Raw genomic sequence first — 112,735 nt, 5'->3', positions numbered from 1 at the left:
GCGTGCTGGGCATGGTGCCCCACGCCACCGTCGAATCCGGCCAGCCCATCGCCGACTGGCCGGCACTGGCGGCTCAGGTTCGGCAGAACCCGCAGGTGGCGGCAGTCGCGCCGTTCACCCAGATGCAGGGTTTGCTGACCCACGCCGGCCAGGTGCAGAAAATCCTGCTCAATGGCATCGACCCTGCGCAGGAACACAACGTCTCGATCATCGACGCCTTCGTCAAGCAGGGCAGGGTCGATGACCTCAAGGCCGGCGAGTTCGGCCTGATGATCGGCGACAAGGCCGCGACCAAGCTGGGTGTGGGTGTGGGCGACAAGGTCACCTTCGTCGCACCTGAAGTCACGGTCACCCCGGCCGGCATGTTCCCGCGCATGAAGCGCTTCACCGTGACCGGCATCTTTCACGTGGGCGCCGGCGAGCTCGACGGCTACCTAGGCCTGGCCAACCTCGAAGACCTGGGCAAGCTGCACCGCTGGAAAGCGGGCGAAGTTCAGGGGCTGCGCTTGAAGTTCGAAGATCTGTTCCAGGCTCCGCGAGTGTCCTGGCAGATCGCCAAGCAGTTGGGGGACCAGACCTACTATGCGCGCGACTGGACCCGTACCCACGGCAATCTCTACCAGGCCATCGGCATGGAGAAAGCCATGATCGGCCTGCTGTTGCTGCTGATCGTGGCCGTGGCCGCGTTCAACATCATTTCCACGCTGGTGATGGTGGTCAACGACAAGAAGGGCGATATCGCCATCCTGCGCACCCTGGGCTCGACGCCCGGGCAGATCATGCGCATCTTCATGGTGCAGGGCACGGTGATCGGCGTGGTCGGCACCTTGATCGGCGCCGTGGTCGGCATTCTGGCGGCCTTGAACGTCAGCGCTGCTATTGCCCTGCTGGAAAAAGCCATCGGCCACAAGTTTCTCAATGCCGATGTCTACTTCATCGACTACCTGCCTTCGCAGCTCATGGCCAACGATGTGTTCATGGTCTGCGGCGCGGCATTGGTCCTGAGTTTCCTCGCCACCCTGTATCCGGCCTGGCGTGCTGCGCGTACCCAGCCGGCGGAGGCGTTACGTTATGAGTGAGTCGGGCATGAGTGAACAAGCAGTACTGAGTTGTCGCAACCTGGGTAAATCCTACGAGGAAGGCCCTGAATCCGTGGTCGTGCTGGACAACCTGCAACTGGAGCTGCACGCCGGTGAGCGCGTGGCTATCGTCGGCAGCTCCGGTTCGGGCAAGAGCACCTTGCTCAACATGCTTGGCGGGCTCGATACGCCCAGCCGCGGCAGCGTGTGGTTGGCGGGTGAAGAGCTTTCGGCGCTGAACGAGCGGGCGCGCGGGCTGCTGCGCAATCGTGCCCTGGGCTTCGTCTATCAGTTTCACCACCTGTTGCCCGAATTCACTGCGCTGGAAAACGTCTGCATGCCGCTGCTGATCGGCAAGACCGCCATCCCCGAGGCGAAACAGCGCGCCACTGCATTGCTGGAGCGCGTGGGCCTGGGCCATCGACTGCAACACAAGCCGGCCGAACTGTCGGGCGGTGAGCGTCAGCGCGTGGCCATTGCCCGGGCCTTGGTAAACACGCCGGGGCTGGTGATGCTCGACGAGCCCACAGGCAACCTCGACAACCACACCGCGCAAGGCATTCAGGACTTGATGCTCGAGCTCAGCGTTTCGCTGCGCACCGCGTTTCTGGTGGTCACCCATGATCTGAGCCTGGCACGACAGATGGACCGCGTACTGCGTCTGGAAGACGGGCGTCTGGTGCCGATCTAGCTTTTTCTTTTCTAACGGGTTACCTCTGCATGTTCAGACCCTTGTCAATTTTCATCGGCTTGCGCTACACCCGCGCCAAGCGGCGCAAGAACTTCATTTCGTTCATCTCCATGACCTCGATGATCGGCCTTGCTCTGGGCGTGCTGGCGATGATCGTGGTGCTGTCGGTGATGAACGGCTTCCAGCGCGAAATGAGCTCGCGCATCCTGGGCATGGTGCCCCACGCCATGATCCAGGGCGTGAAGCCGCTGGACGATTGGCGTCCCGTCGCTGCCGCCGCCATGAAAAACCCCGAGGTGCTGGCGGCCGTGCCGTTCACCGAGCTCGACGGCATGCTCTCGTACAAGGGCATGATGCAGCCGATCCAGATCAGCGGTGTCGATCCGGCCCGCGAGGGCGAGGTGTCGATCGTTGCCGACCACATCGTCCAGGGACGCCTGGACGATCTCAAACCAGGTGAATTCGGCGTCGTCGTCGGTGAAATCACCGCCAGGCGCTTCCGCTTGAACGTGGGCGACAAGATCACCCTTATCGTTCCGGAAGTCAGCACTGCGCCGGGTGGCATCACCCCGCGCATGCAGCGTCTCAACGTGGTCGGCGTGTTCAAGGTCGGCGCCGAACTCGATGGCTCCATGGGTCTGATCAACGCGGCAGATGCGGCGGAAATGCAGCGTTGGCAGCCGGGGCAGGTGCAAAGCGTACGGCTCAAGCTGAAGGATTTGTACACGGCGCCCGAGGTCAGTGCCGCCATCGTCAAGGACCTCGGCACAGCCTACAAGGCCGACGACTGGACCCATACCCAGGGCAGCCTGTTCAGTGCCATGAAAATGGAAAAGACCATGATTGGTCTGCTGCTGCTGATGATCGTTGCGGTAGCGGCGTTCAACATCATTGCCACCCTGATCATGGTGGTGAACGACAAAGGCGCGGATATCGCCATCCTGCGTACCATCGGCGCTACGCCGAGGCAGATCATGGGGATCTTCATGGTCCAGGGTACCGTCATCGGCGTGGCCGGCACCGTGATCGGGGGTGTGCTGGGCGTAATCGCCGCAATCAACGTCAGCGCCATCGTCGGCTGGGTGGAGCGCATCAGCGGCCAGCACATCTTCACTTCGGACGTGTATTTCATCAGCAATCTGCCCTCCGAGCTGCAGGGTGGGGATGTCATGCTGATCTGCGGGGCAGGGCTGGTGCTGAGCTTCCTTGCGACTATCTACCCTGCCTATCGGGCTTCACAGATCGAACCGGCGCACGCCCTGCGCTACGAGTGATCCATGACGACTGCGGTGCGGCCTTGCAGCCGCGCCGTCGTCGCCATGCAGCAACGCGGCAAATTCGCTAAACTGCCGTCGTTCATTCAGTCAGGTTTATTTCATGCATCCCGCAGCCGAACATTCTCCCCTGGGCAAGTCCAGCGAGTACGTTTCCACCTACACCCCCTCGTTGCTGTTTCCCATTCCCCGCGCAGCAAAGTGGGCCGAGTTGGGCTTGAGCGCGGAAACCCTGCCCTATACCGGCGTGGACGTGTGGAATTGCTTCGAGCTTTCCTGGTTGCTGCCTTCGGGAAAGCCGGTCGTAGCCATTGGTGAATTCACCATTCCTGCGGATTCACCGAACATCATCGAATCCAAGTCGTTCAAGCTGTACCTGAACTCGCTCAACCAGACGGCGTTTGCGTCGATCAATGACCTGCAGGCCGTGCTGGTGGCGGACCTTTCCGGGGCTGCCGGTAAGCCGGTGGGCGTCAAGGTGCGCCGCTTGGAAGATGTGCAGGCGGAGGGCGTGGTTCAACTGCCTGGGGTGTGCATCGACGAGTTGGACATCACGGTCAGCAGCTACGATCACCCACAGCCGGAGCTGCTGCGTTGCGACCCGAGTTCCCTCGTGGAAGAAACCATCCATAGCCATCTGTTGCGGTCCAATTGCCCAGTCACCAGCCAGCCGGACTGGGGCAGTGTGTGTATTGCCTACAGCGGTCCGGCGCTGGACCACGCCAGCGTGCTGGCCTACCTGGTCAGCTTCCGTCAGCATTCGGATTTCCACGAGCAATGTGTCGAGCGGATTTTTACCGATCTGCAGCGACTTCTGCAGCCAGAAAGACTGACTGTGTTCGCCCGCTACGTACGCCGCGGCGGCCTGGACATCAACCCCTACCGCAGCACTGACACGCTGCCCGCGGCCAATGGCCGGCTGGTTCGCCAGTAAGGGTGCATCCAGCAGCCGCTTGGGCAGGCGGCTGCAGTTGTACCGTCTTCAGATACCGATGTTGCCGAGCGTCTGCACGATATTGCGCAGTGCGCCGGCCACGCCAGGGTGGTCCACCTCAAAGCGCTCGACGGCCAGGTTCACGCTGTCGGCGACGGACGGGTCCGCCGTGGCATTTTCCAGCTCCATGCGCGCCTTGATCTGCTCCATCAGGACGCGCATGTCTTCACGCTCCTCGAGCGACAGCGTCTGGTTCTTTTCCAGTTGCTCGCGCAGTTCATCGAGTTGTTCCTGCAATTCGCGGGCTGGCATGACGTTCTCCTTGAGTGATAGGCACTTACATGGACCGCGCCCCGTGCGCAAAGGTCCGTGTCGGCTCGCATCATTGGAATTCCATGCCGTTCCAGACGGCTGCGCGAATGAACTTGAGGGCGGGCCTGAAGTCTGGCATGGGTACGTTCAGATTGATCGGCAGCGCTGCGTTCGCCAGCGCACTGCCTAATCCGGCCTGGACACTTTATACTGGGCCACATTTTGTTGGCGGTCGCATGCGACCCAATCGTATCTCAAGGAGTAACACGTATGCGTCTGACCGGTTCAGCTGTCATCGATCGAGTGGCTGGAGCCTGTCTGCTCCTGGGGCTTGCCGTGGCGCCCGTGGTAGCACAGGCCGCCGAAGAGGATCCATGGGAGCCGGTCAACCGTGCGATCTTCCGGGTCAACGATACCTTGGATACCTATGCGCTCAAGCCTATTGCCCAAGGCTACCAGTGGATCACCCCGCAGTTCCTGGAAGACGGCATTCATAACGTGTTCAGCAACATCGGCGACGTCGGCAACCTGGCCAACAACGTCATGCAGCTCAAGCCTGCCGCTGCCGGTACCGACACTGCGCGGCTGATCTTCAACACCACCTTCGGCCTGTTCGGCTTCTTCGATGTGGGCACCAAGATGGGCCTGCAGCGCAGCGACGAGGATTTCGGCCAGACCCTGGGCTACTGGGGTGTAAGCAGTGGGCCTTACGTGGTCCTGCCGCTGATGGGCCCAAGCACCGTGCGCGATGCATTCGCCAAGTATCCCGATACCTATACCTCACCGTATCGCTACATCGACCACGTGCCGACCCGCAATACCACGCTGGGCGTGAATCTGGTGGATACGCGCGCAAGCTTGCTGTCGGCTGAAAAGCTGATCAACGGCGACAAGTACATCTTCTTGCGTAACGCTTACTTGCAGAACCGTGAATTCCGGGTCAAAGATGGCCAAGTGGAAGACGATTTTTAATTGTAACCAGGCATGAAAAAGGCGACCCGAGGGTCGCCTTTTTTCATGCGCGGCGTTCAGTCCATGCTCAATGTGTGCAGGCCTATGATCTGCATACCATCTTGCTTCGAGCTTTCTACGCGTATCACTTCCGCCTGGATGTCCAGATCGCTGAGCGTGGGATGGTTGGAAGGCAAATGGACGCCAACCTGATCTCCTACACTCAATTGAGTCTGGGCTTCCAGCTGCATACCGGTGCTCGAAAGATCCTTGCATACGGCGGGAACGACAACGTCGCCGACCCTGAGGTCGACCTTTGCATCCACAGTCATGCGGATGAAATCACGTTTCTCACTGTAGTCACGATCACTGTGGCTCATGGTTTGTCCTTCGATCTGGTTGCTATTGTTAACGTTCTTATAACCCAAGGTAATAGGCCAATCGGCCCGCCCTGGCCCGTGTCGCAACACCCTTGAAACGCTTGCCGGATGGGAGTACCGTCTGCGCCTTACAAGGCACCTCTGCATCCGAATGCTCAGGGCACCCAGCGCTTGTATTCGCCTCTGCGAGAGGCTAGAAGTAAAGGTAGGCGACCCATTGCTTGCATCGCCAGTTTTTACATTGCTGACCTACTTACGACAACCAATTTCTGGCGCCGTTTGCCCACATGCAGAAAACCAGTGCAACGCTGCTGATCATCGATGACGACGATGTGGTGCGCGCAAGCCTTGCGGCCTACCTCGAAGACAGCAGCTTCAGCGTGCTGCAGGCGAACAATGGCCTGCAGGGCCTCCAGGTCTTCGAGCAACAACAGCCCGATCTCGTCATCTGCGACCTGCGCATGCCGCAGGTGGGCGGCCTTGAATTGATTCGCCAGGTGACCGAGCGTTCTCCCGATATTCCAGTGATCGTGCTGTCCGGTGCCGGTGTGATGAATGACGCAGTCGAAGCATTGCGCTTGGGTGCCGCCGATTACCTGATAAAGCCTCTTGAAGATCTGGCCGTGCTTGAGCACTCGGTTCGCCGGGCCCTGGATCGCTCGCGGCTGCTGCTGGAGAATCGTCGCTACCGCGAGAAGCTGGAAACGGCCAATCGTGAACTGGAAGCCAGCCTGCATCTGCTGCAGGAAGACCAGACTGCCGGCCGGCAAGTGCAGATGAACATGCTGCCGCAGAGTCCCTGGAGCACCGACGGATTCAGTTTCGAACACCAGATCATCCCGTCGCTGTACCTGTCGGGCGACTTCGTCGACTATTTCCGGGTCGACGAGCACCGCGTGGCGTTCTATCTGGCCGACGTATCCGGTCATGGCGCTTCATCGGCATTCGTCACGGTGCTGTTGAAATTCATGACCACCCGCCTCATGTTCGAATCAAGGCGGGGTGGTGCGATGCCCGAATTCAAACCGTCCGACGTGCTGGGCCATATCAACCGGGGTTTGATCAACACGCGTTTGGGCAAGCATGTCACCATGGTCGGCGGGGTGATCGACGAGCACACCGGGCTGTTGACCTACAGCATCGGCGGGCATTTGCCGCTTCCGGTGCTGTACACCCCCGAGCAAACGCAGTACCTGCAGGGACGCGGCCTGCCGGTGGGTCTGTTCAACGAAGCCACGTATACCGATCACGTCATGGCGTTGCCGGAGCAGTTCAGCCTTACCCTGCTTTCCGATGGGATACTGGACTTGCTGCCAGGCGAAACGCTTAAGGAAAAAGAAGCTGCATTGCCTGAGATCGTCAGTGCAGCGGGCGGCAGCCTGGATGGCTTGCGGCAAAAGTTTGGACTGGCCACACTCGGGGAGATGCCGGATGATATCGCCCTGATGGTGCTGAGCAGGAACCTTGCATGAGTACTGGTAGAATCCAGTTTGCTGAACAAAGCGGAACGTTCGTGTTGAAATTCGTGGGTGAGGTGCGCCTGACGCTCTGCTCGGCGCTGGATGCGACGATCGAGCGGATCTTCACCGCCCTCGATTTTTCAGCCATCGTGATCGATTTGACCGAAACCCGCAGCATCGACAGCACCACCTTGGGCCTGCTGGCCAAGTTGTCGATCATGTCTCGTCAAAAAGTCGGATTGCTGCCAACGGTGGTGACGACTCACGAGGACATCACGCGCCTGCTGCAGTCCATGGGTTTCGATCAGGTGTTCAACATCGTCGGTCGCCCGATTCCTTGCCCCGACTGCCTGACCGACCTGCCTTCGCAGGATCTGTCCGAGGATGTGGTTAGGGCCAAGGTGCTGGAAGCGCACAAGATTCTCATGGGCCTGAACGAGTCCAACCGCGAAGCCTTCCACGATCTGGTGAACGCGCTGGAACGCAGCTGAGTACCTTCGGGTGACTCGCTCGGCTAAGAAAAAAGGCGACCTTGCGGTCGCCTTTTTCGTATGCGGCAAACTGGAATCAGGAAACTTTGGCAGTCAGCAGGGTTTCGAGTTTTTCCTGATCGCGAGCGAATTGACGAATGCCTTCAGCCAGTTTTTCCGTGGCCATCGCGTCTTCGTTCGACGCCCAGCGGAACTGCGCCTCGGTCAAAATCTGCTTGGGTTCACCGGCATTGCCTGGCTTGAGCTTCTGCTCCAGCGTGCCTCCATCTTCGGCCAGCTTGTGCAGCAGTTCCGGGCTGATGGTCAGGCGATCACAACCGGCCAACTGCTCGATCTGGTTGATGTTGCGGAAGCTGGCGCCCATGACCACGGTCTTGTAGTCGTTGGCTTTGTAGTAGTTGTAGATGCGCGTTACCGACTGCACGCCTGGATCGTCGGAACCGGTGTATTCCTGGCCGGTGGATTTCTTGTACCAGTCGTAGATGCGACCCACGAACGGCGAGATCAGGAACACACCAGCATCGGCGCACGCCTGTGCCTGGGCGAAGGAGAACAGCAAGGTCAGGTTGCACTGAATGCCTGCCTTTTCCAGCTTCTCGGCGGCGCGGATACCTTCCCAGGTGGAGGCCAGCTTGATCAGCACACGCTCGCGACCGACACCGGCCTTTTCGTACAGGTCGATGATCTGGCTGGCCTTGGCCAGCAGGGCCTGCTCGTCGAAAGAGAGGCGCGCGTCGACTTCGGTGGAGATGCGGCCGGGGATGGCCTTGAGGATCCCGGTACCCACGGCGACCGCGAAAGTGTCCGACGCCAGACCGACATCACCGTTGCTGTCGCTGATGGTCTTGCGCAGCATGTCCTTGTAGGCTTCCAGCGAGGCAGCCTTGAGCAGCAGCGACGGGTTGGTGGTGGCGTCGACCGGCTTGAGCTTGGAGATGGCGTCGAAGTCGCCGGTATCGGCGACCACGGTGGTCATTTGCTTGAGTTGTTCCAGCTTGGAAGTCATGAGCGTGCTCTGTCCTGTGCGAATGAATGACGTTACCCGAGCGCTGCGTCCGGCTCAAGGGCCAAGGGCGTGCAGCAGGGGGAGGGCGGCGGAAAGACCTACGTTCGAGTGTCGCGCCGCGCGACGGTTCAATGGATCGAGTATGCGCTCCTATCGGGTCAATGATGCATCGTTGGGCGATCAGCGCCCTTCGAGCAATGCCCCGGCCTGATCGAGCAGCGCCAGCGGGTCATCGGCCTTGTGGATATCCACCGACAGCAGTTGACGGAACTTGCGCGCGCCGGGAAAGCCCGTACCCAAGCCGAGCATGTGCCGCGTAACGTGGTGCATGGCGCCGCCTGAGGCGATATGCGCGGCGATGTACGGCCGCATCTGCCGCAGCGCGTCGAAACGGCTGATCACCGGCGTGTCGCTGCCGAACAACTGTTGGTCGACCTGCGCCAGCAGGTATGGGTTGTGATAGGCCTCGCGTCCCAGCATCACACCATCGAAGGTCTGCAGATGCTCGGCGCAGGCTTCCAGCGTCTTGATGCCGCCGTTGAGTATCACTTCAAGGTCCGGGAAATCCGCCTTCAAGCGCGCGGCAATGTCATAGCGCAGTAGAGGAATGTCACGGTTCTCCTTGGGCGACAAGCCCTCAAGAATGGCGATGCGTGCGTGCACGGTAAAACTGCGGCAGCCCGCCTCGCGTACCTGTCCGACGAAATCGCACAGCGCCTCATAGCTGTCGCGGCCATTGATACCGATGCGGTGCTTGACCGTGACCGGAATCGACACCGCATCGCGCATTGCCTTGACGCAATCGGCCACGAGCGCAGGGTGCGCCATAAGGCAGGCGCCGATCATGTTGTTCTGCACACGATCGCTGGGACAACCCACATTGAGATTGACCTCGTCGTAACCGTGCGCCTGCGCCATGCGCGCGCAAGCGGCCAGATCCGCCGGCGTGCTTCCACCCAACTGCAGCGCGATGGGGTGCTCGGCATCGTCGTAGCGCAGAAAGCGCTCGTGATCGCCATTGAGCAAAGCGCCGGTGGTGACCATTTCGGTGTAGAGCAAGGTGTGCCGCGAGAGCAGGCGCAGGAAGTAGCGACAGTGGCGGTCGGTCCAATCCATCATGGGCGCCACGCTAAAGCGGCGGAAGGGCTCCAGGCTAGGCGTGGCGGGCGTTTCAGCTACATTCTGTACCATTTTACTCTGCGCGTTTTGAACCAGTTTTCGGGCGTTTTCGGACGTTTTCGTGGGGTGAGTGGTAAGTTTTACCACTGTGAGAATGACCTTAACCACTTTCGCCGGGGCCGTTATTCGAGGACGAAAAAGGGCTGGCGAGGTGTTTGCTATGCAGGTCGGCTCCGTACGAAACGTGACGGGAGACAAGTCTACCAAGACACTCGGTCGTTGGTGCGAAAACAGGTCGCTTATCAAGCGCTGCAGGATGACCTTGAGTATCTGCGTTCTGAACGCCTGGCCATCGAACGTCTGTCTGGCATAGACACTGACTTGACCTTGAGCCTGGAAGAAATGAACGCCCGGTTCAAATAGGCATGTGTGCCGTACACCTGTGTTCTTCGTTTCCAGTGCGTGACAGATACAAAGCCCAATCTACCAGGCGAACCTGATACTAACCAAAGAGGCTGGTCGACGTGTCAATGATCAGCCCTTACCAGCGATAGTTGACCGAACCGATCAGCGCTCGCTCGTCGCCGTAGCGGCACGAGACGTTGCAGAACAGGTACTTCTCGTTGGCGACGTTTTGCGCCTTCATGGCCACGGTCCAGTTCTTGTCGACTTCATAGGTGACTTTCGCGTCGAACAGGGTGTAGGCGGAGACCTTCTCGTTGGCGTCCGAGGTGGACGTACGGCTGGTGCCCATGTACCGGGCGCCGCCGCCGACCATGACCTGAGGCAGGCCCAAGGCAGTCAAGCGGTAGTCGGCCCACAGGTTGGCCATGTGATACGGCACGCCGTCGATGCGCGTACCTACGCGGGTGGACACCGCATCGTCGGTGATCTTTGCATCGGTGTAGGTGTACGACGCAGTGGCGCTCAGGTTCGCGGTGATCTCCGCTTTGGCCTCAAGCTCCACACCGCGTGAGCGGGTTTCACCGAACTGCACGCTGTTGCCGGTGAGGTCGGTGCTCAGGGAGTTTTTCTGCTTGAGGTCGTAGACCGCAGCGCTCAGCAGCGCTGTGGTACCGGGCGGGGTGTAACGTACGCCGATCTCGTACTGCTCGCCCTCGGTCGGATCGAACGAGGTGTTGGCGTTGGCGTTGAAGACGTTGGCCGGCAGGAACGACTGGCTCCAGCTGACATAAGGCGCCAGCCCGTTGTCCGCCTGGTAGACCAGGCCGATACGACCGGTGGCTTTCTTGTCATCGCGCGGCGTGCGAGCGCCAGTGGCGAAGCTGTAGGTTCGGCTTTCGGCCCAATCCTGACGACCGCCCAGCAGCAGAATCCACTTGTCGTCGAACTTGATCTGGTCTTGCAGGTAGACGCCGGTCTGAGCGCTGTGCAGGTCCGAGCCGGTGTTGGCGGTTGTGACGTTGGTCGCAGCGCCGTACACCGGATTGGCCGGGCTGAACATGGAGTTGGCGCCAGCGAAGCGATGAGAGTCGTAGGTCTTGTGGTAGTAGTCCACGCCCGCCAGCAGGGTGTGCTGCCAGCGGCCGCTGTCGAGGGTCCATTGCATGTTGTTGTCGCTGGTCCAGCCTTCTGAGCGCTCGCGGCGGATGCTAGCTCGGCGCGCCAGCTGGCCTCGGTCGCGCAGGGCGGCGCTGCCGGTATCAGCGATCTGCATGTAGTCCCAGCTCAGGTCCGCCTCGAAGTGGCGTAGCGAATGGCGGATTTTCAAGTCGGGTGTGAAATCGTGTTCGAACAGGTAGCCCAGACTGGTCGAGTAGTTGTTGTAGTGATCGAAGCCGCGCTCGCCGGTGAACAGGTCGCGGTCGACCTTGGGGTAGCGAGTGCTGGACGAGGTGGTCAGGTCGAAATCCAGCGGTGGTGCAAAGCCGGTACGGGTTTCCTGGTAGTTGGCCAGGACCGTCAGCGAGGTGCTCTCGTTCGGGCGCCAGGTGAAGGCGGGTGCGATGTAGCGGCGGTCGTCGTCGGTATCGGTGGTCTGGGTGCCACTGTCGCGCCAAAGGCCGGTCAGGCGATAGGAGAACTGTCCGGCGTCGTCGATCGGGCCGCCCAGGTCGAAGCTGTACTGTTTGCGCGCATGGCTGCCGTATTCGACATTGACTTCATGCAGGGGCGTGTCGGTCGGGCGCTTGGTGATGGTGTTGAGCAGACCGCCTGGCGACAGTTGGCCGTACAACACAGAAGAAGCACCCTTGACCACTTCCACGCGCTCCAGGCCGTAGGGCTCGATGCCTCCGTCATACACGCTGCCTTGCAGTTTCATCCCGTCGCGCAGGATGCCGCCGGTGCCTGAGCCGACGTTGAAGCCACGGATCACGAAGTCGTCGGCTACACGGCTGAACCCGCCTGGCTGCGCGATCACGCCTGGCGTGTAGCTCAAGGCCTCGGCCAAGGTGTCGGTCTTGCGGTTGTCCATCTCGTCGCGGGTGATGACCGAAATCGACTGAGGAATATCCTTGATCGCCGAGTCGGTCTTGCTTGCGCTGGTGCTGCGAGTCGCCACAGGTCCACGGATCTGGCCATTCGGGTTTTCCAGGGCCTGGGCATCGATGGTGGTTTCCTGCAGCTCCAGGGTGGCGTTGGATATGGCAGCGCTGGCGCTGTCGGCGGCGTAGGCCGTGCTCAGTGGCGGGCCACTGAGTAGCATCGCCAGTGTCAGCGGGTGATAGGCAAAGATTTTTTTTGCCGGCATGGGGACTCCTGTTCGTTAAACGTTGTTTGCCTGAGGGACGAAATCAGGCCGCGCCTCCGTCTCGACGATCAGCACAAGCAGAACTGTAACAAATAGGAATGGTTATTATTCATATTTTGTTGCGAATATCTGTTGGAAAGCTACACCCCTTAGATGCTCGACCCGAGGGCAGGGCGCCTCGCATTGCCCTCTTTCACTGTCACTACAAGCGCTAGTGGCGATCATGACTGTCAAGTCCGCCACGCAAGAGGGGCCTGACGATCACTGTCTAAGCTTATGTTTATTCAGTATTAATTGGATTGAAAACGGTCGATTACACTCAGCGACCGCAAGCCAGACGCAGGCGCTTTCCGATGTTCGCTTTATCTATTTCAACACGTCTGGAGGTCAACCGATGACCTTCGACTACGCGTTCGCGTTGTCCACGCTTCCCGCTTTTGCGCGCGCCGTGGGGGTCACTTTGCAAGTCGGCTTGATCGCCATCCTGAGCTCACTTGCCGTCGCGGTGCTCAACGCGGCCATCGCCACGTTTCGGGTCCCGGTGCTGCATCGGCTCGTGCCGCTATACGTCGAGCTTGCGCGGAATACACCGCTGCTGATTCAGCTGTTCTTCATCTACTTCGCCTTACCCGCTCTGGGCGTGCGGATTTCCGGTTTCGCGGCGGCGGTCATTGCCATGACGTTCATGGGAGGTGCGTACCTGACCGAAATACTGCGCGCGGGCATCGAAGCGGTGCCCAAGTCGCAGATCGAGTCTGGCCTGTCCATCGGTCTGTCGCGCTGGCAGCTGTTGCGCCAGGTAGTGCTGCCCCAGGCAGGCATTCTCAGCTTGCCTGCGCTGTTCGCCAACTTCGTGTTCCTGCTCAAGGAGACCACGGTGGTGTCGGCCGTTGCCGTGCCGGAAATTCTCTACACCACCAAGAGTTACATCGCTCTGTATTACAAGACCTACGAGATGCTGGCAGTGATGACCGGGTTGTGCGTGCTGTTGTTCTTGCCGCTGTCGTTGCTGCTGGGCCTGCTGGAAAGGAGGCTCCAACATGGCCAGTTCGGGTCTTGAGCTGCTCTGGGTATCGGTACCTCAACTGCTGACCGGGGCCGGTCGCACCTTGGGTATTTCCGCGCTTGCGATCCTGTTCAGCAGTGTCGGCGGCCTGTTCTATGGCGTGCTGCGCAGCCTGGGCAAGCGCTGGCTGGACGTGCCGCTGAGGGGCTACCTGGAGCTGTTTCGCGCCATTCCGGTACTGGTCTGGTTGTACCTGTTCTTCTTTGGCCTGCCAATCTTCTTCGGCGTCAGCCTGCCTGCGTTCTGGTGCGCGGTGCTGGTGTTGTCGCTGTGGGGCGCCAGCGAGATTGGCGAAGTCGTGCGTGGCGCGCTGCGCTCCATACCCCGCGGGCAGCGCGAGGCAGGACTGGCCATCGGCCTGGGCCTGGGCCAGTTGTACGGTCGGGTATTGCTGCCCCAGGCGCTCAAGCGCCTCACGCCGCCGGTCATCAACGTCTGCACCCGTTTGCTCAAAACCAGTTCGCTGGCGGTGCTGATCGGCGTTGTCGACATCACCAAGGTGGGCCAGCAGATCATCGAGCGCACCTACGAGTCGGTGCTGATCTACGGCTTCCTGTTTGTCTTCTTTTTTATCGTCTGCTATCCGCTGTCGGCCGCTTCCCGCGTGCTTGAACGGCGCTGGAATCACGCATGAGCGCATTGATCGAACTCGCAAGCTTCAGCAAGAAATTCGCCGATACACCGGTGCTGACTGACATCGATCTGCGGGTGACCGAAGGCGAGGTGGTGGTGATCCTGGGCCCCAGCGGCTGCGGCAAGAGCACCTTGCTGCGCTGCCTGAACGGCCTGGAACTGGGCCACAGCGGTACCTTCACTTTCGATGGGCAGTTGCTGCCTGCCAATGCCGACTGGCGCCGCGTGCGTCAGCAGATCGGCATGGTGTTTCAGAGCTATCACCTGTTTCCTCACATGACCGTGCTGCAGAACGTGCTGCTGGGGCCGCTGCAAGTGCAGAAGCGCGATGCCCGGGAAGCGCGGCAGCAGGCCGAGGCGCTGCTGGCTCGGGTTGGCCTGGCCGAACGCGCCAACGCCTACCCCCGCGAGCTGTCGGGCGGCCAGCAGCAACGGATCGCCATTGTGCGGGCACTGTGCATGAACCCCAAGGTCATGCTGTTCGACGAAGTCACCGCTGCGCTGGATCCGGAAATGGTCAAGGAAGTCCTCGAGGTGATCCTCGATCTGGCGCAGGGCGGCATGACCATGCTCATCGTTACCCACGAAATGGCCTTCGCCCGCGCGGTGGCCGACCGCATTCTGTTCATGGACCGCGGCCGTATCGCGGAACAGAACGATCCCGAAACCTTCTTCAGCGCCCCGCAGACCGCACGCGCGCAGCAGTTCCTGGAAAGGTTTTCCTACGTAGAAAACATGCCGAAAAGGAAAGCATCGTGAACTTCAAAACTGCCCTGGTTCTACCCGTACTCGCTCTTGGATTGCTGGCCGGTTGCGATAAACCGGCCGAACCCAAGGCCGCCACCCCAGCCGCGACGGCGAAACCTGCCACCAGCTACCTGGAAACCATCAAGGCCCGCGACAAGCTGATCGTCGGGGTGTTCAGCGACAAACCGCCCTTTGGTTTCGTCAATGAGCAGGGCGAATACGTCGGGTTCGACACCGACCTGGGCAAGCGCTTCGCCAAGGACCTGCTGGGTGACGAGAAGAAAATCGAGTTCGTCAGCGTCGAGCCGGCCAGCCGCATCCCGTTTCTGCAGAGCGACAAGGTCGACCTGATCCTGGCCAACATGACCGTGACACCCGAGCGTAGCCAGGCGGTGGACTTCACCAACCCGAACCTGCGTGTCGCCGTGCAGGCGTTGGTGGCGGACGGCAGCAGCGTACAGAAGCTCGATGACCTGGCCGACAAGACCACCATCGTCACCACCGGCACCACGGCCGATCTGTGGTTGACCAAGAATCACCCTGACTGGAAGCTGCTCAAGTTCGAAAAGAACTCCGAATCACTGCAAGCCCTGGCCAGCGGCCGCGGCGACGCCTATGCCCAGGACAACCTCGTGCTGTTCAACTGGGCCAAACAGAACCCCGGTTACCGCGTACTCGCCCAGAAGCTGGGCGATGAGGCGCCTATCGCACCGGCCGTGAAGAAAGGCAACACCGAGCTGCGCGATTGGGTGAACGACGAATTGGCCAAGCTGGGTGAAGAGAAAGCCCTGCTCAAGCTTTATGACCAGTACGTGCGCAAGGACTTGCCAGCGGACACCGACCCTAATCTGGTCATCGTGGAGGGAGGTCGCTGGAAGCCGTGAAGGCGGCCGATCTTGCGGATCAGTTCTGCCCAAGCTTGAGATGGAAATTCTTCATGAAATTCCACGAATAAGAGGGCGGCGGAGAATAGCAGCCAGGTTGATTGGCGGGCGTGGCGTCACAGCGCACCGTGTAGCCCTTGCTGCCGATCTCGCGACCGCCTTCGCCGGTGCCTTGGTCGCTGTAGGAGGCACAGCCGCTCAGTACGCTCAGGATCAATAGTGCAGACAGTGTTTTCATTCCAGACTCCTTCCGTAGAGCGCGCAGCTTAGCCTCGATCCGTTTTCAAAAGCTATCCACCTGCGAACATGCCTCCACCGCCGCGCGCCTGATGTGATCAGGCGCGCGGTAGCTTTCAGGTATCGTTGCGCGCTGCCATCAGCTGCCGCATTTCCTCGCCGCGCAGCGGCGGGCTGAGCAGGTAGCCCTGGACGAACGGGCAGCCCAATGCCTGCAGCCGGTCCAACTGGTCCTGGGTTTCCACGCCTTCGGCGACGATGTCGACATCCAGGGCGCTGCCCAGCGACAGGATGCTGGTGACGATGGCGATGGTGCGTCTGTGGGTCATCATGCGCGTGACGAACGAGCGGTCGATCTTGATCGAGTCGATCGGGTAGCGGTCAATGTAGCCCAGCGAGCTGTAGCCGGTACCGAAGTCATCCAACGCGATGTGTACGCCCAGCTCGCGCAGGTCGGCGAGGGCGATCGCCACGGTTTCCGGTTCGTTGAGGAAGACCGATTCAGTGATTTCGATCTGCAGGTTGTGGGCGCTGAAGGAGGTGTCCTTCAGTATTTCCGCGACCTTTGCCACGAACCCGACATGGTTGAGCTCGGCACCCGAGACGTTGACGTTGAGCTTCAGTGTGCAGGCCGCATTGGCGTTCCAGCGCTTGAGCTCGGCACAGGCGGTCTGCATGACCCAGCGGCCCATTTCATGAATGATGCCGATGTCTTCCGCCACTGCGATGAACACGTCGGGCGGCACGTTGCCGAGCACGGGGTGCTGCCAGCGGACCAGCGCTTCCACGCCTTCGATGCGGCGCGAGCGGGCGGCAAAAATTGGCTGGTAGACCAGGTAGAACTCTTCTCGCGCCAAGGCGTGCTTGAGCGCGTTGCGCATCAGCAGCAAATCGACCGCCGCCTGGCGCATGGACAGGTCGAACAGGGTCCATTTGCCTTGGCCTTGTTTCTTTGCCGCGTACATGGCGACGTCGGCATCGCGGACAAGGTCTTCGGCGCTGGTGTGCGCGGCATCGAGTTTGACGATGCCGACGCTGCAGGAGGTGAAGATCGCCTGGCCCTCGACGTCGACGGCGACGCCGAGCGCCTGGATGACCCGTTGCGCGGTATCGATGGCAGCGTGCTTGGAGCCATTGCCGGTGTGGAGGATGGCGAACTCGTCACCGCCGATGCGCGCCAGCACGGCGTTGCCGTTCAGGCAGGACTCCAGCCGCTGCGCCACGATCTGCAGGAGGATGTCACCGGCACGGTGGCCCATGCCGTCGTTGATGTATTTGAAGCGATCCAGGTCCATGTACAGCACTGCCGCTTCGCGCTCGGCATGGTCAAGGTTGAACACTTCCTGAATCTTGGCCATGAAGTAGGCGCGGTTCTTCAGCCGGGTCAGGTCGTCGTGGAAGGCGGCGTAGGTCAGCTCTTCCTGGATTCGTTCACGCTCCACCAGGCGCGAGCGCAGCGCTACCTGTTCCTCGCGGTCGATCTGCGCCTGCTTGAGGCTTTCTTCGGCTTCCTTGCGCTCGGTGATGTCACGCTGCACGGACACCCAATGGGTGAACCAGCCTTTTTCGTTGGCCACCGGCACGATGCTCAGCTGCACCCAGAAGCGGGTACCGTCACGGCGCGTGTTGATCAGTTCGACTTCGATCGGCTGCCACGTGGACAGGGCGCTGCGGATCTGATCCAGGGTGCCGCGATCGGTTTCCTCGCACTGCAGGATACGCGGCGTCTTGCCGACGATTTCTTTCAGGCTGAACCCGGTGGTGGCCAGGAAGGCCGGGTTGCAGTAGACGATCCGCGGGCCGGGCTGGTCGATCGGCTCGGCCTCGGTGATCAGGATCGCATCTTTGGCATGAACGACCACCGATTCGAGCAGGCGCAGACGCTCGATCACTCCGGCAGGACCGGTACTGGCGGCCACCGGCAGGGACGGCGCCGAGTGGTAGAGAGCAACGGAGTGAGTCTTGAGTGCGTAGATCTGGGCGGCGCTGAGCAACTTGAACGGTGGCGTCAGCGCCAGCAGAACGATGCCGACGAGCGCGTCGCTGTGGTCTTTGACGGCGATGCACACGCGGTAGGTGTCCGCCAGCGAACCGAGAAAATCCGGGATCGAATGGATGAAAGGCGAGCCGTCGCCGATGTCGACCACGTCGCCGTAGGACATCAGCATGCGCAGCCAGGACTCGGTGGCGGCATCGACCGGCACTTCGCGCGTCGTGCCGCAGGCGGCAGTCACGTGCCAGGCGCCGGGTGCGCCTTCGATGAGCAGGGCGCCGCAACAGTGTGTGATGGCCGCTGCCGCCTGAACCAGACCTTGAAGAGCGGTGTGCTTTGAATCTTTTTCAGGGACAGCTGCGAGCATGTGAAGGACCCAGACAAGGACGAGAAACGGCGACCTCCTGTCACTCGATGTCATTTTGACATCATTGTGATAGTGATACCACGCCTTCCCGTCGGACTGCTCCAGAGTCGTTAAAGTGCATCCATGCGTTCAAATATCGGCGCAAGAGAGCAGGGTGGCGATCAGCGGTCGTCTACCCGGTTCAAGCGGTAACGCAGGCGCGACTCGAACGCGCTCAGAAGTACTTCAGCCAGCCGATGTCGCGCCGACGCTGTTTGAGCTGCGCGAACCAACGAGTGGGAAAGTACAGGGCAATGGCCAGCACCGCAGTCCACAGCCAGATTCCGCCCAAGCTGTCGAAACCGTAGTACTTGCCATGGTTCAAACCCCAGATCTGCACGGCGAGCAGGTACATCGCCTTGAGCACCAGCAGGTGCAGTACGTAGAAAAACATTGGTGCGCCACCGTAGCGCGACAGCACCTTGAGCACTTGTCGGCCTTCGAGGCGCTGGAACAATGCAAGCAGCAGCAAGCCTGCGCCCATGGTCGGCATCAGGTACAGCAGCGACGGCGGGTATTTGGTCAGTGACATGAAGCTCATGAAGGTACGCACGTTGTCGTCCAGCACGCTCCAGGGTTTTTCGCCGTAGCCATTGAGATAGCGAATGGCGATGAAGCCCAGGATCAGGCCAATCCCCCAATTGAGTAGCAGGCGCTGGCGTCGTGCCGGGTCGGCGCCGCGGGCGAACCAAGGGCCGGTGCAATAGCCCAGGGCGATCAGGCCGATCCACGGAAGGATGGGGTAGGTGGTGCGGGCGCGAGTGTATTCGGTGATTTCCAGAAAAGCGCGCTGGTGCAGGATCGACCAGATCTCGAAGAATGGTGAGTCGGCGGTCAGGACGATGCCGTCCAGCAGATTGTGCCCGGCGACGATGACCGCGCCCACGATCGCCAGGGCGGTGCGCGGCATGTGAATGAGTGCCGCCAGTGCGATCATGCTCAGGCCGATGGCCCAGATCACTTGCAGCCACAGGGTGGTCGGAACCAGTGTCGCGTTCCATGCAAAGTTGACCAGGGTGAGTTCGAGGAAAACCAGGAACAGGCCGCGTTTCAACAGGAAAATCGACACTTCCCGAGGGCTGTGAGACTGCCCGTACAGCCAGGCAGAGAGGCCGGTGAGGAAGACGAACACAGGCGCGCAGACCATGCTGCTGATACGGGTGAAGAACAACTCGGGCGGGGTATTCAGCGGATCCATGGGGTCGCTGACTTGCACGTGGAGGAAGAAGGTTTCCCGGACATGGTCGACGAGCATGAAAAGCATGACCAGTCCACGCAATGCGTCGATCGCGAGCATGCGGGTGCGTGACACCGCCTGGGTCGAGGCAGTGGAAAGCGAGCCGGGGAAGGGTGGTGAAGCGGCGGCATCGGCCATGGGCATGCATCCAAAAATAAATCGGGATGCTAATGTTACGATATAACGTGAGGATTGGAAATCGTTATGGCATGACGCGTCTAACCGCCCCAGCTGCAAGTAAGGCGCAGCGGTGCGTTAGATAGACCGTATAAAGCTTCGCGGGCAGAGCCCGCTCCCACAGGGGATCAGCTCATGTGCGGGAGCGGGCTCTGCCCGCGAAAGTGGTGGCGCAGGGTATCAGGCAGATACCAATCAGGCGCTTTCTTCCTGTTGCAGGCGCTTGATCAGCGCCTGTGCGGCGGCTTCGGAAGACGCAGGGTTCTGGCCAGTGATCAGGTGACCGTCTTCGACCACATAGCTGCCCCAGTCCGGCCCTTTGGAGTACGCGCCGCCATTGGCCTTGAGCATGTCTTCGACCAGGAACGGCACCACATCCGTCAGCCCGACCGCCTCTTCCTCGGAGTTGGTGAAGCCGGTGACCTTCTTGCCCTTGACGATGGAATCGCCGTCCGGCGACTTGACGTTCTTGAACACCCCAGGTGCATGGCACACAGCTGCAACGGGTTTGTTGGCGGCGTAGAAGGCTTCGATGATGGTCTTCGAGTCGGTGTCTTCGGCCAGGTCCCACAGTGGCCCGTGGCCGCCTGGGTAGAACACGGCATCGAAGTCGTACGGGTCAGCCTCGCCAAGGGGAAAGGTATCCGCCAGGACTTTTTGAGCCTGCGTATCCTGAGCGAAGCGGCGGGTGGCGTCGGTCTGCGCATCCGGCTCGTCGCTCTTGGGGTCCAGCGGTGGCTGGCCACCCTTGGGCGAGACCAGGGTCACTTCGGCGCCTGCATCGACGAAGGCATAGTAGGGTGCGGCGAATTCTTCCAGCCAGAAGCCGGTTTTCTTGCCGGTATCGCCCAGTTGATCGTGGGACGTCAGAACCATCAAGATCTTCATGCAAACTTCTCCAGCAGGTATAGGGACGCAACGCATGGCATTGCCCGGTTCTGTTTTCTGAAAGCACTTGGCCGCAGACGTTCAAGACAATCCGCGTCTGGTACGCTTTGGGTCGGATGGAACGCTGGCGCATCACCCCAGTCATTTCCTTCAGGACCGACCCTTTGCGGCCTTCCAGAACGGGCTCGCGCCCACCATCGAGAGGATTTGGCCAATGGCAACTGCAACCGTGCGATACCTGTTCAACGGCGCCCCGCGCAGCTGGACCCCACCGGACGAGGTCGAGCAGAGTCTTCACAGCATCGTGATGCATCTGTTGCAATTGCATTTCGGCGACGGCGAAAACAGCCTGGTGATGCCCACTGCAGAGGACACCGACGAGCAGGTTCTCGAGCAGGCGGCGCGGATGGGGCTGACCGACATCGAAGTGGTCGAAGGCGCCGAGCGCTAGGCTCTCACGGCCCGGTACAGAGCGCGGATCAGATCGGATTGGGTGATGATGCCGACCAGATGGCGTTCGCTGTCGATGATGGGGATATGTCGATGGCCATTTTCCGAGAACACCGGCACCAACTCGGTCAGCAGCCGGTCCGCGCTGGCAACGCGTACTGACCGCGTCATGATCTGCCCGACGATGTTCGTCGTCGGCTGGTTCCGGCGGGGCCGCAGGAGGGCACGCAGGTGCCAGGCCACGCCGTCATGGGCATCCAGATCCAGTTGTTGCATGAAATCGGCCACTGTGACAATGCCCACCAGATGACGCTGTCGGTCGATGACCGGCAGTGCCTTGATCTTGTGTTTGCGCATCAGCGCCCAGGCATCGCGCAGCGGCATTTCCTGGCGTGCGGTGATCGGTTCGCGACTCATGACTTCGGCGCAGCGCAGCTCACCCATGTTGCGCTGGTACGCCGACGCCTCGGCGTGCTCGAGCAGTGCCTGCAGATCGTTGCGATCGACGTCCAGCACCTGATTGTAGTGCACCAGCGCGGCGTCCAGGTCGGCATGGCTGAAACGGCTGGGGCTGGACGGCGTGCTGGTGGCGGGTACATGGGGCCATGGCCGACGCGTCAGGTTGTTGTAGATCAGCCCGGCGGCGACCAGCAGCAACGAATCGATCAGCACCGGATTCACCGCGTAGGTGAACTGCTCGCAGCCCATCACCACCATAAGCAGCGCCGCCGCGCCGCCGGGTGGATGCAGGCAGCGGGCCGCGAGCATCAGTGCGATCGCCAGGCCAACTGCAAGGGCCGCAGCGAACGTGGGATCGGGGATCCACTTGACGCAAGCAATGCCCACCAGCGCGCTCAGGGTGTTGCCGCCCGCCACCGACCAAGGCTGGGCCAGGGGGCTTGCGGGAAGGGCAAACACCAGCACCGCGCTGGCGCCGATGGGCGCCACGATGGCCAGGCCCAACGCGCCATGTTCGGCAGCCCAGTGTCCTTGCAGGCCCAGCGCCGCTACGGTGCAGACCACCAGCACGCCTAGTGCCGCGCCAATGCAGGCGCGCCATTTTTCTCGAGCGTTGATCGGCTGGCGGCTGGGCCAGAGTGCGCGCAGTCGAAGCACTGTCAATGCGGGGCGCGGCGGATGGTCTTCATCAAGTCCTGCGGGCTGATCTGACCGACCACATGGACTCCGCTACCCGGCAACGGCAGGTCGAGGATATGCCCCTTCATCTTGCCGATCACGTGCATCTCGCACGGCTTGCAGTCGAACTTGAGCGTCAACACTTCATCGCCGTGAATCAACTGCATGGGCGCGACCTTGGTTTTCACACCTGTCACCCCCTTGGCCTGTTTGGGGCACAGGTTGAAGGAGAAGCGCAGGCAGTGCTTGGTGATCATCACCGGCACTTCGCCCAGCTCTTCATGGGCCTCGTACGCGGCATCGATCAGCTCGACCCCGTGCCGAAGGTAGAAGTCGCGGGCCTTCTGGTTGTACACGTTGGCCAGGAACGACAGGTGCGATTCCGGATAAACCGGCGGCGGTGTCGTTTCGGCCTTGCGGCTGCCACGAGGATGGGCCTGGACACGCGCGGCCGTCAGCGCCTCGATGGCCTCGCGGCGCAACGCCTTGAGCTGCGAGTTGGGAATGAAGAACGCCTGCGGCGCATCCAGTTCGATGGCCGTCGCATGGTACTGGGTGGTGCCCAGTTGACCCAGCAGGTCATGCAACTGCTCCAGGGCCTGCTCAGGTTTGTTGGCCGGGCCGAACGGGCCTTCCAGCGTGACGTCCACGCGCACGCCTTCCTCGCTGGTGGCAGTCAGTTGCAGGCGCTGCTCGGTCAGCTGTGCGAGCCAGGCCAGGCCTACGCGCCGCTCGGCGGACGTCTTCTGCAGTGCCTGCTGCCAGTTGTGGTCCAGGTTACGGTTGAGCGGGTGGTTGAGCCGTAGCTGAAACAGACCTGCAGGCATCTCGTTAGGCTCGACCCGATAGCGGTAGCGCTTTTGGCCGTCTTCCTCGAATTCGCCCTTGAGCTCGGCGATGTTGGCGCGAAAACCCACGACTTCGCGCTTGACCAGCACGTTCAGACCATCGCCGTTGGACAGTGGCTGCTCGCTGACCACCAGCATGTCGCGCTTGCCGACTTTCTCCACCAGCCCCACCGGCAGGCCGGTGAAGGTCGGCGAGTCGAACGCGCCGATGTCGATCTTGCGTTCGCTGACGAAATAATCGGTGCTGCCGCGGTGAAAAGTCTTGTCCGGGTCTGGTACGAAAAAGTGTGCAGTGCGGCCGCTGGAGGCGCGTGCCAGGTCCGGGCGGTCTTCCAATACGTCGTCGAGGCGCTGGCGGTAGTAGGCAGTGATGTTCTTCACATAGCCCATGTCCTTGTAGCGGCCCTCGATCTTGAACGAACGCACGCCGGCTTCGACCAGCGCACGAATGTTGGCGCTCTGGTTGTTGTCTTTCATCGACAGCAGGTGTTTTTCATAAGCCACCACGCGACCCTGGTCATCCTTGAGGGTGTAGGGCAGGCGGCAGGCCTGGGAGCAGTCGCCACGGTTGGCGCTGCGTCCGGTGTGGGCATGGGAGATGTTGCATTGACCAGAGAAGGCCACGCACAGGGCACCGTGGATGAAGAACTCGATAGCCGCGTCGGTTTCCGCGGCAATCGCGCGGATCTCGCTCAGGTCCAGTTCGCGCGCCAGCACCAGTTGGGAGAACCCGGCCTGGTCGAGAAACTTGGCCCGAGCCAGGGTGCGGATGTCGGTCTGGGTGCTGGCGTGCAGTTCGATCGGTGGAATGTCCAGTTCCATGACGCCCAGGTCCTGCACGATCAAGGCGTCCACCCCGGCGTCGTACAGCTGGTGGATCAGCTTGCGCGCCGGCTCCAGTTCGTTGTCGTGCAGGATGGTGTTGAGCGTGGTGAACACTCGCGCGTGATAGCGGCGAGCGAAGGTCACCAACTCGGCGATGTCGCTCAGCTCGTTGCTGGCGTTGTGACGCGCGCCGAAGCTGGGGCCGCCTATGTAGATGGCATCGGCGCCGTGCAGGATGGCTTCGCGGGCGATGGCGACGTCGCGTGCAGGGCTGAGCAGTTCGAGGTGGTGCTTGGGCAGGGACATGTTTTTCTGGTCTGAGTCATCACGGTCAAGGCCGCCATTGTAGCGGCGAATGAGCGGGACGGCACGGTCCGCGCGTCGCGGCGCCGTTCGCGGGCGCTGGCTGGGGTCGACTGGCATGCAGGCGGATCGAACCTGTCGGCCGTGGCCAGCGTCTACCTAACCTTACCTGCATGACGCCGATGGGGGACCCAGCCGATGAGCAAGCACGTTACCGCCCATGAACTGGGTATCGACATCAACGAGCAACACGGCCTGTTCAAATGGTTGTTGGCCAGCTTTCTGATGGGCAAGCGGATCCAGGCGGACATTGCCGTGGAGGCCTATCGGGTGCTGGTCGACAAACATAACCGCGACACGCCCCGCAAGCTGAGCAATTGCACGCACCGCGAATTGGTGGCCATGCTGGGCGAGGCGCATTACGTGCGCTATGACGAAAGTACCGCAACGCGCTTGAGCGCCTTGGCGAAAAAACTGCAAGCCGAGTATGACGGTACGATCGGTGGGATGCGCGCAGCAAGCACGGATCGCCGTGACTTCGAACGCAAGCTGGAAGCGTTCGAGGGTGTCGGGCCCAAAACCGTCGAGATTTTCATGCGCGAGGCGGGCGGGGTGCTGTTTTGAACAGTCACTCCATACGGGTGGGCTGCGCGGGCTGGAGCCTGTCACGCGAACATGCCGAGCGCTTCGCGGCTGACGGTACCCATCTGCAGCGCTACGCGTCGAAGTTGAGCTGTGTCGAGATCAACAGCTCGTTCTACCGTCCGCACCGGCCGCAGACTTATGCGCGATGGGCGGCTTCGGTGCCCGATGATTTCAGTTTCTCGGTCAAGGTACCCAAACAGATCACTCATGTTCAGCGGCTTGAAGAGTGCGCTGTGGCCTTGGACGAATTCCAGGCGCAGTGCGGACAGCTTGGCGACAAGCTCGGTTGCCTGCTGGTGCAGTTGCCGCCTTCGCTGGTGTTCGACGCTCAGGTTGCCGAGGACTTTTTCAGTTGCCTGCGCGAGCGATTTGTCGGGCCGGTGGTGGTCGAGCCTCGTCACCCTTCCTGGGTCGAGGCCGAGCCGCTGCTGCAGGCACAGCGCATTGCGCAGGCGGCTGTCGATCCTTCCCGTATAGCCACCGATCCCACCCCCGGTGGCTGGCGTGGCTTCCGATATTGGCGGCTGCATGGCTCGCCGCGCATCTACCACGACGCGTACGACGCCGAGTATCTCTCACGCTTGCGCGTGACTCTGGCTGAGGCCGCCGCAGACGCCGAGGTCTGGTGTGTGTTCGACAACACCGCCTCGGGCGCCGCGCTCGCCAATGCATTGGATATGCGGTATCCGCCCCGGCGGTGCTGCGGTGTGTCTGGGTAAACGCGTTGAAGCCGGACGCGGCTCGCGCCGCTGCTACANGCGGTGTGTCTGGGTGAACGCGTCGAGGCCGGACGCGGCTCGCGCCGCTGCTACAGGGAGCGGTTTTGCAGGCTGCGTTCGATGCGGGCGAGGCCTTCGGTCAGCAGCGAGCGCGGGCAGCCGAAATTGAGCCGTACGAACTGTTCCAGGCCTGCACCGAAATCCGTGCCGGCGCTCAACCCCACGCGCGCCTGCTGAAGGAAAAAGCGCTGCGGGTTTTCCAGGCCCAGGGCCGAGCAGTCCAGCCAGGCCAGGTAGGTACTTTGCGGCGCATGGACGACGATGCCCGGCAGGCGCGCGCGAATCGTTTCCAGCAGATAGTCGCGGTTACCCTGCAGGTAGATTTTCAACTGCTGCAGCCACTCGCCTGGCTGCGCATACGCGGCGTGGGTAGCCTCCATGCCCAGCGGGTTGACGCTGTCAACCATGCCCACCCGCGCAGCATCGAAGCGCGCGCGCAGTTCAGCATTCTGAATCACTGCGAAGGCCGTCTTCAACCCGGCCACGTTGTAGGTCTTGCTGGCTGACATGAGGGTGATGGTGCGCTGGGCGACCTCAGGCGACAGTGAGGCAATCGGGACATGACGGCGGCCGTCGAACTGCAGGTCGGCATGGATCTCGTCGCTGATGATCAGCACATCCTGCGCTACACAGGTGTCGGCGATAGCCTGGAGTTCGTCGCGCGAATAAGTCTTGCCCAGCGGATTGTGTGGATTGCTGAGAATGAACGCTGCGCTGTCGCCCAGCGCCTGGTGCAGGCGGTGTGGGTCGCACGACCATTCACCTTGCGCATCGGCGGTCAGCGGGACTTCGATGCTGTGCATCTTCCAGTGCCCGGCCGCCTCGCGCAGCGGCGGGTAGTTTGGCGTATGCACCACCACGCCGGCGCCTTCGGCCACCAGACCATGCAGGGCCATGTTGACCCCTGGCACCACGCCGGGCAGGACCACGATGTCCTGCGTCTGCACCTGCCAGTCATAGTGGTCTTGCAGATAATCGACCAGCACCTGACGCAGCGCTTCGGACGGCATGCTGTAACCCAGGACAGGGTGCGCCAGCCGCGCCTGCAGCCGTTCGATGACTGCCGGTGGCGCAGCGAAATCCATGTCGGCCACCCACATGGGCAGTACGTCTTCCGGGTAGCGGCTCCATTTGGTGCTGCTGGTGCCAGTGCGGTCGAACAGCGTGTCCAGGTCTGTGCTCATCATGTGCTCGGGGCTGCAATACGTGAAAATTGAAGGGCTTGTGGCGGCATAGTACTCAGCGCAAAGGTGGCAGGCTACCGATGGCGGAGGATATGGCACATTCGTACGTAAAAAGATATTCAGGGTTTTTTTCAAACTTTTTCACTTGCGCCTGGGTCATTGCAGTAAGCGGGTGCTCGTACCCGCTCTGCCATTGACCCCAAGGACTACCATCATGATCCGCGATGACCGTATCGCTCCAGACGGCTACACCACCCCGGTCTACCATGACCACGCCACGACCGCGCCGTTGCTCAAGCGAATTTCGTGGAGTGCCATTCTGGCCGGTGTGGTACTGGCCATGGTTGTTTCGCTGTTGTTGAATCTGCTGGGCACGGCCATCGGTACGGCCACCATCGATCCGATGCAGGAAGCCAATCCGCTGTCCGGGATCGGTACCGGTGCCGGCATCTGGGTGGTTGTCAGCGCCGTCATTTCGCTGTTCGTAGGTGGTTGGGCTGCAGGTCGTCTGGCACAGCGCGAAGGCGCGTTCCACGGTCTGCTGGTATGGGCAAGTGTTTCGCTGATCACCGTCTACCTGGTGTCCAGTGCAGTCACCGGCGTGGTCCGTGGCGGCCTGAACCTGGCCGGCAGCGGCATGTCGGCACTGGGCAGCGGTATCGCCCAGGTGGCTCCAGCACTGGGCGACAAGATCCAGGATCAGCTGCGCGCACAGGGCATCGACTTCAATCTGGACGATATCCAGGGTGAAATCGAGTTGGCCATGCGTCAGACCGGCAAAGCCGAGCTGAACCCGGACAACGTCAAGCAGGAAGCTCAGGCTACTCAGCAGGATGCTCAGAACACTGCCCAGCGTAGCGCCGAGAATCCGCAGCAAGCCGACAACCAGTTGGGTGGTCTGATGGATCGCATCAAGGCCAAGGGTGACCAGGCTTGGGATGCTGCCGACCGTCAAGCACTGGTCAACCTGATCAAGGCTCGTGGTAACAAGACCGACGCTGAAGCCAACCAGATCGTCGATCAGGCTCAGGCCAGCTACCGTCAGGCCTATGCCAAGTATCAAGAGCTGAAAGCTCAAGCCGAGCAGAAAGCCCGTGAAGCTGCCGAAGTGGCCGCCAAGCGTGTTTCGCAAGGCGCCTGGATCCTGCTGATCACCTTGGTGATCTCGGGTCTGGTATCGGCCGGTGCCGGTGTACTGGGTCGTCGCACTCAGCCACCTGCCAAGGTTGTTGCTGCGGTCTAATCAACCGCCCGCAATACCAAGGTTATAGAAAAGCCCGCGCTGACTTGGTCAGCGCGGGCTTTTACATTTTCATATCGTTGCAAGACTGCAACCAACTGTTCGCCTATAAACACCTTGGCGACAAGTTGCATCACATTGCAGCGCCAAAGCTGCCTGTATCCCCAGTGTTCCGCTCATCCAAGTTGGCACGATAGCTGCTGAAGCCCCCTGCGAGCGCGACTATACGAATAGAGGCTCCTTCTCTTTTCGTAGCGTTCAGGAGCTTCATTCATGGGTTCAACATCGGGCCGCAAGCCCAGTGGTTCATATCGTGCTTTTGTATCGAGCAGCGTGGCATTGTTCACCGCCACCAGTTTGGGTCTGGCCCACGCGGAGGATACGCAGCTGTCCACGGTGGTGGTGACGGGCGCGGCGCGCAGCGAGGCGCAAAAGGCCAAGGTCGAACTGGACAAGACTCCCGGTACCACCGCAGTCGTCGACATGAAAGAGGTCGAGAAAGGCCGTGCCTCCAATGCCGAAGACGTACTTGCGCTACAACCGGGGGTGTTCGCGCAGGCCACCAGCGGCACCGGTGCCAACAAGATTTCGATCCGCGGTTCGGGTTTGAATACCTTCTATCAAGGCTATGCCCTGGGCATCAAATTCCTCTACGACGGACTGCCGATCACCGGACCGGGCGGGACTCAGGAAGACCTGCTGAACATGGCCGCAGTCGATCACACCGAAGTGCTGTACGGCGCCAACGCCTTCAAGCACACGGCGCTGTCGCTGGGTGGCGCGATCAACTTCGTCAGCCGCACCGGACGCACGTCCCCAGGCAACTACGCACGGTTCGAAGTCGGCAGTTTCGGCTACCGCAAACAGCAACTGAGCACCGGTGGCGTGGTAGGCGATAGCGATTACTACGTGAGCGTGCTGCACAACGAACGCGACGGCTATCAGGACAACACGGCCAACAAGGGCCGCGACCTGATCGCCAACTTCGGCCATGTGTTCAGCCCCAAACTGGAAACGCGTTTCTTCCTGCGCTACCGCGAAGAACAGCTCACCAATGGCAACACCCTGACCCGAGCCCAGCTCAAGCACGATCCGCGCAGCAATGACGTCCCCACTGGTCGCAAGAAGGATGGCACCACCTTGCTGGGCAGCAACACCACCTACAGGTTCGACGACGACTCGACCCTGGAAGTGGGCCTGGGTTACAACGACTACCCGTTGCTCAACGGCTGGCGGTATTCGGTCTCGCCGCAGGACTGGCGCTCGAAGGACACCAGCGTAGTGCTGCGCTATCGCCGCGCCCATGATGAGCTGTTCGGCCTGCCCAGCGACAGCAGCATCACCTTCAGCAATACCCTGGCCTACCTGGGCGATGTCAAATCCCACAGCCGCAGCACCGGGCAACTGTTGCAGTACACAAAGTACACCGGCTCGCGCGACAGCGTGCTGGCGCTGGGCAACGAGTTGCAGCTCAACGACAGAACCTGGCTGTCCACGGGGCTTTCGTTCATCAACATCAAGCGCAAGGCCGAGATCGAATACACCACCGGGGTGAACACCAGCGAGTTTCCCGATGGCGTGAACTACTCCGAATGGGACACCGCGCCGCGGCTGGGGCTGCGGTATGAACTGACTCCAGACATCCAGCTGTTCGGCAACGTCAGCCGCTCCATCGACCCGCCCGTGACCTGGCAGCTGGGCAGCACCGGCTCGCCGTTCATACGCGACGTCAAACCACAGAAGGCCACCACGGCCGAGCTGGGCGTGCGTGCCAGTGCCGGGATTTTCGATGGCAGCCTGACCTTCTATCGCTCCTGGATCGATGACGAGATTCTGTCCGTGGTGGTGCGTCAGGCCTCGGCCAATCAAGACCAACTGGTGGCTTCGTCCAACGCCAGCCCAACCATTCACCAAGGCGTCGAGGCGGGCTTGAATGCACTGCTGTGGGAAGGCGACAACGGCGATACGCTGAACCTGCGCCAAGCCTACACCTTCAACGATTTCTACTATCGCCACGACAACACCTTCGGCGGCAACGAGCTGCCCAGCCTGCCACGCCACGTGTACCAGGCCGAGCTTCAGTACCAACAGGCCGGAGGCTTTTACGCCCAGCTCAACCTGCGTTCGGCCTCCAGTTACTTCGTCGACTACGCCAACAGTTTCAGCGCACCGTCCTACACCATTCTGGGCGCCCGCGTAGGCTTCGAAGCCCCGAGCAGACGCTGGGACGTGTTCCTGGACATGCGCAACCTGACCGACGAACGCTACGCCACCGCGGCCAACACCACCTACGACGCCCGCGGGCAGGATTCTGCCAACTTCTACCCGGGGGATGCGTTCAATGTCACCACTGGCGTTGCGTTTCGGTTTTGATTGACCGATTCTGCATGGCGCATCGGGCGCCGAATGGCTTTGGTGCACCACTCACACGGACGTTACGCGGACCGATCCAGGACGAGGCGATCACATGCAGGAAACGGAATTCAAAGCGTTTGAACTACAAAGCGGGCAGGGCAAGGTTCAGTTCATGGATGTGCAGACGCCGCTGCTGACGCCTCGTCTTGAAATAGTCGCCCCGAATGTTGCCCTGGCACAGCTCTTGGCGGATGCCTTGAACGCGAGTTACGAAACCCATCGTCTGTTTCTGGTTTGGAGCCGGCCCCGCTGGGAGCTGACCGATACGCTGGACACCCTGCAGCGAGCGCAGAGCGATTTCGTCCGCCACGATGCGGAGAAAAAGTTCTTCCTGCTGACTCGCGAGCACCCGCAGCAACTGGTGGGGTGTATCGGCTTCACCCCCAAGGCCGATGGCTCCCACGAAATAGGCTACTGGGCGGACCAATCGTTGCAGGGCCGGGGTTTGATGCGCGAAGCATTGACGGCACTGATTGCCCAGTTGCCTGGAACACGTGTGTACCTGACGACGTCTTCAGCCAACGCCGCCAGCCGCCGGCTCGCGGAGTCGGCCGGGTTTCGCCTGGTTCGCACCCTGGTCGGTGATCGTCGATCGGATGTCTTCGGGGTGTGTGACACGCTGGTGTTCAACTGGCCCGTAGTGCGGCCTGCAGCATTCGAAGATGCGGCGCAGATCGCCGATGTGCATATCCGCAGTTGGCAGCAGGCGTATCGTAGTTTGATGGATCAAGCTTATCTGCACGGACTGGACCAGACCTTGCTGCAGAGACAGGCAAACTGGGAACAGAGCATCACGGGGCACGATTCGCAAGTGCAGGTCGCCTCGTTGGCGGACGCTGTCGTTGGCTGGATATCGTTCGGGCCCAGCCGCGACCACGATGCAGACCCTCAACAGGTAGGCGAAGTGATGGCCTTGTATGTGCTCGCCGAGCATTGGGGCTCAGGAGTGGGGCGGCGGTTATGGCTGGCAGCCCTGGCCTGGCTGGCCGAGCAGGGCTATGAAAAAGTCACGCTGTGGGTACTGGTCGAAAACGTACGGGCGATCAGGTTTTATCAAGCTGCTGGACTTGCAGAGGAGCCGGAAACACGACGAACGCTCGAACGCGGCGGGACGAAATTGCAAGAAGTCCGGTACAGCGGCCGTCTTTGACTGAGCGAGGTAGGTTTCATGCAGTTGTATGTCGTTCGTCATGGCGAAACATAGGCCAATGCCGAGCATCGGTATGGAGTACACGCCGTTGCAACTTGACGACCAGGAACATCACTGGCTGGAAGCATCCTCCTGAACCCCATCAATGGTCAGCAGTTGCTCCAGTATCTGCTTGGCCTGCGCGCCTGAAGTGCGTTTGAGTTCGATGGTGATGCTGTCGGTGTCGTCACGGTTGCCTTTTTCGACGATGAACTGCCTGACCTTGCCCGCGCGGTTGCCCATCACCTCGTTGACCTTTTTCAGGGACAGGGTCTGCGATGGCGCGATGAGTTTAATGACGTGGACTTGCACGCGGTTGCGGTAGACCCGTTCCATGGGTTTTATGGCGATCAGGATCACCAGAATGATAAAGGTGGCGGCGGTGCTGACCACGTACAGCCCACCGCCTACCGACAGGCCGATGGCGGCGACCGTCCAGAGGCTGGCCGCCGTGGTGAGTCCGCGAATCACTTCGCCGCGCAGCAGGATCGAGCCGGCGCCCAGGAAACCGATACCTGAAACCACCTGCGCCGCCACCCGCGAGGGGTCGAGTTCGGTGTGCGCCATGGCCAGGGCATCCTGAAAGCCGAACGACGATACGATCATGAGCAGGCACGAGCCCACGCACACCAGCATGTGAGTACGCAGGCCTGCGGCCCACAGCAGCCGCTCGCGTTCGAGTCCGATCAGGCTGCCGAGCAGAGCAGCCAACAGCAGGCGGATACACATTTCCCAATCGGTGAGCATGGTTGACCTCCTTGATAAGGGTGAAGCCCGCCGTCGATGGCGTCGGGTTCCAAATTGACGATAGGCATGCTGACGACTCCAGGCGCTTATTGTTCACGATAAATAGGTGAAGAATTCTTCGCGGACGATGATCACGCCCACGGATGAGTGCGATTGTATTTTTTTTGTAGGAGCGGTCCCCGGCCGCGAAAGGATCGCTGCGGTGTGTCAGGTAAGTTGCGGTAAAGCCTTCGCGGCTGATGACCGCTCCCACGGATGAGTACGATTGTATTTTTTGTAGGAGCGGTCCGCGGCCGCGAAAGGATCGCTGCGGTGTGTCAGGCAAGTTGCGGTAAAGCCTTCGCGGCCGATGACCGCTCCCACGGATGATTGATATCAGGTGTTTGTTGACAGGGCTGTAGTGAAGTTTCAAGTGTTCGAATCGAGGCAGTCGTTCATCACCAAGTGTGTGCTGGCGGCCACTTGGCCGCTCTAATGTACGGTTTTAACGAGTTTCAGCCGCCCAATAGCTGGCACGCTCTCTGCTATCACCCTGTTGCCAATAAATAAGCACCGGCTTTTTTCAGGGCGGTGTTATATGAGTCAAGCAGGAGCAGGGAATGAACGGGGAAGTCATTGCAACAACCACGGCACGCAGTCGCTTGCCGTCGGCGCTGGGCGCTGGGGCGACATTGCTGTTTATCGGCCAACTGCATGCCGCACCAGTCAGCGAATCGGCCGAGCAGAAGCCGACCAGTCAACTCAGTACCGTAGTTGTTCAGGGTGCCAGACTGGACGAGAACCAACGCGCCGAAACGGCTTTGAAGGAAGTGGCAGGCGGGGTCAACTATGTCGATTCCGCGACCGTTGAAAAGGGGCGCGTGTCGACCAGTACCGATATCTTCGCGCTGCAGCCCGGTGTAATCGCCACCCAGGGCGGCGGCAGCAACGACGGCACACGGATCTCCATTCGTGGGTCGGGTATCAACAAGGGCGTGGGTTATTTCCGCGCCGGCATCTTCTACCTGTTCGACGGCCTGCCGGTGTCCGGGCCCGGCGGTACCCCCTACGAACTGTTCGAGCCGCTGGGCCTGAGTCATACCGAAGTGCTGCGCGGCGGCAATGCTTTCGATATCGGCTCGTTGTATCTGGGGGGTGCAATCAACTACGTGACCAAGACCGGCTACAATTCCGCGCCCTTGCAAGTGCGCTATGAGGCCGGTAGTTACGGCTATCAAAAACGTCAGATCAGTTCGGGGCAAGTGCTGGGTCCGCTCGACTATTACGTCAGCCTCACCGACTCGGCGTCGGACGGCTTTCAGGATCAGACCCAAGGCAAGAGCGCCGGTTTTGTCGGCAATGTCGGCTATCAGTTTTCGCCGCAGTTGAAATCCCGTCTGTACTATCGCTACCGAACCACCGACAACGAGACGCCGGGTTATATCACTCGCGCGCAACTCAAGGACGATCCCGAGCAGGCCAACCCGGCCAGTGTGAACGTGCGCGCCCATCGCAAACAGCCAGGCTCGACCTGGGTAGCGAGCAAGACCCAGTACACCTTCGATGACGATTCCAACCTGGAAGTGGGGCTGGTCTATCACGACTACCCGATCGACGCGCGACAGGGTGTCAATCGCACGGCCTGGGGCTTCAGCGATTACTCCGTCAGTTTGAAATACGACCGCCTGGATACCCTGTTCGGCAAGAACAGCATCACCCGGTTCAACGTGCTGCGGACCGAGCATTTGAATGCTTACGCCAAGACCAAGGTGCGGATTCCTTCCGGTATCACCGCCAACCTGCCGTCCGGGGCATTGGTGCGCAAGGCTGAGTACGAAGGCTCCGATACCGTGTTGAGCGCCAGCAACGAAACCGAGTGGATCGACAACACATTGTGGTTGAGTGCAGGACTTTCCGCCGTGGAGTTCCAGCGCAAGGCCAAGGTGTCGTATCCGGTGGGTGGCGAGGCCGACAACCCCTACAACCCCATCGAAAAGAACGACTGGGAGTTTGCGCCCAGGCTGGGGGTGCGTTATCAGATCAACCCCAACTGGCAGCTGTTCGGTAACCTCAGTCGCACGGTCGAGGCGCAGCAGTCGTGGGCTTATGTATCCGGTGCGCAGGTGTTCACTTCGGGGCCGGCCACCGGGCTCAATTCCGGTGGGCAGAAGCTCGAACCGCAGATCGCCGATACGTTGGAGTTCGGTACCCGTGGGCAGTTGGGCAACAACACTTGGGACCTGACGTTCTATCGCTCCCATGTGCAGGATGAACTGCTCTCGGTGATCATCAGGGAGGCGACTTCCAGCGCCGATGCACTGACCTCCGAATACAACGCCAGCAAGACCATTCATCAGGGTGTGGAGCTGGGTCTGGATTCTCTGCTGTACCAGAACGACGGCGATGCGTTGCACCTGCGTCAGTCCTATACCTACAGCGACTTCTTCTATCGCGACGACGAGCAGTTCGGCAGCAATCGGTTGCCGGGTATTCCCAAGCACAACTATCAGGCTGAACTGCGTTATGACTTCAGCAATGGCGTGTATGTGGGGGTGAACACCTACTACGCTTCCAAGACGCCGATGGACTTTGCCAATACCAAGGATGCCGGCTCCTACAATCTGTGGGGCGCGATCCTGGGATGGGACTCGCCGAAGAAGGATTGGAATGTCTATCTGGACCTGCGCAACCTGACGGACGAGAAGTATGCCGCGTCCATCAGTCCGGCGTTCAATGCCGGCGGCAATGATGTGCGGGCAATCATCCCAGGGGATGGGTTCGGCGCATATGCCGGGGTGCAGTACAGTTTCCGGTGACTCAATGCCTGCGCAGGAGCGGTCGTCGGCCGCGAAAAGGGCGCTGCGGTGTGTCAGGCATACCGAATCGCGCCCTTCGCGGCCACGGACCGCTCCTACAGGGTCATTTGCCTATCGTGGTAGGAGCGGTCGTCGGCCGCGAAAAGGGCGCTGCGGTGTGTCAGGCATACCGAATCGCGCCCTTCGCGGCCACGGACCGCTCCTACAGGGTCATTTGCCCATCGTGGTAGGAGCGGTCGTCGGCCGCGAAAAGGGCGCTGCGGTGTGTCTGGTGTGTTGGGGGACATTCTTCTCGGGCAGAGCCCGCTCCCACAACGATGATAAGTGTTGCTGGAACAGCAGTCATTAAGCAGTTGCGGCCATTTCAAACATCCAGCCGCTACCTGATATCAATGAAATTCCCTGTTCAGGGCACTTGGCGATTGGCACGAACACTGCAATCTACAACGTTATCGATGACGTCGCAGACCTCATCACTCGAGTCCGACTATACCAATAGAAGCTCGCCTTATATTCATTGGGTGGGAGCAACACATTTGAAGTTACATGCCTATACGCCGTCGTTGAACAGTCGGCGCAGTACCGCCTATCGCTATACCGAATTCGCTTCAGGCCTGAGTGCCTGCCTGTTGTTCACTGTCGCTCCTGCCTTCGCCGATACACCAGAGCAACGCTTGCAAACGGTCACTGTGCAGGCCGCCAAGGCGACACCGGTCGAGCAATCCCGTGCGCAGCTCAAGGAAGTGCCCGGGGGCACCAGCCTGGTCGAACAGGCCGAGGTCGACAAAGGGCGCTCCGCCAGCCTCGAAGACACCCTGGCTTACCAGCCAGGGGTGTACGCGCAGTCGGCCGGTGGCAACGACGCGGTCAAGATTTCCATCCGCGGCTCCGGCGCCAATGCATCACCGGGCTACTTCCGCGAGGGCACCAAGTTCCTCTTCGACGGATTGGCATTGACCGGCGCCGGCGGTACGCCGTACGAGCTGCTGGACGGGCAGGGCTTGCAGTACACCGAGATCCTGCGTGGCGCCAATGCCTTCGAGTACGGCGCCTTGTCTCTGGGTGGCGGCATCAATTTCATCACCCATACCGGCTACAGCGCGCCGGGCAGCCAGATCAAACTGGAAGGTGGCAGTTTCGGTTGGCAGAAACAGACCCTTCGCACCGGCGGTGTGGTCGGTGATGCAGACTATTTCGTCAGCGTCGACAACGCTCGACGCGATGGTTATCAGGATTACACCTTCAGCAAGTCCAAGGGAGTCGTGGGTAACTTCGGCTACCGGTTCAATCCGAAACTTCAGACGCGTCTGATCGTGCGCTACCGCGAGGAATTTCACGAGAACGCCGGTGCGCTGACGCGCGCCCAGCTCAAGCACGACAGCACCCAGACCAACGCGGCCACGCGCGCCAGCCGCGGCGACTCGACCAAACGCGGCTCTACCTGGGTAGCCAGCAAGACCACCTACACCTTCGACGACGACGCCACCCTGGAATTCGGCGTTGGGTACCACGACTATCCGCAGATCTTGAACCGTCGCAGCACGGTCAACCCCAACTACTGGGACTGGAGCGACATCAACGCATCGCTCAAATACACCCGCTACGACCAACTGTTCGGCCTCGACAGCACCACCACCCTGGGCTTCACCAGCACCGAGCACTTGAACGCAGGCGCCAAGACCTATCGCGGCGACAAGGACCTTGGGCTCCTGCAGAAAAACGTCAAGTACGACGGCTCCTTCGACCATGTGTTCACCGTCGGCAACGACCTGGGCCTGACCGATCGGTTGTACCTGACCACCGGCGTCTCGGCGATCCAGATCAAGCGCGACATCGACGTGTCTTTCAGCGATCGGCCCAACACCAGCGGCTTTCCCACGCGCTACGACTACGACGACTGGTCCCTGGCACCGCGTGCGGGGCTGCGTTTTGAACTGACCCCAAACTTGCAAGTGTTCGGCAACGTCAGCCGCTCCGTCGATCCGCCCAGTTCGTGGTCGATCTCCAACTCCGGGGTGACCAACAACTACATCAAGCCGCTGGTACCACAAACCGCGAACACCGTGGAATTCGGTGTCCGCGGCCAGTCCGAGCGTTTCGACGGCAGCCTGGTGCTGTACCGCTCCTGGGTCAAGAACGAGTTGCTGACCACCCAGATTGCCGCCGCCACCGGCAGCAGCGCGGCGATTGTCTCGACATCCAATGCCACCCCGACCATCCACCAAGGTATCGAAGCGGGCCTGACCACCAAGCTCTGGCAGGGCAGCAACGGTGATGTACTCAGCTGGCGCCAGGCCTACACCCTCAACGACTTTTACTACCGCCACGACCCTGAATTCAGCAAGAACGAGTTACCGGGCCTGCCCAAGCATATTTATCAGGCCGAACTGCAATACCAGTACGCCAATGGTTTCTACGCCGGCGTCAACGTGCGCTCCGCGTCCAGTACGGCGGTGGACTACGCCAACACGTTCAACGCACCGTCGTACACGATCTTCGGCGCACGGCTGGGATACGACGCGCCGAGCAAGAAGTGGCAGGCCTACGTGGACCTGAAAAACCTCGGCGACAAGGATTACGTGACCGCCATCGTACCGGGCTACAACGCTCAGGGGCAGGACACTGCAGCGCTGTATCCGGGGGACGGCTTCGGTGCGTTCACCGGCGTGACCTACAACTTCTGATGGCTGCCCGACCCATGACCTCGACCTTCTTCGGCTGCGCCTTGATCGGCGTGCTGTTCACGCTCTCGGCCTGTTCGCCCGCTGCCGATGCGCCAGCCACGCCGGTGGCGCAGGCACCGAGCACCGACGGCATCGTCAATGGCGATCTGATCAGCTACCCCGCCTCCGACTACCACGAAGAGGAACCCGGCAAGCGCGGCGGGACGCTGCGCGTGACCACGGCCGCCGACACCGGCACCTTCGACGTCCATGCGATTTCCCATGGCAACGTGCAGTGGTTGGGGCGAGTGCTGTACGACTGCCTGGTTTACCAGGACGAGGAGGGCAGGGTCTCGCCCTGGCTGGCGAAATCCTGGGAAGTGTCCGAAGACGGCAGGACCTACACCTTTCACCTGCGCGAGGGCGTGACCTTCAGCGACGGGGAGAAATTCAATGCCCAGGCGGTGAAGATCAACCTGGAACACATGCGCGATCCCGCGACCAAGTCGCCCTTGGCGGCAGCCTATATCGCGCCGTATGACCAGGGTCGGGTGATCGACGAGTACACCTTCCAGGCGACTTTGCGCGAACCCTATTCGCCGTTTCTCGACGTGCTGGCGCAGTCCTGGCTGGGGATGATTTCGCCGAAGCAGATCCTAGAAGCACCCAAGTCGATCGCCGAGCACCCCGTCGGCTCCGGGCCGTTCGTGCTGCAGAGCTATACCCGCGACCAGGGTGCGGTGTTCACCCGTCGCCCCGGCTACGACTGGTCGCCACCGGTGACTCGCCATCGAGGCGAGGCCTACCTGGATCGCATCGAGCTCAGCTTCGTGCCCGAGGCGATGATCCGCTTTACCTCACTCCAGGCTGGGCAGTCGGACCTGACGCTGGACGCGCCGCCGCAGAACGCCAAGGCCATTCGCGCCTCCACCGACCTGACCCTGCGCAGCCGCATTCGCAAGGGCAACCCGTTTCGCAGCCTGACGTTCAACGTCGAAAAGGCGCCGTTCGATGACGTGCGGGTACGTCGCGCGGTAGCCAAGGGCATCGACCGCGAGGGCCTGGCCTGGATCATCGGGTTCGGCGAATACCGGGTGAAGGCGGATTTTCTCGCCGCCAATACGCGCTACTACGACCCCACGTACAAGGATGTGCTGGCCTACGACGTCAAGGCCGCCAACGCCTCGCTCGACGACGCCGGCTGGACAGAGCGCGACGCGCAGGGGTACCGCACCCGCAACGGTGAGCGGCTGGGCGCGACCCTGCTGGCAACCGAAAGCGCGAGCTTCTCCAGCAGTGTTGCGGTGGCGATTCAGGCGGACCTGAAGAAGCTCGGTTTCGAGTTGCGCATCGAACTGCTGCCGCTGGCCCAGGTTACCGACCGCCGTTATGCCGGCAACTTCCAGGTCATGGGCGGTGGTTACTGGCACACCAACACCCCGGACGGTCTGTACATCCTTTACCACAGCGATTCCATCACTTCGGAAAAACGTATCGGCCAGAACGGCGGGCGTTTTCGCGATGCCGAACTGGATCGACTGTTGGCCGCAGCCCGACGCAGCCACGACCCGGCTCGTCTCGAACGGCTGTACAGCAAGGCCCAGCAACGCCTGGCCGAACTGGTGCCGGTGGTGCCGTCGTTCGAGAGCCATGTGCTGGTCGCCTACTCGAACCGCCTTGCCGGGGTGATTTTCGACACCTCGCACAACACGGTCTTTCTGCCCAGCCTGTGGCTGCAAACGGAGGCGAAATGAACACTGCTCTGCGCAAGGTGCTCTGGCGCCTGCTGGCTGGTATCGGCGTCCTCTGGGGAGCCGCGACCCTGACTTTTCTGGCCATCAACCTGAGTGCCGGTGACCCTGCACTGGCCATTCTCGGCGGTCCGGAATCCATGCCGACCCCAGAGATGATCGTGCGGGTACGCGCCGAATACGGCCTCGATCAGCCGCTGATCGTGCAGTACGGCCACTATATCGCTCGCTTGGCTCAAGGCGATCTGGGCGAGTCCTACCGTCTGCGCATTCCGGTCACCCGGGCTATCGGCGCACAGATCGGCGCCACCGTGCAGCTGTCGATCTGCGCGGCGCTGGTAGCCGTGATCCTGTCGGTCATCAGTGCGATCACCACGGCCAAGCGCAGCCCATGGGTGCGCTCGCTGGTATCGGGATCTGAGCTGGTGTTGTCGTCGGCGCCCTCGTTCGTCATCGGCATTCTCCTGCTGCTGGTGTTCGCCTTTCACTGGCACGTGCTGCCGCCTTCGGGGTCGGGTAGCTGGCAGTCGTTGATCCTGCCGACCCTGGCGCTGGCCCTGCCGATTGCCGCCGTACTGACCCAGGTGTTGCGCCAGGAGCTGGAAGACATTCTCGACCAGCCTTTCATTGCCATGGCCCGCGCCCGCGGCATGTCCGAAACCGGTGTGCGCCTGCGCCACGCCTTGCGCCATGCCCTGGTGCCGCTGGTGACCCTGGCCGGTTTCGTCTTCGCCAGCCTGCTCGGCGGGGCGGTGGTGGTGGAGCTGCTGTTCTCCCGCCAGGGCATCGGCCGGCTGATGCTCGATGCGGCCAATGCCAAGGACGTGCCCATGGTGCTGGGCATCACCCTGTTGGCAGCGGCGATCTATGTGGCGGTGAACCTGGTGGTGGACCTGGTGAACCACTGGATCGACCCGCGAGTGAAGCCCGCATGACCCGAACTTTCACGGCTGCCAGGCGGCCCGATGACGCAAGGAAAAGACCATGAGTGTTGAACAGCGTACCGGCGGTTTCCCGCTGGCCCCCGACTATGCCCGCCTGCGGGCCCCCTTTGCGCCAATCTTCACGCGCATCGAGGAGACTGCACTGGCCCGCGAACAGCAGCGCGAACTGGCCTTCGAAGCGGTGAGCTGGCTGCGCGAGGCCGGTTTTGGTGCCTTGCGTGTGCCAAGCGAGCAGGGCGGCGCGGGCGCCACCCTGCCGCAGTTGTTCGAGCTATTGATCGAGCTGGCCGAGGCGGACTCCAACCTGCCGCATATCCTGCGCGCGCATTTCGGCTTCGTCGAAGGCCGCCTGTCCCGCGATGAAGCCGAGTCGCAGGCGTACTGGCTGGCCAAGGTGGTGGCCGGTGACCTGTGGGGCGCGGCCATGGCCGAGCGCACCGACACCAGCAAACAGAGCGTGACCCTGACGGCCGAAAGTGAGCAGCGCTGGCGCCTGGACGGCAAGAAGTTCTACTGCACCGGCACCCTGTACGCCGACTGGATCGCCGTGTCGGCGCTGACCGGTGAAGACTTCGTCAGCGTCTCGGTGCCCACCACCGCGCCAGGCGTGAGCCGCGACGACGATTGGGACGGTTTCGGCCAGCGCCTGTCGGGCAGCGGCACCACGCGTTTCGACAATGTCCCGGTGCCGTCCGAGTACGTGTTGCGTCGCTATGCGGCCGGCGAGCAGCGTCCCGAGTCCTATATTTCTGCCTTCTATCAGCTGTTTCACCTGGCGACATTGGCCGGCATTGCCCGCGCGGTGCTGCGCGACGCCAGCGAGTTCGTCCAGGGCCGGACCCGTGCCTTCGGTGTGCCGGGCCAGTCCAGTCCCAAGGACGATCCACTGGTGCAGCGTGTCGTCGGCCGCCTGTCGAGCCTGGCCTATGCCGCGCAGACCCAGGTACTGGCGGTGGCGCAGGTGCTGCAGAACGTCCACGAAGCCGAACGCGCCGGGCAGGCCAGTGAAGCCCACTACACCGAGGCCGAGGTGCGCGCCTTTCAAGCCCAGCAGATCGTTCTGGAGCAGGTACTGGAAGCCACCACGTTGTTGTTCGAGGTGGGCGGTGCATCGGCCACCAGCCAGTCGCGGCGCTTGGACCGGCACTGGCGCAACGCGCGCACGCTGGCCTCGCACAACCCGGCGATCTACCGCGAACGGGCGCTGGGCAACTACTACCTCAACGGCATCAGCCCGAATGCCGCCTGGCGCGCTTCGCAGGCCGAGCACGCCGCCGCCCGATCCGAACCGGTCGCTGCTCTGCACGACGAAGCCAGCGCCGTCTGAACCGCCTTCAAGGAACCGCCATGAGCCCCAAACCGCAAATGAGCATCGGCATGAACATCCTCGGCTTCGGCTCGCACTCCGCCGCCTGGCGAATGGGCGAGGTGCCGGCCAATGCCTACCTGGATGCCGAGTACTACTGCAACATCGCGCGCATCTCCGAGCGTGGCACGCTGGACGCGATCTTCCTCGCCGACGGTCCGGCATTGGGCGGCGACGTGGCGCAGCACCCGGCTGGGCGCCTCGAGCCCACGGTACTGCTGACGGCCGTGGCCCTGGCTACGCAACGCATCGGCGTGATTGCCACGGCATCGAGCACCTATAACGACCCGTTCAACCTGGCCCGGCGTTTCTCTTCGCTGGACCATATCAGCGGCGGCCGAGCGGCGTGGAACGTGGTGACCAACGCTGGCGATGCCGCCGCGCAGAACTTTGGCCTGGCCGGTGCGCCGCTGCACGTGGACCGCTATGCACGCGCCGACGAGTTCATCGACATCACCCTCAAGCTGTGGGACAGCTGGGAGGACGACGCCATCATCGGCGATGCCGTCAGCGGCCGTTTCGCCGATCCGGCCAAGGTACACACGCCCGATTTCGTCGGCAAACACTTTTCGGTCAAGGGGCCGCTCAACCTGCCGCGCTCGCCCCAGGGCCGGCCGGTGCTGGTGCAGGCCGGCTCGTCCGAAGGTGGCAAGGCGCTGGGCTCGCGTTATGCCGATGCGATCTTCACCACCCAGACCACCCTGGAAGACGGCCAGGGCTTCTATCAGGAGATGAAACACCGCGCCCGGCAATGGGGGCGCAACCCGGCGCACCTGAAGATCATGCCAGGGCTGTCGACGGTGATCGGCAGCACCGAGGCCGAAGCCCATGCACGTTTCGATCGCCTCAACGATTTCTACGGCGAAGAAGGGCTGCTGTATCAGGTGGCCGCGCGGGTGGGGTTGAGCGTCGCCGAGCTGGACCCCGATGCGCCGTTGCCCTGGGACAGGATCGGCCCGGTGGCATCCTTCGAGCGCGGCTCGCACGGGTTTCTCGAAGCCCAGCTGAACCTGGCGCGCCGGGAAAACCTGAGCATTCGCCAATTGTCGCGGCGCATTCTGGTCGGCCACCGCTTGCTGGTCGGCACCCCGGAGCAGGTCGCCGACACCCTCGAGCATTGGTTCCTGGCCGGTGCTGCCGATGGCTTCAACATCATGCCGGACATGTTTCCGTCCGGCGTCGAAATCTTCGTCGATGAGGTGGTGCCGCTGCTGCGCCAGCGCGGTGTTTTCCGCCACGAGTACAGCGGCCACACCCTGCGCGATCACCTGGGCCTGCCGTATCCGGCCAGCCAGTACGCACGCAGCGCCTGAACCTTTCATGCCCGCAACGGACCGATTCGAACCATGAAATATCGCACCCTTGGCAATACCGATCTCAACGTCAGCCTGCTGGGCCTGGGCACCATGACCTGGGGGCATCAGAACAGCGAGCAGGACGCCCATCGGCAACTGGACCTGGCCCTGGCGCACGGCGTCAATCTGATCGACACCGCAGAGATGTACCCCACCCCGACCCATGCCGAAACCTGGGGCAGCACCGAGCGCTTCATCGGCACCTGGCTGCAGCGCAGCGGGCGCCGCGCCGACATCGTGCTGGCCAGCAAGATCATCGGCCCACCGCGCCAGCCGGGCACCGGCGGGCATATCCGTGACGGCCTGACCCGCCACGACCGCGCCAACATCACCGCAGCACTGGACGGCAGTCTCAAGCGCCTGCAGACCGATTATCTGGACCTCTACCAACTGCATTGGCCCGATCGCACCACCAACATCTTCGGCCAGCGTGAATACCCGTACGTCGAGGACAATGGCAGCGTCGCCATCGAAGAGACCCTGGAGGTGCTCGGTGAACTGGTCAAGGCCGGCAAGATCCGTCACATCGGTGTGTCGAACGAGACCCCTTGGGGCGTTGCGCGCTTTCTGCAGCAGGCCGAGCAGCGCGGGCTGCCGCGCATCGCCAGCGTGCAGAACCCCTACAGCCTGTTGAACCGACTGTACGAAGGCGGGCTGTCGGAGTTCAGCCATCGCGAAGGGGTAGGGCTGCTGGCCTATTCGCCGCTGGCATTCGGCACGCTTACCGGCAAATACCTGAACGGCGCGCGACCACAGGGCTCGCGGCTGACGTCGGTGTATCGCACCTTCAACCGCTACGACAGCGAGTCGGCCAGCCGCGCCATCACTGCCTACGTGCAGTTGGCCAATGACTATGGCTACACCCCTGCGCAATTGGCGCTGGGCTTCGTCGCCCGGCAGCCGTTCGTCAGCAGCGTGCTGACCGGGCAGACCAGCGAAGCGCAGTTGCAGGACAACTTCAGTGCGCTGGACATCGAGTTCACCCCGACCCTGCTGGACAAGATCGCCGAGATCCATCGCGCGACCCCCAACCCGGCGCCTTGATCGGTACCAGCCCTACGGAGAATCGCCATGGCAATCAGCTCATCACTCACGGTGCTGGGTCCGGTACCCGCAGGCACGCTGGACGCAGGCATCGATCACCCTCGGGCGCGCACCCGGCTGCGGCCGGGACTGGTACTGGCCGGCGCGTTCGTTCTGCTGCTGATCGTGGCAGCCATCGCCCCAGGCCTGCTGACCACGGTCGATCCACTCGACGCTGTGGCACGCCATGCGTACCGAGCGCCCGACGCCGTGTACTGGTTGGGCACCGACGAAAACGGCCGCGACGTCCTCAGCCGCCTGATCCATGGCGTGCGTCCGTCGCTGCTGCTGGGCTTGGCGGCCACGGCCATGGGTTTGGCGCTGGGCACCTTGCTTGGCCTGGTTGCAGGCCTGGGGCCGCGCTGGCTCGACGCCGCAGTGATGCGTGCGGTGGACGTGCTGCTGGCGTTTCCGGATCTGTTGCTGGCCTTGGTGATCATCACCTTTTTCGGCCAGGGCACGTTGAACCTGATCATTGCCGTCGGGATCGCCAGCGTGCCGCGCTACGCCCGCCTGGTGCGTGCGCAAACCCAGGTGGTGCGCGGTGCTGGCTACGTGGAAGCGGCGACGACGCTGGGCCTGGGTCGCGCGGCGGTGATCTGGCGACACGTGCTGCCCAATGCGATCAAGCCGATCCTGATCCTGGCCACCATCGGCATCGGCGGCAACATCACCGCTGGGGCGGCCTTGAGCTTCCTGGGTTTCGGCGCGCCGCCGCCCGCGCCGGAGTGGGGCACCATGCTCGCCATCGGCCGCAACTTTCTCGCCAACGCGTGGTGGCTGGTGGCGTGGCCGGCGCTGGCGATCACCTTTACCGTCATCTCCATCACCGCCATTGGCCGTGAACTGCTGCGTCGCAGCGAAGGAAAGCGCTTATGAATGCCATCGTCAATCCGCCGCAGCCGCTGCTCGACGTGCAAGACCTGCACGTGGCGTTCAGCGCCCACGCGCAACCGGTGATCCGCGGCATCAGTTTTCAGCTGGCCGCCGGCGAATGCCTGGCGCTGGTGGGCGAGTCCGGCTCGGGCAAGAGCGTCACCTCGCGTACCTTGGCCGGACTTACCGGCGCGCATTCCGAAGTGCAGGCCCGGCGCTTGTCGTTCGCCGGGCGTGATCTGCGCACGTTTCGCGAAAAGGACTGGTTGCAGTTGCGCGGTGCCCAGTTGGGTTTCGTCATGCAGGATGCGTTGGGGGCGCTTGACCCGCTGCGGCGAGTCGGTCAGGAAATCGCCGAGCCGTTGCGCCTGCACACCGAGATGAAGCGCCGGCAGCGCGAGTTGCGTGTCATCGAGCTGTTGCGTTCGGTCGGCGTTCCCGAGCCCGAACTGCGCGCACGCCAGCATCCGGGCCAGTTGTCGGGAGGGCTGCGCCAGCGCGCGTTGATTGCCTCGGCCATCGCCTGCAACCCCCGCTTGCTGATCGCCGACGAACCCACCACGGCGCTGGACGCGACCGTTCAGGCGCAGGTCATGAGCCTGCTCGAATCGCTGCGCGGCGAGGACACCGCCATGCTCATCGTCAGCCATGACCTGGCGGTAGTCGCGCGCCTGGCCACGCGCATAGCAGTGATGTACCGCGGGGTGATCGTGGAGCAGGGTAGCGTCGATCAGATTCTGCGCGACCCTCGCCATCCCTATACCCAGAGCCTGTTGGCAGCCGGTACCGCGGTGCATTTCCGCCGCGCCTACGGCGACTCGGCCGCGGCCGCTGCGACGCCTGCAGCCGGTGAAGTCCTGCTGCGAGCCGAGCACCTGAGCAAGTCTTTCCAAGGCCCGGACGGGCGTGTGCGCACGGTGGTGGCGGATGTTTCGCTGCGCCTGGAGCGCGGTCGTACGCTGGGTATCGTCGGCGAGTCCGGTTCGGGCAAGACCACCCTGACGCGGATGATCCTGGGGCTGGAGCGTCCCGACAGCGGCGACGTGTGGATCGACGGCCAGCGCTGGTCCGATCTGGACAACGCCCAGCAAGCTCGGGTCCGGCACAGCATTCAGGTGGTGTTCCAGGATCCACTCGGCTCGTTCGATCCGCGCTATACCGTGCAACGGGTCTTGTTCGAAGCGCTGCAAGTGGCGGGGCATCCACGGGCGACCTGGGACGCTCGGGCCGAGCGCTTGCTGGCGCTGGTGAAAATGGATGCTGCGGTGCTCGATCGGCGGCCCATCGAATTGTCCGGCGGGCAGCGTCAACGCGTTGCGATCGCCCGCGCGCTGGCGGCCGAGCCACAGATTCTGGTGTGCGACGAGCCGGTGTCGGCGCTGGATGTGTCGGTGCAGGCGCAGATTCTGCAATTGCTCGACGATCTCAAACACCGGCTGGGGCTGGCGTGCCTGTTCATTTCCCATGATCTGGGGGTGATCAACCACGTTAGCGACCATGTGCTGGTGATGAAGGACGGCGAAGTGGTGGAGGCGGGCGCAGTGCGCCAGGTCCTCGACCGGCCGCAACACCCTTACACCCAAGCCCTGCTCAGCGCCGTACCGACCTTGCAGACCGGCGCCTTGCGCGCGCTCACCTATCTGCCCCTGGCGATCTGAACGAACACCCCGGACGCGGCTCGCGCCGCTGCTACACGGTTTGCGCGTTCCTCTGTAGCAGCGGCGCAAGCCGCGTCGGCGGCATACGCGGTGCACCAGTAGAAACGCAACATCCCGGACGCGGCTCGCGCCGCTGACACTTGGAGACTATCGTTTGAAACCCTCGTACAAGGATCGTCAACACGCCCTGCGCAGCTGGAACATCCAGTCGCTGCCGGACACGCCCTTTGCCTTTGCCCGCTTCTTCGTCGGCCATTTCCGCGGTTGGTACCTGGCGATTCTCCTTTTGCAGGTCGTGGCGGTCACCTGCACGGTGCTGGTGCCCTGGGTGCTGGGGCAGATCACCCGGGTGGTGAGCCACGCCAGCGCGGCGACCCTCGACTGGCAGACATTGAGCCAACCTCTGCTGCTGTTCGCCGGCCTGTTGCTGCTGGAAATGCTGTGCACCCGTGGCGCCACCGGTGCGCACATCCGGGTGCTGCCGCTGCAGCGACGCACCGTGACCCATGCGGTTTACGCTTACCTGCAGCGTAACTCCCATCGCTTCGTCAGCAGCGAATTCGCCGGCGCCCTGGCGCACAAGATCTCCGAAGTCTCCATGGGCGTAGGCCAGGCGCTGGCGCTGTTGCTGTTCGACCTGATTCCGTTGCTGGTCACCCTGACGCTCGCCGTGGCGGTACTGGCCACGGCCTCGGTCTGGCTGGCGCTGTTCATGTTCGGCTGGTCGGTGTCGTTCATTGCCGTGTGCTATTTCCTGGCCAAGCGCAGCCATCCGTTGTCCCAGCAATACTCGGCGGCGCGCAGTACCAGCAACGGCAAGGTGGTGGATGCGGTGTCCAACCTGACCAACATTCGCCTGTTCGCCCGGCACTCGTTCGAGCATCGCTACCTGGGCGATTACCTGGACCGCGAGCTGAAAGCCGCAGGCCGTTCGTTTGGCTACATGGAGAAGATTCGCTGGTTCCAGTCGATCTGCGGGTTGTCGCTGAAGGTCGGCATGCTGCTGATCGCCCTGTACCTGTGGCGCCTGGGCAGCATCGACATCGCGACCTTCGTGATGGCTACCAGCCTGTCGCTGTTGATCATCACCGACGTGGCCAACCTGTCGCGGCGTTTCCTGGACTTCTTCGAGGCCACCGGCAATATCGCCAACGGCGTGCGCACCCTGATCCGCCCCCATGAAGTGGTGGATGAGCCCGATGCACAGCCGCTCGCCGCCGTGCGCGGCGCCATCGAGTTCCGCGATGTGAGCTTCGGCTATTCGCCGCAGAAACCGGTGTTCGAACACCTGCAGTTGTCGATCCCGGCGGGACAGCGGGTGGGTTTGGTCGGCACGTCCGGTTCGGGCAAGTCGTCGCTGCTCAATCTGCTATTGCGCCTGTACGACGTCAATCAGGGCCAGGTGTTGATCGACGGCCAGGATGTGCGCAGCGTGACCCAGCATTCGCTGCATCAGCAGATCGGTCTGATTCCTCAGGAGCCGGGCCTGTTTCACCGCAGCATTGCCGAAAACATCAACTACGGACGGCTGGATGCCAGCCCGCAGGAATTGGCACAAGCCATCCACCGCGCCGGCGCCAGCGCGTTCATCGACGGCATGGACCAGGGCGCGGATTCGCTGGTCGGCGAACGCGGTGTGAAGCTTTCCGGCGGCCAGCGCCAACGGATCGCCATCGCCCGCGTGCTGCTCAAGAACGCACCGATCCTGGTGATGGACGAGGCGACCTCGGCGCTGGACTCGATCACCGAGCGTTTCATTCAGGAGAAACTCGACGAAATCATGCAGGACAAGACCGTGATCGTCGTGGCCCACCGGCTCTCGACCGTCGCCCACCTGGACCGCATCCTGGTGTTCGAGGACGGCCGTATCATCGAAGACGGCTCCCACGATGACCTGCTGGCAAAGCAGGGCCAGTACTTCCGCCTATGGAGCCGCCAGGCACAGAACGCGTACGACGAAGAAGTCGCATCGGCTTAGCCTGATCGTGATTCGCCGCAGAATAGCGGTGTGTGGGGCGAGTTATGTGCCTGCTGAAGCTATTGCACAGCGAGGGCATTCAGGATTGCCCTCGCCAAGGTCGTGCACGTCACCAGTTGGAGCGTGGCCGCTGCCTTGTGTGGAAGATCCCGAGGATCTGCAGGCGATCGCCACAAATCCGGTACGGAATCAGATAGGACCAGTTCGGAACCGCCCACTCGCGTGTGTGTTTGACCCGACCCTCGCGTCCCATCGTAGGAAACTGCGCGAGTTTATCAACACTTGCGAAGATTGCATCTGCGAAATCATCTGCAGCTTTCGGATTTTCCAACGCAATGTAGTTGGCTTCGTCCTCTAGGTTCTTGAGGGCCTTTTCCAGCCATTCAACCCTCATTCCGACTCCAACGCCGGGCACGCATGGCCGCTACTCGTTCCTCATCGGCAAATTTGCCGTTGTCGGCTTCCTTTACCGCCTGCTCGATTTGCGCTGTCAGTGTTTTTTCATGTTCGATGTAGTCGCGAAGGACGTCCATGGCTAGATAGCTCGCGCTCTGGCCATGGCTCTTGGCAAGGTCCGAAAGAGAGTTGGACAGATCTTCCGGAAGGTTCAGCGATATACCGGTCATGGCAACCTCGGCGTTGAGTGGTGGTGAATATATTACACCGCAAAACCCCTTGAGCATTGGCGGGTTGTCGCGAGGTATGTATGAAGCCGCTCGCGACAGCGGCTTTTTCCGACGGTAGTCAAATCAAATAATCCAGCACTCCAAAGGCTCCGGCACAGCAACTGTCTGCCAGGCAACACCCATTCAACAAAATGCCTCGTCCCTTCATTCACACAGCGCTGGAAAGCCCCGCAACAACGGGGCGGAGCAGTCGGCATGGCTTGTGCAATCACCCCTTGTGAGCTTCAGCATCGACACAAGGCGCAACCCGACCCATGCCAGACATTCATTCGCGTTCCCCCGCAACACCCCCCGCAGGCATCGCGTGGGCCAGCCTGTTGGCCGTCAGCTTGCTGCTGGGCGGTTGCGACAACCATCTCACCAATGCCGCACGCACCGACACCCCCGTCAGCGGCGGCACGTTGATCTATGCCACCGACCGCGAGCCGACCTGCCTGGACCCACATGTAGCCGGCGACATGCCGCAAGTGTTTCTCGCCCAGCAAGTCCTCGATTCACTGGTGTCGATGGATGCCGAAGGTCATATCGGGCCATGGCTGGCGAAAAGCTGGGAGATCTCTCCCGACGGCCTGACCTACACCTTCCACCTGCGCGACGACGTGCGCTTCACCGACGGCACGCCGTTCAACGCCGCGGCGGTGAAGGCCAACCTCGACCACATGGCCAACCCCAAGACCCAGTCGAGCACCGCGGGCGGCTACATCCGTCAATACCAGCGCACCGATGTCCTCGACGGCTACACCGCCCAAGTGCACCTGGCCACACCCTACGCGGCATTCCTGGAAGTGCTGGCGCAAGGTTTTCTCGGCATCGAATCCCCCGAAGCGCTACTGCGCTCGCGTGATGTGAACTGCGAAAGCCCGGTAGGCACCGGCCCCTTCAAGGTGGTGCGCTGGGACCGTCAAAGCCAGGTCGTGCTTGAACGCAACCCGCAGTACAACTCGGCGCCGCCCACGGCCCGGCACCAGGGGCCCGCGTATCTGGAGCGCATCGTCTGGAAGTTCATCCAGGAGCCGTCCGTGCGTTTCGCGTCGCTGCAGGCCGGTGAAGTGGACGTGATCGAAGCGCTGCCACCCGAATCCCACGAAGCGGCGCGGCGCAACCCGGACCTGCAACTGATCATTGCCCAGCGCCCCGGCAACCCCACCAACGGCACCCTGAACATCCGCCGTGCGCCGTTCAACGATATCAAGGTGCGCGAGGCCTTCGTGCGCAGCGCCGACATCGAAGGTGCCTTGAAAAGCGTCTACTTCGGCGAGTTTCCCCGCGCCGGTGGTCCGCTGAGCAACGCCACGCGCTTCTACAGCCCCGACTTCGAACACGCCCAGGATTACCATCCGGCACGTGCGGCACAACTGCTCGACGAAGCCGGCTGGACCGGTCGCGACGAGGACGGCTATCGCCTCAAGGACGGCAAGCGCCTGCAGGTGAGGGTGATCCTCGGCAACCGCACGCCGCCATCGGAATTCACCTTGTGGGAGCAGGTTCAGGCCACCACGCGGCAGGCCGGCATCGAACTGATCATGGAGCAGATGAGCGATGTGCAGGCGACCAAGCGCCAGGCCGATTGGGATTACGACATCCGCGTCGGCTACTGGAATACCAACACCGCCGACGTGCTGCGGATCATCTTCAGCAGCGCGTTCATCCAACCTGCGGGTGTCGGCGGCTATCACCAGAACACCGCAGGCTTCAGCGATCCGCAGTTCGACGATCTGGTGCAACAGGCACTGGCCACTCAGGACGCCAGCCAACGCCAGGCGTTGTACCGCCAGGCGCAAGCCGTTGCCTCCAGCCACTACCTGCAACTGACCACCTACCCGCAAAGCACTCGGCTGGGCATCTACAAGACGACCCAGGGGGTTCGTCTGGAACCCTCGCTGGCCGTGACCTACCTCTATGACGCCTGGGTGAACAAATGACCACGACACGCGTAACCGTCGCGCCGCCGGACCCGCGCCGCCAGCGTTTGCTTCGCCTGGGCCGCCGCGCGGCCGTGCGCCTGGGCGGTGGACTGCTGGTGTTATGGGCGGTCGCGACGCTGACCTTCTTCGCCCTGCGGCTGATGCCGGGCGATCCAGTGCAAGCCATTCTGGGTGGACCCAGCGGCAACCCGACCCCGGAAACCATCGCCGAGGTCACCCGCGAGTACGGCCTGGACCGGCCCCTGGCGGTCCAGTACGGGCTGTATCTGCTGCGCCTGGTGCAGGGCGATCTGGGCGTTTCCTACTCCCAGCACATGCCGGTCACGCGGGTACTGGCCGAGCAGGCCGGGGCAACCCTGGAACTGACGCTCAGCGCGCTGCTGCTGGCGTGGCTGCTGGTGCTGGCCCTGACCGTGTTCAGCGCAGGTCGCCGCAGCTGGGTCGGGCGCCTGGCGTCCCTGGCTGAAACCCTGTGTGCGGCCCTTCCGCATTTCTGGCTGGGCATCGTGCTGCTGGCGGTGTTCGCCTTCGGCCTGCGCCTGTTCCCACCGGCAGGCAGCGACGGCTGGCGGACCCTGGTGCTGCCGACGATCGCACTGGCGGTACCGCTGGCCGGGTTCATCGGCCAGGTCACCCGCGAATCCCTCGAGCTGACCCTGGAGCAACCCTTCGTGCTGACCGCGCGCACCCGTGGCCTGAGCGACGCGGCAGTGCGCTTCAAGCACGCGCTGCGCCATGCCGTCTTGCCGGGGGTGTCACTGTCGGGCTGGGCGATCGGCGCGCTGATCAGCGGTGCCGTGGTGATCGAAGTGATCTTCTCGCGCAGGGGGCTGGGCCGTCAGTTGTATCAGGCGGTGCAGCTTCAAGACTTGCCGTTGACCATCGGCATCAGCCTGGTGGTAGCCGCCGGTTACGTGCTGGCCAACATTCTCGTCGACCTGGTGTACCAGTGGATCGACCCACGGCAGAAGGAAACCCTGGCATGAGCGATCTGACCCTCGAAAGCCCGGCGCGGCCGCTGCGCAGCCAACGTCGACCTCTACGAATCCGCTGGGGCGCAAGTCTAGCCATCGCCTTCCTGGCGCTGGTGATCGTGGCCGCGCTGGTACCGCAGCTGTTCGCTCACGGCGACCCGCTGGCCATCGTCCCGCGCGACGCCTTTCATCCACCTGGGTGGGCGCATTGGTTCGGTACCGACCAGTCCGGTCGCGACATCTATTCACGGGTGATTCACGGCGCGCGCCTGTCGCTGTTCGTTGGCCTGGCCGCGACGGCCCTGGCGATGAGCATCGCCATTGCCCTCGGTCTGCTGGGCGGCCTGGGCGGGCTGCGCACCGACCGCGGCGTGGGCTGGTTGCTGGAAGTGCTGTTCGCCTTTCCCAGCCTGGTGCTGGCGTTGCTGTTCGTGGCCATTTTCGGCAGCGGTATCGGGCCGCTGATCATCGCCACTGGCCTGGGCGCGGCGCCCGGGTATGCGCGGATGGTCCGTGGCCAGGTGCTGGCGGTGCGCAACGCCGGCTACATCGAAGCGGCGCGCGCCCTGGGCCACCCGACTCGCCGCATCATCCGGCGACAGCTGCTGCCCAACGCCATGCGCCCACTGATCGTGACCCTGACCATGGGCGTCGGTCAGGCCATCGTCTGGGCCTCGGCGTTGAGCTTCCTCGGCCTGGGCGCGCGGCCGCCGACGCCGGAGTGGGGCACCATGCTGTCGATGGGCCGCGACTTCATTGCCAACGCCTGGTGGCTGACGTTTTTCCCCGGGCTCTTCATCGTTCTCACCACCTTGTCGACCACCGTTGCCGGTCGCTATCTGCAACAACGCCTGGAGGGTCGCCTGACATGAGCCACAAGACGCTGATCGTCGAAGGCCTGAGCGTCGAGTTCGCCGGGCAGAGTGTGGTGCGTAACCTGTCGTTCACCTTGCCGCCGGGCAAGACCCTGGCCTTGGTCGGCGAATCCGGATCGGGCAAGAGCGTCACTGCGCGCAGCCTGATCGGCCTGGCCGGGGAGGGCGCGCAGGTGCGGGCACGGCGCCTGCAATACGGCGATCTCGACCTGCTGGCCTTGAGCGACCGCCAGTGGCGTCGGGTGCGCGGCAAGGACATCGGCTTCGTTCTGCAGGATGCCTTGGTTTCGCTCGACCCGCTGCGGCCGGTCGGCAAGGAAATTCTCGAAGTATTGCAGACCCATGGTTGGGGCGACCGTGCCTCCTGTGCCGGGCGGGTGCTGCAACTGCTGGAACGGGTCGGCGTACCGGAACCGGCCTTGCGTGCCCGCCAGCGCTCTGGCGAGTTGTCCGGCGGCCTGCGCCAGCGTGCGTTGATCGCCAGCGCCCTGGCCCCGGATCCTGGGCTGGTGATCGCCGACGAGCCGACCACCGCACTGGACGCTACCGTCCAGGCGCAGATTCTCGGGGTACTGCAGGAGATCAAAGCCCAAGGCAGTTCGTTGCTGATCATCAGTCACGATCTGGCGGTGGTGGCGCAATTGGCCGACGAGGTACTGGTGCTGCAGCACGGTGAAGTGGTGGAGCAGGGCAGCATGCATCAGGTGCTGACCGCGCCGCGCCATCCCTACACGCGCAGCCTGCTCGATGCGGTGCCGGCCGAGCATGCGCGTGGCACTCGGCTCAGCCCAGGTGAGCGTACCGCCACGATCGCCCGCACGCCGTGCCTCGATCAGCCGGTGCTGTTACACGCCCGTGGCCTGGGCAAGCGCTACGTAGGGCCTGATCAACAGGTACGCCAGGTGGTCGACGGCGTCGATTTCGAACTGCGTGCCGGCCAGACCCTGGGCATTGTCGGCGAATCCGGTTCGGGCAAGACCACCGTGGCGCGCATGGCCCTGGGGCTGCTCGAGACAGACGATGGCCAGGTGCGTTTCCTCGATCAGCCGTGGAACGGCAGCGCCGACGCACGGGTCGCCGAAAGCCAGCGCCGAGCGCTGCGGCGTGACATCAGCGTGATCTATCAGGACCCGCTCAGTTCGTTCGACCCGCGCTGGAACGTCGGGCAGATTCTTGCCGATGCGCTGGACGTGGCCGGCGTCGTCACCGCCGAACAAGCGCCGCACATCCGCCGCCTGCTGCAACAGGTGCGCCTGCCTGCCGAGCTGGCCGCGCGTCGGCCCCTGCAGTTGTCCGGTGGCCAGCGCCAGCGGGTGGCGATTGCCCGCGCCATTGCCAGCAACCCCAAGGTCATCGTCTGCGACGAGCCGGTATCGGCACTGGATGTCTCGGTACAGGCCCAGGTGCTGGATCTGCTCGCTGATCTGCAAGCCGAGCTGGGCCTGGCCTACCTGTTCATTTCCCATGATCTGGGCGTCATCCGCCATGTCAGCGACGAGGTGCTGGTGATGCGCCATGGCCAGGTGGTCGAGCACGCGCCGGTCGAGCAGTTGTTCGAGTCGCCACAGCACCCGTATACGCAACGCTTGCTGGGAGCGGTGCCACGGCTGCCCAGTGCCGGCGTGCCGTTGCAGGTGCCCCCACTGGAGCCGGAAAACGCCGTGCTGCTGTTCGATGAATCCCGCTTGTGGAAGATCGCCATCTGAAGGCGTCGCGCTGCTCCTTACACCCATTTCAAGACAGGAACCGTTCATGACTCAAGCTGCGAAAGTCACCCCTTCCACTGCACCCGAAGCGCCGCTGAGCGTGGCACAGTTGCTGGCACGCGCGGAGCAACTGCTGCCGGACATCGCTGCCGGCGCCGCGGCGCGCGAACGTGATCGTCAACTGCCTTACGAGGCCGTCGCGCAGATTGCCCAGGCGTTGCTCTATACCCTGCGTATTCCCGCTCGTTACGGCGGCCCTGGCGGCTCGGTCAAGGACGTCATCGGCCTGCTGGTGCGCATCGCTTCGGCAGATTCCAATGTGGCTCAAGCGCTGCGGCCAGGTTTCGCTTTCATCGAAGGGCTGCTGGTGTCCCGAGCCGAAGGCGCCGAGCAGGAACGTCAGCTCTGGTTCGCCCGTTACCTGCAAGGGGCAGTGCTGGGCAATGCCGGATGGGAAGTAGGCGGTGTCAACGGCGCGATCAGTGCGCGCATCGTGCGCGAAGGCGACCACTACCGCGCCAACGGCAGCAAGTTCTACAGCACCGGGTCGCTGTACGCCGACTGGATCAGCGCGGTGGCGTTGGACGAGCACGACCAGCCAGTGTCATTCATGCTGCCCCGTGACCGCGAAGGGTTGGTGCTGCTGGATGACTTCGATGCCATGGGCCAACGCTTGACCGCCAGTGGCACGACGCGCCTGGACAACGTGCAGGTGTATGCCCATGAAGTACGCGCACGCACGGTGGAAGAGGGCAAGCGTACGCTGGTGACGCCGTTCCTGCAGTTGTTCCTGGCCTCGGTGCAGGCCGGGATCGCGCGCAATGCGCTGAACGATGCAGTGGCGTTTGCGCGCAATCATGCGCGTCCGATCAAGCACAGCAGTGCCGCTCAATCGGTGGATGATCCGTATGTTGCGTTGAGCGTGGGCGAGATTTCAGCGCGCGCCTATACCGCCGAGGCGTTGGTGCTCAAGGCTGCCGAAGCGATCGATCGCGCCTGGGGGGCCGGGCTCGACCCGGCGGCGGTGGATGAGGCGGCGATCGAGGTCGCGCAGGCGCAATACATCGCGGCCGAGTGCGCGCTCAAGGCGGCGGAACGGATATTCGATGTGGGCGGTGCCTCCACCACCGGGCGTGGTCACAACCTGGACCGGCATTGGCGCAATGCCCGCACAGTGGCCAACCACAACCCCCGCGACTGGAAGGCCGCAGCGGTGGGCACCTGGCAGCTCAAGGGCACGCCACCGCCAACCTCGGGATTGTTCTGAAAGACAGTCGACCCGACATCCACCGTAGGAGCGGTCAGCGGCCGCGAAGGCTTCACCGCGCAGTGCCTGCTACACCGCAACGTCCTTTTCGCGGCCGATGACCGCTCCTACGGTTTTCTCTGTATGCAGGAACGGTCAGCGGCCGCGAGTGGCTGGTTCAGATTGACAGCCTGAACACCCGAGCATCGGGCTGATCGGAAACAGCACGCCTTTTGTTCACCGCCAGTTCGCCCATCTTGATCAGCCTGGTGCGGGTCACGTTGCGGCTCAGGCCCAGCAGGTTGGCGGTGTGCACCTGGTTGCAATGGCTGAAGCGATAGGCAGAGCGCAGCAGGGCCTCCTCGACTTTCTCGTGCAGGTCACCGACCTGCTCGTCGAACAGCCGCTGGAACAGCCGATCCAGTGAAGCCTCCACCGAATCGTCCACTGCCGGGCTGTCATCGGCGCGTTCGATGCGCATGTTCGACAGGCGCAGGTCGTCGCGCTCGATCACGCCGTTGCGGCAGATCAGCAAGGTGTGGTGAATGACGTTCTCGAGTTCGCGAATATTGCCTGGCCAGCTGTAGTGCAGCAGCTTGTGCTCAGCCTCGGGTGACAGCGTCGCCTGTTTGTAGCCCAGACGCTTGCAGTACACATCGAGGAAGTGCCGGGTCAACGCGATGATATCGCCGGGCCGTTCGCGCAGTGGCACCAGCTCCAGGCTGACCACGTCCAGCCGGTAATAAAGATCCTCGCGAAAGTTGCCGGCATTGATGGCTTTTTCCAGCAGCACATTGGTCGCCGCTAATACCCGAACATCAATGGGGATGCTCTTGCGCGAACCCAGGCGTACCACTTCGCGCTCTTGCAGTACGCGCAGCAATTTGACCTGGATGGGCATCGGCAGGTCGCCGATTTCATCGAGAAACAGCGTCCCACCGTTGGCCTCCTCGAACCATCCGGCTTTGGCTGTCAGCGCGCCGGTGAACGCGCCTTTTTCGTGACCGAACAGCTCGGCTTCCACCAGCGACTCGGAAAACGCTCCGCAGTTGACGGCCACGAACGGCTTGTTACGCCGCCCACTGAGGTTGTGGATATGGCGCGCGACCAGCTCTTTGCCGGTGCCGGTTTCACCGATGATCAGCACGCTCGCCTCGCTGGGCGCAACTTGCTCCAGATGCGCCAGCAAAGCCTTGGACTTCGGGTCTTCGAACACCTGGGCAGTGGCGCGAATGGAGGTGGCGAGGGCAGGCGATGGGGGGAGTGTCAAAAGCTGCATGGCGACGCCTTCAAAGTGCAGAGTAAAAAGAATGAGTCGATCTAAAGCCACATCTGCGCTGCCTGGGCAGCCACTGCGACACTGAAGGGGATACTAAAGGATATAAAAAACGATCGTTAAATACCTTATGAGCATTAGCTTATGTCGTGACGTAAAAAACGTGACGGTCCGTCGATGCACCTGCTCGGCTTGCAAGGTCGTTGTCGGTAGAGCGCAACTGGTTAATTCTGCTGGAGAAATGAATATTTCTCGAATCAACCCGTTGTTGCCTGCGCAACAGCTAAGTTGTTCAGCTGTTCTGCAGTCAACAGTGAATTGCACGCGCTAAATCACAAACTTTCCCTTATGCCAGATAGGCAGTTTGGGATAACAAACAATTACTTTTCGAACCCGTCGAGTTTGAACATCATTCGCCCGCCGAAGAGGCCGATTGGACTTGTCTCTTCACGATCACCCGTCAACAGGAGTAACTGATGAATAACCTCAAGGCCGCCCTGGAGGTGCGGTGGCATCCGGTACCCGGCGATGTGCTCGACCTGGGCCGGGTGTTCCGCGAGCCCTTGGGCGAGCTGCGTCTGCAACGTGCGCCGAAGCGTATCCTTGGTCGTCGCGAGGGCGTGCTGCTGGGGGTGTTCGCGCTGGTGCTGCATGGGGCGGTGATCTATTGGATCAGTCAGACCCCGACACCGGCGCTGCCTACAGTGCCGCCGGAAATCCCACCCATGACGATCGAGTTTTCGCAGCCAGCGCCACCGCCGGTGGTGGAGACGCCACCGCCACCGCCCGAACCGGTCGCACCGGTTGTCGAGCCGCCACCGCCTGTCGAGGATGAACTGGCGGCCAAGCCAGCACCACCGCCGCCGCCCAAGCCCAAACCCCAGCCCGTGGTCAAGAAACCGGTGCCAAAGCCTGTGCCCAAACCGGTCGTGCAACCGCCTGCGCCGCCGCAACCCGTGGCCGCACCGACGCCGCCCACGCCGCCTGCACCCCCTGCGCCGCAACCGGTGACACCGGCCTCGGCCAATGCCGGCTACCTGCACAATCCGGCGCCCGAGTATCCGGCCCTGGCCATGCGTCGCAACTGGGAAGGGACCGTGCTATTGCGCGTTCACGTGCTGGCCAGCGGCAAGCCCAGCGAGGTTCAGGTACAGACCAGCAGTGGTCGCACCCAGTTGGACGACGCTGCGCTGGCAGCGGTGAAACGCTGGAGCTTCGTCCCGGCCAAACGAGGCTCCGACCCAGTCGACGGCTGGGTCAGTGTGCCAATCGATTTCAAACTGCGCTGAACAACGTTTCTTGCACCAAGCGGGCTACCTGACCAAAGGCGCGTCGCATTACTTATTGCCTTGCCACAGAGAGCCTCACCATGAATCTTCTGACAGAATCGCCATTCACTTCCGTCGAGCACTCGGTCATCTGGCTGCTCATCCTGTTCTCCGTTGCCACCTGGGGCCTGGCCTTGCTCAAAGGGCTGCAGTTCGCCCGGCTCAAGGGCCAGGATCGCAAGTTTCACAAGCAGTTCTGGGCCGCTTCCAGCCTCGATTCGGCCGCCCACCTGGCGCAGGAACAACCCGGTGCAGCGGCCCGTGTCGCGCAGTCGGGCTATGCCGCCATTCAGGTCAACGAGCAGGCGCACACCGATCTGAGCCAGGCCATCAATCATCAGGATCGGCTGGAGCGTGCCCTGCGTCAGCAAATCGTGCGTGAGCGGCGCTCGCTGGAGACTGGCCTTGCGGTACTGGCCAGCATCGGCAGCACCTCGCCTTTCATCGGCTTGTTCGGCACGGTGTGGGGGATCATGTCGGCGCTCAAGGGCATCAGCGCAGCCGGTTCGGCCAGTCTGGAAACCGTGGCAGGTCCCATCGGCGCAGCCTTGGTGGCGACCGGCGTGGGGATTGCCGTCGCGGTGCCGGCGGTGCTGGTCTACAACTATTTCCTGCGGCGCCTGAAGCTGACCGCGGCAGACCTCGATGACTTCGCCCATGACTTCTACAGCCTGGCGCAGAAGCATTCCTTCCGCGTACTGCAACATCCGGCGTTGGCTCGCAGTGGTACTGCGGCTTCCGGCCACAAAGTGAAGGAGGCATCCTGACATGGCCTTTTCGACTCAGGACACGGACGAAGTGCTCAGCGAGATCAACGTGACGCCGCTGGTGGATGTGATGCTGGTGCTGTTGGTGGTGTTCATCGTCACCGCACCGTTGCTGACCAATTCGATCCCGATCAACCTGCCCAAGACCGAAGCGGTGGCGCCTGCCGAGCAGAAGGATCCGCTGGTGGTCAGCATCGACGGGCAGGGGAAGCTGTTCATCAACAAGGATGAAATCCAGCCGGACCTGCTTCAGGTCAACCTGCAGAACGCCCGGCAGAAGGATCCTGATGTGCGGGTGCAGCTGCAGGCCGATGACGGCGTCAACTACGGCGAAGTGGCGCGGGCCATGGCCTCCATCGAAAAGGCGGGCATCACTAAATTGGCGGTGATCACAGCCAAGTAGCGTTATCGCCCTGTACCTGACACACCGCAGCGCCTGTTCGCGGTCACTGACCGCTCCTACGGAAGTGTCGGATCCCCCGTAGGAGCGGTCAGCGGCCGCGAAGGGCTGAACGCAGGATACCTGACCCACCGCAGCGTCTGTTCGCGACCACTGGCCGCTCCTACAGAGGTATTGGGTCCCCCGTAGGAGCGGTCACCGGCCGCGAAGGGTTCACCGCTCAGTAGTGGCAGGATTGCGGTAGGTTTTGCGGTCGATGGATGATCTTGGGGGAACCTGCCCAGGTAGATCACAGTCCAGATCCGCACAGCTCACCTAGGATATCGACAGTGAAAGTAGGCATCATTTCCGACACGCACGGCCTGTTGCGGCCCGAAGCGGTGGCGGCACTGCAGGGCTGCGAGCGCATCGTTCATGCCGGCGACATCGGCAAGGGCGACATCGTCCAGCAACTCTCCGCGATTGCCCCGGTGCAAGTGGTGTCGGGCAACAACGACGTCGGCATGGCCTGGGCCGACTCGCTCGCCGAGGTACTGCATTTCGAGCTAGAAGGCTGGCCCACCTTGTTGGTACACGACATCGCCGATGTACCCGCGGCGCTGCGCGAAGATACACGCCTGGTCATCACCGGTCATTCGCACAAACCGCTGATCCAGTGGCGCGGCGAGTGCCTGTACATCAACCCCGGCAGTGCCGGCCGTCGCCGCTTCAAGCTGCCCGTCACGCTGGTGGTGCTCGACATACAGCCCGACGCGGTGCACCCGCAACTGGTCCACTTGCTGCCGTGATGCCTACCGCTCAACGCACCAGCGAATCCGAACCGATCTCGCTGATCGACTTGGCCCCGGTCAGCACCATGGCCACCCGCATCTCCTTCTCGATCAACCCCAGCAGATTGCTCACACCCGCGCCTCCGGCCACCGCCAGGGCGTAGATGAATGCCCGACCCAGCAGCACCGTGTCGGCCCCCAGCGCGATCATCCGTACCACGTCCAGCCCGCTGCGAATCCCCGAATCGGCCAGGATTGCCAGATCGCCCTTCACCGCATCGGCAATCGCCGGCAAGGCCCGTGCGCTGGACAACACGCCGTCGAGCTGACGCCCGCCATGGTTGGACACTACGATACCGTCGGCACCGAAGCTCACGGCGTCGCGGGCGTCCTCGGGATCCAGAATGCCCTTGATGATCATCGGCCCGTCCCAGAACTCACGAATCCACTCCAGATCCTTCCAGGAAATCGACGGATCGAAGTTGCTCCCCAGCCAACCGATGTAGTCGGCAAGCCCGGTGGGATTGCCGCGGTAGGTGGAAATATTGCCCAGATCATGCGGACGACCGTGCAGGCCAACGTCCCAGGCCCACGCCGGGTGCGTGACGGCCTGCCACATGCGCCGCATCGGCCCGTTGGCGCCGCTCATGCCCGAGTGCGCATCGCGGTAGCGAGCGCCGGGCACTGGCATGTCCACGGTGAAGATCAGCGTCTTCACCCCGGCGGCGCGGGCGCGCTCCAGGGCGTTCTTCATGAAGCCGCGGTCCTTGAGCACGTACAGCTGAAACCACATCGGCCGGGTAATGGCCGGTGCGACCTCTTCGATGGGGCAGACCGATACCGTCGACAGGGTGAACGGAATGCCCTTGGCATCCGCCGCCTTGGCTGCCTGCACCTCGCCACGACGGGCAAACATGCCGCACAGGCCGATTGGAGCGAGCGCCACCGGCATGGCCAGCGTCTCGCCGAACAGCTGGGTTTCCAGGCTCAGCTCGGACATGTTGCGCAGCACCCGCTGACGCAGGGCGATGTCCGCCAGGTCACTGACATTGCGTCGCAAGGTGTGCTCGGCGTAGGCGCCACCGTCGATGTAGTGGAACAGAAACGGCGGCAGGCGGCGTTGCGCCGCGGCACGGTAATCGGTAGAGGCAGAAATGATCATGGGCGCGCCATCTCCCGGACGTGAAGAACGGCGCAGGCAGGACTGTTCGTTGGCATGGGTCGGATTCCCTGATTGTTGTTGGAGATCTACCGGGAGCAAGCTTAATTGGTAATACCAATTTACAATGTGTTGGCTACAGATTAAGAGTGGCGCAGGGCGTCTGTCAATTTGTGCAGTCGCGTGCACGGTTGCGGGGAAGGAACGGCGCGCGTCGTTGTCTATCGGCTATCCATTGAATGCCAGGCTCCTATCCAAATGACCATTCCGCGCATCGGCTTCGCCTGCCAATACCGACACGCGATCCGCGCCCTGACCCTCGCCGAACTGAAGCTCATCGAGGGCGCCTACAACCCTCGGACCACCACCTTGCGCTGGATGAACAGCGTTGCCACGCAGGTGGCTCACGAAAAGCTGCAAGAGGTCGTCCGCCACAACCTGCAGGCGCAACTGCAACTGCTCGACTATGTGGCGCAACTGCCCGAAGCCATGCGCATGCTGCGCCTGAGCAGCGACCTGCTGCCGTTCTACAGCCACCCGCAGGTGGCGGCGTTCTACCAGCAGCCCGAGCGCCAGGCGTGGCTGGCCGAACGCTTCGCGGCCATGGGCCAGTTGGCACGCGATTCAGGCATCCGCCTGTCTTTCCATCCCGGCCAGTTCTGCGTGCTGGGCTCGGACAAGCCACCGGTGGTGGAAAACAGCCTGGCGGAGTTCGAGTACCACGCCGACATGATCCGCATGATGGGCTACGGTGTGCAGTTCCAGGACTTCAAGTGCAACGTGCACATCGCCGGTCGCCTCGGCGCCGAAGGCATCCGCGCGATCTGGCCGCGCTTGTCCAGCGTGGCGCGCCACTGCATCACCTTCGAGAACGAAGAGAAGACCTACGGCGTCGACGACTGCCTGCAGCTCGCCGATCTGGCCCCTGTGGTGCTGGACATCCACCACTGCTGGATCAACGAGAACGACTACATCGACCCGAACGATCCCCGCGTGGACCGCATCATCGACAGCTGGCGCGGCGTGCGCCCGGTGATGCATTACTCGCAGCCCCAGGAGCGCCTGCAGGAACTGGGCTTCAGCGCCGAGCAGAAGCTGGAGATGCAAGCGCTGCTGCAGGCAGTGTCCAAGCGCGACCTGTATGGCCACAGCGAGCTTATGTGGAACCACTGGACCAACCTCTACGCGCTGCAGTTTCTCGAGCGCTTCGACATCATGTTCGAGGCCAAGCACAAGAATCAGGCCACCCTGGAGTTCCATCGGCGTTACATGATGTAACCACTGCGCACCCCCCAAGAGGCCGAACCTAGAGCCTGTGCATGGGTCTGCATTGAGGACTATCGACGCCTGCACACTCGAGGAATCCTTGCATGACGCTTACGCCGGTTACCGCTCTCGCCCCGTTGCACGCTCGTGGGCAACGCCCATGAAGGATCGCCCGACCCATTCCCTGGCCTTCGACCATTTCGACCTCGACGACGAACAGCGCCGCGAAGCGCTGTTCACCCTGGCCAACGGCGTGATCTCATGGCGCGCCTGTTCGCCCGAGGCCTGCGCCGTGCCACGGCCCGAAGGGCATTACCCCGGCCTGTACCGGGCGGGCTGGTACGACGATGCCGCACGCCAGGTCAACGGCACCACCACCCATACCGCGGCGTTGGTCAACCTGCCAGACCCCTTCGGCTTGACGCTGTCGCTCAATCACCAGCCGTGGTTAGAGCTTGGGCCGGACACCCTGCAGTCCTATCACCAGCATGTCGACATGCAGCGCGGTGTTCTGACCCGTCGGCTGTCGTTGCTGCTGGACGATGTTCCGGTCGAACTCGTCGAGACCCGTTTCGTCAGCCTCGCCAATGCACAACTAGCGGTGCTGCGCTGGGAGCTGCATGCCCAGAAACCGCTGACCGGCCTGCGCGTGCGTACGACGCTGGACAACAGCCGCGGCAATTATCTGATCGAACGCGACCGTGACTACGAAGGGCGCCGTTTGCACAGCCATCGCTGGGAACACCTGGTAGATGGTCGGGCAGGGGTCGTGGCGACCCTCGATGACTCGTCGCGCAAGGTCGCCGTGGCCGTGCAGACCTGCGCCCCGTGCCAGTGGCAGGGGCAAGTGGCGGACGACCGTCTGGTGCAGGAAGCTGATGTCGAGTGGCCCGAGCACGGCCCGCTGGTACTGGAAAAGCGGGTCATCGTTCAAGTCGACGACGAGTTTCACGGACTGTCGAGCAGCATGGCGGCACTGCCCGACGCCAGCCATGGCCAGTTGCTGGCGGCCCATGAGCAGGCCTGGCAGGACACGTGGGAATACGGGCGCATGCGCGTTGCCGATCCGGCTGTCGACCACCCCCTGCAGTTCGCCGGCTGGCATATCCAACAGACGGTTTCTCCACTGAGCATGAGCCATGACCTGGGTTTTCCGGCGCGCGGCTGGCAGGAGGGCTACTTCGGCCAGGTGTTCTGGGACGAGCTGTTCGCCTTTCCGTTGTTCGCCACCCACCGTCCGCAGTTGGCCAGCTCGTTGCTCGACTACCGCCATGCGCGTCTGCCGGCAGCGCGGCGCCGAGCCGCTCGGCTGGGCTGTTCCGGCGCAATGTTTCCGTGGCGCAGCGCCCACGATGGCGAGGAACAGACCCCGCCGTTCCAGTACTACCCCCTTTCCGGCCATTGGGTGCCCGACCCAACGCACCTGCAGCGTCACATCGGCTCGGCCGTGGCCTACGACGCCTGGACGCTGTACCTGGCCACCGGTGACGAACAGCAACTGGCCGGAAAGATCGGCGACCTGATCATCGAGGTCGCGCGCTACTGGGCCAGCGTGGCGCGCTTCGATGAATCCCGGCAGCGCTACGTCATCGAAGGCGTGATCGGCCCCGACGAATACCACAACGCCTATCCCCATGCCGAGCAACCGGGGCTGGACAACAACGCCTACACCAACCTGATGGCGGTGTGGACGCTGTGCCGTGCACTGGACGTGCTGCAGCGATTGCCGACGGCGCTGCGCGAAGACCTCGTCGAACGCCTGGCACTGCGTCCCGACGAGGCATCGCACTGGGAACATGTCAGCCGCAACATGTTCTTGCCATTCACCGCCGACGGTGTGCTCGACCAATTCGAGGGCTTCGAACGATTGCAGCCCGCCCCGGATGAGTGGAAAAGCGAGGACAACCCACGCCTGGACTGGATGCTCGAAGCCCGCGGTGATCATTGCGACCACTATCAGGTCAGCAAGCAGGCCGACACCCTCATGCTGTTCTACCTATTGTCCAATGAGCAGTTGCACGCCCTGTTCGCTCGCTTGCGCTACCCGTTCGACGACGACATCGCACGGCGCACCATGGACTATCACCTGGGCCACGTCTTCCACGAATCCAGCCTGTCGAAAACCGTCTGCGCCGGTGCGCTGGCTCATACCGACAGTGATGCCTCGTGGATGTACTACCAGCACTGCCTGCGCACCGATCTGGACGCCAAGCCCGACAGCGGCGTGCGCGAAGGGGTCCACCTGGCAGCCATGTCCGGTGCCCTGGACGTCATGCAGCGACATTACCTGGGTGTGTGTCCGGCCGTGGAAGGGCTGCGGGTGTTCCCGGCGCCACCGCCTGGTCTGGGCGACGTCAGCCTGGCAGTGCAGTTTCATGGGCAGTGGGTGGATGTGACGCGTATCGATGAAGTGATCACCGTGCACTTGCGTGCGGTGTCGACCCGAGCAATCACCTTGATCCACGCGCTGGGCACGGAACAGCTCGAACCCGGCTCGTCGGTCAACGTCAGCGGCTGAGTTCAGCAGGCGGCGAGCACGGCATCAGGACGCCTCATCAATGCGCGCAATCAGCTCCGCACCCTGGTTGCGCACATTGCCGACGGCCTTGCTCACCGTATGCCATCGGAAATCGGCCACCGGCCGGCCTTCATACTGGGCGATCTCCAGACTACGCTCGGCACTCACGTCGGCTTCCAGCCATTCCCGCGCCTGCTCCGGTGCCAGCACCACGGGGCGGCGGTCGTGGATATCGACCATGCCTTCGTTGCTGGCATCGGTGATGATAACGAAGCCATCGCCTTCACCGGGCTCAAGCCCAGGCGTGACCTGCGCCAGGGCGGCGAAGAACATCGGTGTCTCGTCCGCAAGATGAATGAACCACGGCTGCTTCTTTTTCGGGTCGTCGGCATCCTTGACCCACTCGTACCAACCGTTGGCCGGCACCAACACACGCCCATTGGGCCACAGTTGCTTGAAGAACTTGCCGGTGGCTACGGTTTCGACCCGGGCGTTGATCGGGGCAGGGCGCTTGCCCTGAGCCCAGAACGGCGCCCAGCCCCATTTCACCGAATCGATCAGCAAGCCTTGCTCAGTACCCTGCAGCACCATGGCGCGCTGCGTCGGCGCAATGTTGTAGCGTGCCTGCGGCTGTGGGTCGACATAGCTGATGACCTGCTGACGCGGGGCCAACTCGCGCAGATAGACCTCCATCGCTTCGTACATCGAGTAGCGACCACACATGGTGTTCTCCGTCAGATTGTCGCGGTCTTTGGTTGACCTCGAGGTTCTTACAAAGTTAACTGTATATTCGTACAGTATCAATACCAGGCAATCCCATGATCACCATTCTTGGCCCGCTCGCCCAGGGCAGCACTGCGCATCCGCTGTATTCGTTCAAGGTCCCGGCCGGTTTTCCCTCGCCTGCGGCCGACCACATGGAACAGCGCATTTCGCTGGACGAGCTGCTGGAAATCCGCGCACCGCACATCTACCTGGTGCGCATCCAGGGCGACAGCATGCAGGGCGCCGGGATCTTCTGCGGCGACCTGGTGATCGTGGATCGCTCGATCGAGGCCGAGCATGGCCATGTTGTCATCGCCGCAGTGAACAGCGAACCGGTGTGCAAGCGCCTGCACAAGCGGGGGCGCGAGGTGATCCTCAAGTCGGCCAATCGCGATTACCCGCCGCGCTACATCATGGAAGGCGACGAGCTGCTGATCTGGGGCGTGGTGACCTTCAGCGTACGCGCCCATGAAAAGGAATGAGCCGGTCTTCGCCCTGATCGACTGCAACAGCTTCTACGCCAGCTGCGAGCGGGTGTTTCGCCCGGACCTGGCGAAGACGCCGATCGTGGTCCTGTCCAACAACGATGGCTGCGTGATCGCCCGGTCTGCCGAAGCCAAGGCGCTGGTGAAAATGGCCTCGCCGTATTTCCAGATCAAGGACCTGCTGCGCCAGCATGGCATCGTGGCGTTTTCCTCCAACTATGCGCTGTACGGCGACATCAGCGAACGGGTGATGTGCATCATCGAGTCCATGGTGCCGGCCCTGGAGGTGTACAGCATCGACGAAGCGTTCGCCGACCTCACCGGCATGCACCAGGACCTGGACGCCCTGGGCCGCGACATTCGTGAACAGGTCTACCGGCGCACTGGCATCCCGGTAGGCGTGGGTATCGCCGGCACCAAGACCCTGGCCAAGCTGGCCAACCACGCTGCGAAGAAATGGCATAAACAGCTGGGCGGCGTGCTCGACCTGCGCGAGGCCGGTCGTCGCGATCGCCTGTTGAAGGTCACCCCGGTGAGCGATGTGTGGGGCATCGGGCGCAAGATGAGCGCGCACCTGCAGGGCATGAACATCGCCACCGCCTGGGACCTGAGCTGCGCCGATCCTGCGCTGTTGCGCAGCCGGTTCAGCGTGGTGATCGAAAAGACCGCCCGTGAACTGGGCGGCACGCCCTGCCTGGCGCTCGAAGACCCCGATCCGCCCAAGCAGGAAATCTGCTGCAGCCGGATGTTCGGCAAGCGCCTGACCGAGATCGCGCCGATCCGCGAGGCGGTGGCCAGCTACGTGATGCGCGCTTCGGAAAAACTGCGGGCACAGCATTCGTTGTGTCGGCAGCTGCGCGTGAGCGTGCGCACCGGCATGCTCAACCCGCTGGAAGCCAAGTACGCCAACGGCGTGGTGGTGCAGCTGCCATACCCCACCGACGATGTACGCCTGTTGACCAAGGCAGCGGTGCAGGGCCTGGAATTCATCTTTCGCAGCGGCTTCACCTACAGCAAAGCGGAAATACTCTTGCTGGGCCTGTGCCAGCGCGGCGAGTTCACCGACGACCTGTTCGCCAGCGCGCAACCGGCCGCCGCCGAGCGGCTGATGCAGGTGCTCGACCAGGTCAACGGTCGCTGGGGCAGGGGCACGCTGCGCCCGGCTGCGGTGCCGAGCAACCCCGACTGGAGCATGCGTCGGGAGATGATGAGCCAGAGCTATACCACGCAGCTCGAGCAGTTGTGGACGGTCAGGGGGTGAGCGTTCCATCGTGCCGGTAGCTAGGCGCTGCAAAAGACGCGGCACCCGGCGCTTCGTTCCTACAGGCGCTGAACGCTGACACCAAGCCGTGCCGCAAGCCTTGCCAGATTGGCGCGATCCAGACCAAGGCTCTTGGCCGCAGCGGTGATATTGCCGCGGTGCTGCATCAATGCGCTTTCCAGGAGCTCTTTCTTGTAGTCATCAACGGCGGCCTTGTAGTCGAGGGGCATCGACCGAACGGAATCGCTTGAACGCGTGAGCTCGGTTTCCAGGACTCTGGCGGTGGTCGGAAGGTCGAAGTCGTCTGCTATCAGAACGAGCATGTCTTTACGGGCTGAACCTGAAACCCGCTTTTTCGCCTTCAACACAGCTCTGGCGATCTGATGCTCCAGTTCGCGAACATTGCCCGGCCACGTGTATTGCCCAAGCGCACTTTTGGCGTGGGTAGCGAACCGCACCGGAGGCAGTGCCATGCGGTACCGGTTTTCCTCGGCGAACGCGCCTGCCAGAAGAAGGATGTCCTCCTTGCGCTCTCGCAGCGGCGGCACGCGCAGCGGATACACCGTCAGGCGATGATAGAGGTCGGCGCGAAATCGCCCTGTCCGAACTTCTTCGGCCAAGTCGCGGTTGCTCGCTGCCAGCAAACGAATATCCACCACGTGTGAACGGTCGGAGCCCACGCGCTGCACATCACCGCCTTGCAGCACCCGCAGCAGCTTGGCCTGCACCGACAGCGGCAGCTCGCCGATTTCATCGAGGAAGAGCGTGCCCCCACTGGCCATCTCGAATTTGCCGAGGCGGTTTTCGACGGCGCCTGAGAACGCGCCTTTGACGTGACCGAACAGTTCGCTTTCGACAAGGTGTTCCGGCAAGGCGGCGCAGTTGACGCTGATCATCGGCTTGTCGGCACGGTGAGAGTGGCTGTGGAGCCGACGCGCCACCAGTTCTTTGCCAACGCCCGTTTCACCGGTAATGAGTACCGTCAGCTCGCTGGGCGCCACCAGGTCGATTTCTCCCAGCAACTGTTTGAATGCCTCGCTGGTACCGATCATCCGTTGCGGTCCGCCTTGGTGGGCCAATCGGTAGGCATCGGCCCGCTTGCGTTCGCCGTCCAAGGTGCGCATCAGCTCGTCGAAATGCCCGGCGGCCACTACCGTAGCGGCAGCCAGGCGCGCGAAGGTTTCCACCGTCTGCAGATCGTCCTCGGAAAATTGACCCACCTTCAGCGCGTCTAGGGTCAGAACACCCCAGATTCTCTCGTTGATGCGCAGGGCGCAGCCCATGCAGTCGTGCACAGGCAACGCGCTGGCGCCGATCAGGCCGTCGTAGGGGTCCGGATAAGGACAGTCGGGCGCAAACAATATCGCTCCCGGTGCCTCGACGATCGCTTTCAAGCGCGGATGGCTGTCCACCGGGTACCGTCGCGCCATGGCATCCACCGCCAGCCCATGGGCGGCTTCAGGTATCAGAACGTGATCTTCGAGGCGCAGGATGGCAACGGCATCGGTGGGTACCAATTCGCGAAGCGCATCGAGCACACGCTGGTAACGGTGTTCTGCGCTGATCTCCGCAGTGAGATCGCTCAGCAGTGGCAGAAGCGCCTGGAGAGCCCGTGATGACTGAGTCGGAATGACCTTGCCTTTCATATTTGGGTCTTTTTAACCGAGTCTAAAAGACTCTTAAGAATAGATGAAGGACTGATTTTATTGGATTTTCTGTATGGCATAGCGGTTGCTATGAAGATAGCACCCATCTGCATCCGGAGTTCACATGCTCACTCAAGCTCAGCGCGACATCATCAAAGCGACCATCCCCCTGCTGGAAACGGGGGGTGAGGCACTGGCTACGCATTTCTATAACATCATGCTGGATGGCCATCCAGAGGTCAGGCCTTTGTTCAATCAGGCGCATCAGGCAAACGGCTCGCAACCTCGGGCGCTCGCGAACGGTGTGCTGATGTACGCCCGCAACATCGATCGTCTGGAAAACCTGGGACCGCTGGCAAGCCAGATCGTCAACAAGCACGTCGCACTGCAGATCCTTCCCGAGCACTACCCGATCGTGGGTGCTTGCCTGTTGCGCGCGATTCGTGAAGTGCTGGGTGAAGAAATCGCCACTGATGAAGTGATAGCAGCATGGGCGGCAGCCTATCAGCAGTTGGCCGACATTTTGATCAGTGCTGAAGAACAGGTGTACGAAAACGTCGCCGCCGCACCCGGTGGGTGGCGCGGCGGGCGCATGTTCCGGGTCGCCGGCAAGGTGCCTGAAAGCAGCGAGATCACCTCGTTCTACCTGGAACCGGTCGATGGCGAACCCGTCATTGCGCATGAACCGGGCCAGTACATCAGCCTGCGCCTGAACATCGATGGGAACGAGTGCCGGCGCAGTTACTCGCTGTCGGCGCCATCCTCGGGGGTGGGACTGCGCATCAGTGTCAAGCGCGAGCCCAGTGGTGTGGCTTCCAATTATCTGCACGACCAGATTATCGCTGGATCAGTGCTCGAGCTCTTTCCACCTTCCGGCAACTTCACGCTTGCAGAAGGTACCAAGCCATTGGTGCTGATCAGTGGCGGGGTGGGTATCACGCCGACGATCGCTATGGGTGAAATTGCGCTGCAGGCAGGTGATCGTCCTGTGGTATTCATCCACTATGCAAAAAATGCCCAGGCTCAAGCGTTCAGAGACCAGCTTCGTGAATGGCAGCAACGTTTCCCGCAGTTCAGGGCCTACATCGTTTACAACGAGGCCAGTGCCGATTCAGCAGCACAACCTGATGCCGTCGGCATGCCTTCGATAGAGCAGCTGCAGCAATGGTTGCCCGCTGACCGCAACGTGGAAGCCTATTTTCTCGGCCCCAAGTCGTTCATGGCGTTCATTAAGCGAAGCCTGCATGAAATGGGCGTACCGGACGGCCAGGCGCATTATGAGTTTTTCGGACCTGCAGAGGCGTTGGTCTAGCACTGGTCAGGTCGGATCGCTAACCGGCACGACCAATCGAGAGGAGGGATGAGAAATGCCGAAACCCGACATGCTGTCCGAATGGGGGATCACGCATCCGATCGTTCAAGCGCCCATGGTAGGTGTCTCGACGCCGCAATTGGCAGCGGCTGTTTCCAACGCTGGGGCATTGGGCTCCATCGGTCTGGGGGCCAGTACGCCAGAGCAGGGGCGTGAGTTGATCCGGCAGACCAGGGCGCTCACCCAGAGGCCCTTCAACGTCAACATGTTCTGCCATCGCCCGGCTGCGTTCGACCACGCCAGAAACGATGCGTGGTTGCAGTATCTTTCAAGTTTCTTTCCCGAGTTCGACGCTGCACCTCCGCCGGTCTTGAAAGAAATCTACAAAAGCTTCGTCGATGATCGAGCCATGCTCGAGATGCTCGTCGAAGAAAAACCGTCGGTCGTCAGCTTTCATTTCGGCGCGCCGCCTGTGCAGTGGATCGATGAGCTCAAGTCGGCGGGTATCTGCGTCATCGGTTGCGCAACGACGTTGGCCGAAGCACAGCAGCTGGAGCGCGCAGGCGTTCAGGCCATCATTGCCCAAGGGTACGAAGCCGGCGGGCATCGGGGGGTGTTCGATGATGGGTTCGGACAAGACCAGCAGATGGGCCTGTTCGCGCTGTTGCGCATCATCGTTGAAACCGTGGATCTGCCGGTCATTGCCGCCGGCGGGATCATGGATGGTGCCGGGATAAATGCAGCGCTGATGCTCGGCGCAAGTGCTTGTCAGCTGGGAACGGCTTTCATTTTGTGTCCGGAGTCGTGTGCAACCCCAGAGCACCGGCAGGCGCTGAAAAGCGCGAAGGCGAGTCAAACACGGGTTACCAGCTATGTATCGGGCCGACCGGCCCGCGGGATTCCGAATCGTCTGTACCTGGAGTCCGGAACCGACAGCGTCCCCATGCCAGCCGAGTACCCGTTGGCCTACGATGTTGCCAAAGCCCTGCATGCAGCGGCCAGCGCCAAGGGATGCCACGATTTTGCAGCCCAGTGGGCGGGTCAGGGCGCACCGCTGGCCAGGGAGCTGCCTGCGCAAAGGCTCGTTCAGGCCCTTGTCGAAGAAATGCAGGCGGCCTCTCGCTTCAGTCATTCATGAAAAAACCGGGCAAGTGCCCGGTTCTTTCACTGACGCTTCAAGCTTATCGAAACGCTGGCACCACCTCATTGATGAACAGCTCCAACGACTTCTTCTTTTCTGCATGGGGCAGGCTGTTGTCGCACCAGAAGCTGAACTCGTCGACGCCCAGTTCCTGGTAGTACTTGATGCGCGCGATGATTTGTTCGGGCGTGCCGATCATGGTGTTCTTGCGGATGTTCTCCAGTTCGAACTCGGGGCGCTCGGCGAACTTGGATTCCGGGCTGGGTTCCAGGAAGCCGTTGACCGGGGTGGTCTTGTTGCCGAACCAGGCGTCGAAGGTGCGGTAGAAGCGCGAGATCGCCGTGGCGCCGACCTTCCAGCCGTCGGGGTCGTCACTGGCGTGAACGTGGGTGTGACGCAGCACCATCAGTTGCGGGCGAGGTACGTCAGGGTTGTTCGCCAACGCCGCTTCGAACTTGTTCTTGAGATCGACCACTTCCTCGTCGCCTTTCATCAACGGCGTGACCATGACGTTGCAGCCGTTGGCAACGGCGAAGTTGTGCGAGTCGGGGTCGCGCGCGGCGATCCACATCGGCGGCGTCTTGACTGGCTTCGGCACGCTGGTGGAGGTGGGAAACTTCCAGATCTCGCCATCATGGGCGTAGTCGCCTTCCCACAGTTTACGCACCACCGGCACCATTTCGCGCAGGGCGTTGCCGCCACTGCTGGCCGGCATGCCACCGGCCATGCGGTCGAATTCGACCTGGTAGGCGCCGCGAGCCAGGCCGACTTCCATGCGCCCGTTGCTGATCACATCCAGCAGTGCGCATTCGCCTGCAACACGCAGCGGGTGCCAGAACGGCGCGATGATGGTACCGGCGCCCAGATGGATGGTGGTGGTCTTGCCGGCCAGATACGCCAGCAGCGGCATGGGGCTCGGGGAGATGGTGTACTCCATGGCGTGGTGCTCGCCGATCCATACCGTGCTGAACCCGCCTTTTTCGGCCATCAGGGTCAGTTCGGTCAGGTCTTCGAACAGTTGCCGGTGGCTGGTCTTGTCGTCCCAGCGCTCCATGTGCACGAACAGCGAAAATTTCATCTTGCCTACCTCGGATCTGTTGGCGGTGATTCGTCCCGGCCGGGGGCTTGCCGCAGCCTGGGTATGGGAGTGTCAGGCGAAAGCGGGAAGGGCGCCCATTTTGCCGCGGCAGTAGACCAGCGGGCTTTGCGGGGCGCTGGGTACCAGCAGATTCTTCACCGCGCCAACCATGATTGCGTGGTCACCACCCTCGTACTCGCGCCACAGTTCGCACTCGATGACCGCAATGGCATTCTTGAGTACCGGATTACCCAGAGCGCTCATGCTCCACTCGATCCCGTCGGCCTTGTTCTTGCCTTTGCTGGCGAAGGCGTAGGCTTCGGCCTGCTGGTCGCTGGAAAGCAGATGGATGGCGAAGCGCTTGCTGCGAATCAAGTGGGGGTAGGAGTCGGCTTTGTAGTTGGGGCAGAACAGCACGAGGGCCGGATCGATCGACAGCGAGCTGAAGGCACTGGCGGTCATGCCGACCAGTTGGCCTTCGTCGTCCAGCGTGGTGATCACGGTCACGCCAGAGGGAAACGAGCCCATGACTTGTTTGTAGATTTCGGCATCGATCATCAAAGGCACCTCTCGTTTATTCGAATATTTGTTGGTCTGATGGTATACCAAAGAAATGTTTGTGCAACCCTGAATTTCAGTCGCCAGATACACAACTGGCAACGGCTTGGGGTGGCGGGACTGAGCGATCCACTTGCCTTTTCTTGGTATACCGTAATATGGTCTGTCTATCAGAAGCGGGTCGTTGCATCGATCCGGATTCCTACAAGAACAACAACAGACTCGAGTGAAAGACTATGTCCGAGCGTACATCGCAAGACCCATTGATCGAGAGCTACACCGTCGAGCAGGTCCCTTCCACCGAGCGCCATGGGCGGGCTCGGGACCTGTTCACACTGTGGTTCAGCACCAACATTGCGCCCCTGCCGATCGTGACCGGCGCCATGGTGGTACAGGTGTTCAACCTCAACCTCGCCTGGGGGTTGCTGGCCATCGTGCTCGGGCACTGCCTGGGTGGGCTGGTCATCGCCTTGTCCTCGGCCCAGGGGCCGCGGCTGGGCATTCCGCAGATGGTCCAGAGCCGCGGACAGTTCGGCCGCTTCGGCGCGCTGCTGATCGTGTTTTTCGCCGCATTGATCTATGTCGGCTTCTTCATCTCCAACATCGTGCTGGCCGGCAAGTCGATCCACTCGATGGTCGAGCCGATCTCCCTGCCCGTAGGCAGCGTGATCGGCGCCTTGGCCGCCACCGCCATTGGTGTGCTGGGCTACCGGTTCATCCATACCTTGAACAAGATCGGTACCTGGGTGATGGGCGGCGCACTGCTCGCCGGATTCGCCTATGTGTTCAGCCAGCCGTTGCCGGTCGACTTCCTTACCCGTGGTGGCTTCACCCTGGCGGGGTTCATCGCCACGGTGTCGTTGGGAGTGATCTGGCAGGTCAGCTTTTCGCCCTACGTATCGGATTACTCGCGCTATCTGCCGACCGATATCGGCATCGCCAAACCGTTCTGGGCCACCTATGCCGGTGCCACCCTGGGGACCATCCTGTCGTTCAGTTTCGGCGCGGTGGTGGTGCTCGCAACGCCGCCGGGCACCGAAGCGATGACTGCTGTGGCGCAGGCCACCGGGGCGCTGGGCCCGCTGCTGATGCTGCTGTTCCTGCTCAACATCATCAGCCACAACGCCCTGAACCTGTACGGCGCGGTCCTGGCCATCGTCACCGCTGTGCAGACGTTCGTGGCCCACTGGACGCCCAGCGTGAAAGTACGCATCGTGCTGTCGGCGCTGGTGTTGAGTGGCTGCTGTCTGGTGGCGGTGGGCGCCTCGGGTGACTTCATCCAGGACTTCATCGGCTTGATCCTGGCACTGCTGCTGGTGTTGGTGCCCTGGGCGTCCATCAACCTGATCGACTTCTACCTGATCAAATACGGCAACTACGACATCGAGTCGATCTTCGCCGCCGACGGCGGGCAGTACGGGCGCTTCAACTGGCACGCGATCATCGCCTACGCCTGTGGCATTGCCGTGCAGCTGCCGTTCGCCAACACCGCCTTGTATGTCGGCCCCTACGCCCACCTGGTCGAAGGTGCCGACCTCTCCTGGCTGGTCGGCATCGTGGTGACCTGCCCACTGTTCTACTGCCTGGCCACGCGCAAGCAACAGCGCGCAGAGCGGGTACGCGCCGGATACGCCAAGTAGTTCGAACCGACAGAAACAGCACCTGCAAAAAGGCCCCGATCACTCGGGGCCTTTTGCGTTGCGGGGTAGAAGGCGCGTTGCAGGCTCAGTGCGCGCCAGCCGCCTTGTTGAGGTCAGCGTCTTCCCACTGGGTGTACACGCAGGCATCCGCCGCTGCCCAGCGCACCTGGACCTGCTCACCGGCCTGCAAGGGCATGCCGGCTGCAGACAAGGCCTTGACCGTCATCGGCGTGCCACCCTGGGTCACGACGCTGCAGGTCTGGCTCTCGCCGAGAAACAGCGTCTCGGTGACCGTGGCGGCGATCTGGTTCCAGCCCGGCAGCAGCGGTTGCTCTGCAGCCTGCGCGGCGCTCAATGCCTGGGCTTTCTCGGGACGTACCATCAGCAGTACCTGCTGGCCCGTATTGGCGCCGGGTGTCAGGCGCATGCCCAGGCTGGCGCCTTCGAAGCTGCCGGAACCGTTGCTGGTGGTGGTCAGCTTGAGGAAGTTGGAGTTGCCCAGAAACGAGGCCACGAAGGCATTGGGCGGGTTCTGATAAAGGTCGTAGCCGCTGCCCAGCCCGACAATCTTGCCGTGGCTGAAAATCGCGATACGCTGCGACAGGCGCATGGCCTCTTCCTGGTCGTGGGTCACGTAGACGATGGTGATGCCCAGGCGCCGGTGCAGCTGGCGCAGCTCATCCTGCAGGTCTTCGCGCAGCTTCTTGTCCAGTGCGCCCAACGGCTCGTCCATGAGCAGAATGCGCGGCTCGTAGACCAGGGCGCGAGCGATGGCAACGCGCTGCTGCTGGCCACCGGACAGCTGCGAAGGGCGACGGTGTGCGAAGGCCTCGAGCTGCACCAGCTTGAGCATTGCGTCGACCTTGCGATCACGCTCGGCGCGGCCCAGCTTGCGGATGTCCAGGGGGAAGGCAATGTTGTCGCGCACCGACAGGTGCGGAAACAGCGAATAACGCTGGAACACCATGCCGATACCGCGCTTGTGCGGCGGCACGTTGACCAGCGACTGGCCGCTGACCAGGATCTCGCCGGAACTGGGTGTCTCGAAGCCTGCCAGCATCGACAGGGTGGTGCTCTTGCCCGAGCCACTGGAACCGAGGAAGGTCAGGAACTCGCCGTTCTTGATGTCCAGGTCGATATTGTCGACCGCAGCGAAGTCGCCGTAATGACGGTTCAGGCCGCGGAGGCTGACCAGGGTGTCGCCGGCCTGCACGGCCTGTTGTTTGATCACAGCACTCATGTCCAGCTCCTAGGCGTTGACGGGGTTACGGCGACGAATGATTTCGGCAGCCACCATGACCAGCACCGACAGGGCGATCAGCAGCGTCGAGGCGACGGCGATCACCGGCGTCAGGTCCTGGCGCAGGGTGGTCCACATTTTCACGGGAAGGGTCTGCAGGGTGGGGCTGGCCATCATCACGCTGAGGACCACTTCATCCCAGGAAACCAGGAACGCGAACAGGCCGCCGGCGACCATGCCCGGACGAATGGCCGGGAACGTGACCTTGAAGATTGCCTGCAGGCGGGACGCACCACAGATCACCGCAGCGTCCTCGATGGACTGGTCGAACAGCTTCAGCGAGTTGATGATCGAAATGATGGTGAAGGGCAGGGCGACGATCACGTGGCTGACCACGAACGAGAACACCGTGCCGGTGTAGCCCAGCTTGAGGAACAGCGCATACACGGCCACCGCGATGATCACCACCGGCACGATCATCGGCAGGGTGAACAAGGCATACAGCAACTCGCGGCCCGGAAACTTGCCGCGCACCAGCGCGAAGGCCGTCGGCAGGCCCAGCAGTACCGCGAACACGGTGGTCAGTGCAGCGACTTTCAAGCTCGACCAGGCCGCCGCCATCCACTCGGGGTTGGCGAAGAACTGCAGGTACCACTTGGTGGTCCAGCCCGGTGGCGGAAATACCAGCCACTGGGATGAGCCGAACGACAGCAGCACGATGAAGACGATCGGCAACAGCAGGAACAGGCCGATCGACCCCGTGGTGAGGTACAGGCCCACGCGCAGGCGTCGACTCATGGCATTGGGGGTAAGAAGCATGATGACTTACCTCGAATTGCTGGAGCCGACCGGGGATTCCGGTTGCAGCTTCAGATAGAAATAGAACAGCACCAGGGTGATCAGCACCAACAGTGCGGCAGCAGCGCTCGCCAGCCCCCAGTTGAGGAAGGATTGCACCTGTTGCACGATGAACTCGGGCAGCATCATGTTCTGCGCGCCACCCAACAGCGCCGGAGTGACGTAATAGCCCAGCGACATGACGAACACCATCAAGGCGCCGGAGAACAGTCCCGAGCGGCACAACGGCAGGAATACCCGGAAGAAGTTGGTCCACGGACTGGCGCCGCAGATGGCACCGGCCTGCAGCACCATCGGGTCGATGGCCTGCATGGTGGCCTGCAGCGGCAGAACGATGAACGGAATCATGATGTAGCTCATGCCGATCACCACCCCGGTCAGGTTGTGCACCATCTCCAATGGCTGGTCGATGATGCCCAGGGCCATGAGCAGCTTGTTGACCACCCCCGACGCCTGCAGCAGCACCAGCCAGGAGTAGGTGCGCGCCAGCAGGCTGGTCCACATCGACAGCAGCACGATGCTGAAGATCCAGCGGCCCCAGCCGCGTGGCACCAGGGTGATCACCCAAGCCAGTGGAAAGCCCAGCAATACGCTGAACAGAGTCACCAGCCCGGCCACCGAAAAGGTGTTGAACAACACCCGCGCATACGCCGAGTTGGCGAACAGTTCGCGGTAGTTGTCCAGCCCCGGTGTCGGCTCCAGCACGCCGCGCAGCAGCAGGCCAATGAGCGGGGCGAAGAAGAACAGGCCGAGGAACACCAGCGCCGGGATCAGGTTGCTCGACCCGCGCCAGCGCTGGATCAGGCTCGGGCGCGGCTGGGCGGCACGCAGCGCACCAGGGCCGCCGGCGGCGCCCCCGGTGCTGCCGAGGGCGGAGGGCGAGGACAGCTTCACTTGACCAGCCATTCGTTCCACCGTGTCGCGATAGAGGGGCCATTCTTGGCCCAGTAGGCGAAGTCCAGAGTGATCTGGTCGTCAACGTGCGCGGTCGACAGGTTGGGCGCCAGGACCGAATCCAGGCGCTGCACGCTTTCAGTGTTGACCGGGGCGTAGGCCGTCAGATTGGAGAAATCGGCCTGGCCCTTGGCACCGGTGGCGTTGGCCACGAAGCGCATGGCTGCCTCCTTGTTTTTCGAGCCCTTGGGCACGACGAGGAAGTCGGCCATCGCCAGGTTCTGCTTCCAGCTCACGCCCACCGGAGCGCCATCCTGTTGCAGGGCGTAGACCCGACCGTTCCAGAACTGACCCATGGTGACTTCGCCCGAGGCCAGCAGTTGCTGGGACTGGGCGCCGCCGCCCCACCAGACGATGTCCTTCTTGATCGAATCGAGCTTCTTGAAAGCGCGGTCGAGGTCCAGTGGATAGAGCTTGTCGGCAGCGACGCCGTCGGCCAGCAGGGCGATCTCCAACACGCCTGGGCTGGGCCACTTGTACAGTGCGCGTTTGCCGGGATAGGCCTTGGTGTCGAACAGTGCAGTCCAGTCCTGGGGTTTGCCGGCGCCGACCTTGCCTTCGTTGAAGCCCAGCACGAAGGAGAAGTAGAACGAACCCACGCCGTAGTCGGAGACGAAGCGCGGGTCCAGCTTGGTGCGGTCGATGACCTTGAAGTCCATGGGTTCGAGCAGGCCTTCGCTGGCCGCACGCAAGGCGAAATCGGCTTCCACGTCGACCACGTCCCACTGCACGTTGCCGCTCTCGACCATGGCCTTGAGCTTGCCGTAGTCGGTGGGTCCATCCATGACCACCGCGGTGCCGCTGCTCTTGCTGAACGGATCGGCCCACGACGACTTCTGCGCGTCCTGGGTGGTGCCGCCCCAGCTGACGAAGCTCAGCGTCTCGGCTGCCACGGCAGTGCCTGCCGTGAACGCCAGCGTCGCTGCGGCCAACACCGCTATCGCACGTTTTTTGAATACCATCTTGTACGCCCTCATTTGTCATTGTTTGAGCGGGCTGTTTCCACACCCGCGTATCGGGAGCAGTCAGGTCGTGGCGACCTGGACGATCGTTTGTTTCAGATGCCGTTGCCGTCCATGGCGGATGCATCCGGTCCGGGTGCCTGGAATGCGATGCTTTCGACCACTTCGAGGTCGTAGCCCGTGAGACCTGCGTACTTGAGCGGCGGGCCCAGGTGACGCAGTTTGCCGACGCCCAGGTCTTGCAGGATCTGCGCGCCGGTACCGACTTCCGAGTAGATGCGTGTCTGCGTACGCGAATAAGGGCGCACCGGCTGGGTCAGGTGCGGTACCCGCTCGAGCAGGGCCTGGGAAGACTCGTGATTGGCCAGCACCACCACCACGCCCGCACCGTGCTCGGCGACTTTCTGCAGCGCCGCCCACAGCGTCCAGTTGGCGGGACCTGTGTACTCGGCGCCGACCAGGTCGCGCAGCGGGTCGATGACGTGCACCCGCACAAGAGTCGGATCTTCGCGGCGGATGTCGCCCATTACCATGGCCATGTGCACGCCACCCTGGATGCGGTCTTCATAGCTGACCAGGCGGAACGTGCCGTGCACGGTAGGCAGCTCGCGCTCGCCCATGCGCGTCACCGTGTGCTCGGTGCTCAAGCGGTAGTGGATGAGGTCGGCGATGCTGCCGATCTTGATGCCGTGACGGGCAGCGAACAGCTCCAGGTCCGGACGACGCGCCATGGTGCCGTCGTCTTTCATGACTTCGACGATCACCGCGGCAGGGGTGAAGCCGGCCAGCCGCGCCAGGTCGCAGCCGGCTTCGGTATGCCCGGCGCGGGTCAGTACACCGCCTTCGCGGGCGCGCAGGGGAAAGATGTGGCCCGGTTGCACCAGGTCGGCGGCAACCGCCTGAGGCGCCACTGCGGCGGCAACGGTGCGCGCCCGATCGGCGGCGGAGATACCGGTGGTGACCCCGCTGGCGGCTTCGATGGAAACCGTGAACGCGGTGCCGAACCCGCTGCCGTTGCTGGGTACCATCTGCTCCAGCCCCAGCCGCTGGCAGCGTTCTTCGGTGAGGGTGAGGCAGATCAATCCGCGTGCTTCGCGGGCCATGAAACTGATGGCCTCGGCCGTGCAGCAGTCGGCGGCGAGCAGCAGGTCACCTTCGTTTTCGCGGTCTTCGTCGTCCACCAACAAGACCATCTTGCCTTGACGAAAGTCCTCGATGATTTCTTCGATGCTGTTGAACGCCATGCCTGCACTCTCTGGGATGACTGGTCTGGGATAACTGGCCTAATCGTGGTATACCATAATACGTACATTACCCCCTGTCGAGGTGAAAATGAAGGCTTATTGGATTGCTCATGTAGACGTTACCGATCCTGCGCAGTACGTGCTTTACACCCAGCGCGCGCCGGCGGTTTTCGCCCAGTTCGGGGGTCGCCTGCTGGCCCGTGGGGGGCGTTCGCAAGCCATGGAAGGCAGGGCCACGCCGCAGCGCAGCGTGGTGATCGAGTTCGATTCGTACGCCCAGGCGCAAGCCTGTTACGAGTCCAGGGAATACCAGGAAGCAGCCGCCCTGCGTGCGGGCGCCGCGAAGGCCGAAGTGATCATCGTCGAAGGTTGCGAGGCGGTCGCCGGCTAGCGCATGAAGTGGATGCGGCCGGTATCGTCGTTACCCATGTAGATGCCGTAGGTACCGGTCGCACGCTCCTGGATGTAGCGTTCCAGGATCTGCCGGATGGCGGGGTAGTAGATGCTGTCCCAGGGTATGTCCTGCGGCGCGAAGAACTGCCGTGCGGAAGTTTCCGGGCCGAATTCGTCGGTGATCTCCAGGGCCATCGCGCGAAAGATGATGTACACCTCGCTGATCCGCGGGACGCTGAAGATCGAGTACGGCGAGAGGATTTCGGCGCGCACTCCGGCTTCTTCCCACAGCTCGCGCAGGGCGCCTTCCTCGGTGGTTTCTCCGCTTTCCATGAAGCCTGCGGGCAGCGTCCAGGTGCCGGGGCGCGGCGGGATCGCGCGCTGGCACAGCAGGTACTTGCCGTCGGTTTCGACGATGCAGCCGGTAATAACCTTCGGATTGACGTAATGGATGTGGCCGCAACCGGAGCAAAAGGTCCGCTCATGGGTATCGCCCGCAGGGATTCCTAGGCTCAGACCGCAGGCACCGCATTGGGGGCAAAACCGTGGAGTGGCCATGGCGGTCAGCGTCCGATGCGCGGTTCGTTGAGGGCTATGGGCGCGGCGATGTCGCGCACCTTGTGGTCGTCGTTGCGCTGCTGACGCAATGATTCCAGGGCCACCTTCGCAGCGGCGCGGACGTGATCGACGGACGCTTGGTGCGCCGCCATCGGATCGCCGCTCTTGATCGCGGTGACGATACGTTCCATTTCGTCGCTACTGACGCCGCGGCGGTTTTCCTGCGACACCGAGGTGGCGCGCAGGTAGCTGATGCGGGCCTGCAACTGGCGCAACTGGGTAGCGGCGACCTGATTGCCCGAGCCTTCGAAGAGCACGTCGTAGAAACCCTGGACCGAGCTCAGGACGTCGGACAATGCACGCTCTTCGAGCGCCTTGCGGTTGACCGCCAACGCTTTTTCCAGGGCGCGGATGTCCCGGGCCTTGGCATTGAGGGTGAACAGCTGGACGATCAGGCCTTCGAGCACGCAACGCAGCTCATAGATGTCGCGAGCGTCTTCCAGGGTGATGATGGCCACGCGTGGACCCTTGGCGTCGGCGAATTCCACCAGGCCTTCGGATTCCAGGTGTCGCAGCGCCTCGCGCACCGAGGTACGGCTCACGCCCAGGCGCTCGCACAGATCACGCTCGACCAGGCGATCGCCCGGCAGGAGCTGGAAGTTCATGATGGCGCTGCGCAACTTGTCGAGCACGATTTCGCGCAGGGTGACGGGGTTGCGATTGACCTTGAAGCTGTCGTCGAGGGGCAGGCGTTTCATCGGGTCCGCTCTGTTGAAAAGGCAAAAAAACAGCGGCGAGTCTAGCACGCCACCCGGCCTTGCTGCCCAACGGCGACAGGCCAGATGCCCAGGTGCGGCTGGCCGGATGGGTCAGCGCAGGTCGATCATCCCAGGGTCGGCAATGCACCCAGTTTGCCGCGGTGGTAAAGCATGGGCGTCAACGGCTCGCTGGGCAGGATCAGGTTCTTCACTGCACCGACGATGATCGCGTGATCGCCACCGTCGTACTCGCGCCACAGTTCGCACTCGATGATGGCCGTGGCTTTCTCCAGCAGCGGGTTGCCCAGCTCGCTGAGGTGCCAGGCGATGGCCCGCGCCTTGTCCTTGCCCTTGCTGGCAAAGGCGTAGGCCTCCGCCTGCTGGTCTGCAGACAGCAAGTGAATCGCGAAGCGCTTGCTGTCACGCAGGATAGGGTAGGTGTCCGACTCGTAGTTGGGGCAGAACAATACCAGCGCCGGGTCGATCGACAGCGCACTGAATGCACTGGCAGTGATGCCGACGATGCCGCCTTCCGGGTCCAGCGTGGTAACCACCGTCACGCCGGATGGGAACGAAGCCATCACTTCTTTGTAGATGCCGGGTTCGATCATTTCAAATTACCTCAACGCATCACGAATGGGTCGGGCATGGGGGCCTGGGACAGGTTGATCCATACCGTCTTGAGTTCTGTGTAGGCCAGTACCGAATCAATGCCGCTCTCGCGGCCATAGCCACTGTTCTTGAAGCCGCCGATCGGCGCCATGGCCGATACCGCGCGGTAGGTGTTGACCCAGATGATACCGGAACGCACGTCACGGGCCAGGCGGTGGGCACGGCCCAGGTCGCGGGTCCAGATGCCGGCGGCGAGGCCGAACTGGGAGTCGTTGGCCATGGCCAGCGCTTCTGCTTCGGTGGAGAAGCGGATGACCGACGCCACCGGACCGAAGACTTCCTCCTGCATGATCTTCATGGAGTGGTTGTCGCATTCGAACAGGGTCGGCTGGTAGTACCAACCGTCGCTGTCGGTCTGTGCGCGCTGACCGCCCATGCGCAGGGTAGCGCCTTCTTCCAGCGCCTGCGCGACCAGGCTTTCGACCACGGCCAATTGCTGGGCGGTGGCCATAGGGCCCATTTCGCTGGCTTCGTCCTGGGGGTTGCCGATCTTGATGCGCTTGGCGCGCTCGACCAGACGCTCGACGAACTCGTCGTAGATCTCGTCCTGCACCAGCAGGCGCGAGCCGGCCACGCAGCTCTGCCCCGAGGCGGCGTAGATGCCGGCCACCACGCCGTTGATGGCGCTGTCCAGGTCGGCATCGGCGAAAATGATGTTCGGCGACTTGCCGCCCAGCTCCAGGGACAGCTTGGCGAAGTTTTCGGCGCTGCTGCGTACCACATGGCGCGCGGTGGCGGCACCGCCGGTGAAGGCGATCTTGCGCACCAACGGGTGGCGGGTGAGGGCAGCGCCGGTGCTCGGGCCGTAGCCGGTGACGACGTTGACCACGCCCGGCGGAATGCCGGCTTCCAGAGCCAGGCGCGCCAATTCCAGCAAGGTGGCGCTGGCATGCTCTGAGGGCTTGAGAACGATGGTGTTGCCGGCCGCCAGGGCCGGCGCCAGCTTGATCGCCGTCAGGTACAGCGGGCTGTTCCAGGGAATGATCCCGGCCACCACGCCGATCGGTTCGTGCACCGTGTAGGCGAACAGGTCAGGCTTGTCGAGCGGCAGTGTGCCGCCCTCCAGCTTGTCTGCCAGGCCTGCGGTGTAGTGGAAAAATTCGGGCAGGTAGCCCACCTGGCCGCGGGTTTCGCGGATCAGCTTGCCGTTGTCACGGCTTTCGAGCTGAGCCAGCGCTTCCTTGTTCTCGCCGATCAGGTCGCCCAGTCGGCGCAGCAGCTTGCCCCGGGCGGTGGCGGTAAGCCCGCGCCATGCCGGCGCCTCGAACGCCCGCTGTGCGGCCTGCACGGCGCGGTCGACGTCGGCCTCGTCGGCGTCGGGCAACAGCGCCCAGGGTTGGGCCAGGGCCGGGTTGTGACTCTCGAAGGTCTTGCCGGACAGCGCATCGACCCACTGGCCGTCGATGCACATCTGAAAGCGTGAAAGGGTCATGCGACGATCCCCTGTGCCTGGTTGTCCAGGCGCTGGGCCCGGGTGAGAAAATCCAACAACATCTGGTTGACCAGCCGGGGTGATTCCACCGGCATCATATGCCTTTGCTCGTGGAGTATCGCTACCTCGGCGTGGGGAATGCGCTCGGCCATTTCCCGGGCCATCTGTGGCGTGGAGCCCGGGTCGAGCTCACCCGTGGCGATCAGCGCCGGCGCCGCGATGCTGCCGAGGTCATCGGCGCGGTACATGTCCTGGGTGGCAAACAGCTCATAGGTGGTCAAGTAGCCCTGAGGATCATTGCTGGCCAGGGTCTCGCGCAGCGCGGCGATCTGCGCCGGGTTGGCCGCCTGATACTCGCGGCTGAACCAGCGCGACAACGCCGCCTCGGCGTTCGCGTTCGGGCCATGCTCGGCAGCCTGCCCGGTGCGTGCTATCACTCCCGCGCGCTGTTCCGCACTGCGGTTGAACACGCTGTTGAGCACCACCAGGGCCTGCAGGCGTTCGGGGTAGTGCAGGGCGAACGCCCGTGCCACCAGCCCGCCCATGGAAAAACCGATGACCGTCGCTGCGGGCACCTGCAAGTGGTCCAGCAGTTCGAGCAATTGGTCGGCATAACCGAGCAACGCGGTGCCAGGTGCAGGCAACGCACTGGCGCCATGTCCGAGCATGTCGTAGGCGATGACCCGATAGTGCGGCAGCAGCCCGACGAACTGGCCTCCCCACATTTCCTTGTTCAAGCCCACTCCATGGATGAACACCACGGGCGGGCCGTCACCCGCGGCCAGGTAACTGGTACCGGCCGCAGTGCGTTCAGCGGTAAGCCGAATCATGGAGCGCTCCTGAGTCAAGTGGGTCACTGGGCCTTTTCGGCAGCCAGCTCTTCCAGGTCGATGTAACGGTTGCCGATCCGCGGGTGCAGACGCCCGCCGTTGGCGCAGCCCAGGACGACGACGATCTCGTCGGCGCGCGGCGAATCCTCGATCTGCATTTCCAGGGTGACGTAGTGGGAGCGCAGGCCTTCGTCGTCCTTGTGCATCATCGGGATCTGGATCGAGGTGCCAGGGCCGCCGCGCTTGTTGGTGAAGCTCAGGTAGCTCTTGGCTTGCACCGCCTCGCGGTAATGGTTGCCGAAGCGCAGGGTGTGGATGACGGCCGAAGCGTGCTCGATTTCGCCGTCGGCACCGACCACCGCCGCCTTGCCGTAGGCCTCGATCTTGTCCGCGCCACCGATGCTGGCCACCAGGCGCTCGACCATCAGGGCTCCGAGGTCCGAACAGTTGGCCTTGATCTCCGGTTTCAGGTCATCGACGAAGCCGCGGCCCAGCCACGGGTTCTTCATGACCACCGCGAGGCCAACCATGGTCACGGGACTGTCGGTGGCCTTGCCGCCTTCGATGAGAGTCTCTTCGGAGTAAGTGACGATTTTGCGGATCTCGAAGCTCATGCCTGTTTCCTTCTTGGAGGGTTTGTATCTGGTATTATGGTATACCAAGAACGAGCTTCGGCAAGTGTTTTTTTGTGGCACGGGCGGTCTCGTCTGACTGCCCGTAGAACTGGGGATAGAACCCGGCTGAAAAGCCAACCATGCTCGGCGCGCGTGGCGCAGGTGATCGGATTCAACCTCGCGTTGTTGTCGGGAAGCACGGTTGGCGGTGCATCGGCGTGAACGACGCGGGCACGTTTGTGCGCCGTGTCATGCCAATAGAGAATGAATGAATGTGCTTATTTATCGCTTTTTCTATTTCGCGCAGCTGGCCAAGATTGACCATCGAACAAACATAATAAAGGAACGCTCATGGTCGAATTAGCCCACACCGAGGCCGCCGCTCGGTCGGCCAGGTCGAAGTATCGCTGGATAGTGCTGTCGGTGATCGTCGTGGTGTACATGCTGGCCGCTGCCGATCGCGCTAATATCGGCATCGCTCTGCCGTATATTCAGAAGGAATTTGGCGCCAGCAACGCGCAGGCTGGCATGCTCGTCAGTGCGTTTTTCCTGTTCTATTCACTGGGTCAGATTCCGGCAGGCTTCATCATTAGCCGGTTTGGCGTGCGGCTCGTCGCGCCGGTGTCGATCACGCTGACGTCGATCGTCACCCTGTTGATCGGAACCGCGCATAACTTCGGCATGATCAAGCTCTATCGGTCCGCCTTGGGCATCGCCGAAGCCGCACTCCCGCTGTCCATGCTCAGCACCATCAATCGCTGGTTTCCAGCGGGTGAGAAGGGCTTGGCCACGGGCGCATTCCTTTCTGCCGCCAAGATGGGCGCCGTCATAGCCCCACCCGTGGGCGCCGCCATCATCATGCTTTACGACTGGCGCACCATGTTCATCGTCTTCGCCATCCCCGGCCTGCTGCTGGCATTGATCTGGTGGTGGGTAGTGCCAAACGATCCCCGTGCCTGCAAGCGGGTCAACGGTGCCGAAGCCGATCATATCGAAGATCAGACCCCGGCCGAGAGCGGGCCCAAGCGCCGTCAGCGAGATTTCGGCGCGTTGGACAAAGTGCTGCGCTACCAGCGAGTGGCACCCCTGGCTTCCTCTAAATCGGTATTTGCCTCCTGGAACATCTGGGGCTGTGGCCTGGGTTATTTGCTGATGACAGGCGTGGTCAATGTGCTGCTGGCCTGGCTACCCAAGTACCTGAGCGAAGTGAAGCACTTCGAACTGATGCAGGTTGGCTTCATCGCCGCACTGCCGTTTGCCGGTGGAGTACTGGGTAACATCGTCGGCGGCTGGTTCTCGGACCGGATTCTGGACCGTCGTCGCAAGCCCACCATGATGATCAGCGCGGTGGCCACTTGCGTGATGATGGTGGCCTTGGTTTATGCGCCCAACGGGCTGTTGGCAGTAAGCTTGCTGTTGTTCGGCACGGGCTTCCTGCTGAACATCGGTTACTCGTCGTTTTCGGTCTATTCCATGGGCCTGACCAGCCGCTCCACTTACCCGGTTGCGGCCTCGTTGGTCAACAGCGCAGGGCAGGCGGGCGGAGCAATAGCACCCCTGGTCACCGGCTTTCTGCTGGACAGCTACAGTTGGACAGCGGTCTTCATTTTCCTGGGGATCTGCTCGCTGGCGGCCCTGGCCTTCGTGCTGACCATTGCCGAACCGGCTGATCAGGTCGAGCCCGCCGCGCAATGACAACGTTGCGTTGATCCTGGTAATACGCAATGGGGCGCCGAATGCACGGTGCCCCGGGCTCATCGTTGCAACTGGCGAGTGAAGTCGCACAGCTCTACTGCCAGCCCCGACACCTCGGTCATGAACGCTGAAGGGCGATCGTTTCGATACATCGCCTTGTAGGGCACTGGGGGTAATGTGGGGGTTGTGCGGATGATGTTAAGTTTGCCCTCGTCCACCAATGGCCGAAAGCATTCCAACGGCAGATAAGTCACACCCAAGCCTGCGGCTGTCAGTCCGAGCATGGCGGTCAGACTGTCCGAGGACAGCGTCTTGGGCAGGTCGACGCCCAAGGTACGCAGCCATTTGTTCACGAACAGTCCCGAGCCCGATTTCTTGCCTTGAACCAGCATTGGGTATTTCGCCAGTTCCGCGAGGTCCAGCACCTCATCGTGGCCTATCAGGCCCGGTGCGGCCATCCAGGCATTCTCGACCTCGCCCAAGGCGACAGAGGTCACTTCCGGCGCGGTAAAGGTGTCGGGAATGATGATCAGGTCGATCATGTCGTCCATGAGCTTTTCATGGAGGTTGCGGCTCATGTCGACCTCTGGCTCGATAATGAGTCCCGGATAATCGGTTACCAGCCGCGTCACCAATCGCGGCAGCCAAGTCCATGCGGTCAGTTCGGTCACACCCAACCTGAGCCGGCGCTTCACCACTTGGGTACCGTCCTTGAGGGAGTCGATGCGCTCGGCGAGCCCGAGCATTTCCCGCGCTATCACTAACAGTTCCTCGCCAGCGCTGGTCAACCGGGCGCCGCGTTGCGAACGGTCGAACAGCTGCATGCCGGTCGACGCCTCGAGTTCCTGAACGCGTTTGGATATGGCGGACTGAGTGGTGCTCAGGTGCTCTGCAGCGCGCTCGAAAGTTCCGAGCCGCTCTATCCGTGGAAAGCAAGCAATTGGCGCAGGGTGATCATGTCCATTCCTTAATAGAATGATTGGATATTGAATAATATCGCTTTTTCTATTTCATAGCCTGTTTATGCTGGTGTTATCTGCCATCGGAGAACTGTCTATGACTGCCGTACTCGCCTCATCCGAACGTGACGAACTGGTAACCGCATTTGCCCGCACCTCCACTTCGATCATCAGTGACTGTCTGGATCGTTTGCCGGGCGCAGCGTTGCGCCCCTTTCACAAGATCGAAGGGACCATGGCTGGTATCGCTTTGACGGTAAAAGTAGCCAATGGCGATAACCGAGCCATTCATCAGGCCCTTGAACTGCTCGAACCTGGCCACGTACTGGTGGTCGATGGCGGCGGCGATGTCAGCCGTGCATTGATGGGCGACATCATGGCGGCGATTGCTGAAAAACGTGGCGCGGCGGGTGTGGTGATTGACGGCGCGATTCGCGATCTGGCAACCATTGGCAAGGGTATGTTTCCGATGTTCGCGAGGGCCGGCATTCATCTGGGCCCCTACAAGAACGGACCTGGTGAGATAAACGTTCCAGTGAGCATCGATGGGATGATCGTGTCGCCGGGCGACTTCGTCGTCGGTGACCACGATGGCATCGTCGCCTTCGCCGCATCGCGCGCGGCCGAGCTGTTGAGCGCCTGTCATGCGACCGAACAAAAGGAAGCGGAAATGATGGCGCAGATCGCCGCAGGCACTTACAAGGGCGCCTACGCCGCTCACTGATTGCAGGAGATACAGCATGAAAATCGGAATTATCGGTGCAGGCGAAGTCGGACTGACCTATGCAAGACCCTGGGCGGCAGCTGGGCACGAAGTCGTTTTGTGCGATCTGAAGCCGTCCGCTGCTGCGGCGGCCTTCGCTGCGCAGGCAGGCAGCGATATCTGTACATCGGTTGCAGATATCGCGCCAAGCTGTGACGTACTGGTATCGTGCGTGTTTGGTACGGTGTCGCTGTCCGTCGCCGAGCAGGCGCTCGCGCATATGGCCAAGGACGCTTTATATGTGGACATGACCACTGCCGATCCCGCATTGATCAGGACGGCGGCGCAACGTGCCGCAGAATTCGATGTGAGTTATGTCGATGTGGCCATCCTCGGTGCGATTGCGCTGACGCACGAAAAAACCAACTTGCTGGGCGCCGGCACTGGTATCGAGCGCGCCCTGACGTTGTTCGCCTTCGCCGGCGCGCCGCTCAAACCAGTGGAGCACGGCGCAGCCGGTGATGCGGCGGCCCTGAAGATCCTCAGAAGCGTATTCACCAAAGGCTTGGAAGCCCTGACTATCGAATGTTTCATGGTCGCGGAGAAGCAAGGCGTCAGTGACAAGTTGCACGACGCTTTGAGCGACATCGATCAGGCAAGCCTGCGCGATTTTCTCGGTGCCCTGATCCGCACCCATGTACTGCATGCGCCGCGTCGCTTGAAGGAAGTCGAAGAAGCTGAGCGGCAGTTGCGTGCCGCTGACATGCCGGTCGCGGTGCTGCCGGGGGTCAGGGATCTCTTCCAGCGCACGACCGACCAGATCGCCGCGAATCCGATCGATGTGGCAACACCCACGCTGCCGCAGGCATTCGAGTGGTTGTTCAAGGTCAACGAAGTATCCAGATGACTGCGCGGTGACGTAGCTTGTGTTCCCTGTGGGAGCGGTCATCGGCCGCGAAAAGGGCCCCGTAGTTTGCCTGATGCTCCGTGGCGTCTGGTTCGCGGCCGCGGACCGCTCCTACAGGGCATTTGCGCGTTTTGAAGGGGGGTGGGGGTATCATGGCCTGATCACAGGCGAGGTATCCATGTTCGATTGGGAAGATCTGAGGCACTTTGCGGCCTTCGTGCGGGCGGGCTCGTTGACGGCGGCGGCCAGGGCGCTGGCGGTGGACCATGCCACCGTGGCGCGGCGCATTGCGTCACTGGAAACCGCGCTCAACCTCAAGCTGGTCGATCGCCGCTCGCGTGCCTACGTGCTGACCCACCAAGGGTTACGGATTGCCGAGTTCGCCGAGCAGATGAGCACCTCTTCGTTCGCCCTTGAGCATTACGCGGGCGCCGATCAGCCGGACGTGCAGGGCGAAGTGGTGCTGTCGGCACCGCCCGTATTGCTGGGCAGCCTGATTGCGCCCCACGCCGGTACCCTGCTGGCGCAGCATCCGGCGTTGTCGCTGCGCCTGGTGGGCACCAAATCGCGCACCTCGCTGGCGCGCCGGGAGGCAGACGTCGCCGTCAGCCTGGCCCGGCCGCTGGAGTCGACATTGGTGGCGAGTCTGCTCGGGCACCTGGACTATGCGCTGTACGCCAGCCCTGCCTACCTGGCGCAGTCAGCGAAGCCGCGTTTCATTGGCTACGACGCTTCGCAAGCCAAATCCCTTCAGCATCGCTGGCTGGTCGAGCAGGCCGAGGACGGCGAATTCGTGCTGTGCAGCAACGACCTGCGCGTGCAGGCACTGGCTGCCGCCGGCGCCGCGGGTATCGTCTGCCTGCCGGCGTTCATTGCCGCCGAACATGGCCTGCAACGGGTCGACCCTGAAGCGGCCACCTTGAACATCGAGGTCTGGATAGCGTTCCACGAAGACGTGCGCGCAACGCCACGCATCCAGGCGGTCAGCGAATTCGTGCGGCACTGCATGGCAGTGCTGCCACGCTTGTGAATTTCTGCATAGCTCAGGTGCGATGCCTGGGGGTTATGTCCGATAGGAGTGGGCGCTAAGGTAAAGGCATCGGACCGGCATGTCGCGCGGTCCTCCGCAGGAGCCTCTCCATGAACTACGTCAAGCTGGGCAACACCGGCCTGGACATCTCCCGCCTGTGCCTGGGCTGCATGACCTTCGGCGAGCCCGATGCCGGCACCCACCCCTGGACCTTGGGCGAGGATGCCAGTCGGCCGATCATCAAGCATGCGGTGGAGCAGGGCATCAACTTCTTCGACACGGCCAACAGTTACTCGGCCGGCACTTCCGAAGTCATCGTCGGCAAATTGCTCAAGGAGTTCACCCGGCGCGAGGAAACCGTGATCGCCACCAAGGTGTTCTTCCCGGCCAACATGTGGGAAGGCTCGAAAAAGCCCAATGAGCAGGGCCTGTCGCGCAAGGCGATCATGGCCAGTATCGATGCCAGCCTGCAGCGGTTGGGCACCGACTATGTCGACCTGTATCAGATTCATCGCTGGGACTATCACACGCCGATCGAAGAAACCATGGAAGCCCTGCACGACGTGGTGAAAGCAGGCAAGGTGCGCTACATCGGGGCCTCGTCGATGTACGCCTGGCAATTCGCCAAGGCCCAGCAGGTCGCGGCCAGCAACGGTTGGAGCCGGTTCGTCTCGATGCAGAACTACCTCAACCTCATCTATCGCGAAGAAGAGCGCGAAATGATTCCCCTGTGCCTGGATCAGGGCGTCGGGCTGATGCCCTGGAGCCCGATGGCCCGCGGCCGGCTGACGCGCCCGCACGGGATGCAGACCGAACGCACCCGCACCGACATTTCCGGGCAGTCGTTCTATGCCGCCACCGAGGTCGAGGATGGCAAGGTGATCGACGTGGTCGAGCAGATCGCCAAGGAACGCGGCGTGCCCATGGCGCAGGTGGCGCTGGCGTGGGTGTTGAACAAGCGCGGCGTGTCGGCGCCCATCGTCGGTGCTTCCAAGGCCGTGCAGTTGGACGATGCCCTGGCTGCACTGCAACTGTCGTTGAGCGAAGAGGAAACGGCGCGGCTCGAAGGCCCCTACGTGCCACACGTGGTGACCGGTTTTGCCTGACAGCGCTGGGCGCAGGTGGGTCGCCGAAGAATCGCGCGGATGCTATCGTTGCTGTGCGATCCACTGCCCGAGTTGAACATGACCCACCCGTTTCCCTTTTCCCGAGAGGGCATGAGCGAGAAAGTACGCTGCCACGACTGGGCCGCGACGCCGCTGGGGCCGATCCACAGTTGGCCTGCCGTGTTGCGCATTGCCGTCGATATGCTGCTGGCATCGCGGTTCCCCGGCTGTCTGGCCTGGGGGGACGAGCGCATCACCCTGTACAACGATGCGTTCGAGCCCTTGCTGGCGGGCAAGCCGCCGGCGCTCGGGGTGCCGATGCACATCGTCTGGAACGAAGTGTGGGACGACATCGAGCCGATAATGACGCGCGCCTTCCAGGGCGAAGCGACTTTCATCGAGGACTTCCCGCTGGTCATCCAGCGCAACGGCAGAGCCGAGCAGGCGTATTTCACCTTCTGCTACAGCCCTGTACGCGACGAACATGGCACCATCGTGGGCATGCTCGACACGGTCATCGAAACCACTGCAACATTGCAGGCCAGGGACAGGGCCGAGCAGGCAGCCGAAGGCTTCGAGCGCGAAGCGGTGGCGCGTACGGCCGAACGTAACCGGTTCTGGGACCTTTCATCCGACATCATGTTGGTGGCCAGCCGCAGGCTCGAAATCACAGCCATCAATCCGGCCTGGTCGCGGGTGCTGGGCTGGAGCGCCGAGGACCTGGTTGGCCGGCACGCCATCGACCTGATCCACCCCGACGATCATGAAGCGGTAGCGATCGCGATGGTGCCGCTGTTTCGCAGCGAGCGGCTGCATGACATGACCTGCCGCCTGCGCCACAGCGACGGCAGCTACCGTTGGATCGCCTGGGCAGCGGTGCCTGCCGAAGACTCGTTCCACTCCGTAGGCCGCGACGTGACCGAAGAGCGCGAGCGTGCGCTGATGCTGCAGCAGGTCGAAGAGCAACTGCGCCACAGCCTCAAGATGGAAGCGGTCGGGCAGTTGACCGGCGGGCTTGCCCACGACTTCAACAACCTGCTGACCGGCATCAGTGCCAGCCTGGAACTGCTGCGCCAACGTGTCGAACAGGGCCGCATCGGCGAGCTCAAGCGTTACATCGACGCTGCACAGGGGGCCTCGGCCCGGGCCGCCACCCTGACTCATCGGCTGCTGGCGTTCTCGCGTCGTCAAACCCTGGCGCCACGGGCTGTCGGGCCCAAGGCCCTGATCGCCGACCTCGAAGACCTGGTACGCCAGACGCTGGGCCCGAGCATCGAGTTCAGTGCCCAGGGCGACGACGATGTCTGGTGGGTGCGCGTCGACGCCAACCAGTTGGAAAGCGCGCTGCTCAACCTCTGCATCAACGCTCGTGATGCAATGCCGGGGGGCGGCAGCCTGTGGTTGCGCGCGCGCAATCACCATCAGTTCGCCCGAGCCCGCACCGAGAACGATCTGCAGCCAGGCCAGTACGTGTGCCTGAGTGTGACCGACAGCGGCACGGGCATGGATCCGCAGACCATCGCACGGGTATTCGATCCGTTTTTCACCACCAAGCCACTGGGTCAGGGCACCGGCCTGGGCCTGTCGATGGTGTACGGCTTCGTACGCCAGTCGGGCGGGCAGATTCGCGTCGATTCCTCACTGGGGCAGGGCACCGCAATGCACCTGTTCCTGCCGCGACACACCGGCGAGATCGGTGCGACGCTGCCGGTACTGACCGGAGCCCTGATAGACACCGAAGCCACCGGTGAAACCATCGTTTTGATCGACGACGAAGGAACGTTGCGGCAGATGGTGGGCGAGGCGTTGCGGGAGAAGGGCTATCGAGTGCTGGAAGCGGCCAATGGCGTAGAGGGCCTGTCACTGGTGCAAGGCGGCCTGAAGGCCGACCTGTTGATCACCGATATCGGCTTGCCGGGTGGGCTCGATGGTCGTCAGGTGGCGGATGCTGCCTGGGCGATGGAGCCGGGTCTGAAGGTACTGTTCATTACCGGCTATGTGGATCAGACCGCAGCCATGGACGAGTTGCCCGAAGCTGTTGCTCAAGTGCTGACCAAGCCGTTCAGCCTGGACCACCTGACCCACACCGCGCGCTCGATGTTGGTCAGGCGTTAGCTCATACCGCTATCCGGCGCCGCTGCTGGCGCCCGACTCGCGGTTTTTCTCGATGGTTCGGGTGCGTTTCTCCAGCACCAGGTACACCACGCAGGCAATAGCCAGCGGCAGCAGGAAATACAGCGCCCGGTAGGCGATCAATGCGGCCAGTAGCGCACCTTTGGAGTATTGCCCTTGCAGCAGGGTGATGAAGATGGTTTCCAGCACACCGAGGCCGGCTGGGATATGGGTGATCACACCGGCAATGCTGCTGATCAGCAGGATCGCCAGAATGGTCGGGTAGCCGACCTTCTCGGGCAGCAACGACCACACCAGCAAGCCCATCAGGCTCCAGTTCAACGCGCCCAGACAGGCTTGGGTCAGCGCCATCTTGAACGACGGCAGGAGGATCTCCTGCTTGCGTATCGTCCAGGTGCGTTTCTTCGAGAAGCGGCAGGCCGCCAGGTACGCCAGCCCAAGCAGGATGATCACTACGCCGATGATCTGCAGCCCGGTACTGCCGATCTTGAAACCTTCGGGAAGCGCCGGCAGGCCCATGGCGAACAGCGTACCGGCCACGAACAGGTAGCCCAGCCAGTTGGTGATCAGACACAGGCTGAGAATCTTGGTAATGGCCGGCACATCCAGACCCAGCTTGGAGTACAGGCGATAACGCAGGGCAATCCCGCCGACCCACGAGCCCAGGTTGAGGTTGAACGCATAGCACACGAAGGCCAATGGCAGCACCTGCCGACTGGGCACTTCGTGGCCGATATAACGCTTGGCCAGCAAGTCATAGCTGGCGAACGTCAGGTAGCTGGCTGCGACGATGCCGGCACCGATCAACAAGGTACTCATCTTGTAGGAGCTCAGCGCATGCTTGACCTCCTGCCAGTCGAGGTTTTTCACCAGCATGAACACCAGCACCGGGACCAGGATGAAGCACAGCACGGTCATGATGCGCTTGGCCCATACCCACTTGCTGGATTTGGGCGACTTCCCTTGGGTATTCTCTGGCGCGGTGCTCATACCGTCTCCTTGCTATCCAGGGCAGGCGCCTGGCAATGCTGCGGCTCAACGTCGATCAGCGGTACCAGCTTGGGCGAGTGCGCTGGAATGAACCCCACCATGGCCGGAAAGTGGCGCAGGAAGTGGAAGGTGAGGAAGATGATCGGCGCGCGCCACCAGTACCCACGCAGAACCCGTTGCAGGCTGATCGACTTGCAGGTGCTTTCGGCCAGTTCCTGCAGGTGATCGTGCAGCCGCTGGTTGAAACGGCGGTCCTTGATGATCAGGTTGCCTTCCAGGTTGAGCGACAGGCTCAGCGGGTCGAGGTTGCTGGAACCCACGGTCGACCATTCCCGGTCCACCACCGCGACCTTGCCATGCAGCGGACGCTGGCAGTACTCGCGGATGACCACGCCGTCACGCAGCAGATAGTTGTAGAGCAGGCGCGAGCACAGGCGCACCAGCGGCATGTCGGGCATGCCCTGCAGAATCAGGGTCACGTCGACGCCGCGCCGAGCCGCGTTGCGCAGTTCGCGCAGAAAACGGTAGCCGGGGAAGAAGTAGGCGTTGGCGATGATGATCCGTTCACGCGCACCGCGAATGGCCTTGAGGTAGTGGTCCTCGATATCGGTGGTGTGTTCGTTGTTGTCGCGAATGGTCAGCAGCAGCCGCGCGCTGGCACTGTCGGCATCGGGCGACGGGCTGCGCGAGCGCCATGGCGCACGGTCGCGCACGACCTTGCTGGTGCGGTCGAGCAGTGCCAGGGTGGCTCGGTGCAGGTCGGCCACGATGGGGCCTCGTACACGCACGGCATAGTCCTGCTTGGCCATCGGATCGCCGGAGTCGGCCAGGTGGTCGGAGCTGTAGTTGATGCCACCGACGAAACCGATTTCGCCATCGACGACCGCGATCTTGCGGTGCAGCCGACGAAACAGGTTGGTGCGTACACCCATCACCCGCGGCTGCGGGTCGAAGGCCAGCAGTTTCACGCCCGCATCGGACAGTTCGCGCAGGAACTGCGTGCTCAGCTCCGCCGTGCCGTAACCGTCCACCAGCACTTCCACACGCACGCCACGTTGCGCCGCTTCGATCAGCACCCGCTGCAAATCCTTGCCTACTTCATCTTCATAGATGATGAAGGTTTCGATCAACACTTCCTCTCGAGCCTGGCCGATAGCCTCGAAGACTGCCGGGAAGAACTCCTCACCGTTGATCAGCAGCTGGATTTCATTGTTGTCACGCCATTGCTCGCTCATAGGCGAACCTCCACTGCGAGGGGCACATGATCGGAAAGATGGGACCAGGGTTTGCGCGACAGCACCTTGGGCAGGTGGGCTGTCGCGTTGCGAATGTAGATACGGTCGAGCCTGAGTAGCGGCAGCCGGGCCGGGAACGTCTTGGCATGCCTGCCGAAGGCTTCGACGAACACTTCGGTCATGTGGCAGCTCGCCAGGGCTTCGTCGGCACGCACGCGCCAGTCGTTGAAATCGCCCGCGACGATTACGGCAGCTTTTGGATCAAGGCTGTCGAGCAACTGGCAAAGCAACTTCAGTTGCTGCTGGCGCTGGCCTTCGCGCAGCCCCAGGTGCACGCAGATGGTGTGCACCTCTCCATGCCCCGGTACGGCCAGCACCGAATGCAGCAGGCCACGCTCCTCGGTGCCATTGACGCTCACATCGAGGTTTTCGTGGCGCACGATCGGAAACTTGGACAGCAGCGCGTTGCCGTGGTCGCCGTCCGGGTATACCGCGTTGCGGCCGTAGGCGTACACCGGCCACATGCTGTCGGCGAGAAATTCGTATTGGGGAACGTCCGACCAGTTGTCGTAGCGCTGGCCATGGGAGCGATGCATCCCGAGCACTTCCTGCAGGAACACCACGTCGGCGCCCAGCGTGCGTACAGCCTCGCGCAACTCGGGGAGCACGAAGCGCCGGTTCAGCGGGCTGAAGCCCTTGTGGGTATTGACCGTCAGAACATGCAGGGAAGTTACCGCCACAGCGTCCTGGGGTAACGGCTGAGGATTGGGGGTGGTCATTCTGAAGCTCCTGAGGGGACGACAGGGGCACTTTGGCCCCTATGGTCCGACTCGGAAGCGATTGTGAAGGTTCAACGGTGCCATCATTGGAGACCAGGCCCATGCCGGAGCGACCTGATGCTGTAGAAAATGCGTTTCACAGACGTGCTCAGGTCCGCTCAGGGTGCTGGTGCGAGGCGAGGTCATGTGGACTGTATGTGACCTGAAAAATCATAAATCCAATAAGTTGTGGCATAAGTCGATAAAATTGATATAACCAACAGCATAAGGGATTTAAATTTTACCTTGGATGCATGCCCATCCTATAATGTGGGTCACTACGCCAGACAGTCCCCGAGGTTTCGCAATGTTGGATTTATATTTCAACAAGCCAGCCGAGATCGCCAAGCGCCTTTGCGGGCGCTTGCGCACCGAGCGGCTGGCACTGAACATGACCCAGGCCGATCTGGCGGCCCGCGCCGGCATAGGCACCAACACCGTTTCCAACCTTGAAGCCGGACGCAATGTCGGGTTCGAGAACCTGGTCAGGGTGGCGATGGCATTGGGTCGAGCCCAGGAGCTCGATGGCTTGTTCATGCCCAGGCTGGAAAGCATCGATGACATCCAGCGCTATGAAAACAGTGCCAAACGTCTTCGCTCTAAAAGGAAGACTGGCAATGCCTGAGCAGGTGAACGTTTTTTACGAGGGCTGGGGCGAGCGATGGCAGTGGGGCACGCTGGTGTCTACCACTGCCCTGACGGGTCGTCCGGTGATCGTGTTCGAGTACAGCAATGAAGCCAGGGAAAAGGGCTTTGAGCTGTCGTCTTACAGGCTGCCGTTGAAAGGTGCTCGATTGCGACGGGATTTTCCAGACCACCAATGGCATCTGCCAGGACCCGTCTACGACGCGCTGCCAGACGGCTGGGGCATGTTGCTGATGGATCGCATGTTCAGGCGTCGTGGGCTCGGCACGGCGCGAATCGGTACGCTGCAACGGCTGGCCTACATCGGTAGCAATGCGATGGGCGCCATGACGTTCGAGCCGGTGGTACCCGAGGGGCAGGAGTCCGATGTTCATATTCCTTTGGAACAACTTGCAACCGAAGTGCAGGAAGTGCTCCAGGGAGACGGCGGTGAGTTCTTGCAGACCCTGCTTCTGGTGGGCGGCTCGCCTCAGGGTGCGAGGCCCAAAGCGCTTGTTCATCGCGACCCGGCAACGGGCGGATTCACCACGGCGGTGATGCCGGGTTTCGAGGCCTGGCTGGTGAAGTTTCCAGCCAAGGACGAACATGCGGAGGTGTGCGCCATTGAAATGGTCTATGCCGAGTGCCTGCGCATGTGCGGGATCGAAACGCCCGAGACCCAGTACTTCGGTCTGCCGGGCGGGTTGGCTGCGTTTGCCAGCAAGCGTTTTGACCGCCGGGGTGGCCTGCGCATCCCGATGCAAAGCCTCGCAGCCTTTACCGGGGCCGACTATAGATCACCGGGCGTATTGGACTACGTCAACTTCCTGCGGGCGACGCATATGTGTACCAACGACGTGCGAGCGATGGCAACGGCGTTCGAGCGTGCGGTCTTCAATGTCGCGTTTAACAACCGGGACGATCACCCGAAGAACTTTGCCTACATCATGACGCGCGACGGTCAGTGGCGATTGTCGCCGGCCTACGACGTGACGTTCTGCGAAGGACCAGGCGGATACCACCAGATGGATGTGATGGGTGAGGCGCTGGCGATTTCACGTACGCAAATGCTGCGGCTTGCCGAGGAAGCAGAGCTCGCCCCGGCTGCCGCAAGCAAAATGATCGAGGGTATTTGTGATGTGGCCAGCCGGTTCGCGACTATTGCTCAGGACCTGTATCCGCAGCTCATTACTCAAGACACCTTGCGCATGATCCAGAACCGTATTGATGAGAACGTTGCTCGGCTGCGAGCAACAGTCAGCTGAATCACTTGGCAAACAGCTGGCTCATGTCCTTGAAGGCCTTGAACTCCAGCGCATTGCCACAGGGGTCGAACAGGAACATGGTGGCCTGCTCGCCGACCTGGCCCTGGAAGCGGATGTAGGGTTCGATCACGAACTCGGTTCCGCGCGCCCTCAAGCGCTCTGCCAGGGCCTCCCACTGCGCCCATTCCAGAATGATGCCGAAGTGCGGGACCGGTACGTTGTGGCCGTCCACCGCGTTGCTGTGCACACTTTCCTGCGAAGCCGTCTTGGGGTGCTCATGGATGACCAATTGATGGCCGTAGAAATCGAAGTCTACCCACTGTGCGCTCGAGCGGCCTTCGGCAAGACCGAACACCTCACCGTAGAAGTGACGGGTGGCGGCCAGGTCGTACACGGGGATTGCAAGGTGGAAGGGCGAAAGGCTCACGGTGATTTCCTTTGGACTGGTTTTGATTTTTATCAATTCTTATCCGGAAGTACCTCGAGTAAAAGCGCAAATCTTCGGTTCCGAGCTCCAATTATTCTGATGAATCGCGCGTTCAGAAGCCTCATACTGCCTGCAGAACGCAGTCTCGAAACAGATTGAACAGCGGTGAATTCTTTTGTCGGTACTTGGCTACCAGCACGATTTCTCTGAAAAACGTCAGCTCACGCAGCTCCAGCACTCTCACGTTCTCCGAATGTTCGAGCCACAGGCCCGCTTTGGGTACCAACGAAACACCCAGCCCACTGCGTACCATCTTTACAATTGCATCCAGCTCATCCAATTCCAGGGTTTGGCGAACGTGGATCTTTTGCTCCTTGAGAAACTGGGTGACCAGGCGGCCGCCGAACGATCCGCGGTCATACCGCACGAAGGGCTGTTCTGCGAGAAGCTTGAGCGGATCATCGCCTGCTACATCCTTGGCGGTGATCAGCACGAACGCCTCGCGCGCGATCACTTCGGCCTGCAGATCCTTGGGTAGCGAGAAGGGCGGCTTGATCATGATGGCCAGGTCCAGCTCACCTGCATCCACCTGACTGAGCAGGTTCAACGAAACACCCGGCACCAGGTGGGTTTCGATGAACGGCGCCTGTGCTTTCAAGGCCACCAGTGCCTGCGGCAGGATCCCGGTCTGAACCGTGCCGATGGCGCCGATGCGCAACGAGCCCTGGAAACCATTGGCACTGTCGGCCGCGCCCATCTGCTCGAACAGGCGCAGGATGTCTTCTGCCATTGGTATGGCGCGTTGGCCTGCCGAATTGAGGGTGGCGGAGCGGCCTGTGCGGTCGAACAGCTTGACGCCGAGTGTTTCCTCGAGACTTCTGATCTGAGCACTGACGGCTGACTGGGTCAGCCCGACCTGCTGGCCGGCGGCGGCAAAAGTGCCTCGTTGTGCCACGCAGATGAAGGTCTTCAGTTCTCGGATCATGGGGTGCCTTGGTGTGTTGTCGGATGGTTGCGCGATGACGGGATATCCAGAAACTATCCTGGTCCTCGAAAAGCACTTTGGCTGTACTTCTGGGCGGCAATTACAGCCAGAAAAACACCCTGTTGCTCCTAGTTTCGCCCCTCGTTTTCACCGGGTGTACCAGCGTACGCGAGTGGCTATTTCTGTTGCTTCCACTACCCGCGTTCGGCTTGCCTCACCTTGCGGCTCAGTCCAGGCGTTTTGCCGGTAATGCGTTTGAATGCGCGACTGAACGCGGCCTGGGAGGTGTATCCCAAGCGCTGCGCCACCTCTTCGATCGGCAGCCTGTCCAAGGTTAGCCACTGGCTTGCAAGGCGCATTCGCAGTTCGGTCACGTAGCGCAGCGGCGTCATGCCAACCGTTATCTGGAAGCGCTCCGCGAAGGCTGAACGCGAGGTATGGCAGTGCTCGGCCAACTGCGCGACGGTCCAGTCCCGACCCGGTTGTTGATGAAGCGCCAGCAGTGCCCCGGCCAGGCGTGGGTCGCGCAAGGCCGCGACGAGCCCAGAGGCATTGCCGCAGGCGCACTCGACCCAGCCTCGAACGACCATGGCAGCTACCACGTCGGCCAACCGCGCAAGGATACCGGCGAAACCGATACGGGCGGCGCTGACCTCGCGCTCCATGGTGGCCAGAATCGGCACCAGCCCCGGGTAACGCTGGCCGCCGGCATCGATCAGCATCAGCCCCGGCATCAGCCGGCCAAGGCCATGGAGGCTGCCCAGTTCAAACTCCATGCAAGCGCTGAACAATATTGTGCTTGGCGTGGCGCTGGCATCGGTTCCGGTATCCACTTCGCTGACGGTATCACCGAGCGGTGCGCTGTCCAGACGGTCGATGTCTTGAACAGGCGCGTGCGGATGAGAAAACAGTTGATGGGCTGCCCCATGGGAGATGAACACGGCATTGCCGGCAGATAGCGCGTAGGTGCTGCCATCCTCCATTTGCAGCACCGCATCGCCGACGGCGATGAAGTGGAACCAGGCGTGCCCGGACTTTTCCGCGAAACCCAAACCGAAAGTGGGGCCCGCCTGGATACGCCGGTACTCGACGCCACGCAATCGCATGCCGCGCAACAGTTCGTTGATGAGATCCGAGGAAAGAGCAAACTGATCTGCAGACATCGTTCAGGTGTTTCGGTCAAAAACCAGAGATTCCAGATCATAGATCATCCAGATCTCGGCGCCTAGACTTCCGCTCGTAATCAAGATTGGGAGATCTGAGCAATGACTGAAGGTGTATGCAACACCGTATCCGACCGCCATACCGGTATCGACGCGGACGTAGAGCCTGCGACGCCGGCGTGGATGGCCGTCTTCTCGTTGGCAATGGGGGTGTTCGGATTGCTGACCGCCGAGTACCTTCCGGCCAGTTTGCTGACGCTGATGGCTACCGACCTGGGCGTATCCGAAGCGCTGGCTGGCCAGGCAGTAACAGTGACCGCAGTGGTGGCACTGTTCGCTGGCCTGCTGGTGCCAGGTCTGACCCGCAGCATCGACCGGCGCTGGGTATTGCTGGGTTTTTCTACCTTGATGGTCGCCTCCAATCTACTGGTCGCCGTGTCCTCCAGCTTCGCGGTGCTGTTGTCGATGCGCATCCTGTTGGGCGTCGCCTTGGGCGGGTTCTGGAGCATGGCAGCGGCGGTAGCGATGCGCCTGGTGCCAACTGCCTTGTTGCCCCGGGCGCTGTCGATCATTTTCAGCGGCATCGCTATCGGCACGGTCGTTGCGGTGCCGCTGGGCAGCTATCTGGGCGGGCTGTATGGCTGGCGCAGCGCGTTCTTTGCAGCGGCGGCGGTGGGCATGGTGACCCTGGCTTTCCAGTCGTTCACTTTGCCGCGGCTGGCGCCGCGGCGGCCGGCAAGACTGCGTACCATTTTCGAGGTGTTGCAGCGTCCGGGCATTGCGATGGGGATGTTCGGTTGCGTGCTGGTGCACAGCGGCCACTTCGCGATGTTCACTTATGTTCGGCCGTTCCTTGAAGGCACGACCGGCATCGGCGCTCAAGGGCTGTCGCTGATGCTGCTGGGCTTCGGTGCGGCGAACTTCGTCGGCACGCTGTTGGCCGGCAAGCTGCTGGAACGAAACCCGCTGGCCACCCTGGTGCTGATGCCCGCACTGGTCGGCCTTGCAGCACTGGCATTGGTGTTGTTGCCAGCCTCGGTGCCGGGACAGGCGGTACTGCTGGCAATCTGGGGCTTGGCCTTTGGTGGTGTGCCGGTAGCGTGGTCGAACTGGGTCGCCAGCGCGGTCCCTGATCAGGCGGAAAGCGCCGGAGGCATGGTCGTGGCTTCCGTGCAATCAGCCATCGCCACCGGCGCCGCCGCTGGCGGTGCAATGTTCAGCCTCGGCGGCAGCTCAGGTGTATTCGTAGCGGCGGCTGTGGTGATGCTGCTGGCTGCGTTGCTGATTGCGCTGCGGGTGCGCGTTCCTTCTCGCCGCGGGGTTGGCCAGCGGGAGTCTGCGCTGCATCTGTGATTCTGATCAGTCGTCCAGCAAATGCAACTGCACTTCCATGGCGTCATGAAGGAGTCTGACGACCTCGATCACATGGTCGTTTGCCACACGATAGAACACGATATGGCGAGGGCTTTTCACCGTTCCGTGGGTTTGTTTGGCCTGCTGACGCGAATAGATGAGGTGATAGCTGCGAAGGCCCGGTGCAAGCTCATCGCGGTCGCGGTCGCGGTCGCGGCTGCCAATGCGATAAGGCGTGTCGGCAAGCGCTTGCAGCGCCGCGAGGATCAGCGCTTGGTAACGCTGGCGTGCTTGATCGCCGAACTGCGTCTGGGAGAGCCTGAGGATGTCGACAATGTCGGCGCGCGCCGCGTTGGAAATCCGATACTGCGGCATGCTCAGCGTTTCTCACGCGCGGGGAGGGTGGCCTCCAGGCTCAAGTCCTCGAGGTAGTGATCCAGATCCCCTTCGTTCACCTGAGTGAAGCGACCGTGCTCAAGGTCCATGATGCCGATCGAGGTCGCCTGACGCAGGGCCTCGATTTTGGCGGTGTCTTCGGCGACGCGCTGTTCCAATAGACGCAAACCTTCTCGCATCACTTCGCTGGCATTCTGATAACGGCCGGACTGCACCAGGTCATGGATAACCTGTTCCTGGTGAGGGGTGAGCACAACGTTTCGCGTCGCCATGATGAGCTCCAGCTTTCGATAAGAAGTTTCTTCCGCTCATTGGCATATTATGCCATTTTTCTTGCGAACACATGGCTTGAGGTTTGGAACTGACGAGCTGCGACCTATGGAGTCACCCGTTGCTTCATGCGCACAACCTCAAAAAAGGGTGGCGTAGGGGGCAAGGGTGATACCTGTCATTGGCAGTAGGCTGATCCTACTCAATCCACAATTCTTCGTAGTTGTTCCTGGCCAGGCCGGTACTTTCGATCGCCTGTTCAACCAGGACAGCAGTACTCTTTGTACGTTGTTGTCGCTATCGCCAAGCAGGCCGAAAATATGCTTCAACAGCCCCATGTTCTTCTTGCAGAAGCTGCTGAACACTCGGTGGCCGATCGGGTCAGCTTGGCGGACATAGTGCTCGATCAGGTCAGCACCACAGTATGGGACAAGTGCGCAGTCATCCGAACCATGGCCTCCAGATGTGCCTCATGTGGCTATCTACCAGGATTGCAGTGCCATGGTTTGTGGAAAGCAAAAAAATCATCAGATAAACAGCCTGCCCGACGACACCTAAAGACTGTCCGGATCCCCAAAAAACATTTTGACAGGGTTCTAGAACGGCAGTGCTTCCCTTATTTGGGCGCTGCACTAAGGGCGGTACTTGCTTCAAATGCCACCGGTCATGCATCGAACGTGAAAATCTCTTGAAAGGTATGGTTCCAGACGCCATTCCTCTAGAATGGAGGCTGGCAGAAGTAGCTTTCGCCCTGTCACAAACAGGTTCACGTAGCTAAGATTCTGATTAAGTGCAGATTCTGCACGCTCTGAGAACGTGGAGCGCGATATGAAAGCCAAACGAGTGTTGAGTGACGATCTGGTGAGTCGACTGGAGGATAAGATCCCGGTCATGGCTGAAGGCGCCATCAATACCGCCTATATCAACGCCCTGGCTGCCGGCCGCAGTGTGATGGAAGTCATGAACGGCATGCTTGTTGAAACGACTGCTGACGGTAAGCACAAAGTCATTCGGGTGGCCAAGCCCAAGCACAAAGTGACTCTGGGTGGCGTCATCAAGGTGCGCCGTTGCTCATGACTGTCCCTCGGTTGAGGGTCTTTGCTGGACCCAACGGCTCCGGCAAGAGCACGATGAAAAGTGCCATCCCTTCCCATCTGATCGGTATCTACATTAACCCGGATGAAATCGAGAAGGCTGCCAAAGACAGCGGTCGTCTGGAGTTCAGTGATTTTCAACTGGAAGTTGAGGGTGATGAGGTTCTCGGTTTCATTAGGGAGCATCGGCTGGTCAGGTCTGCCCGTCTCGATGAGGAGGCGACCAACATAGGCTTTAGCAGCAACGGCCTGAATTTCCAGACGGTCGCGATGAACTCCTATTTTGCCTCCGTGCTCTCTGACTTCATCCGGAACAAGCTCCTCGAAGACCAGTTGTCTTTCACCTTCGAAACGGTGATGTCTAGCGACGACAAAATCGCCTTTATGCTCAAGGCAAGAGAGTCTGGATACCGAACCTACCTGTACTTTGTGGCAACTGAAGACCCTGACATCAATATCAACAGGGTCAGGAACCGTGTCGCGGCAGGTGGGCACCCAGTTCCCACAGAAAAAATTGTACAGCGCTACGGCCGTTGCCTCAGCCTGCTGCCTGTGGCTATTGCTGCTTCGGACCGGGCCTACATCTTCGATAACTCCGGTGCCGATCTGGTGCTGCTGGCCGAAGTTACGGATGGGACGGACCTTGAGTTCAAGGTTGATGAGGTCCCTGACTGGTTCATGGATGCCTATGTTGAAAAGGTCTCCAACGGCTAGCTGCCGGATTGGCCAAAGCTGGGAGCGCCACACCTCCCTTATATGAGCTCTATTCCTCGTGCGCTATCGATCCGTTCAGCTACCCGGTAAGCCGTTTCCAACTCCGAACAGCCATTCTCCTGCATCAGTGTCCAGCGTTCGGCTTTTTCCTCGGGCTCTGTCATGGCCAAGGCGAGGTAAAGACTGGGTGGCACGGCTCGAAACAGCGTCTCGAGCTTTTTCGACAGCACCACCCCCTCGGTGTATTTCCCCGGCTCTTTGCTGGCGGAGAGCAACAGGGCTTTCTGCGCAGGTGAAAGCTTCTTGAACCGTGCGATTTCTTCGATTTCCGCGGGCGGCATATTCAAACAAATCCACCATTCGATCATGTTGAGCATGGTCTGCGCAGCCGTGGGAAAATCAGCAAGGTTCTGCGTCGCCAGCCAGAACCAAGCGCCGAGCTTGCGCCACATCTTCGTCCCCTTGACCACGAACAGCGCCAGCAACGGGTTCTTGGTGATGATATGACCCTCGTCGGTGACCATGATGATCGGTCGGCCCAGGTACTGGTCGCGCTCGGCGAGGTTGTTCACGGGTTCATCAAGCTGATGTGGCTGATGGACATCTGTTCTGCGCCGCATCGAGAATGCACTCGCGGATCAAGCTGCGATCGGCTCGACTCAGGCGCGCCTCTTCTTCGGCCTCGCCGCCGGTGATCATCAGGCGGGCAGTGATTTCCAGTTCGCCGAGAACATCGCGCTGGTCTTCGTGACTGGTTACCACCTGATCCGGCTGCTCGACCAGGCGCGAAGCATCGGTGAACGGGGCGAGACTGACCGAGGCGCCAGGTTTCAAAGCCTTCGCCCTTGACCAACCCAGCGTCCATGCAACGATGCAGCACCTCTGAACAGCCAGCGAAAGAGATCGCTGCCCCGAGAGCCAGAGATACGCCAGGTTCAAATGGGCCTCTTGCCGCAGGCCAGATAGGGGAGCTACCTTTTCAACAGAATCGGCCAGCAGCGGACGTTGAAGTGCTAGCTCTGATGAGGCTGCAACTCACCACCAGCACTCACTTGTCCACAGCGGGTGCCTTGCCCTTTTGCACAACCGGCATTGCGAGGCCTGCTTAGAAAATCATCCCGCCTGCCACATCCAGCGTGCTGCCCGTCACCCAGGCGGAATCGTTGGAAACCGCGAACGCCACGGCACCGGCAATGTCTGCAGGTTTGCCGACACGCCCCAGCGGCGTTTTGGCGATGAAAAACTCATCCATTCCTTGTGCGGATTCTGCATTACCTTCGGTGTGAACGAAGCCCGGCGCGATGCCTATCACGCGAATGCCACGGGGGCCCAGTTCCATTGCCAGTGAGCGGGTCAGGGTGTTGACCGCGCCTTTGGTGGCGTAATACACATGGACTTGGGGGTAAGGGCTGTGTGCCATTCCTGAACTGATATTGACTATGGCTGAACCGGCTTCCATCACCCGGGCAGCTGCTTGCGTAGTTAACAAAGGCATCGCTGAGTTTTTGTCTGAAAACAACCCCATTATATGGGGGCATCGGTGGGGCATCCTTTTTAAGGAACCGAAATTTGCCCCCAATTATGCCCTCATAAGTCGTAGAATCCATTGGATTAGACAGGCGGCAGTGGACTAAAAATCTCAATAAGGAGTTGTTATAAAAGGACTTTATGGAATTCAGTGGAATTCCATTAAAGACTATCCGGATCCCCAAAAAACATCTGAATTCGCGACCTCAACCACCGCTCCCCAGGATCATTATCCTGTGACCCCCGCCAAGCCAGGTGCAGCTCGAACGAAGGCGTGTCCAGCGGCAGCGGCTCGGCGCGCACGCCGCCTGCAGCGGTCAGCGAATCGGCGGTGTAGTCGGGCACGGTGGCGACGATGTCGGTGCCGGCGAGCAGGGTGCTGAGGCCGTTGAACTGGGGCACGGCGAGCACCACGTGCCGTGTGCGACCGTGCTTTTTCAACTCTTCGTCGATGAAGCCGCTCAGGTCGCCGGCGAACGACACCAGCGCATGGGGGCGGGCGCAGAACTCGTCGAGAGTGAGGTTGCCCGGCTTGGTGTCGGCGCGCAGCAGCATGGGGCGGTTGCGCCGCAGCACCTTGCGCTTGGCGTTGGCCGGCAGGTCATCGGTGTAGCTGACGCCGATGGAAATTTCCCCGGAGGCGAGCAGGGCGGGCATGAGGATGTAGTTGGCGCGACGGATCACCAGCACGATGCCGGGTGCTTCGGCGCGGATGCGCTTGAGCAGCATGGGCAGCAGGGCGAATTCGACGTCGTCGGACAAGCCGATGCGAAATACCGCGTTGCTAGTGGCGGGGTCGAAGTCGGCGGCGCGGCTGACGGCGGTGGAGATGGAGTCCAGTGCCGGCGACAGCAGGGCGAAGATCTCCATGGCCCGCGCCGACGGTTCCATGCTGCGCCCGGTGCGCACGAACAGCGGGTCGTCGAACAGGCCGCGCAGGCGTGAAAGGGCGGCACTGATGGCCGGCTGGCCGAGAAAGAGCTTCTCGGCCGCGCGGGTGACGCTGCGTTCATGCATCAAGGTTTCGAACACGATCAACAGGTTCAGGTCGACGCGACGCAGGTCGTTACGGTTCATCTATGGGCCCGCTGGAACATGAAGAAGAGGTGCAGGCGTGAATCTTAAGGGCAAAGGCTGCTACCCTGCACCGGAAAATTTCGGTTTGCGTCATCCGCGTGCCTGCCCCGCAGAGCGGCCGCAGGGTCGAATCAATGGCAAGCATGTCGACTATTAACAGGCGCTGATAGCTTAAGCGCGAATGCCCAGATAAAGTTCATGGCATTAGAGGTTTACAAGGCGAGGTTTGCGATGTCCCGCACGATCCGTTTTCATAAATTTGGTCCGGCGCAGGTCTTGACGTGCGAAGAGCATGCAGTGGCATCGCCCGCTCCGGGCGAAGTTCAGGTACGTGTCGAGGCGATCGGTATCAGCTGGTACGACGTGCTCTGGCGGCAGAACCTGGCGCCCTCGCAAGCGCGCCTGCCGGCGGGCCTCGGTCAGGAAATGGCCGGCGTGGTCACGGCGCTGGGTGAAGGGGTCGAGGGTTTCGCGGTGGGCGACAAGGTCGCCAGCTTTCCCGCAGAAAGCCCCAACGAGTACCCGGTCTACGGCGAAATGGTTCTGCTGCCGGCCACGGCCCTTACCCGTTACCCCGACATTCTCTCGCCGCTGGAGGCAGCGGTGCACTACACGCCGTTGCTGATCGCCTACTTCGCCTACGCCGAACTGGCCCGTGCCAAGCCAGGGCAGACTGCATTGGTAACCGACGCCAGCCACTGCGCGGGACCTTCGTTCGTGCAGTTGGGCAAGGCCTTGGGCTTGAAGGTGGTCGCCGCCACGCGCAATCCGGCCGAGCGCGATTACCTGCTGTCGCTGGGCGCCGAGAAAGTCGTGGTGACCGAGGAGCAGGACCTGCTCATGCAGATCGACAAGTTCACCGGCAATCGCGGCGTGGACATGGTTCTGGATGGGCTGGGCGGGCCGCAGATGTCGGTACTCGGCGACGTCCTGGCACCGCGTGGCAGTTTGATCCTGTATGGCCTGCAGGGCGGCAACCAGACGCCGTTTCCCGCGTGTGCCGCGTTCCAGAAGAACATCCAGTTCCATGTGCATTGCCTGGGCAACTTTCTCGGCAAGCCGGAACTGGGGATCGTACAGGATGCCGAGGCCTTGCAGCGCGCGCTGCGTGATATCAACCAGATGACGGCTGACCGCGTGCTGGTGCCACAGATCGCCAAGGTGTATCCATTCGACCAGTTCGTCGAGGCGCACAAGGCCATGGATGAATGCCCCTGCGGGGGTCGCATCGCGCTGCAGCTGTAACCGGCCGACACGGCAGACCAGGCGTTCCTGCGCGGGACGCCTGGTTTTCAAAGCATCTGCATCGCTGATTCGCGCAGATTTGTAAGACCTTTCCACTCTTTTCTCAGACCTGTCCGATTGCGCCCGGCGTCGGCATGGGCGCCTCATGGTGCTCGTGCGGATTCGCCGTACGCCCGCCAATCTGCATTGTCCGTTGCCTGCTTTCTGTATCTTTTAATCGGAAAACGGCCCTTCATAATGCGCGCTCCATGCCCGTCTCCGGGGCTTTGCAAGCACGTTTCGAAGTGTGGCAGTCGTCCGGCGGGTTCTCGGCCAGTACTCGGAAAGCAACCATGAGCGCAATGCACCAGCAAGCCATGAATCGCGTCTACCAGCAGGTGCTGTCGCGTTTGCTCGGTTCCTTTTCGCCAGCGCGGCGGGTGGCGGTACAGCCACTGATCCAGCGCTTGATGACCGCCGCCGGCGGCGCCCAGCGGCTGGGCGGCTATCGAGTCGTCTACAGGCTCTGCGGCAGCACGGCCGGCCATTCCGGTCTGGCGTTGCTGCGGGCAGCGCAACTGACCTTGGCTGCCCGTCATCAACCGACGTTTTTCATCCGTGCGGCGGTGAGCAGCCAGGCCCTGCTCGACGATGTCCGCAACGGCAATGTGCAGCGGGCCTGCAATGCGCTGTTTCTGCACGACGATCCGCGCATCGAACTGTTGACGTTCGCCGACGATGCCCTGCGGCCGTACGAGTATCGCCTTGCAGGCGTCGACGCCCAGCGCTCGAGTTGTCGCAGCGAATTGTTGAATGCTGCCCACGAATTCGCCCCCTCTGGATCCGCCGAGCTGCAGCATCGGGGCTATCGAACGATCGCGCGGGTTTATCAGCGACTGCTGGGCTACTCGGCCCCGGCCGATGCCATCGTGCTCGACCAACCGGTGTTGCAGCGGCGACGTTTCGTTGCCTGGGCAATGCGTGAGCGACGCCGGGCGGGCGCATCGCCCGCGACTCGCGACCATTGGCAGGGCAGTGGCTGTCTGCAAGGGCTGGGTGCTGCTGTCGTGGGTATGCCACGCGGCCAGCGCGTCGATCCTCTCGACAGGGCGCGATTGCTGGGTATGCATGATCTGCTCGGCGATCCGTCGGCGTCCGATGACGCCATGTGGCAGTTTCTGGGCTGCCAACCCGTGCGCCCGCTATTCGATCCACACGAAATCCGCCATCCGCAACTGGCCTGGCTGGCTTACCTGCACGGCCTGCGCAGCCAGTGCTTGCACGGGGGTAGCTTCGAGCAGGGGCTGAAGGCCTTCCGCAACACCGTGGGCCGAACGGCGGCGAACCAGGGCTGGCCTGCTACGCAACTGCCCAGAGCACTTGTGCAAGACGCCGCCGAGCAGATGCAGGCCCGCTTGACCACGTGGTACGGCATGACTCCAGCGGAGCTGAACTGTGCGGTGTACGCCCCGTTCAGCGATCGCGGGGCACGCCTGGAGGCATTCCTGACAGCGTGCCATCCGGGTATGCAGGTGGCTCTGCCCCACCTGCACCGCGCGCTGCGTGGTTCCAGGGTTGCAGCGCAGGTCTCGCAGTGGCTGGAATCGGTCAGCGGGCTGTCTTTGCCAATTCTGCAAGGGCTCTACCAGCGACCCAGATTGCCATGAACGGCGCTGCCAGGGACAAGGCCGGCGCGTTCGCTTATCAAGGTGTGTACCGCTACCTATTGCGTCTGATCGACGGGATCGAGCCAGGGCTGCGTGTCAAGCTCCCATCCCTCCGTGCGCTGGGGCGAACCCTGGATGTTTCGGTTTCGACCGTGCAGGCCGCCTACGGGCTGCTCGAAGCCGAAGGGCGAATCGAGCCGATCGCCAAGTCCGGTTACTACGCACGGGGCTCCACAGCCTTCGGGCCGGCGCTGGTCAGCCCCGATCTGCTCCAGCAGGTACTCGCCGGCGCCTGCCAGTCCAGTGTGGACGTATTCAGTGGTGCAGCACCACCGCCCCGGGCCGATGCCGTGAAAACCCTGCTCAGGTTCGAAGTCGAGCTGGCCCGGCGTTATCCGGCAGGGCTGGGGAGCATCGTCCAGCCGTGTGGTGAACTGGAGCTGCGCCATGCGCTGGCGGCGCGCTACACCCGTTGCCTGGACCACCACTGGTGCGCCGACCATGTTTACCTGGGCGCTGACCTGTCGAGCGTGCTGCACATGACCTGGACCGCCATGCAGCTGCAAGGCGCGGTGGTGGTGGTATTGGTGCCGTGCGGCTGGCGCATTCTGCGCACCTTGCAGCAGGCCGGGGCGCGGGTGGTCGAGCTGGCGCTCGATGAGCGCGGCCGGGTGCCGATGCAGCGCCTGCGCGAAGTGCTTGCCAGGCGCCAGGTGCGCCTGATGGTGCTCGGCGCGTCTTTCCATGGCCCGCACGGCACCTGCATCGGTGACGCCGACAAGCGCACGATTGCCAGCCTGCTGGAGCGGCACGGGGTGTGGGTGGCCGAGGACGACACCGAGGGCGACCTGTGCTTCGAAGCGGTGCTGCGTTTTCGCGAACTGGTAGCGCCGCAGCGCTTGCTGATCTTCGGCTCGCTGCAACCCGTGTTGGGTGCCGAGGCGCCTTTCGCCTACCTGCTGTCGCGGCATTGGCCCAGCCGCCTGCAGCAGTACTGCCTGCAACGCGTGACTGCGGCGCCACCCTTGCGCCACAAGGCGCTCGCTCGGTTCATCGGCAGCGGTGCCTACGACGATCAGTTGAACCTGCAACGCGAAGCCCTGCAGCAACAGGTGACAGCCTTCACCACGCTCCTGCACACGCGGCTGAATGAACGATTGCAACTGA

At 62.1% G+C, this 112,735-nt stretch carries 101 protein-coding genes and 4 pseudogenes (2 of these 105 cut by a window edge); 59 read left to right on the top strand and 46 right to left on the bottom strand.

What is annotated here, in order from left to right; genetic code table 11:
• The 4 genes from IFT76_RS18950 to queF form a co-directional block, all read left to right on the top strand.
• Positions 1–1,079 carry the 3' portion of a lipoprotein-releasing ABC transporter permease subunit gene (locus IFT76_RS18950; RefSeq protein WP_122477464.1) on the top strand. The gene continues 172 nt to the left of window position 1, outside the view, so only the last 1,079 of its 1,251 coding nucleotides appear in the window; its start codon lies beyond the left edge, outside the window; its stop codon occupies positions 1,077–1,079.
• 7 nt (positions 1,080–1,086) lie between these two features.
• The gene (gene lolD / locus IFT76_RS18945; protein ID WP_192049034.1) at positions 1,087–1,770 is read left to right on the top strand and encodes a lipoprotein-releasing ABC transporter ATP-binding protein LolD; all 684 of its coding nucleotides are present in this window, start codon (positions 1,087–1,089) and stop codon (positions 1,768–1,770) included.
• 29 nt (positions 1,771–1,799) lie between these two features.
• The gene (locus tag IFT76_RS18940) at positions 1,800–3,044 is read left to right on the top strand and encodes a lipoprotein-releasing ABC transporter permease subunit (RefSeq protein ID WP_122477468.1); all 1,245 of its coding nucleotides are present in this window, start codon (positions 1,800–1,802) and stop codon (positions 3,042–3,044) included.
• Between the two features lie 103 nt (positions 3,045–3,147).
• On the top strand, positions 3,148–3,978 hold the full coding sequence (gene queF / locus IFT76_RS18935) for an NADPH-dependent 7-cyano-7-deazaguanine reductase QueF (protein ID WP_192059797.1): 831 nt from the start codon (positions 3,148–3,150) through the stop codon (positions 3,976–3,978).
• 48 nt (positions 3,979–4,026) lie between these two features.
• Here the strand turns inward: queF and IFT76_RS18930 are convergent, their stop codons facing one another.
• Entirely contained in the window at positions 4,027–4,290 is a 264-nt protein-coding gene (locus tag IFT76_RS18930) for a DUF4404 family protein (RefSeq protein WP_122477471.1), read from the bottom strand.
• A 270-nt stretch (positions 4,291–4,560) separates the two neighbouring features.
• On the opposite strand from IFT76_RS18930, the gene IFT76_RS18925 reads away from it, so the two are divergent.
• Positions 4,561–5,262, top strand: a complete 702-nt coding sequence (locus IFT76_RS18925) for an MlaA family lipoprotein (RefSeq protein ID WP_122477473.1) — start codon at positions 4,561–4,563, stop codon at positions 5,260–5,262.
• A 56-nt stretch (positions 5,263–5,318) separates the two neighbouring features.
• On the opposite strand, the gene IFT76_RS18920 is transcribed toward IFT76_RS18925, so the two are convergent.
• The gene (locus IFT76_RS18920; RefSeq protein WP_122477474.1) at positions 5,319–5,621 is read right to left on the bottom strand and encodes a PilZ domain-containing protein; all 303 of its coding nucleotides are present in this window, start codon (positions 5,619–5,621) and stop codon (positions 5,319–5,321) included.
• Positions 5,622–5,908: 287 nt separating this feature from the next.
• Between IFT76_RS18920 and rssB the strand changes: the two genes are divergently transcribed.
• Both rssB and rssC read left to right on the top strand, forming a co-directional pair.
• The gene (gene rssB / locus IFT76_RS18915; protein ID WP_122477476.1) at positions 5,909–7,093 is read left to right on the top strand and encodes a two-component system response regulator RssB; all 1,185 of its coding nucleotides are present in this window, start codon (positions 5,909–5,911) and stop codon (positions 7,091–7,093) included.
• A complete protein-coding gene (rssC, locus tag IFT76_RS18910) occupies positions 7,090–7,572 on the top strand; it encodes an anti-sigma factor antagonist RssC (protein ID WP_122477478.1) in 483 nt (160 codons plus the stop codon). The genes rssB and rssC overlap by 4 nt, the downstream gene beginning before the upstream one ends.
• Positions 7,573–7,648: 76 nt before the next feature.
• Here the strand turns inward: rssC and tal are convergent, their stop codons facing one another.
• The 3 genes from tal to IFT76_RS18895 form a co-directional block, all read right to left on the bottom strand.
• Positions 7,649–8,578 carry a transaldolase gene (tal, locus tag IFT76_RS18905; RefSeq protein ID WP_192059795.1) on the bottom strand — a complete coding sequence of 310 codons (930 nt, stop codon included), beginning with the start codon at positions 8,576–8,578 and terminating at the stop codon, positions 7,649–7,651.
• 180 nt (positions 8,579–8,758) lie between these two features.
• Complete coding sequence (dusA, locus tag IFT76_RS18900; RefSeq protein ID WP_192059793.1) at positions 8,759–9,769, bottom strand: tRNA dihydrouridine(20/20a) synthase DusA; 1,011 nt, start codon at positions 9,767–9,769, stop codon at positions 8,759–8,761.
• Between the two features lie 469 nt (positions 9,770–10,238).
• Positions 10,239–12,410, bottom strand: a complete 2,172-nt coding sequence (locus tag IFT76_RS18895; RefSeq protein ID WP_192059792.1) for a TonB-dependent siderophore receptor — start codon at positions 12,408–12,410, stop codon at positions 10,239–10,241.
• A 394-nt stretch (positions 12,411–12,804) separates the two neighbouring features.
• Between IFT76_RS18895 and IFT76_RS18890 the strand changes: the two genes are divergently transcribed.
• The 4 genes from IFT76_RS18890 to IFT76_RS18875 are packed head-to-tail and all read left to right on the top strand — an operon-like array spanning position 12,805 to position 15,740.
• Complete coding sequence (locus tag IFT76_RS18890) at positions 12,805–13,470, top strand: amino acid ABC transporter permease (RefSeq protein ID WP_185793142.1); 666 nt, start codon at positions 12,805–12,807, stop codon at positions 13,468–13,470.
• Entirely contained in the window at positions 13,451–14,110 is a 660-nt protein-coding gene (locus tag IFT76_RS18885) for an amino acid ABC transporter permease (protein WP_192059790.1), read from the top strand. The genes IFT76_RS18890 and IFT76_RS18885 overlap by 20 nt, the downstream gene beginning before the upstream one ends.
• Positions 14,107–14,868: an amino acid ABC transporter ATP-binding protein gene (locus tag IFT76_RS18880; RefSeq protein ID WP_122797098.1), complete on the top strand. Its 762-nt coding sequence runs from the start codon at positions 14,107–14,109 to the stop codon at positions 14,866–14,868. Before IFT76_RS18885 ends, IFT76_RS18880 begins: the two co-directional genes overlap by 4 nt.
• The gene (locus IFT76_RS18875) at positions 14,865–15,740 is read left to right on the top strand and encodes a transporter substrate-binding domain-containing protein (protein ID WP_122477588.1); all 876 of its coding nucleotides are present in this window, start codon (positions 14,865–14,867) and stop codon (positions 15,738–15,740) included. Before IFT76_RS18880 ends, IFT76_RS18875 begins: the two co-directional genes overlap by 4 nt.
• Before the next feature lie 19 nt (positions 15,741–15,759).
• On the opposite strand, the gene IFT76_RS18870 is transcribed toward IFT76_RS18875, so the two are convergent.
• The 4 genes from IFT76_RS18870 to IFT76_RS18855 form a co-directional block, all read right to left on the bottom strand.
• Complete coding sequence (locus IFT76_RS18870; RefSeq protein WP_185793144.1) at positions 15,760–15,978, bottom strand: hypothetical protein; 219 nt, start codon at positions 15,976–15,978, stop codon at positions 15,760–15,762.
• A 115-nt stretch (positions 15,979–16,093) separates the two neighbouring features.
• Positions 16,094–18,337 carry a putative bifunctional diguanylate cyclase/phosphodiesterase gene (locus tag IFT76_RS18865; protein ID WP_192059788.1) on the bottom strand — a complete coding sequence of 748 codons (2,244 nt, stop codon included), beginning with the start codon at positions 18,335–18,337 and terminating at the stop codon, positions 16,094–16,096.
• Between the two features lie 214 nt (positions 18,338–18,551).
• Positions 18,552–19,757 (bottom strand): DUF1624 domain-containing protein, encoded by a 1,206-nt coding sequence (locus tag IFT76_RS18860; RefSeq protein ID WP_446731109.1) that lies wholly within the window; start codon positions 19,755–19,757, stop codon positions 18,552–18,554.
• 228 nt (positions 19,758–19,985) lie between these two features.
• The gene (locus tag IFT76_RS18855; RefSeq protein ID WP_192059784.1) at positions 19,986–20,678 is read right to left on the bottom strand and encodes a type 1 glutamine amidotransferase domain-containing protein; all 693 of its coding nucleotides are present in this window, start codon (positions 20,676–20,678) and stop codon (positions 19,986–19,988) included.
• Positions 20,679–20,892: 214 nt separating this feature from the next.
• Here IFT76_RS18855 and IFT76_RS18850 point away from each other — a divergent pair, with 214 nt between their 5' ends.
• Entirely contained in the window at positions 20,893–21,129 is a 237-nt protein-coding gene (locus IFT76_RS18850; RefSeq protein ID WP_192059782.1) for a hypothetical protein, read from the top strand.
• On the opposite strand, the gene IFT76_RS18845 is transcribed toward IFT76_RS18850, so the two are convergent.
• Entirely contained in the window at positions 21,126–22,244 is a 1,119-nt protein-coding gene (locus IFT76_RS18845) for an HPP family protein (RefSeq protein ID WP_342365587.1), read from the bottom strand. The genes IFT76_RS18850 and IFT76_RS18845 overlap by 4 nt on opposite strands.
• Positions 22,245–22,246: 2 nt before the next feature.
• Positions 22,247–24,244 carry a peptidase U32 family protein gene (locus IFT76_RS18840; RefSeq protein ID WP_192059778.1) on the bottom strand — a complete coding sequence of 666 codons (1,998 nt, stop codon included), beginning with the start codon at positions 24,242–24,244 and terminating at the stop codon, positions 22,247–22,249.
• A gap of 195 nt (positions 24,245–24,439) precedes the next feature.
• On the opposite strand from IFT76_RS18840, the gene IFT76_RS18835 reads away from it, so the two are divergent.
• Both IFT76_RS18835 and IFT76_RS18830 read left to right on the top strand, forming a co-directional pair.
• On the top strand, positions 24,440–24,865 hold the full coding sequence (locus IFT76_RS18835) for a DNA methylase (RefSeq protein ID WP_122477603.1): 426 nt from the start codon (positions 24,440–24,442) through the stop codon (positions 24,863–24,865).
• On the top strand, positions 24,862–25,605 hold the full coding sequence (locus tag IFT76_RS18830) for a DUF72 domain-containing protein (RefSeq protein ID WP_192059777.1): 744 nt from the start codon (positions 24,862–24,864) through the stop codon (positions 25,603–25,605). The genes IFT76_RS18835 and IFT76_RS18830 overlap by 4 nt, the downstream gene beginning before the upstream one ends.
• Positions 25,606–25,694: 89 nt before the next feature.
• On the opposite strand, the gene IFT76_RS18825 is transcribed toward IFT76_RS18830, so the two are convergent.
• Positions 25,695–26,849: a MalY/PatB family protein gene (locus IFT76_RS18825; protein WP_192059775.1), complete on the bottom strand. Its 1,155-nt coding sequence runs from the start codon at positions 26,847–26,849 to the stop codon at positions 25,695–25,697.
• 214 nt (positions 26,850–27,063) lie between these two features.
• Here IFT76_RS18825 and IFT76_RS18820 point away from each other — a divergent pair, with 214 nt between their 5' ends.
• From IFT76_RS18820 to IFT76_RS18805, 4 genes and pseudogenes are all read left to right on the top strand, one after another.
• On the top strand, positions 27,064–28,092 hold the full coding sequence (locus tag IFT76_RS18820) for a hypothetical protein (protein ID WP_122715619.1): 1,029 nt from the start codon (positions 27,064–27,066) through the stop codon (positions 28,090–28,092).
• Between the two features lie 270 nt (positions 28,093–28,362).
• Positions 28,363–30,462: a TonB-dependent receptor family protein gene (locus IFT76_RS18815; RefSeq protein WP_192059773.1), complete on the top strand. Its 2,100-nt coding sequence runs from the start codon at positions 28,363–28,365 to the stop codon at positions 30,460–30,462.
• Between the two features lie 94 nt (positions 30,463–30,556).
• Positions 30,557–31,054 (top strand): annotated as a pseudogene (locus IFT76_RS18810) (GNAT family N-acetyltransferase); the annotation flags it as partial.
• A 72-nt stretch (positions 31,055–31,126) separates the two neighbouring features.
• The gene (locus tag IFT76_RS18805; RefSeq protein WP_240998783.1) at positions 31,127–31,654 is read left to right on the top strand and encodes a GNAT family N-acetyltransferase; all 528 of its coding nucleotides are present in this window, start codon (positions 31,127–31,129) and stop codon (positions 31,652–31,654) included.
• A 111-nt stretch (positions 31,655–31,765) separates the two neighbouring features.
• Here IFT76_RS18805 and IFT76_RS18800 read toward each other — a convergent pair whose 3' ends face one another.
• Complete coding sequence (locus IFT76_RS18800; protein WP_043190299.1) at positions 31,766–32,440, bottom strand: MgtC/SapB family protein; 675 nt, start codon at positions 32,438–32,440, stop codon at positions 31,766–31,768.
• Between the two features lie 599 nt (positions 32,441–33,039).
• Here IFT76_RS18800 and IFT76_RS18795 point away from each other — a divergent pair.
• The 10 genes from IFT76_RS18795 to IFT76_RS18750 all read left to right on the top strand — a co-directional run bounded on the left by IFT76_RS18795 (position 33,040) and on the right by IFT76_RS18750 (position 48,909).
• Entirely contained in the window at positions 33,040–35,235 is a 2,196-nt protein-coding gene (locus IFT76_RS18795; RefSeq protein ID WP_192059771.1) for a TonB-dependent receptor family protein, read from the top strand.
• A gap of 536 nt (positions 35,236–35,771) precedes the next feature.
• Complete coding sequence (locus IFT76_RS18790; RefSeq protein ID WP_244647979.1) at positions 35,772–37,919, top strand: TonB-dependent receptor family protein; 2,148 nt, start codon at positions 35,772–35,774, stop codon at positions 37,917–37,919.
• 14 nt (positions 37,920–37,933) lie between these two features.
• The gene (locus tag IFT76_RS18785; protein WP_192059767.1) at positions 37,934–39,652 is read left to right on the top strand and encodes an ABC transporter substrate-binding protein; all 1,719 of its coding nucleotides are present in this window, start codon (positions 37,934–37,936) and stop codon (positions 39,650–39,652) included.
• Positions 39,649–40,584 (top strand): ABC transporter permease, encoded by a 936-nt coding sequence (locus IFT76_RS18780; protein ID WP_122477624.1) that lies wholly within the window; start codon positions 39,649–39,651, stop codon positions 40,582–40,584. The genes IFT76_RS18785 and IFT76_RS18780 overlap by 4 nt, the downstream gene beginning before the upstream one ends.
• A gap of 49 nt (positions 40,585–40,633) precedes the next feature.
• The gene (locus tag IFT76_RS18775; protein ID WP_192059765.1) at positions 40,634–41,920 is read left to right on the top strand and encodes an acyl-CoA dehydrogenase family protein; all 1,287 of its coding nucleotides are present in this window, start codon (positions 40,634–40,636) and stop codon (positions 41,918–41,920) included.
• Positions 41,921–41,940: 20 nt separating this feature from the next.
• Positions 41,941–43,272, top strand: coding sequence for an LLM class flavin-dependent oxidoreductase (locus tag IFT76_RS18770; RefSeq protein ID WP_122477628.1), 1,332 nt, complete (start codon positions 41,941–41,943; stop codon positions 43,270–43,272).
• A 33-nt stretch (positions 43,273–43,305) separates the two neighbouring features.
• Positions 43,306–44,358: an NADP(H)-dependent aldo-keto reductase gene (locus IFT76_RS18765; protein WP_122477630.1), complete on the top strand. Its 1,053-nt coding sequence runs from the start codon at positions 43,306–43,308 to the stop codon at positions 44,356–44,358.
• Between the two features lie 27 nt (positions 44,359–44,385).
• The gene (locus IFT76_RS18760) at positions 44,386–45,276 is read left to right on the top strand and encodes an ABC transporter permease (RefSeq protein ID WP_192059764.1); all 891 of its coding nucleotides are present in this window, start codon (positions 44,386–44,388) and stop codon (positions 45,274–45,276) included.
• Complete coding sequence (locus IFT76_RS18755) at positions 45,273–46,931, top strand: dipeptide ABC transporter ATP-binding protein (protein ID WP_192059762.1); 1,659 nt, start codon at positions 45,273–45,275, stop codon at positions 46,929–46,931. The genes IFT76_RS18760 and IFT76_RS18755 overlap by 4 nt, the downstream gene beginning before the upstream one ends.
• 154 nt (positions 46,932–47,085) lie before the next feature.
• On the top strand, positions 47,086–48,909 hold the full coding sequence (locus tag IFT76_RS18750) for an ABC transporter ATP-binding protein (RefSeq protein WP_244647978.1): 1,824 nt from the start codon (positions 47,086–47,088) through the stop codon (positions 48,907–48,909).
• A 109-nt stretch (positions 48,910–49,018) separates the two neighbouring features.
• Here IFT76_RS18750 and IFT76_RS18745 read toward each other — a convergent pair whose 3' ends face one another.
• Both IFT76_RS18745 and IFT76_RS18740 read right to left on the bottom strand, forming a co-directional pair.
• Positions 49,019–49,303 (bottom strand): type II toxin-antitoxin system RelE/ParE family toxin, encoded by a 285-nt coding sequence (locus tag IFT76_RS18745; RefSeq protein WP_122477635.1) that lies wholly within the window; start codon positions 49,301–49,303, stop codon positions 49,019–49,021.
• Positions 49,293–49,535 carry a CopG family ribbon-helix-helix protein gene (locus tag IFT76_RS18740; RefSeq protein ID WP_122477637.1) on the bottom strand — a complete coding sequence of 81 codons (243 nt, stop codon included), beginning with the start codon at positions 49,533–49,535 and terminating at the stop codon, positions 49,293–49,295. The genes IFT76_RS18745 and IFT76_RS18740 overlap by 11 nt, the downstream gene beginning before the upstream one ends.
• Before the next feature lie 314 nt (positions 49,536–49,849).
• Here IFT76_RS18740 and IFT76_RS18735 point away from each other — a divergent pair, with 314 nt between their 5' ends.
• Genes IFT76_RS18735 through IFT76_RS18715 form a run of 5 tightly spaced genes read left to right on the top strand, consistent with a single transcriptional unit; the run spans position 49,850 to position 56,342 of the window.
• Entirely contained in the window at positions 49,850–51,517 is a 1,668-nt protein-coding gene (locus tag IFT76_RS18735; RefSeq protein WP_192059761.1) for an ABC transporter substrate-binding protein, read from the top strand.
• Positions 51,514–52,506 carry an ABC transporter permease gene (locus IFT76_RS18730; RefSeq protein WP_122477640.1) on the top strand — a complete coding sequence of 331 codons (993 nt, stop codon included), beginning with the start codon at positions 51,514–51,516 and terminating at the stop codon, positions 52,504–52,506. Before IFT76_RS18735 ends, IFT76_RS18730 begins: the two co-directional genes overlap by 4 nt.
• The gene (locus tag IFT76_RS18725; RefSeq protein ID WP_192059758.1) at positions 52,503–53,366 is read left to right on the top strand and encodes an ABC transporter permease; all 864 of its coding nucleotides are present in this window, start codon (positions 52,503–52,505) and stop codon (positions 53,364–53,366) included. Before IFT76_RS18730 ends, IFT76_RS18725 begins: the two co-directional genes overlap by 4 nt.
• Positions 53,363–55,075, top strand: coding sequence for a dipeptide ABC transporter ATP-binding protein (locus tag IFT76_RS18720; RefSeq protein ID WP_192059756.1), 1,713 nt, complete (start codon positions 53,363–53,365; stop codon positions 55,073–55,075). The genes IFT76_RS18725 and IFT76_RS18720 overlap by 4 nt, the downstream gene beginning before the upstream one ends.
• Positions 55,076–55,121: 46 nt before the next feature.
• On the top strand, positions 55,122–56,342 hold the full coding sequence (locus tag IFT76_RS18715; RefSeq protein WP_192059754.1) for an acyl-CoA dehydrogenase family protein: 1,221 nt from the start codon (positions 55,122–55,124) through the stop codon (positions 56,340–56,342).
• A gap of 157 nt (positions 56,343–56,499) precedes the next feature.
• Here IFT76_RS18715 and IFT76_RS18710 read toward each other — a convergent pair whose 3' ends face one another.
• The gene (locus IFT76_RS18710) at positions 56,500–57,600 is read right to left on the bottom strand and encodes a sigma-54 interaction domain-containing protein (protein ID WP_192059752.1); all 1,101 of its coding nucleotides are present in this window, start codon (positions 57,598–57,600) and stop codon (positions 56,500–56,502) included.
• Positions 57,601–58,073: 473 nt separating this feature from the next.
• On the opposite strand from IFT76_RS18710, the gene IFT76_RS18705 reads away from it, so the two are divergent.
• The 4 genes from IFT76_RS18705 (at position 58,074) to IFT76_RS18690 (ending at position 60,880) form a co-directional block, all read left to right on the top strand.
• On the top strand, positions 58,074–58,886 hold the full coding sequence (locus IFT76_RS18705; RefSeq protein ID WP_192059750.1) for an energy transducer TonB: 813 nt from the start codon (positions 58,074–58,076) through the stop codon (positions 58,884–58,886).
• An 80-nt stretch (positions 58,887–58,966) separates the two neighbouring features.
• Positions 58,967–59,692 carry a MotA/TolQ/ExbB proton channel family protein gene (locus IFT76_RS18700; RefSeq protein WP_192055378.1) on the top strand — a complete coding sequence of 242 codons (726 nt, stop codon included), beginning with the start codon at positions 58,967–58,969 and terminating at the stop codon, positions 59,690–59,692.
• A gap of 1 nt (position 59,693) precedes the next feature.
• On the top strand, positions 59,694–60,095 hold the full coding sequence (locus IFT76_RS18695) for an ExbD/TolR family protein (protein WP_122477651.1): 402 nt from the start codon (positions 59,694–59,696) through the stop codon (positions 60,093–60,095).
• 326 nt (positions 60,096–60,421) lie between these two features.
• Positions 60,422–60,880, top strand: a complete 459-nt coding sequence (locus tag IFT76_RS18690) for a YfcE family phosphodiesterase (RefSeq protein WP_192059749.1) — start codon at positions 60,422–60,424, stop codon at positions 60,878–60,880.
• A gap of 10 nt (positions 60,881–60,890) precedes the next feature.
• On the opposite strand, the gene lldD is transcribed toward IFT76_RS18690, so the two are convergent.
• Complete coding sequence (lldD, locus tag IFT76_RS18685; RefSeq protein ID WP_122477655.1) at positions 60,891–62,024, bottom strand: FMN-dependent L-lactate dehydrogenase LldD; 1,134 nt, start codon at positions 62,022–62,024, stop codon at positions 60,891–60,893.
• Positions 62,025–62,279: 255 nt separating this feature from the next.
• Here lldD and uvsE point away from each other — a divergent pair, with 255 nt between their 5' ends.
• A complete protein-coding gene (gene uvsE / locus IFT76_RS18680) occupies positions 62,280–63,299 on the top strand; it encodes a UV DNA damage repair endonuclease UvsE (RefSeq protein ID WP_192059747.1) in 1,020 nt (339 codons plus the stop codon).
• 148 nt (positions 63,300–63,447) lie between these two features.
• Entirely contained in the window at positions 63,448–65,805 is a 2,358-nt protein-coding gene (locus IFT76_RS18675; RefSeq protein ID WP_192059745.1) for a glycoside hydrolase family 65 protein, read from the top strand.
• A gap of 24 nt (positions 65,806–65,829) precedes the next feature.
• Here the strand turns inward: IFT76_RS18675 and IFT76_RS18670 are convergent, their stop codons facing one another.
• Entirely contained in the window at positions 65,830–66,528 is a 699-nt protein-coding gene (locus IFT76_RS18670; protein WP_192059743.1) for an SOS response-associated peptidase, read from the bottom strand.
• Between the two features lie 95 nt (positions 66,529–66,623).
• On the opposite strand from IFT76_RS18670, the gene IFT76_RS18665 reads away from it, so the two are divergent.
• Complete coding sequence (locus tag IFT76_RS18665; RefSeq protein WP_122477662.1) at positions 66,624–67,052, top strand: LexA family protein; 429 nt, start codon at positions 66,624–66,626, stop codon at positions 67,050–67,052.
• Positions 67,039–68,316 carry a translesion error-prone DNA polymerase V subunit UmuC gene (gene umuC / locus IFT76_RS18660; protein ID WP_192059741.1) on the top strand — a complete coding sequence of 426 codons (1,278 nt, stop codon included), beginning with the start codon at positions 67,039–67,041 and terminating at the stop codon, positions 68,314–68,316. Before IFT76_RS18665 ends, umuC begins: the two co-directional genes overlap by 14 nt.
• Before the next feature lie 59 nt (positions 68,317–68,375).
• Here the strand turns inward: umuC and norR are convergent, their stop codons facing one another.
• Complete coding sequence (norR, locus tag IFT76_RS18655) at positions 68,376–69,962, bottom strand: nitric oxide reductase transcriptional regulator NorR (RefSeq protein WP_192059739.1); 1,587 nt, start codon at positions 69,960–69,962, stop codon at positions 68,376–68,378.
• Positions 69,963–70,086: 124 nt separating this feature from the next.
• On the opposite strand from norR, the gene hmpA reads away from it, so the two are divergent.
• Positions 70,087–71,274 (top strand): NO-inducible flavohemoprotein, encoded by a 1,188-nt coding sequence (gene hmpA, locus IFT76_RS18650; RefSeq protein ID WP_192059738.1) that lies wholly within the window; start codon positions 70,087–70,089, stop codon positions 71,272–71,274.
• A gap of 55 nt (positions 71,275–71,329) precedes the next feature.
• On the top strand, positions 71,330–72,412 hold the full coding sequence (locus IFT76_RS18645) for an NAD(P)H-dependent flavin oxidoreductase (RefSeq protein WP_192059736.1): 1,083 nt from the start codon (positions 71,330–71,332) through the stop codon (positions 72,410–72,412).
• A 43-nt stretch (positions 72,413–72,455) separates the two neighbouring features.
• On the opposite strand, the gene IFT76_RS18640 is transcribed toward IFT76_RS18645, so the two are convergent.
• Positions 72,456–73,493, bottom strand: coding sequence for an LLM class flavin-dependent oxidoreductase (locus IFT76_RS18640; protein WP_192055363.1), 1,038 nt, complete (start codon positions 73,491–73,493; stop codon positions 72,456–72,458).
• A gap of 72 nt (positions 73,494–73,565) precedes the next feature.
• Positions 73,566–74,051 (bottom strand): flavin reductase family protein, encoded by a 486-nt coding sequence (locus tag IFT76_RS18635; RefSeq protein ID WP_122477673.1) that lies wholly within the window; start codon positions 74,049–74,051, stop codon positions 73,566–73,568.
• Between the two features lie 236 nt (positions 74,052–74,287).
• On the opposite strand from IFT76_RS18635, the gene IFT76_RS18630 reads away from it, so the two are divergent.
• Positions 74,288–75,691, top strand: coding sequence for a purine-cytosine permease family protein (locus IFT76_RS18630; protein ID WP_192059734.1), 1,404 nt, complete (start codon positions 74,288–74,290; stop codon positions 75,689–75,691).
• A gap of 85 nt (positions 75,692–75,776) precedes the next feature.
• Here the strand turns inward: IFT76_RS18630 and IFT76_RS18625 are convergent, their stop codons facing one another.
• The 5 genes from IFT76_RS18625 to ribBA all read right to left on the bottom strand — a co-directional run bounded on the left by IFT76_RS18625 (position 75,777) and on the right by ribBA (position 80,949).
• A complete protein-coding gene (locus IFT76_RS18625; RefSeq protein ID WP_192055362.1) occupies positions 75,777–76,931 on the bottom strand; it encodes an ABC transporter ATP-binding protein in 1,155 nt (384 codons plus the stop codon).
• Between the two features lie 9 nt (positions 76,932–76,940).
• Positions 76,941–77,750: an ABC transporter permease gene (locus IFT76_RS18620; RefSeq protein ID WP_122477679.1), complete on the bottom strand. Its 810-nt coding sequence runs from the start codon at positions 77,748–77,750 to the stop codon at positions 76,941–76,943.
• A 6-nt stretch (positions 77,751–77,756) separates the two neighbouring features.
• Positions 77,757–78,695: an ABC transporter permease gene (locus IFT76_RS18615; protein WP_122477681.1), complete on the bottom strand. Its 939-nt coding sequence runs from the start codon at positions 78,693–78,695 to the stop codon at positions 77,757–77,759.
• Positions 78,680–79,705, bottom strand: coding sequence for an ABC transporter substrate-binding protein (locus tag IFT76_RS18610; RefSeq protein ID WP_192059732.1), 1,026 nt, complete (start codon positions 79,703–79,705; stop codon positions 78,680–78,682). The genes IFT76_RS18615 and IFT76_RS18610 overlap by 16 nt, the downstream gene beginning before the upstream one ends.
• Positions 79,706–79,800: 95 nt before the next feature.
• Positions 79,801–80,949: a bifunctional 3,4-dihydroxy-2-butanone-4-phosphate synthase/GTP cyclohydrolase II gene (gene ribBA / locus IFT76_RS18605; protein WP_122477684.1), complete on the bottom strand. Its 1,149-nt coding sequence runs from the start codon at positions 80,947–80,949 to the stop codon at positions 79,801–79,803.
• An 88-nt stretch (positions 80,950–81,037) separates the two neighbouring features.
• Between ribBA and IFT76_RS18600 the strand changes: the two genes are divergently transcribed.
• Entirely contained in the window at positions 81,038–81,340 is a 303-nt protein-coding gene (locus tag IFT76_RS18600; RefSeq protein ID WP_122477686.1) for a DUF1330 domain-containing protein, read from the top strand.
• On the opposite strand, the gene IFT76_RS18595 is transcribed toward IFT76_RS18600, so the two are convergent.
• The 6 genes from IFT76_RS18595 to IFT76_RS18570 all read right to left on the bottom strand — a co-directional run bounded on the left by IFT76_RS18595 (position 81,337) and on the right by IFT76_RS18570 (position 86,206).
• Positions 81,337–81,900, bottom strand: coding sequence for an NUDIX hydrolase (locus tag IFT76_RS18595; RefSeq protein WP_192059730.1), 564 nt, complete (start codon positions 81,898–81,900; stop codon positions 81,337–81,339). The two genes, IFT76_RS18600 and IFT76_RS18595, sit on opposite strands and share 4 nt — an antisense overlap.
• A 5-nt stretch (positions 81,901–81,905) precedes the next feature.
• A complete protein-coding gene (locus IFT76_RS18590) occupies positions 81,906–82,658 on the bottom strand; it encodes a GntR family transcriptional regulator (protein WP_122477690.1) in 753 nt (250 codons plus the stop codon).
• A 125-nt stretch (positions 82,659–82,783) separates the two neighbouring features.
• Complete coding sequence (locus IFT76_RS18585) at positions 82,784–83,269, bottom strand: flavin reductase family protein (RefSeq protein WP_185793181.1); 486 nt, start codon at positions 83,267–83,269, stop codon at positions 82,784–82,786.
• A gap of 11 nt (positions 83,270–83,280) precedes the next feature.
• Positions 83,281–84,762 (bottom strand): aldehyde dehydrogenase, encoded by a 1,482-nt coding sequence (locus IFT76_RS18580; protein WP_122477694.1) that lies wholly within the window; start codon positions 84,760–84,762, stop codon positions 83,281–83,283.
• The gene (locus IFT76_RS18575; protein ID WP_122477695.1) at positions 84,759–85,592 is read right to left on the bottom strand and encodes an alpha/beta fold hydrolase; all 834 of its coding nucleotides are present in this window, start codon (positions 85,590–85,592) and stop codon (positions 84,759–84,761) included. The genes IFT76_RS18580 and IFT76_RS18575 overlap by 4 nt, the downstream gene beginning before the upstream one ends.
• Before the next feature lie 23 nt (positions 85,593–85,615).
• Complete coding sequence (locus IFT76_RS18570) at positions 85,616–86,206, bottom strand: amino acid synthesis family protein (protein ID WP_192055351.1); 591 nt, start codon at positions 86,204–86,206, stop codon at positions 85,616–85,618.
• A 351-nt stretch (positions 86,207–86,557) separates the two neighbouring features.
• Here IFT76_RS18570 and IFT76_RS18565 point away from each other — a divergent pair, with 351 nt between their 5' ends.
• Positions 86,558–87,901 (top strand): MFS transporter, encoded by a 1,344-nt coding sequence (locus tag IFT76_RS18565; RefSeq protein WP_185793183.1) that lies wholly within the window; start codon positions 86,558–86,560, stop codon positions 87,899–87,901.
• Between the two features lie 59 nt (positions 87,902–87,960).
• Here IFT76_RS18565 and IFT76_RS18560 read toward each other — a convergent pair whose 3' ends face one another.
• Complete coding sequence (locus IFT76_RS18560; RefSeq protein WP_244647977.1) at positions 87,961–88,725, bottom strand: LysR family transcriptional regulator; 765 nt, start codon at positions 88,723–88,725, stop codon at positions 87,961–87,963.
• Positions 88,726–88,731: 6 nt separating this feature from the next.
• A pseudogene (locus IFT76_RS21090) lies at positions 88,732–88,785 on the bottom strand (hypothetical protein); the annotation flags it as partial.
• 172 nt (positions 88,786–88,957) lie between these two features.
• Between IFT76_RS21090 and IFT76_RS18555 the strand changes: the two are divergent.
• The 5 genes from IFT76_RS18555 (at position 88,958) to IFT76_RS18535 (ending at position 94,721) form a co-directional block, all read left to right on the top strand.
• Positions 88,958–89,584 carry an RraA family protein gene (locus tag IFT76_RS18555; RefSeq protein ID WP_192059728.1) on the top strand — a complete coding sequence of 209 codons (627 nt, stop codon included), beginning with the start codon at positions 88,958–88,960 and terminating at the stop codon, positions 89,582–89,584.
• A 16-nt stretch (positions 89,585–89,600) separates the two neighbouring features.
• Entirely contained in the window at positions 89,601–90,470 is an 870-nt protein-coding gene (locus tag IFT76_RS18550; RefSeq protein WP_192059726.1) for an NAD(P)-binding domain-containing protein, read from the top strand.
• Positions 90,471–90,648: 178 nt separating this feature from the next.
• Complete coding sequence (locus IFT76_RS18545) at positions 90,649–91,500, top strand: LysR family transcriptional regulator (protein WP_192059724.1); 852 nt, start codon at positions 90,649–90,651, stop codon at positions 91,498–91,500.
• A 110-nt stretch (positions 91,501–91,610) separates the two neighbouring features.
• Positions 91,611–92,606 (top strand): aldo/keto reductase, encoded by a 996-nt coding sequence (locus IFT76_RS18540; RefSeq protein WP_192059722.1) that lies wholly within the window; start codon positions 91,611–91,613, stop codon positions 92,604–92,606.
• Between the two features lie 39 nt (positions 92,607–92,645).
• Positions 92,646–94,721: a hybrid sensor histidine kinase/response regulator gene (locus IFT76_RS18535; RefSeq protein ID WP_244647976.1), complete on the top strand. Its 2,076-nt coding sequence runs from the start codon at positions 92,646–92,648 to the stop codon at positions 94,719–94,721.
• 9 nt (positions 94,722–94,730) lie between these two features.
• Here the strand turns inward: IFT76_RS18535 and IFT76_RS18530 are convergent, their stop codons facing one another.
• The 3 genes from IFT76_RS18530 to IFT76_RS18520 are packed head-to-tail and all read right to left on the bottom strand — an operon-like array spanning position 94,731 to position 97,743.
• Positions 94,731–95,729 (bottom strand): lysylphosphatidylglycerol synthase domain-containing protein, encoded by a 999-nt coding sequence (locus IFT76_RS18530; RefSeq protein ID WP_192059720.1) that lies wholly within the window; start codon positions 95,727–95,729, stop codon positions 94,731–94,733.
• Positions 95,726–96,964, bottom strand: a complete 1,239-nt coding sequence (gene clsB, locus IFT76_RS18525) for a cardiolipin synthase ClsB (RefSeq protein WP_192059719.1) — start codon at positions 96,962–96,964, stop codon at positions 95,726–95,728. Before clsB ends, IFT76_RS18530 begins: the two co-directional genes overlap by 4 nt.
• A complete protein-coding gene (locus IFT76_RS18520) occupies positions 96,961–97,743 on the bottom strand; it encodes an endonuclease/exonuclease/phosphatase family protein (RefSeq protein ID WP_192059717.1) in 783 nt (260 codons plus the stop codon). Before IFT76_RS18520 ends, clsB begins: the two co-directional genes overlap by 4 nt.
• A gap of 346 nt (positions 97,744–98,089) precedes the next feature.
• Here IFT76_RS18520 and IFT76_RS18515 point away from each other — a divergent pair, with 346 nt between their 5' ends.
• Both IFT76_RS18515 and IFT76_RS18510 read left to right on the top strand, forming a co-directional pair.
• Entirely contained in the window at positions 98,090–98,407 is a 318-nt protein-coding gene (locus IFT76_RS18515; RefSeq protein ID WP_122477707.1) for a helix-turn-helix domain-containing protein, read from the top strand.
• Positions 98,400–99,671 carry a type II toxin-antitoxin system HipA family toxin gene (locus IFT76_RS18510; RefSeq protein ID WP_122477709.1) on the top strand — a complete coding sequence of 424 codons (1,272 nt, stop codon included), beginning with the start codon at positions 98,400–98,402 and terminating at the stop codon, positions 99,669–99,671. The genes IFT76_RS18515 and IFT76_RS18510 overlap by 8 nt, the downstream gene beginning before the upstream one ends.
• Position 99,672: 1 nt before the next feature.
• On the opposite strand, the gene IFT76_RS18505 is transcribed toward IFT76_RS18510, so the two are convergent.
• From IFT76_RS18505 to IFT76_RS18495, 3 genes are all read right to left on the bottom strand, one after another.
• A complete protein-coding gene (locus IFT76_RS18505) occupies positions 99,673–100,098 on the bottom strand; it encodes a VOC family protein (RefSeq protein WP_122477711.1) in 426 nt (141 codons plus the stop codon).
• 121 nt (positions 100,099–100,219) lie between these two features.
• Positions 100,220–101,083, bottom strand: a complete 864-nt coding sequence (locus IFT76_RS18500; protein WP_192059715.1) for a LysR family transcriptional regulator — start codon at positions 101,081–101,083, stop codon at positions 100,220–100,222.
• Positions 101,084–101,277: 194 nt separating this feature from the next.
• Complete coding sequence (locus IFT76_RS18495) at positions 101,278–102,246, bottom strand: AraC family transcriptional regulator (RefSeq protein ID WP_122477715.1); 969 nt, start codon at positions 102,244–102,246, stop codon at positions 101,278–101,280.
• Positions 102,247–102,348: 102 nt separating this feature from the next.
• Between IFT76_RS18495 and IFT76_RS18490 the strand changes: the two genes are divergently transcribed.
• Positions 102,349–103,599, top strand: coding sequence for an MFS transporter (locus IFT76_RS18490; RefSeq protein ID WP_192059713.1), 1,251 nt, complete (start codon positions 102,349–102,351; stop codon positions 103,597–103,599).
• 6 nt (positions 103,600–103,605) lie between these two features.
• On the opposite strand, the gene IFT76_RS18485 is transcribed toward IFT76_RS18490, so the two are convergent.
• The 3 genes and pseudogenes from IFT76_RS18485 to IFT76_RS20870 all read right to left on the bottom strand — a co-directional run.
• Positions 103,606–103,974, bottom strand: coding sequence for a type II toxin-antitoxin system RelE/ParE family toxin (locus tag IFT76_RS18485; RefSeq protein WP_192055340.1), 369 nt, complete (start codon positions 103,972–103,974; stop codon positions 103,606–103,608).
• Between the two features lie 2 nt (positions 103,975–103,976).
• A complete protein-coding gene (locus tag IFT76_RS18480; RefSeq protein ID WP_192059711.1) occupies positions 103,977–104,267 on the bottom strand; it encodes a type II toxin-antitoxin system ParD family antitoxin in 291 nt (96 codons plus the stop codon).
• Positions 104,268–104,513: 246 nt separating this feature from the next.
• A pseudogene (locus tag IFT76_RS20870) lies at positions 104,514–104,717 on the bottom strand (His-Xaa-Ser system radical SAM maturase HxsB); the annotation flags it as partial.
• A gap of 376 nt (positions 104,718–105,093) precedes the next feature.
• On the opposite strand from IFT76_RS20870, the gene IFT76_RS18475 reads away from it, so the two are divergent.
• Both IFT76_RS18475 and IFT76_RS18470 read left to right on the top strand, forming a co-directional pair.
• On the top strand, positions 105,094–105,342 hold the full coding sequence (locus IFT76_RS18475; protein ID WP_020300912.1) for a hypothetical protein: 249 nt from the start codon (positions 105,094–105,096) through the stop codon (positions 105,340–105,342).
• Positions 105,339–106,073 (top strand): zeta toxin family protein, encoded by a 735-nt coding sequence (locus IFT76_RS18470; RefSeq protein ID WP_020300911.1) that lies wholly within the window; start codon positions 105,339–105,341, stop codon positions 106,071–106,073. The genes IFT76_RS18475 and IFT76_RS18470 overlap by 4 nt, the downstream gene beginning before the upstream one ends.
• 38 nt (positions 106,074–106,111) lie before the next feature.
• Here IFT76_RS18470 and IFT76_RS18465 read toward each other — a convergent pair.
• The 3 genes and pseudogenes from IFT76_RS18465 to IFT76_RS18455 all read right to left on the bottom strand — a co-directional run.
• Positions 106,112–106,907, bottom strand: a pseudogene (locus IFT76_RS18465) (hypothetical protein); the annotation flags it as partial.
• A 271-nt stretch (positions 106,908–107,178) separates the two neighbouring features.
• On the bottom strand, positions 107,179–107,598 hold the full coding sequence (locus IFT76_RS18460; protein WP_244647975.1) for an SDR family NAD(P)-dependent oxidoreductase: 420 nt from the start codon (positions 107,596–107,598) through the stop codon (positions 107,179–107,181).
• Positions 107,599–107,762: 164 nt separating this feature from the next.
• Positions 107,763–108,677, bottom strand: coding sequence for a LysR family transcriptional regulator (locus tag IFT76_RS18455; RefSeq protein WP_122477722.1), 915 nt, complete (start codon positions 108,675–108,677; stop codon positions 107,763–107,765).
• Between the two features lie 231 nt (positions 108,678–108,908).
• On the opposite strand from IFT76_RS18455, the gene IFT76_RS18450 reads away from it, so the two are divergent.
• The 3 genes from IFT76_RS18450 to IFT76_RS18440 form a co-directional block, all read left to right on the top strand.
• Positions 108,909–109,922, top strand: a complete 1,014-nt coding sequence (locus IFT76_RS18450; protein ID WP_122477723.1) for a zinc-dependent alcohol dehydrogenase family protein — start codon at positions 108,909–108,911, stop codon at positions 109,920–109,922.
• A 332-nt stretch (positions 109,923–110,254) separates the two neighbouring features.
• Positions 110,255–111,568, top strand: a complete 1,314-nt coding sequence (locus IFT76_RS18445) for a hypothetical protein (RefSeq protein WP_192059709.1) — start codon at positions 110,255–110,257, stop codon at positions 111,566–111,568.
• Positions 111,565–112,735: the 5' portion of an aminotransferase-like domain-containing protein gene (locus IFT76_RS18440; protein ID WP_192059707.1), read on the top strand. Its footprint extends 233 nt past the window's final position; only the first 1,171 of its 1,404 coding nucleotides appear in the window; the start codon lies at positions 111,565–111,567; its stop codon lies beyond the right edge, outside the window. The genes IFT76_RS18445 and IFT76_RS18440 overlap by 4 nt, the downstream gene beginning before the upstream one ends.

The organism is Pseudomonas sp. CFBP 13727 (assembly GCF_014841915.1).
Lineage (GTDB): Bacteria > Pseudomonadota > Gammaproteobacteria > Pseudomonadales > Pseudomonadaceae > Aquipseudomonas > Aquipseudomonas baltica.
The sequence above is the reverse complement of the archived record's forward strand: the minus strand, read 5'-3'. Positions and strand labels throughout refer to the sequence as shown.

What these genes read in the sequence shown, in the direction of transcription:
- lolD (WP_192049034.1), top strand. Translation starts at nt 1,087, where the DNA reads ATGAGTGAACAAGCAGTACTGAGTTGTCGCAACCTGGGTAAATCCTAC.
- IFT76_RS18940 (WP_122477468.1), top strand. Translation starts at nt 1,800, where the DNA reads ATGTTCAGACCCTTGTCAATTTTCATCGGCTTGCGCTACACCCGCGCC.
- queF (WP_192059797.1), top strand. Translation starts at nt 3,148, where the DNA reads ATGCATCCCGCAGCCGAACATTCTCCCCTGGGCAAGTCCAGCGAGTAC.
- IFT76_RS18930 (WP_122477471.1), bottom strand. Translation starts at nt 4,290, where the DNA reads ATGCCAGCCCGCGAATTGCAGGAACAACTCGATGAACTGCGCGAGCAA.
- IFT76_RS18925 (WP_122477473.1), top strand. Translation starts at nt 4,561, where the DNA reads ATGCGTCTGACCGGTTCAGCTGTCATCGATCGAGTGGCTGGAGCCTGT.
- IFT76_RS18920 (WP_122477474.1), bottom strand. Translation starts at nt 5,621, where the DNA reads ATGAGCCACAGTGATCGTGACTACAGTGAGAAACGTGATTTCATCCGC.
- rssB (WP_122477476.1), top strand. Translation starts at nt 5,909, where the DNA reads ATGCAGAAAACCAGTGCAACGCTGCTGATCATCGATGACGACGATGTG.
- rssC (WP_122477478.1), top strand. Translation starts at nt 7,090, where the DNA reads ATGAGTACTGGTAGAATCCAGTTTGCTGAACAAAGCGGAACGTTCGTG.
- tal (WP_192059795.1), bottom strand. Translation starts at nt 8,578, where the DNA reads ATGACTTCCAAGCTGGAACAACTCAAGCAAATGACCACCGTGGTCGCC.
- dusA (WP_192059793.1), bottom strand. Translation starts at nt 9,769, where the DNA reads ATGGTACAGAATGTAGCTGAAACGCCCGCCACGCCTAGCCTGGAGCCC.
- IFT76_RS18895 (WP_192059792.1), bottom strand. Translation starts at nt 12,410, where the DNA reads ATGCCGGCAAAAAAAATCTTTGCCTATCACCCGCTGACACTGGCGATG.
- IFT76_RS18890 (WP_185793142.1), top strand. Translation starts at nt 12,805, where the DNA reads ATGACCTTCGACTACGCGTTCGCGTTGTCCACGCTTCCCGCTTTTGCG.
- IFT76_RS18885 (WP_192059790.1), top strand. Translation starts at nt 13,451, where the DNA reads ATGGCCAGTTCGGGTCTTGAGCTGCTCTGGGTATCGGTACCTCAACTG.
- IFT76_RS18880 (WP_122797098.1), top strand. Translation starts at nt 14,107, where the DNA reads ATGAGCGCATTGATCGAACTCGCAAGCTTCAGCAAGAAATTCGCCGAT.
- IFT76_RS18870 (WP_185793144.1), bottom strand. Translation starts at nt 15,978, where the DNA reads ATGAAAACACTGTCTGCACTATTGATCCTGAGCGTACTGAGCGGCTGT.
- IFT76_RS18865 (WP_192059788.1), bottom strand. Translation starts at nt 18,337, where the DNA reads ATGCTCGCAGCTGTCCCTGAAAAAGATTCAAAGCACACCGCTCTTCAA.
- IFT76_RS18860 (WP_446731109.1), bottom strand. Translation starts at nt 19,757, where the DNA reads ATGCCCATGGCCGATGCCGCCGCTTCACCACCCTTCCCCGGCTCGCTT.
- IFT76_RS18855 (WP_192059784.1), bottom strand. Translation starts at nt 20,678, where the DNA reads ATGAAGATCTTGATGGTTCTGACGTCCCACGATCAACTGGGCGATACC.
- IFT76_RS18850 (WP_192059782.1), top strand. Translation starts at nt 20,893, where the DNA reads ATGGCAACTGCAACCGTGCGATACCTGTTCAACGGCGCCCCGCGCAGC.
- IFT76_RS18840 (WP_192059778.1), bottom strand. Translation starts at nt 24,244, where the DNA reads ATGTCCCTGCCCAAGCACCACCTCGAACTGCTCAGCCCTGCACGCGAC.
- IFT76_RS18835 (WP_122477603.1), top strand. Translation starts at nt 24,440, where the DNA reads ATGAGCAAGCACGTTACCGCCCATGAACTGGGTATCGACATCAACGAG.
- IFT76_RS18825 (WP_192059775.1), bottom strand. Translation starts at nt 26,849, where the DNA reads ATGAGCACAGACCTGGACACGCTGTTCGACCGCACTGGCACCAGCAGC.
- IFT76_RS18820 (WP_122715619.1), top strand. Translation starts at nt 27,064, where the DNA reads ATGATCCGCGATGACCGTATCGCTCCAGACGGCTACACCACCCCGGTC.
- IFT76_RS18815 (WP_192059773.1), top strand. Translation starts at nt 28,363, where the DNA reads ATGGGTTCAACATCGGGCCGCAAGCCCAGTGGTTCATATCGTGCTTTT.
- IFT76_RS18800 (WP_043190299.1), bottom strand. Translation starts at nt 32,440, where the DNA reads ATGCTCACCGATTGGGAAATGTGTATCCGCCTGCTGTTGGCTGCTCTG.
- IFT76_RS18795 (WP_192059771.1), top strand. Translation starts at nt 33,040, where the DNA reads ATGAACGGGGAAGTCATTGCAACAACCACGGCACGCAGTCGCTTGCCG.
- IFT76_RS18785 (WP_192059767.1), top strand. Translation starts at nt 37,934, where the DNA reads ATGACCTCGACCTTCTTCGGCTGCGCCTTGATCGGCGTGCTGTTCACG.
- IFT76_RS18780 (WP_122477624.1), top strand. Translation starts at nt 39,649, where the DNA reads ATGAACACTGCTCTGCGCAAGGTGCTCTGGCGCCTGCTGGCTGGTATC.
- IFT76_RS18775 (WP_192059765.1), top strand. Translation starts at nt 40,634, where the DNA reads ATGAGTGTTGAACAGCGTACCGGCGGTTTCCCGCTGGCCCCCGACTAT.
- IFT76_RS18770 (WP_122477628.1), top strand. Translation starts at nt 41,941, where the DNA reads ATGAGCCCCAAACCGCAAATGAGCATCGGCATGAACATCCTCGGCTTC.
- IFT76_RS18765 (WP_122477630.1), top strand. Translation starts at nt 43,306, where the DNA reads ATGAAATATCGCACCCTTGGCAATACCGATCTCAACGTCAGCCTGCTG.
- IFT76_RS18760 (WP_192059764.1), top strand. Translation starts at nt 44,386, where the DNA reads ATGGCAATCAGCTCATCACTCACGGTGCTGGGTCCGGTACCCGCAGGC.
- IFT76_RS18755 (WP_192059762.1), top strand. Translation starts at nt 45,273, where the DNA reads ATGAATGCCATCGTCAATCCGCCGCAGCCGCTGCTCGACGTGCAAGAC.
- IFT76_RS18745 (WP_122477635.1), bottom strand. Translation starts at nt 49,303, where the DNA reads ATGAGGGTTGAATGGCTGGAAAAGGCCCTCAAGAACCTAGAGGACGAA.
- IFT76_RS18740 (WP_122477637.1), bottom strand. Translation starts at nt 49,535, where the DNA reads ATGACCGGTATATCGCTGAACCTTCCGGAAGATCTGTCCAACTCTCTT.
- IFT76_RS18735 (WP_192059761.1), top strand. Translation starts at nt 49,850, where the DNA reads ATGCCAGACATTCATTCGCGTTCCCCCGCAACACCCCCCGCAGGCATC.
- IFT76_RS18730 (WP_122477640.1), top strand. Translation starts at nt 51,514, where the DNA reads ATGACCACGACACGCGTAACCGTCGCGCCGCCGGACCCGCGCCGCCAG.
- IFT76_RS18725 (WP_192059758.1), top strand. Translation starts at nt 52,503, where the DNA reads ATGAGCGATCTGACCCTCGAAAGCCCGGCGCGGCCGCTGCGCAGCCAA.
- IFT76_RS18720 (WP_192059756.1), top strand. Translation starts at nt 53,363, where the DNA reads ATGAGCCACAAGACGCTGATCGTCGAAGGCCTGAGCGTCGAGTTCGCC.
- IFT76_RS18715 (WP_192059754.1), top strand. Translation starts at nt 55,122, where the DNA reads ATGACTCAAGCTGCGAAAGTCACCCCTTCCACTGCACCCGAAGCGCCG.
- IFT76_RS18710 (WP_192059752.1), bottom strand. Translation starts at nt 57,600, where the DNA reads ATGCAGCTTTTGACACTCCCCCCATCGCCTGCCCTCGCCACCTCCATT.
- IFT76_RS18705 (WP_192059750.1), top strand. Translation starts at nt 58,074, where the DNA reads ATGAATAACCTCAAGGCCGCCCTGGAGGTGCGGTGGCATCCGGTACCC.
- IFT76_RS18700 (WP_192055378.1), top strand. Translation starts at nt 58,967, where the DNA reads ATGAATCTTCTGACAGAATCGCCATTCACTTCCGTCGAGCACTCGGTC.
- IFT76_RS18695 (WP_122477651.1), top strand. Translation starts at nt 59,694, where the DNA reads ATGGCCTTTTCGACTCAGGACACGGACGAAGTGCTCAGCGAGATCAAC.
- lldD (WP_122477655.1), bottom strand. Translation starts at nt 62,024, where the DNA reads ATGATCATTTCTGCCTCTACCGATTACCGTGCCGCGGCGCAACGCCGC.
- uvsE (WP_192059747.1), top strand. Translation starts at nt 62,280, where the DNA reads ATGACCATTCCGCGCATCGGCTTCGCCTGCCAATACCGACACGCGATC.
- IFT76_RS18675 (WP_192059745.1), top strand. Translation starts at nt 63,448, where the DNA reads ATGAAGGATCGCCCGACCCATTCCCTGGCCTTCGACCATTTCGACCTC.
- IFT76_RS18670 (WP_192059743.1), bottom strand. Translation starts at nt 66,528, where the DNA reads ATGTGTGGTCGCTACTCGATGTACGAAGCGATGGAGGTCTATCTGCGC.
- IFT76_RS18665 (WP_122477662.1), top strand. Translation starts at nt 66,624, where the DNA reads ATGATCACCATTCTTGGCCCGCTCGCCCAGGGCAGCACTGCGCATCCG.
- umuC (WP_192059741.1), top strand. Translation starts at nt 67,039, where the DNA reads ATGAAAAGGAATGAGCCGGTCTTCGCCCTGATCGACTGCAACAGCTTC.
- norR (WP_192059739.1), bottom strand. Translation starts at nt 69,962, where the DNA reads ATGAAAGGCAAGGTCATTCCGACTCAGTCATCACGGGCTCTCCAGGCG.
- hmpA (WP_192059738.1), top strand. Translation starts at nt 70,087, where the DNA reads ATGCTCACTCAAGCTCAGCGCGACATCATCAAAGCGACCATCCCCCTG.
- IFT76_RS18645 (WP_192059736.1), top strand. Translation starts at nt 71,330, where the DNA reads ATGCCGAAACCCGACATGCTGTCCGAATGGGGGATCACGCATCCGATC.
- IFT76_RS18640 (WP_192055363.1), bottom strand. Translation starts at nt 73,493, where the DNA reads ATGAAATTTTCGCTGTTCGTGCACATGGAGCGCTGGGACGACAAGACC.
- IFT76_RS18635 (WP_122477673.1), bottom strand. Translation starts at nt 74,051, where the DNA reads ATGATCGATGCCGAAATCTACAAACAAGTCATGGGCTCGTTTCCCTCT.
- IFT76_RS18630 (WP_192059734.1), top strand. Translation starts at nt 74,288, where the DNA reads ATGTCCGAGCGTACATCGCAAGACCCATTGATCGAGAGCTACACCGTC.
- IFT76_RS18625 (WP_192055362.1), bottom strand. Translation starts at nt 76,931, where the DNA reads ATGAGTGCTGTGATCAAACAACAGGCCGTGCAGGCCGGCGACACCCTG.
- IFT76_RS18620 (WP_122477679.1), bottom strand. Translation starts at nt 77,750, where the DNA reads ATGCTTCTTACCCCCAATGCCATGAGTCGACGCCTGCGCGTGGGCCTG.
- IFT76_RS18615 (WP_122477681.1), bottom strand. Translation starts at nt 78,695, where the DNA reads ATGGCTGGTCAAGTGAAGCTGTCCTCGCCCTCCGCCCTCGGCAGCACC.
- IFT76_RS18610 (WP_192059732.1), bottom strand. Translation starts at nt 79,705, where the DNA reads ATGGTATTCAAAAAACGTGCGATAGCGGTGTTGGCCGCAGCGACGCTG.
- ribBA (WP_122477684.1), bottom strand. Translation starts at nt 80,949, where the DNA reads ATGGCGTTCAACAGCATCGAAGAAATCATCGAGGACTTTCGTCAAGGC.
- IFT76_RS18600 (WP_122477686.1), top strand. Translation starts at nt 81,038, where the DNA reads ATGAAGGCTTATTGGATTGCTCATGTAGACGTTACCGATCCTGCGCAG.
- IFT76_RS18595 (WP_192059730.1), bottom strand. Translation starts at nt 81,900, where the DNA reads ATGGCCACTCCACGGTTTTGCCCCCAATGCGGTGCCTGCGGTCTGAGC.
- IFT76_RS18590 (WP_122477690.1), bottom strand. Translation starts at nt 82,658, where the DNA reads ATGAAACGCCTGCCCCTCGACGACAGCTTCAAGGTCAATCGCAACCCC.
- IFT76_RS18585 (WP_185793181.1), bottom strand. Translation starts at nt 83,269, where the DNA reads ATGATCGAACCCGGCATCTACAAAGAAGTGATGGCTTCGTTCCCATCC.
- IFT76_RS18580 (WP_122477694.1), bottom strand. Translation starts at nt 84,762, where the DNA reads ATGACCCTTTCACGCTTTCAGATGTGCATCGACGGCCAGTGGGTCGAT.
- IFT76_RS18575 (WP_122477695.1), bottom strand. Translation starts at nt 85,592, where the DNA reads ATGATTCGGCTTACCGCTGAACGCACTGCGGCCGGTACCAGTTACCTG.
- IFT76_RS18570 (WP_192055351.1), bottom strand. Translation starts at nt 86,206, where the DNA reads ATGAGCTTCGAGATCCGCAAAATCGTCACTTACTCCGAAGAGACTCTC.
- IFT76_RS18565 (WP_185793183.1), top strand. Translation starts at nt 86,558, where the DNA reads ATGGTCGAATTAGCCCACACCGAGGCCGCCGCTCGGTCGGCCAGGTCG.
- IFT76_RS18560 (WP_244647977.1), bottom strand. Translation starts at nt 88,725, where the DNA reads ATGCAGCTGTTCGACCGTTCGCAACGCGGCGCCCGGTTGACCAGCGCT.
- IFT76_RS18555 (WP_192059728.1), top strand. Translation starts at nt 88,958, where the DNA reads ATGACTGCCGTACTCGCCTCATCCGAACGTGACGAACTGGTAACCGCA.
- IFT76_RS18550 (WP_192059726.1), top strand. Translation starts at nt 89,601, where the DNA reads ATGAAAATCGGAATTATCGGTGCAGGCGAAGTCGGACTGACCTATGCA.
- IFT76_RS18545 (WP_192059724.1), top strand. Translation starts at nt 90,649, where the DNA reads ATGTTCGATTGGGAAGATCTGAGGCACTTTGCGGCCTTCGTGCGGGCG.
- IFT76_RS18540 (WP_192059722.1), top strand. Translation starts at nt 91,611, where the DNA reads ATGAACTACGTCAAGCTGGGCAACACCGGCCTGGACATCTCCCGCCTG.
- IFT76_RS18535 (WP_244647976.1), top strand. Translation starts at nt 92,646, where the DNA reads ATGCTATCGTTGCTGTGCGATCCACTGCCCGAGTTGAACATGACCCAC.
- IFT76_RS18530 (WP_192059720.1), bottom strand. Translation starts at nt 95,729, where the DNA reads ATGAGCACCGCGCCAGAGAATACCCAAGGGAAGTCGCCCAAATCCAGC.
- clsB (WP_192059719.1), bottom strand. Translation starts at nt 96,964, where the DNA reads ATGAGCGAGCAATGGCGTGACAACAATGAAATCCAGCTGCTGATCAAC.
- IFT76_RS18520 (WP_192059717.1), bottom strand. Translation starts at nt 97,743, where the DNA reads ATGACCACCCCCAATCCTCAGCCGTTACCCCAGGACGCTGTGGCGGTA.
- IFT76_RS18515 (WP_122477707.1), top strand. Translation starts at nt 98,090, where the DNA reads ATGTTGGATTTATATTTCAACAAGCCAGCCGAGATCGCCAAGCGCCTT.
- IFT76_RS18510 (WP_122477709.1), top strand. Translation starts at nt 98,400, where the DNA reads ATGCCTGAGCAGGTGAACGTTTTTTACGAGGGCTGGGGCGAGCGATGG.
- IFT76_RS18500 (WP_192059715.1), bottom strand. Translation starts at nt 101,083, where the DNA reads ATGATCCGAGAACTGAAGACCTTCATCTGCGTGGCACAACGAGGCACT.
- IFT76_RS18495 (WP_122477715.1), bottom strand. Translation starts at nt 102,246, where the DNA reads ATGTCTGCAGATCAGTTTGCTCTTTCCTCGGATCTCATCAACGAACTG.
- IFT76_RS18490 (WP_192059713.1), top strand. Translation starts at nt 102,349, where the DNA reads ATGACTGAAGGTGTATGCAACACCGTATCCGACCGCCATACCGGTATC.
- IFT76_RS18485 (WP_192055340.1), bottom strand. Translation starts at nt 103,974, where the DNA reads ATGCCGCAGTATCGGATTTCCAACGCGGCGCGCGCCGACATTGTCGAC.
- IFT76_RS18480 (WP_192059711.1), bottom strand. Translation starts at nt 104,267, where the DNA reads ATGGCGACGCGAAACGTTGTGCTCACCCCTCACCAGGAACAGGTTATC.
- IFT76_RS18475 (WP_020300912.1), top strand. Translation starts at nt 105,094, where the DNA reads ATGAAAGCCAAACGAGTGTTGAGTGACGATCTGGTGAGTCGACTGGAG.
- IFT76_RS18470 (WP_020300911.1), top strand. Translation starts at nt 105,339, where the DNA reads ATGACTGTCCCTCGGTTGAGGGTCTTTGCTGGACCCAACGGCTCCGGC.
- IFT76_RS18460 (WP_244647975.1), bottom strand. Translation starts at nt 107,598, where the DNA reads ATGGGGTTGTTTTCAGACAAAAACTCAGCGATGCCTTTGTTAACTACG.
- IFT76_RS18455 (WP_122477722.1), bottom strand. Translation starts at nt 108,677, where the DNA reads ATGAACCGTAACGACCTGCGTCGCGTCGACCTGAACCTGTTGATCGTG.
- IFT76_RS18450 (WP_122477723.1), top strand. Translation starts at nt 108,909, where the DNA reads ATGTCCCGCACGATCCGTTTTCATAAATTTGGTCCGGCGCAGGTCTTG.
- IFT76_RS18445 (WP_192059709.1), top strand. Translation starts at nt 110,255, where the DNA reads ATGAGCGCAATGCACCAGCAAGCCATGAATCGCGTCTACCAGCAGGTG.